The 115,343-nt window shown below is 63.3% G+C and carries 101 protein-coding genes and 2 pseudogenes (2 of these 103 cut by a window edge); 48 read left to right on the forward strand and 55 right to left on the reverse strand.

The annotated features are described in order from the left end of the window. The 4 genes in view from LJD17_RS02475 to LJD17_RS02490 are tightly spaced (each overlapping or abutting the next) and all read left to right on the forward strand, a layout consistent with a single transcriptional unit that may run on beyond the window. Positions 1-815: the final stretch of a hydantoinase B/oxoprolinase family protein gene (locus tag LJD17_RS02475; protein ID WP_227382441.1), read on the forward strand. 919 nt of this gene lie to the left of the window's left edge; only the last 815 of its 1,734 coding nucleotides appear in the window; its start codon lies off the left edge, out of view; the stop codon is at positions 813-815. Next, positions 812-2,875, forward strand: a complete 2,064-nt coding sequence (locus tag LJD17_RS02480; protein WP_227382442.1) for a hydantoinase/oxoprolinase family protein — start codon at positions 812-814, stop codon at positions 2,873-2,875. The genes LJD17_RS02475 and LJD17_RS02480 overlap by 4 nt, the downstream gene beginning before the upstream one ends. Beyond that, positions 2,872-3,486 (forward strand): cysteine hydrolase family protein, encoded by a 615-nt coding sequence (locus LJD17_RS02485; RefSeq protein ID WP_227382443.1) that lies wholly within the window; start codon positions 2,872-2,874, stop codon positions 3,484-3,486. Before LJD17_RS02480 ends, LJD17_RS02485 begins: the two co-directional genes overlap by 4 nt. After that, positions 3,483-4,880, forward strand: a complete 1,398-nt coding sequence (locus LJD17_RS02490) for an FAD-dependent oxidoreductase (protein ID WP_227382444.1) — start codon at positions 3,483-3,485, stop codon at positions 4,878-4,880. Before LJD17_RS02485 ends, LJD17_RS02490 begins: the two co-directional genes overlap by 4 nt. Positions 4,881-5,063: 183 nt before the next feature. Here the strand turns inward: LJD17_RS02490 and LJD17_RS02495 are convergent, their stop codons facing one another. The 5 genes from LJD17_RS02495 to LJD17_RS02515 all read right to left on the reverse strand — a co-directional run bounded on the left by LJD17_RS02495 (position 5,064) and on the right by LJD17_RS02515 (position 11,131). Next, the gene (locus LJD17_RS02495) at positions 5,064-5,801 is read right to left on the reverse strand and encodes an SDR family oxidoreductase (RefSeq protein WP_227382445.1); all 738 of its coding nucleotides are present in this window, start codon (positions 5,799-5,801) and stop codon (positions 5,064-5,066) included. A 50-nt stretch (positions 5,802-5,851) separates the two neighbouring features. Beyond that, positions 5,852-6,250 carry a (R)-mandelonitrile lyase gene (locus LJD17_RS02500; RefSeq protein WP_227382446.1) on the reverse strand — a complete coding sequence of 133 codons (399 nt, stop codon included), beginning with the start codon at positions 6,248-6,250 and terminating at the stop codon, positions 5,852-5,854. A 218-nt stretch (positions 6,251-6,468) separates the two neighbouring features. Beyond that, complete coding sequence (locus LJD17_RS02505) at positions 6,469-7,185, reverse strand: MOSC domain-containing protein (RefSeq protein ID WP_227382447.1); 717 nt, start codon at positions 7,183-7,185, stop codon at positions 6,469-6,471. Between the two features lie 616 nt (positions 7,186-7,801). Further along, entirely contained in the window at positions 7,802-9,145 is a 1,344-nt protein-coding gene (locus tag LJD17_RS02510; RefSeq protein WP_406600748.1) for a porin, read from the reverse strand. A 990-nt stretch (positions 9,146-10,135) separates the two neighbouring features. Further along, entirely contained in the window at positions 10,136-11,131 is a 996-nt protein-coding gene (locus LJD17_RS02515; RefSeq protein ID WP_227382450.1) for a phasin family protein, read from the reverse strand. Positions 11,132-11,703: 572 nt separating this feature from the next. On the opposite strand from LJD17_RS02515, the gene LJD17_RS02520 reads away from it, so the two are divergent. The 6 genes from LJD17_RS02520 (at position 11,704) to LJD17_RS02545 (ending at position 20,129) form a co-directional block, all read left to right on the forward strand. After that, on the forward strand, positions 11,704-12,408 hold the full coding sequence (locus LJD17_RS02520; RefSeq protein WP_227382452.1) for a hypothetical protein: 705 nt from the start codon (positions 11,704-11,706) through the stop codon (positions 12,406-12,408). Positions 12,409-12,528: 120 nt separating this feature from the next. After that, on the forward strand, positions 12,529-15,351 hold the full coding sequence (locus tag LJD17_RS02525) for an SH3 domain-containing protein (protein ID WP_227382454.1): 2,823 nt from the start codon (positions 12,529-12,531) through the stop codon (positions 15,349-15,351). Between the two features lie 453 nt (positions 15,352-15,804). Next, a complete protein-coding gene (locus LJD17_RS02530; protein WP_227382456.1) occupies positions 15,805-16,236 on the forward strand; it encodes a hypothetical protein in 432 nt (143 codons plus the stop codon). Positions 16,237-16,265: 29 nt separating this feature from the next. Further along, complete coding sequence (locus LJD17_RS02535) at positions 16,266-18,683, forward strand: DUF3141 domain-containing protein (protein WP_227382459.1); 2,418 nt, start codon at positions 16,266-16,268, stop codon at positions 18,681-18,683. After that, complete coding sequence (gene fabI / locus LJD17_RS02540) at positions 18,680-19,486, forward strand: enoyl-ACP reductase FabI (protein ID WP_227382461.1); 807 nt, start codon at positions 18,680-18,682, stop codon at positions 19,484-19,486. Before LJD17_RS02535 ends, fabI begins: the two co-directional genes overlap by 4 nt. 301 nt (positions 19,487-19,787) lie before the next feature. Next, the gene (locus LJD17_RS02545) at positions 19,788-20,129 is read left to right on the forward strand and encodes a phasin family protein (protein ID WP_227382462.1); all 342 of its coding nucleotides are present in this window, start codon (positions 19,788-19,790) and stop codon (positions 20,127-20,129) included. Between the two features lie 341 nt (positions 20,130-20,470). On the opposite strand, the gene LJD17_RS02550 is transcribed toward LJD17_RS02545, so the two are convergent. The 5 genes from LJD17_RS02550 to LJD17_RS02570 form a co-directional block, all read right to left on the reverse strand. Further along, entirely contained in the window at positions 20,471-20,728 is a 258-nt protein-coding gene (locus LJD17_RS02550; RefSeq protein ID WP_227382463.1) for a hypothetical protein, read from the reverse strand. Between the two features lie 164 nt (positions 20,729-20,892). Continuing rightward, complete coding sequence (locus LJD17_RS02555; protein WP_227382465.1) at positions 20,893-21,438, reverse strand: GNAT family N-acetyltransferase; 546 nt, start codon at positions 21,436-21,438, stop codon at positions 20,893-20,895. A 92-nt stretch (positions 21,439-21,530) separates the two neighbouring features. Beyond that, positions 21,531-21,974, reverse strand: a complete 444-nt coding sequence (locus LJD17_RS02560; RefSeq protein WP_227382467.1) for a hypothetical protein — start codon at positions 21,972-21,974, stop codon at positions 21,531-21,533. A gap of 150 nt (positions 21,975-22,124) precedes the next feature. After that, positions 22,125-22,406: a hypothetical protein gene (locus LJD17_RS02565; RefSeq protein WP_227382469.1), complete on the reverse strand. Its 282-nt coding sequence runs from the start codon at positions 22,404-22,406 to the stop codon at positions 22,125-22,127. Positions 22,407-22,820: 414 nt separating this feature from the next. After that, complete coding sequence (locus tag LJD17_RS02570) at positions 22,821-23,342, reverse strand: hypothetical protein (RefSeq protein WP_227382471.1); 522 nt, start codon at positions 23,340-23,342, stop codon at positions 22,821-22,823. A 240-nt stretch (positions 23,343-23,582) separates the two neighbouring features. On the opposite strand from LJD17_RS02570, the gene LJD17_RS02575 reads away from it, so the two are divergent. Beyond that, positions 23,583-24,266 carry a hypothetical protein gene (locus LJD17_RS02575; protein ID WP_227382472.1) on the forward strand — a complete coding sequence of 228 codons (684 nt, stop codon included), beginning with the start codon at positions 23,583-23,585 and terminating at the stop codon, positions 24,264-24,266. A 154-nt stretch (positions 24,267-24,420) separates the two neighbouring features. Here LJD17_RS02575 and LJD17_RS02580 read toward each other — a convergent pair whose 3' ends face one another. From LJD17_RS02580 to LJD17_RS02590, 3 genes are all read right to left on the reverse strand, one after another. Next, entirely contained in the window at positions 24,421-24,825 is a 405-nt protein-coding gene (locus LJD17_RS02580; RefSeq protein WP_227382474.1) for a nuclear transport factor 2 family protein, read from the reverse strand. Further along, positions 24,822-25,919, reverse strand: coding sequence for an SDR family oxidoreductase (locus LJD17_RS02585; protein ID WP_227382476.1), 1,098 nt, complete (start codon positions 25,917-25,919; stop codon positions 24,822-24,824). Before LJD17_RS02585 ends, LJD17_RS02580 begins: the two co-directional genes overlap by 4 nt. A gap of 218 nt (positions 25,920-26,137) precedes the next feature. Continuing rightward, positions 26,138-26,584: a hypothetical protein gene (locus LJD17_RS02590; RefSeq protein WP_227382478.1), complete on the reverse strand. Its 447-nt coding sequence runs from the start codon at positions 26,582-26,584 to the stop codon at positions 26,138-26,140. A gap of 98 nt (positions 26,585-26,682) precedes the next feature. Between LJD17_RS02590 and LJD17_RS02595 the strand changes: the two genes are divergently transcribed. Further along, entirely contained in the window at positions 26,683-27,363 is a 681-nt protein-coding gene (locus tag LJD17_RS02595; protein ID WP_227382479.1) for a TetR/AcrR family transcriptional regulator, read from the forward strand. A 171-nt stretch (positions 27,364-27,534) separates the two neighbouring features. Here LJD17_RS02595 and LJD17_RS02600 read toward each other — a convergent pair whose 3' ends face one another. Continuing rightward, positions 27,535-28,428 carry a LysR family transcriptional regulator gene (locus tag LJD17_RS02600; RefSeq protein WP_227382481.1) on the reverse strand — a complete coding sequence of 298 codons (894 nt, stop codon included), beginning with the start codon at positions 28,426-28,428 and terminating at the stop codon, positions 27,535-27,537. Positions 28,429-28,566: 138 nt separating this feature from the next. Between LJD17_RS02600 and LJD17_RS02605 the strand changes: the two genes are divergently transcribed. Both LJD17_RS02605 and LJD17_RS02610 read left to right on the forward strand, forming a co-directional pair. Next, entirely contained in the window at positions 28,567-29,295 is a 729-nt protein-coding gene (locus LJD17_RS02605) for an SDR family oxidoreductase (protein WP_227382483.1), read from the forward strand. Positions 29,296-29,424: 129 nt separating this feature from the next. Further along, positions 29,425-29,676: pseudogene (locus LJD17_RS02610) on the forward strand (Atu4866 domain-containing protein); the annotation flags it as partial. Positions 29,677-29,765: 89 nt separating this feature from the next. Here the strand turns inward: LJD17_RS02610 and LJD17_RS24320 are convergent. From LJD17_RS24320 to LJD17_RS02620, 3 genes and pseudogenes are all read right to left on the reverse strand, one after another. Continuing rightward, a pseudogene (locus LJD17_RS24320) lies at positions 29,766-29,880 on the reverse strand (tyrosine-type recombinase/integrase); the annotation flags it as partial. 145 nt (positions 29,881-30,025) lie between these two features. Then, positions 30,026-30,664, reverse strand: coding sequence for a hypothetical protein (locus LJD17_RS02615; RefSeq protein ID WP_227382486.1), 639 nt, complete (start codon positions 30,662-30,664; stop codon positions 30,026-30,028). 31 nt (positions 30,665-30,695) lie between these two features. Continuing rightward, positions 30,696-32,090, reverse strand: coding sequence for a selenium-binding family protein (locus tag LJD17_RS02620; RefSeq protein ID WP_227382488.1), 1,395 nt, complete (start codon positions 32,088-32,090; stop codon positions 30,696-30,698). 379 nt (positions 32,091-32,469) lie between these two features. On the opposite strand from LJD17_RS02620, the gene LJD17_RS02625 reads away from it, so the two are divergent. Further along, a complete protein-coding gene (locus tag LJD17_RS02625) occupies positions 32,470-33,006 on the forward strand; it encodes a GNAT family N-acetyltransferase (protein WP_227382490.1) in 537 nt (178 codons plus the stop codon). A gap of 104 nt (positions 33,007-33,110) precedes the next feature. On the opposite strand, the gene LJD17_RS02630 is transcribed toward LJD17_RS02625, so the two are convergent. The 4 genes from LJD17_RS02630 to argH are packed head-to-tail and all read right to left on the reverse strand — an operon-like array spanning position 33,111 to position 37,103. Continuing rightward, on the reverse strand, positions 33,111-33,944 hold the full coding sequence (locus LJD17_RS02630; RefSeq protein ID WP_227382492.1) for an ABC transporter substrate-binding protein: 834 nt from the start codon (positions 33,942-33,944) through the stop codon (positions 33,111-33,113). A 30-nt stretch (positions 33,945-33,974) separates the two neighbouring features. Beyond that, positions 33,975-34,739 carry an amino acid ABC transporter ATP-binding protein gene (locus tag LJD17_RS02635; protein ID WP_227382495.1) on the reverse strand — a complete coding sequence of 255 codons (765 nt, stop codon included), beginning with the start codon at positions 34,737-34,739 and terminating at the stop codon, positions 33,975-33,977. 3 nt (positions 34,740-34,742) lie between these two features. Continuing rightward, the gene (locus tag LJD17_RS02640; RefSeq protein WP_227382905.1) at positions 34,743-35,624 is read right to left on the reverse strand and encodes an amino acid ABC transporter permease; all 882 of its coding nucleotides are present in this window, start codon (positions 35,622-35,624) and stop codon (positions 34,743-34,745) included. A 54-nt stretch (positions 35,625-35,678) separates the two neighbouring features. Continuing rightward, positions 35,679-37,103 carry an argininosuccinate lyase gene (gene argH / locus LJD17_RS02645; protein ID WP_227382497.1) on the reverse strand — a complete coding sequence of 475 codons (1,425 nt, stop codon included), beginning with the start codon at positions 37,101-37,103 and terminating at the stop codon, positions 35,679-35,681. A 124-nt stretch (positions 37,104-37,227) separates the two neighbouring features. On the opposite strand from argH, the gene LJD17_RS02650 reads away from it, so the two are divergent. After that, complete coding sequence (locus tag LJD17_RS02650) at positions 37,228-38,121, forward strand: LysR substrate-binding domain-containing protein (RefSeq protein ID WP_227382499.1); 894 nt, start codon at positions 37,228-37,230, stop codon at positions 38,119-38,121. 377 nt (positions 38,122-38,498) lie between these two features. Here LJD17_RS02650 and LJD17_RS02655 read toward each other — a convergent pair whose 3' ends face one another. The 4 genes from LJD17_RS02655 to recF form a co-directional block, all read right to left on the reverse strand. Continuing rightward, positions 38,499-39,488, reverse strand: coding sequence for an MBL fold metallo-hydrolase (locus tag LJD17_RS02655; RefSeq protein WP_227382501.1), 990 nt, complete (start codon positions 39,486-39,488; stop codon positions 38,499-38,501). Positions 39,489-39,990: 502 nt separating this feature from the next. Beyond that, positions 39,991-42,417: a DNA topoisomerase (ATP-hydrolyzing) subunit B gene (gene gyrB, locus LJD17_RS02660; RefSeq protein WP_227382504.1), complete on the reverse strand. Its 2,427-nt coding sequence runs from the start codon at positions 42,415-42,417 to the stop codon at positions 39,991-39,993. Between the two features lie 244 nt (positions 42,418-42,661). Next, the gene (locus LJD17_RS02665) at positions 42,662-43,324 is read right to left on the reverse strand and encodes a LysE family translocator (protein ID WP_319799665.1); all 663 of its coding nucleotides are present in this window, start codon (positions 43,322-43,324) and stop codon (positions 42,662-42,664) included. A 17-nt stretch (positions 43,325-43,341) separates the two neighbouring features. Next, on the reverse strand, positions 43,342-44,502 hold the full coding sequence (gene recF / locus LJD17_RS02670) for a DNA replication/repair protein RecF (protein WP_227382505.1): 1,161 nt from the start codon (positions 44,500-44,502) through the stop codon (positions 43,342-43,344). A 151-nt stretch (positions 44,503-44,653) separates the two neighbouring features. On the opposite strand from recF, the gene LJD17_RS02675 reads away from it, so the two are divergent. Further along, the gene (locus tag LJD17_RS02675; protein ID WP_227382507.1) at positions 44,654-45,034 is read left to right on the forward strand and encodes an antibiotic biosynthesis monooxygenase family protein; all 381 of its coding nucleotides are present in this window, start codon (positions 44,654-44,656) and stop codon (positions 45,032-45,034) included. Here the strand turns inward: LJD17_RS02675 and dnaN are convergent. The 6 genes from dnaN to mutM all read right to left on the reverse strand — a co-directional run bounded on the left by dnaN (position 45,031) and on the right by mutM (position 51,634). Then, on the reverse strand, positions 45,031-46,149 hold the full coding sequence (gene dnaN / locus LJD17_RS02680) for a DNA polymerase III subunit beta (RefSeq protein ID WP_227382509.1): 1,119 nt from the start codon (positions 46,147-46,149) through the stop codon (positions 45,031-45,033). The two genes, LJD17_RS02675 and dnaN, sit on opposite strands and share 4 nt — an antisense overlap. A 164-nt stretch (positions 46,150-46,313) precedes the next feature. Further along, positions 46,314-47,825 (reverse strand): chromosomal replication initiator protein DnaA, encoded by a 1,512-nt coding sequence (gene dnaA / locus LJD17_RS02685; RefSeq protein WP_227382511.1) that lies wholly within the window; start codon positions 47,823-47,825, stop codon positions 46,314-46,316. A 780-nt stretch (positions 47,826-48,605) separates the two neighbouring features. Beyond that, on the reverse strand, positions 48,606-48,872 hold the full coding sequence (gene rpsT / locus LJD17_RS02690; RefSeq protein ID WP_227382513.1) for a 30S ribosomal protein S20: 267 nt from the start codon (positions 48,870-48,872) through the stop codon (positions 48,606-48,608). Between the two features lie 169 nt (positions 48,873-49,041). Beyond that, on the reverse strand, positions 49,042-49,833 hold the full coding sequence (locus LJD17_RS02695; RefSeq protein ID WP_406600749.1) for a TSUP family transporter: 792 nt from the start codon (positions 49,831-49,833) through the stop codon (positions 49,042-49,044). A gap of 3 nt (positions 49,834-49,836) precedes the next feature. Beyond that, positions 49,837-50,610 carry an enoyl-CoA hydratase gene (locus LJD17_RS02700; protein WP_227382515.1) on the reverse strand — a complete coding sequence of 258 codons (774 nt, stop codon included), beginning with the start codon at positions 50,608-50,610 and terminating at the stop codon, positions 49,837-49,839. Positions 50,611-50,749: 139 nt separating this feature from the next. Continuing rightward, entirely contained in the window at positions 50,750-51,634 is an 885-nt protein-coding gene (gene mutM / locus LJD17_RS02705; RefSeq protein WP_227382517.1) for a bifunctional DNA-formamidopyrimidine glycosylase/DNA-(apurinic or apyrimidinic site) lyase, read from the reverse strand. A 93-nt stretch (positions 51,635-51,727) separates the two neighbouring features. Here mutM and ubiE point away from each other — a divergent pair, with 93 nt between their 5' ends. From ubiE to LJD17_RS02755, 10 genes are all read left to right on the forward strand, one after another. Then, a complete protein-coding gene (ubiE, locus tag LJD17_RS02710; protein WP_227382519.1) occupies positions 51,728-52,477 on the forward strand; it encodes a bifunctional demethylmenaquinone methyltransferase/2-methoxy-6-polyprenyl-1,4-benzoquinol methylase UbiE in 750 nt (249 codons plus the stop codon). Position 52,478: 1 nt separating this feature from the next. After that, a complete protein-coding gene (gene ubiB, locus LJD17_RS02715; protein WP_227382520.1) occupies positions 52,479-54,050 on the forward strand; it encodes a 2-polyprenylphenol 6-hydroxylase in 1,572 nt (523 codons plus the stop codon). A 4-nt stretch (positions 54,051-54,054) separates the two neighbouring features. Beyond that, positions 54,055-55,266 (forward strand): bifunctional phosphopantothenoylcysteine decarboxylase/phosphopantothenate--cysteine ligase CoaBC, encoded by a 1,212-nt coding sequence (coaBC, locus tag LJD17_RS02720; protein ID WP_227382521.1) that lies wholly within the window; start codon positions 54,055-54,057, stop codon positions 55,264-55,266. Next, on the forward strand, positions 55,263-55,730 hold the full coding sequence (gene dut, locus LJD17_RS02725; RefSeq protein ID WP_227382522.1) for a dUTP diphosphatase: 468 nt from the start codon (positions 55,263-55,265) through the stop codon (positions 55,728-55,730). The genes coaBC and dut overlap by 4 nt, the downstream gene beginning before the upstream one ends. Then, positions 55,727-56,176 carry an RrF2 family transcriptional regulator gene (locus LJD17_RS02730; protein ID WP_227382523.1) on the forward strand — a complete coding sequence of 150 codons (450 nt, stop codon included), beginning with the start codon at positions 55,727-55,729 and terminating at the stop codon, positions 56,174-56,176. The genes dut and LJD17_RS02730 overlap by 4 nt, the downstream gene beginning before the upstream one ends. A gap of 73 nt (positions 56,177-56,249) precedes the next feature. After that, the gene (gene cysK / locus LJD17_RS02735) at positions 56,250-57,212 is read left to right on the forward strand and encodes a cysteine synthase A (protein ID WP_227382524.1); all 963 of its coding nucleotides are present in this window, start codon (positions 56,250-56,252) and stop codon (positions 57,210-57,212) included. A 127-nt stretch (positions 57,213-57,339) separates the two neighbouring features. Next, the gene (locus LJD17_RS02740; RefSeq protein ID WP_227382525.1) at positions 57,340-57,735 is read left to right on the forward strand and encodes a hypothetical protein; all 396 of its coding nucleotides are present in this window, start codon (positions 57,340-57,342) and stop codon (positions 57,733-57,735) included. Between the two features lie 18 nt (positions 57,736-57,753). Next, positions 57,754-57,993 (forward strand): hypothetical protein, encoded by a 240-nt coding sequence (locus LJD17_RS02745; RefSeq protein WP_227382526.1) that lies wholly within the window; start codon positions 57,754-57,756, stop codon positions 57,991-57,993. A gap of 36 nt (positions 57,994-58,029) precedes the next feature. Beyond that, positions 58,030-58,191: a hypothetical protein gene (locus LJD17_RS02750; protein WP_227382527.1), complete on the forward strand. Its 162-nt coding sequence runs from the start codon at positions 58,030-58,032 to the stop codon at positions 58,189-58,191. A gap of 100 nt (positions 58,192-58,291) precedes the next feature. After that, positions 58,292-59,524: an MFS transporter gene (locus tag LJD17_RS02755; protein WP_227382529.1), complete on the forward strand. Its 1,233-nt coding sequence runs from the start codon at positions 58,292-58,294 to the stop codon at positions 59,522-59,524. Here LJD17_RS02755 and LJD17_RS02760 read toward each other — a convergent pair whose 3' ends face one another. The 3 genes from LJD17_RS02760 to arr form a co-directional block, all read right to left on the reverse strand. Beyond that, entirely contained in the window at positions 59,525-60,148 is a 624-nt protein-coding gene (locus LJD17_RS02760) for a glutathione S-transferase family protein (RefSeq protein ID WP_227382531.1), read from the reverse strand. Positions 60,149-60,242: 94 nt separating this feature from the next. After that, positions 60,243-62,069, reverse strand: a complete 1,827-nt coding sequence (typA, locus tag LJD17_RS02765; RefSeq protein ID WP_227382533.1) for a translational GTPase TypA — start codon at positions 62,067-62,069, stop codon at positions 60,243-60,245. 619 nt (positions 62,070-62,688) lie between these two features. Then, positions 62,689-63,102, reverse strand: coding sequence for an NAD(+)--rifampin ADP-ribosyltransferase (gene arr / locus LJD17_RS02770; protein ID WP_227382535.1), 414 nt, complete (start codon positions 63,100-63,102; stop codon positions 62,689-62,691). Positions 63,103-63,588: 486 nt separating this feature from the next. On the opposite strand from arr, the gene LJD17_RS02775 reads away from it, so the two are divergent. Beyond that, on the forward strand, positions 63,589-63,930 hold the full coding sequence (locus LJD17_RS02775; protein WP_227382537.1) for a hypothetical protein: 342 nt from the start codon (positions 63,589-63,591) through the stop codon (positions 63,928-63,930). Positions 63,931-63,966: 36 nt separating this feature from the next. Here the strand turns inward: LJD17_RS02775 and LJD17_RS24205 are convergent, their stop codons facing one another. Together LJD17_RS24205 and LJD17_RS02785 are read right to left on the reverse strand one after the other, a co-directional pair. Then, a complete protein-coding gene (locus LJD17_RS24205) occupies positions 63,967-66,036 on the reverse strand; it encodes a sensor histidine kinase (protein ID WP_227382538.1) in 2,070 nt (689 codons plus the stop codon). Between the two features lie 145 nt (positions 66,037-66,181). Further along, positions 66,182-69,784: a PAS domain S-box protein gene (locus tag LJD17_RS02785; RefSeq protein ID WP_227382540.1), complete on the reverse strand. Its 3,603-nt coding sequence runs from the start codon at positions 69,782-69,784 to the stop codon at positions 66,182-66,184. A gap of 352 nt (positions 69,785-70,136) precedes the next feature. Here LJD17_RS02785 and LJD17_RS02790 point away from each other — a divergent pair, with 352 nt between their 5' ends. Continuing rightward, positions 70,137-71,264 carry a CAP domain-containing protein gene (locus LJD17_RS02790; RefSeq protein WP_227382542.1) on the forward strand — a complete coding sequence of 376 codons (1,128 nt, stop codon included), beginning with the start codon at positions 70,137-70,139 and terminating at the stop codon, positions 71,262-71,264. A 76-nt stretch (positions 71,265-71,340) separates the two neighbouring features. On the opposite strand, the gene LJD17_RS02795 is transcribed toward LJD17_RS02790, so the two are convergent. Both LJD17_RS02795 and LJD17_RS02800 read right to left on the reverse strand, forming a co-directional pair. Next, positions 71,341-72,612, reverse strand: coding sequence for a sensor histidine kinase (locus tag LJD17_RS02795; protein ID WP_227382544.1), 1,272 nt, complete (start codon positions 72,610-72,612; stop codon positions 71,341-71,343). Positions 72,613-72,831: 219 nt separating this feature from the next. Next, on the reverse strand, positions 72,832-74,064 hold the full coding sequence (locus LJD17_RS02800; protein ID WP_227382546.1) for an argininosuccinate synthase: 1,233 nt from the start codon (positions 74,062-74,064) through the stop codon (positions 72,832-72,834). Positions 74,065-74,285: 221 nt separating this feature from the next. On the opposite strand from LJD17_RS02800, the gene LJD17_RS02805 reads away from it, so the two are divergent. Further along, positions 74,286-74,912, forward strand: a complete 627-nt coding sequence (locus LJD17_RS02805; protein WP_227382548.1) for a 2-hydroxychromene-2-carboxylate isomerase — start codon at positions 74,286-74,288, stop codon at positions 74,910-74,912. Positions 74,913-75,043: 131 nt separating this feature from the next. Then, positions 75,044-76,339, forward strand: a complete 1,296-nt coding sequence (locus LJD17_RS02810) for an MFS transporter (protein ID WP_406600750.1) — start codon at positions 75,044-75,046, stop codon at positions 76,337-76,339. Here LJD17_RS02810 and LJD17_RS02815 read toward each other — a convergent pair. Further along, positions 76,327-77,238: a LysR family transcriptional regulator gene (locus tag LJD17_RS02815; protein WP_227382550.1), complete on the reverse strand. Its 912-nt coding sequence runs from the start codon at positions 77,236-77,238 to the stop codon at positions 76,327-76,329. The genes LJD17_RS02810 and LJD17_RS02815 overlap by 13 nt on opposite strands. Before the next feature lie 116 nt (positions 77,239-77,354). Here LJD17_RS02815 and LJD17_RS02820 point away from each other — a divergent pair, with 116 nt between their 5' ends. The 12 genes from LJD17_RS02820 (at position 77,355) to LJD17_RS02875 (ending at position 89,037) form a co-directional block, all read left to right on the forward strand. Next, entirely contained in the window at positions 77,355-78,350 is a 996-nt protein-coding gene (locus tag LJD17_RS02820) for an aldo/keto reductase (RefSeq protein ID WP_227382551.1), read from the forward strand. A gap of 301 nt (positions 78,351-78,651) precedes the next feature. After that, positions 78,652-80,352 carry a 30S ribosomal protein S1 gene (gene rpsA, locus LJD17_RS02825; protein WP_227382552.1) on the forward strand — a complete coding sequence of 567 codons (1,701 nt, stop codon included), beginning with the start codon at positions 78,652-78,654 and terminating at the stop codon, positions 80,350-80,352. 128 nt (positions 80,353-80,480) lie between these two features. Then, a complete protein-coding gene (locus LJD17_RS02830) occupies positions 80,481-80,885 on the forward strand; it encodes a YkvA family protein (RefSeq protein WP_227382553.1) in 405 nt (134 codons plus the stop codon). 196 nt (positions 80,886-81,081) lie between these two features. Continuing rightward, entirely contained in the window at positions 81,082-82,044 is a 963-nt protein-coding gene (gene sppA / locus LJD17_RS02835) for a signal peptide peptidase SppA (protein WP_227382556.1), read from the forward strand. 25 nt (positions 82,045-82,069) lie between these two features. Then, positions 82,070-82,381, forward strand: a complete 312-nt coding sequence (gene ihfB, locus LJD17_RS02840) for an integration host factor subunit beta (RefSeq protein ID WP_227382558.1) — start codon at positions 82,070-82,072, stop codon at positions 82,379-82,381. Between the two features lie 37 nt (positions 82,382-82,418). Further along, on the forward strand, positions 82,419-82,769 hold the full coding sequence (locus tag LJD17_RS02845) for a lipopolysaccharide assembly protein LapA domain-containing protein (RefSeq protein WP_227382560.1): 351 nt from the start codon (positions 82,419-82,421) through the stop codon (positions 82,767-82,769). A 6-nt stretch (positions 82,770-82,775) separates the two neighbouring features. Next, a complete protein-coding gene (locus LJD17_RS02850) occupies positions 82,776-83,723 on the forward strand; it encodes an ornithine cyclodeaminase family protein (RefSeq protein ID WP_227382562.1) in 948 nt (315 codons plus the stop codon). A gap of 9 nt (positions 83,724-83,732) precedes the next feature. Then, positions 83,733-84,395: a phosphoribosylanthranilate isomerase gene (locus tag LJD17_RS02855; protein ID WP_227382564.1), complete on the forward strand. Its 663-nt coding sequence runs from the start codon at positions 83,733-83,735 to the stop codon at positions 84,393-84,395. A gap of 136 nt (positions 84,396-84,531) precedes the next feature. Next, positions 84,532-85,719 carry a tryptophan synthase subunit beta gene (trpB, locus tag LJD17_RS02860; protein WP_227382909.1) on the forward strand — a complete coding sequence of 396 codons (1,188 nt, stop codon included), beginning with the start codon at positions 84,532-84,534 and terminating at the stop codon, positions 85,717-85,719. A 169-nt stretch (positions 85,720-85,888) separates the two neighbouring features. Then, positions 85,889-86,728 (forward strand): tryptophan synthase subunit alpha, encoded by an 840-nt coding sequence (gene trpA / locus LJD17_RS02865; protein WP_227382566.1) that lies wholly within the window; start codon positions 85,889-85,891, stop codon positions 86,726-86,728. 106 nt (positions 86,729-86,834) lie between these two features. Beyond that, entirely contained in the window at positions 86,835-87,695 is an 861-nt protein-coding gene (gene accD, locus LJD17_RS02870; protein ID WP_227382568.1) for an acetyl-CoA carboxylase, carboxyltransferase subunit beta, read from the forward strand. Positions 87,696-87,711: 16 nt separating this feature from the next. Further along, the gene (locus tag LJD17_RS02875; RefSeq protein WP_227382570.1) at positions 87,712-89,037 is read left to right on the forward strand and encodes a bifunctional folylpolyglutamate synthase/dihydrofolate synthase; all 1,326 of its coding nucleotides are present in this window, start codon (positions 87,712-87,714) and stop codon (positions 89,035-89,037) included. A gap of 216 nt (positions 89,038-89,253) precedes the next feature. Here LJD17_RS02875 and trxA read toward each other — a convergent pair whose 3' ends face one another. The 12 genes from trxA to LJD17_RS02935 all read right to left on the reverse strand — a co-directional run bounded on the left by trxA (position 89,254) and on the right by LJD17_RS02935 (position 106,984). After that, a complete protein-coding gene (gene trxA, locus LJD17_RS02880; protein ID WP_224313971.1) occupies positions 89,254-89,574 on the reverse strand; it encodes a thioredoxin in 321 nt (106 codons plus the stop codon). A 111-nt stretch (positions 89,575-89,685) separates the two neighbouring features. Further along, entirely contained in the window at positions 89,686-93,123 is a 3,438-nt protein-coding gene (gene addA, locus LJD17_RS02885; RefSeq protein WP_227382572.1) for a double-strand break repair helicase AddA, read from the reverse strand. After that, on the reverse strand, positions 93,120-96,365 hold the full coding sequence (addB, locus tag LJD17_RS02890) for a double-strand break repair protein AddB (protein WP_227382574.1): 3,246 nt from the start codon (positions 96,363-96,365) through the stop codon (positions 93,120-93,122). Before addB ends, addA begins: the two co-directional genes overlap by 4 nt. 9 nt (positions 96,366-96,374) lie before the next feature. After that, positions 96,375-97,109, reverse strand: a complete 735-nt coding sequence (locus LJD17_RS02895) for a nucleotidyltransferase family protein (protein ID WP_227382576.1) — start codon at positions 97,107-97,109, stop codon at positions 96,375-96,377. An 8-nt stretch (positions 97,110-97,117) separates the two neighbouring features. After that, complete coding sequence (tsaE, locus tag LJD17_RS02900; protein WP_227382578.1) at positions 97,118-98,713, reverse strand: tRNA (adenosine(37)-N6)-threonylcarbamoyltransferase complex ATPase subunit type 1 TsaE; 1,596 nt, start codon at positions 98,711-98,713, stop codon at positions 97,118-97,120. Between the two features lie 9 nt (positions 98,714-98,722). Continuing rightward, the gene (locus LJD17_RS02905; protein WP_227382580.1) at positions 98,723-101,296 is read right to left on the reverse strand and encodes a sensor histidine kinase; all 2,574 of its coding nucleotides are present in this window, start codon (positions 101,294-101,296) and stop codon (positions 98,723-98,725) included. 361 nt (positions 101,297-101,657) lie between these two features. After that, positions 101,658-103,088, reverse strand: a complete 1,431-nt coding sequence (gene ahcY / locus LJD17_RS02910) for an adenosylhomocysteinase (protein WP_227382582.1) — start codon at positions 103,086-103,088, stop codon at positions 101,658-101,660. A gap of 105 nt (positions 103,089-103,193) precedes the next feature. Continuing rightward, on the reverse strand, positions 103,194-103,520 hold the full coding sequence (locus tag LJD17_RS02915; RefSeq protein WP_227382910.1) for an HPr family phosphocarrier protein: 327 nt from the start codon (positions 103,518-103,520) through the stop codon (positions 103,194-103,196). A gap of 4 nt (positions 103,521-103,524) precedes the next feature. Further along, positions 103,525-103,926: a PTS sugar transporter subunit IIA gene (locus LJD17_RS02920; protein WP_227382584.1), complete on the reverse strand. Its 402-nt coding sequence runs from the start codon at positions 103,924-103,926 to the stop codon at positions 103,525-103,527. A gap of 90 nt (positions 103,927-104,016) precedes the next feature. Then, positions 104,017-104,487, reverse strand: coding sequence for an HPr kinase/phosphorylase (locus LJD17_RS02925; RefSeq protein ID WP_227382586.1), 471 nt, complete (start codon positions 104,485-104,487; stop codon positions 104,017-104,019). Continuing rightward, on the reverse strand, positions 104,484-106,262 hold the full coding sequence (locus LJD17_RS02930; protein ID WP_227382588.1) for a sensor histidine kinase: 1,779 nt from the start codon (positions 106,260-106,262) through the stop codon (positions 104,484-104,486). The genes LJD17_RS02925 and LJD17_RS02930 overlap by 4 nt, the downstream gene beginning before the upstream one ends. A 23-nt stretch (positions 106,263-106,285) precedes the next feature. Then, complete coding sequence (locus tag LJD17_RS02935) at positions 106,286-106,984, reverse strand: response regulator transcription factor (protein WP_224313989.1); 699 nt, start codon at positions 106,982-106,984, stop codon at positions 106,286-106,288. A 367-nt stretch (positions 106,985-107,351) separates the two neighbouring features. Between LJD17_RS02935 and LJD17_RS02940 the strand changes: the two genes are divergently transcribed. Together LJD17_RS02940 and LJD17_RS02945 are read left to right on the forward strand one after the other, a co-directional pair. Next, positions 107,352-108,962, forward strand: coding sequence for a phosphoenolpyruvate carboxykinase (locus LJD17_RS02940; RefSeq protein ID WP_227382591.1), 1,611 nt, complete (start codon positions 107,352-107,354; stop codon positions 108,960-108,962). A gap of 69 nt (positions 108,963-109,031) precedes the next feature. Next, entirely contained in the window at positions 109,032-110,126 is a 1,095-nt protein-coding gene (locus LJD17_RS02945; RefSeq protein ID WP_227382592.1) for an NAD(P)/FAD-dependent oxidoreductase, read from the forward strand. Between the two features lie 169 nt (positions 110,127-110,295). Here the strand turns inward: LJD17_RS02945 and LJD17_RS02950 are convergent, their stop codons facing one another. After that, positions 110,296-111,702 (reverse strand): sodium:proton antiporter, encoded by a 1,407-nt coding sequence (locus tag LJD17_RS02950; protein WP_227382594.1) that lies wholly within the window; start codon positions 111,700-111,702, stop codon positions 110,296-110,298. Positions 111,703-111,874: 172 nt separating this feature from the next. Here LJD17_RS02950 and LJD17_RS02955 point away from each other — a divergent pair, with 172 nt between their 5' ends. Further along, positions 111,875-112,666, forward strand: a complete 792-nt coding sequence (locus tag LJD17_RS02955; protein ID WP_227382596.1) for a class II glutamine amidotransferase — start codon at positions 111,875-111,877, stop codon at positions 112,664-112,666. A 19-nt stretch (positions 112,667-112,685) separates the two neighbouring features. On the opposite strand, the gene LJD17_RS02960 is transcribed toward LJD17_RS02955, so the two are convergent. The 3 genes from LJD17_RS02960 to LJD17_RS02970 form a co-directional block, all read right to left on the reverse strand. Next, positions 112,686-112,970: a hypothetical protein gene (locus LJD17_RS02960; protein WP_227382599.1), complete on the reverse strand. Its 285-nt coding sequence runs from the start codon at positions 112,968-112,970 to the stop codon at positions 112,686-112,688. Positions 112,971-113,090: 120 nt separating this feature from the next. Beyond that, complete coding sequence (locus LJD17_RS02965; protein WP_227382601.1) at positions 113,091-113,801, reverse strand: glutathione S-transferase; 711 nt, start codon at positions 113,799-113,801, stop codon at positions 113,091-113,093. A gap of 70 nt (positions 113,802-113,871) precedes the next feature. Continuing rightward, complete coding sequence (locus tag LJD17_RS02970; RefSeq protein WP_227382603.1) at positions 113,872-114,324, reverse strand: MarR family winged helix-turn-helix transcriptional regulator; 453 nt, start codon at positions 114,322-114,324, stop codon at positions 113,872-113,874. A gap of 88 nt (positions 114,325-114,412) precedes the next feature. Between LJD17_RS02970 and LJD17_RS02975 the strand changes: the two genes are divergently transcribed. Together LJD17_RS02975 and LJD17_RS02980 are read left to right on the forward strand one after the other, a co-directional pair. Further along, positions 114,413-114,841, forward strand: a complete 429-nt coding sequence (locus LJD17_RS02975) for an antibiotic biosynthesis monooxygenase family protein (RefSeq protein WP_227382605.1) — start codon at positions 114,413-114,415, stop codon at positions 114,839-114,841. 14 nt (positions 114,842-114,855) lie between these two features. Further along, positions 114,856-115,343 carry the 5' portion of a cytochrome b gene (locus tag LJD17_RS02980; RefSeq protein ID WP_227382607.1) on the forward strand. It continues 52 nt past the right edge of the window, so the window shows 488 of its 540 coding nt (coding positions 1-488); the start codon lies at positions 114,856-114,858; the stop codon falls past the right edge of the window.

Raw genomic sequence — 115,343 nt, forward strand, 5'->3', positions numbered from 1 at the left:
CGGCCAATGCCGGCTGTCTTCGACCGATCACCTTCATCATCCCGAACACGACGCTGCTCGGCGTCAAACCGCCAAAGCCGGTCGGGGGTTATACGGAAACGATCCTGCGTGTCATCGGCGTCGTTTTCGGCGCATTGGCAAAAGCCGATCCGAGCCGTGCGACCGCCGGCCCCTTCGGCACAATCAATGCCCTGTCTCTGGCGGGGCATCGTCAGGACGGCTCGCGCTGGGTGATGTTCTCCTTCTTCGGCGGCGGCCTTGGCGGCAATCCGGAGAGCGACGGGCTGAACCATGCGAATAATCCGATCTCGACTGCTACGATCCCACCGGCAGAGATCCTCGAGGCTGCCTATCCGGTTATGTTCACCCAATGGGCGCTGCGGCCAGATTCGGCTGGACCAGGAACCCATCGCGGCGGCGTCGGCGCGATCTATGAGATCGAGGCGCTGACGGATGCGGACGTGTTTCTCCTCGGGGAGCGTGGCAGGTTCGCGCCGTTTGGTGTGACCGGCGGTCTGCCGGCTTCCCTGAACCGGTTCTTTTGGCAGACGGATGGCGGCGAACGCTCTCCCCCGATGGCGTCCAAGGTCGCTAACGTGAAGGTCCGCTCCGGTCAGCGCGTGCGTCTGGAATCGCCAGGCGGCGGCGGCTGGGGGGATCCGAGGCAGCGCGATCCGCAGCGCGTCGCCCGTGATGTGCGGCTCGGTTATGTCAGCCGTGAGACGGCAGCCCGTGACTACGGCGTTGTCGTCAACGAATTCGGTGATGTGGATGAGAGCGCGACGGTCGCTTTGAGGAAAGGAGCGGCCGCATGAATGCCGTCGTAGGAAAGATCGTCGGAGTGGATGTAGGCGGGACTTTCACGGACCTGTTCTATTACGACGAGGACGCAGGCCGATTCCAAACCGCGAAAGTGCCATCGAATCGTGGCGACGAAGCGATCGGATTCCTCGAAGGCCTGAAGACCTTTGGGGCGCTGGAGAAGCTCGGCTCGATCGTGCATGGCACAACGGTGGGCACCAATGCGCTGCTCGAACGCAAAGGCGCGCGCATCGGCCTCATCACGACGCGTGGATTTCGCGACGTGCTCGAAATGCGCCGCCGCGACCGGCGTCATACCTGGGGGCTTTGGGGCGACTTCGTACCCGTCGTTGACCGAGACCTGCGTCTCGAAGTCGGCGAGCGCACCATGGCCGATGGCACGATCCGGGAAGACGTCGATCCTGCGGAGGTGAGAGAGGTCGCAAGGCTGCTGCTGGGGCGGGGTGCCGAGGCGCTCGCCATCGTGTTTATCAATTCCTATGCCAATCCGGCGAATGAAGTGAAGGCACTTGCGGCGGCACGGGAGGTCTGGCCGAACGAGAACATCGAGTGCTCCGCCCAGATCCTGCCGGAGATCCGTGAGTTCGAGCGCACCTCGACGACGGCGCTCAACGCCTATCTCCAACCTGTCGTCGGCAGCTATCTCGGAAAGCTCGACCAAGCGCTTGCCCAGGAACACTTTGCGGGTCGGTTCCACATCGTTCAGTCGAACGGCGGCGTCATGTCCACCGCCACAGCGCGGCGTCTGCCGGTTCGTACGGCGCTCTCCGGCCCGGCTGCCGGTGTGATTGCCGCAGCGGCTATTGCGAAGGCAGCAGGCTTTCCGGATGTGATCACGGGTGATCTTGGCGGAACCTCCTTCGACGTGTCTACCGTGGTTGATGGCGAGACGGCGCTCGCGGCTCAGACGACGATCGATTTCGGCCTCGTTATCCGTACGCCGATGATCGAGATCACCACCATCGGCGCCGGCGGCGGTTCCATTGCCCACGTGGACGCGGGCGGCTTGCTTCAAGTCGGTCCCGAGAGTGCAGGCTCACGCCCGGGTCCGGTTGCCTATGCGCAGGGCAACACTCGCCCAACGCTGACCGATGCCAACGTTGTGCTGGGCCGCATCAATGCAGACCGTCCCATCGGCGGGAAGCTTGCACGCCTCGACGTGGAGGCGGCCAAGGCTGCCATCTCCCGCCACATCGCGGAGCCGTTGGGGCTTGATCCCATGCAGGCCGCGGAAGCGATCGTTCGAGTCGCCAACGGCAAGATGGCGGGCGCCATTCGACTCGTCTCCATCGAGCGTGGACATGACCCGAGCCGCTTCGCCGCCGTGCCCTTCGGCGGCGGCGGGGCGCTCCATGTGGGCGCGCTGATCAAGGACGTCGGTCTGAAAGCTGCCCTCGTGCCGAGATATCCCGGCGTAACGTCCGCGCTCGGCTGCGTCATCGCCGACATCCGCCACGACCAAGTGCAGACCGTCAACCTGCTCCTCGACAATCTCGACGCTGCAGCCCTCGATCATCGTATGGTCGAGGAGGCCAAGGCGTCTCGCGCCGTCGTGGAGGAGGCTGGCCTCTCCGTCAGCCGGATTGATATCCTGTTCGAGCTTGACATGCATTATGTGGGCCAGACCCACACAGTCAGCGTCCCGCTTCCTGTCTCCGTGCAGAACGGGACGACCGGCATCAACGCAGCGACCGTCAGGGAGGCCTTCGAGCGGGCTTATCAAGCCTCGTTCAGCCGACTACTGCCGGGTGTTCCGGCCAAAATCGTCAATCTGCGCACCGCAGCCGTAGGGCGCAGGCCGCATTTCGATCTTGCCGCGCTCGCGCCGGACGAGTCCGCGAGCACCGAGAAGGCACGGCTCGGCAGTCGTCCAGTCTGGTTCGAGGGTGGCTGGCATGACACCGCGATCTATGCCCGGCTCGACCTGCCGGTCGGGGCGATCGTGCACGGACCCGCGATCCTGGAGCAACCGGACGCAACGACCGTCATCGATCCGGATCTGACAGCGCGGGTCGACAATTTCGGCAATGTCATCGTGGAGCGTGCCGCATGAGCGAGGCTGCCATCCCGATGGGCCGGACGGCCCTGCTCATTGTGGATCTTCAGAACGACTTCCTCCACCCGAAGGGCGCCTATGGCCGGGCAGGGCAGGGTGCGGCTGAAATCGCAGCCCTGCCAGAACGGTTGAAACCACTCGCGGATCTTCTGCGCGCCAAGGGCGGATATGTCGTCTCGACCCAATTTACATTGGTACCCGGAAGGGGCGGCGAGCCGCTGATCTCTCCTCATCTCAAGGAGCTCCGACCCTTTCTTGAGAAAGGCGATTTCCAGCCTGGCGCATGGGGGCATCAACTCGTAGACACCTTGCAACCGGCAGATCTGAGCGTCGAGAAGATTGCCTATTCGGCTTTCTATATGACCCGACTTGAATGGGTGCTGCGCAAATGCGGCATTCAGCGCCTCCTGGTCTGCGGGATCGTCACCAATGGTGGCGTCGCGTCGACTGTGCGTGATGCGCATGTGCGCGATTTCGACACCACCGTTCTGGAAGACGGTTGTGCGGCTTTCTCGCCAACCGTGCATGCCACGGCCATCGACGCGTTGCGACCGGTCTGTCGTGTGGCTTCCATATCCGAGATCATGAAAGAGATCGAAGACGTATGAGCATTCTTCCCGCGGATGACGTCAGCTTCGACGTGGAGGTTCCGGTCGTTATCGTCGGTGCAGGGGCGGCGGGCCTCATCGCAGCCTTGTCGGCACGGGAGAACGGGCAGGAGGTCCTGGTACTTGAGCGTGACGCCGCGCCCCGGGGCTCGACGGCCCTCTCAGCGGGGCTGATTCCGGCCCCTGGTACCCGGTGGCAGGAGGCTGCCGGTATCGTCGACAGCCCTGATTTGTTCGGCTGGGATATCGTCGCCAAGGCAAAGGGCGAGCCGGAACCGGCGCTCGTGAAGATGGTCACGGAGACTGTTGGTCCAACGATCGAATGGCTTGCGGATCGTCATGGGCTGCCATTCTCGCTCATCGAGGATTTTCGCTATCCCGGACATTCGGTCTGCCGCATGCACGGACTGCCGAGCCGCTCCGGCGAAGAGCTGATCGACCGTCTGCGCGAGGCGGCGGCCCATGCGGGTGTCGATATTCTTTGCGATGCTCGCGTCACGGCCTTGTACGCCGAACCGGGCGGGAGGGTTGCCGGTGTTGCGGTCGAGCGTCCCGATGGCTCGAGAGAGATGATTGGATGCGACGCTCTGATCCTTGCCTGTAACGGCTACGGCGGCAACAAGGACCTCGTGCGGCGCTACATTCCTGAGCTGGGAGCTGCGCTCTATTTTGGCCATGAAGGCAATCAGGGCGATGCGCTGTTGTGGGGACAGGCTTTGTCAGCCGCAACCCGGCACCTCTCGGGCCATCAGGGGCATGGCTCGGTTGCGCATCCTCACGGAATTCTCATTACCTGGGCGACGATCACCGAAGGTGGCTTTCAGGTAAACTTGAGGGGTGAGCGTTTCTCCGACGAGAGCCACGGCTATTCCGAGCAGGCCGCAGTCGTGCTGCGACAGCCCGAGGGGCTTGCCTGGACGATCTTTGATGCACGCATTGCCGGTATCGCTCGCCAGTTCGAGGATTTTCGTCAGGCCGAGTCTCTCGGAGCCATCATTGCAGCAGAATCCGTGGAAGATCTCGCAGGGGCGATGGACGTCTCTGTGGAAGTCCTAGAGACAGCGATGCGGGAGGTCGACATGCTGAAGGATGCCGGCGCAACCGACCGCTTCGGCCGCAACTTCGCCGGGGCGCCGCCTTTGCAGCCCCCTTATTGCGCCGTCAAGGTCACCGGAGCGCTGTTCCATACCCAAGGAGGCCTCGTCGTTGACGGCGATGCTCGGGTGATGCGGGAGAACGGAACGGCGCTGCCGAACCTTTTCGCCGTTGGAGGGGCAGCCTGCGGAGTTTCAGGCTCCAAAGCGGAAGGGTATTTGTCCGGCAACGGGCTCCTTTCGGCAGTCGCCCTGGGCCGGATTGCGGGTTTGGCAAGCACGCGGCCGGAAGCGGAGTGATAGGGACACGGCCAGGACACCGCAGGCGGGCTATGTTGCGGAGCTTCACTCGCGCATTGCGTCAGCCCCACGAATAATGCGACGCTCAGCACAAAGAACGCGATCGCGGGTTCTTTGTCCTCGTTCGATGCCGGTACTCATGAATATCGGCATGCCCTGCTGTCCGATCTCGTCGCAACCGGCTCAGTATTCCTGGCCAGTGGGCCTGAACAGGATTTCGTTCACGTCCACATCCTCCGGCTGGCTCATGGCGAACGCCACCATGTTGGCGAAGGATTCAGCCGGAATTGCGCCCTCGTAGGCTTTGCGCATGACATCCGCAATGTCGGGCTCGGTAATGCTGTCGGGAAGCTCGGTGGCCACCATGCCAGGTGAGATGATGGTGGTGCGGATGTTGTAGGGTTTGACCTCCTGTCGCAAACCCTCCGAAATGATGCGGACCGCGTGTTTGGTGGCGGAATACACGGCGCCGCCCGCGCGCACTTTGTGGCCTGCCACTGACGACACGTTGATGATGTGTCCGCTCTTCTGCTCCTTCATGTAAGGCAGCACCGCGCCGATTCCGTAGAGCACGCCTTTGATGTTTACGTCGATCATGCGGTCCCAATCCTCGACCTTGCCGCGCTCCAGAGGGGAGTGAGGCATCAGTCCGGCATTGTTGATGATCACGTCGATGCGGCCATGCATTTGCGCAGCGTGGTCCACCAAGCTCTTGACCTGTTCGTATCGAGCGACGTCCGTCTGCATGGCGGCGTCCCGACCCAGCGACAGCTCGTCGGCGAGGGCCTGGAGCCTGTCGAGGCGCCGCGCACCCAAGACGAGCTTGGCTCCGTCCTGTGCAAGGCGGCGCGCGGTAGCCTCCCCCAGGCCGCTGCTGGCGCCGGTGATGATGACGACCTTGTTTTCGATGCCGTGTGTCATGAGCTTTTCCTCAAGCCGAACTCGTTTGCCTTTGCAGGATGTCGAGACTGTCAGCGGTCCTGATATTGCGCGTCGGTAACATGCTCCATCCAGTCGACGGGCGATCCATTGAGCTTCTCCTGGATGGCGATATGGCTCATCGCGGTGGTCGCTGTGGCGCCGTGCCAGTGCTTCTCGCCAGGCTCGAACCAGACCACATCCCCCGGCCGAATTTCTTCAATCGGTCCACCCTCGCGCTGTACCCAGCCGCAGCCGGATGTCACGATCAGAGTCTGGCCGAGCGGGTGCGTGTGCCAAGCGGTGCGGGCGCCAGGCTCGAAAGTGACATGGGCGCCGGCAACCCGCGCCGGATCCGGCGGGCTGAACAGCGGGTCGATGCGCACGGTACCGGTAAACCAATCGGCCGGCCCCTTGCCGGATGGCTGTGAACCGCTTCGCTTAATTTCCATTCGTCTTTTCCTTCGGTAATAACCACCAAGCCGCCTTGCGACGACTAGAAAGGCATTATAGGGCCCGCAGGCTCCGCTTATTAGGTGGCCCTGTTCGCATGAGCCTATCTCTGGGAGTCATGAATTAGGGCACGACGAGCTTGGCGATCCGACGGCCGTCCTTGCAGCGGAAAAGCCTAATAGCGCCGGGACAGCTCACAGCTGCCATTTGTCCATCGTTACGGGATTTCATTCATCGAGGACGGGCTGTCCAATCGACTGCTCCAGTCCTCCACCGCCTTGGCGGCCAGCCGTTTCGCTGCATGGTTTCGCCAACCCTGAGCAAGGGCAGGCAACTCTGCGATCTGGCGAAGGGCGTCCGCGTTCATGGTGTCCACGTAGAAATGGTGCCAAACACGACGGATCGTCCAATCCTCGTGTCCACGTTCCACCAAGGTTAGGAGATCGTCAGGAGCGACAAGACCGTCCTCCAGCACACGGTAGTACCATCCGGTTCTGCCCGATTCCTGCACGCGTCTTGCCATGCGGATATCAGCAAAGCGCTCGTTCAGCTTCCAGCACGGCTGGCGACCCTGGCTGACCTGGATCAGGGCACGACCTAAGCGGAAGATATCGCCGATGGCGACATCGGCCTCGGTCAAGCCCGATGTCGAAAGGTTTTCTCCGAACGCCCCCGGTTGACCGAGCAGAACGTCTGGTCCGATCTCTGATGTCCACTTCACATAATGATCAAAAGGATAATGGTGGACGGCCTTCTCCGGTCCACCATGACGTAGGGTGTCTCCTTGGGCGTCGCCCGCAAGGCCATTGCACCGCAACAGCACCGGAAACCCAACGGGAGACTTCGCAATCCCACTTGGCGGTGCCTTTTTCCCAAGCGGCCTGACACTTCCAACCAATAAGCCCAGGAGAGGAATCGATTGATTCTGCGGCATCATTCGCCTCCGATGAGAACAAGACAGCGAGGGACGGATCTTCCTCGGGAAAACTGAAGCGTCGCGGCTTGCCGACGTCGTGGCCGAGTCAAATATCTCGTTTGGTATGGTGTATGCAAATGACGTCCACGGATCTATTCTCTACGAGGAAGCGGATCTGTTCGTAAGAGAGCCCGATAACTCGCTCGACCTGTTCTGCGCGGGACGTAAGCCTGGCATCCGGAGGAGCTATGCAGCGTGTTCTTACTGGATTCTTCCTCGCTGTCACTTGGGTGAGCCTCCCCAACGGGGTTCACGCGCAGCATGCTTTCGATGGGAATTGGGCTGTTGAGGCTATTCCGGAAAAGGGTTCTTGCAGCCGATCGTACCGCTATTCGGTCGTGATCGAGAATGGAGCTCTCCGAGAGCGCGGTCAAAGGCGTGTTCAGATCACCGGTGGGTTGGAACCGGGTGGCCGAATACGAGGTAGCATTCAGCGTAACCGAACGCGGATTCACGTTACAGGAAGCCTTGTAGGCCCCAGTGGCACCGGCGCCTGGGCCGTTGAAGGAAGAGCTACTTGCTCAGGGCGATGGCGCGCTGAAAAGCGCCCCTAGCATCAGGATGGCCAGATTCGTCAGAAGTCGCGCTGGACGCGCAGACGGCTTTCCCAGAAGTCCTCGGAGCCTGTGGGCTTGAAAAACCCGGTCGCGGTGCCGGCCGTTGTGGTCAGTGGCACCGCCACACGGCCGCGTGGATCGACCCGGGTATAAAGAACCTCAAGGCCAATCTGTAGACCGCTTACCGGCTGCCAGATCGTGTTCGTGCCGATACGGTACTCGTTGAAGTCGACGATTCCTGTCACCGTTCCTGCCGTGCCGGACGTGATCGTCGCTACCGTGGTCGGAACCACAAACTGGGCACCACCCGGTGCGTCGAACCGCATCCACGAGCCAAACACATTGGTTTGCCATGTTGAGGTCCAATTGTGGCTGATGCCGCCAGCCACTGAGTAGGCTCGGTTCGTCTTGAACTCGCCTGTCAGCGGATCGACGAAGGCGTCTGCGAAGGGCATGCCGAGCGGGCCGGCACTGATGGAGGCGTTGTAATTGGGATCGGTCTGGCCGGCATTCAGGTAGCCGACCGCACCATCCGTGTAGGTTGCCGACACCCAGACATTGTCGCCCACACCGAGAAACGGAAGATTGGCATAGGCGTTCAGGGCCAGCGCAAAGCCGTAATCGGTGTCGGCATGCGTTGGGTTCGGCAGCCCGGTGATCGGGTTGATGACCGGCACAGTTACGCCGCCGACGGTCGTGAGCCCGGCAGCCACATCGCGGATCTGGTGCAGCGCACCGGAGAGCTGAGCACCGCCCCAAGCCCCCGTGTAGCGCAGGTTCGCCACGACATCGGGCATCCGCTCACCGCCATACGTGAAGGGGATCGGTGCATAGGCCGGGCCCGCGGCGGCGACCCCGAACAGCGGGAAGGACAATGCGTTGTTGACGCGCCGTCCAATCCCATCCTCCAAAGACAAGGTCGCCGAGAGACCGTTGCCGAATGAATAGGTATACGCCAGGAGGTCGACGTCTGCATTGGATGGGTCATCAAAGCGCAAGTCGCCGAAGTTCGGCACCGGCAGATCCGGGTCGGTGAAGAACGATACGGCGCGACCGGCCGTCAGTCCGCCAAACTGCACGAAGGCCTGTCTGATCTTCGGGTTGGTCGTGACTTGTCCGGTGCCAGTGAACACGCCGGTATTGCGGTCGATCTCGTAGCGGATGTAGGAGCGCAGCAGTCCGTAGGCAGTCATGGTCCGGGCGTCGAGCTGCATGCGGCCTCGGGCCCGGAAGCCAGTGGCGTCCTGGGCGCGCGAGAACGGTTCGACATAGAGATAGTCGGCTCGGACCCGGCCCGAGATGCGCAGACAGGTGTCGGTGCCTGGAATATAAAAATAGCCCGTACCGTAGGTAGAGCACACCCGAACATACTCAATCGGCGCTGCCTTGGCGACCGGGAGATCGGCGGCCTGTGAGCTCCCCACAGCAGCCAGTAACGCAGCAGAACCGAGTAACAGGCTTCGGAGTAGCACCATCTTATTCGCCTCCCGTAAACCGCGTCTTGCGCTGTCCATGAGGGGAGCAAATGGGCGGGAATTGGTCAAGCTGGTCTCGAACCACGGTCTCGCTCGTCGCTCGAATCCTATTTGATGTGGCCCGGCTGCATCACTGCGATGAAACGCAGCATGCCGCTCGGCGTCAGTTCAGAACGAGCTGGGCAGCGATGATTTTTGCGATGGTCATGGCGAGGAGAACAGCTCACACCGCCGAGCTTCGTTCTCACCCCAAAACGGCATTGAAGCCGAAGGCGCATGAAGCCGATCGGACCTGTCCGAAGCTATTGCTTGATAGTGATCGGGATCACCGGTGCGGAGCAGTCAGAGGATGTCAGCGAGGCAGGCCTCGCATCGGCATCGCAGCTCCGCCAAACCCATCGTTGCGGATCCCCGGTGACTGGGTTGCTTGCGACGAGACATAGTTCGGCGCTTGAGAGACAGTCGGGGAGCTTGAGACGCAACCTGTCAGCACAAGACTTGCAACAAGCGTGGTGATGATCGTCCGCATGGTATCTCCTTGATCTGCGGCTGGATAAGCGAGCGCTTCACGACGTCGGAGCGACGCCGATACGCCTCACGAGCGGAAGCCCAAGGATTGCTAGCTTCCTCGGCATCGGGCTGAATTGTGGGGCTGATCACCCCCTTCTACATCTCAGTCTCCCGACCATTCCAACGACTGCCAGCTTAGCCACAGAATCGCGTCCTGCTTGATGGCTTAAGACTCTTACTTGCCAGTTTGGGACAGTGGGAGCTGCTATCAGACCCCGATCCGATCCATGCGAGGGTGCCCTCGGCCTCGAAGCCAAGGGCCCGTTGATGTGGAAGCAACAGGATATGATTCAGGATCTGGAGCCGTTATGCCACGCGGCTAACCCCCTGAACCGTTTTATCCGGCTGAACGGTCATGGTTCTCGTGGCCTCGTCCGCCATCTGAATCGTGAGTTCGGCCATGCGCCGGCTGTTCTCTACCGTCTGCTCCAGGTTGTCGCGGACCAGGCCGCTTTGGACCGCAACCAAGTCCTGCAGCGATCGGCAGCGAGCGAGGGCGTCCAGCCCATCGAGGTTCCGTTGCAAGCGCCTTTGGCTCAGCTCGAACGCTTCGCGCGAAATATCCTGAAACCTGTGTGCCAGGGTCGTGCCAGCTTGAGCTGCGGCCCGAAGGTTCTGCGACGCCTCCTCAGTTAATCCCAAAGCGTCTCCATCGATGAGGCTGAGCCCCGGTGTTGCTTGGCCGGCGGAGCGCCGGGTCAACTCCGAGAATACGTTGAAGCTGCGCTCCAGTGCTTCCTGCATGGTGCGGGCCGTGGTTTGGAACCCTTCCATGCCGGCCCACAGAGTGACGGCTGTGTCTTCTGTGACCCGCTGAGCGGCTTCGACCCGCTCGCGGGTGCGTTGGGCCTCGGCCCTCTTGGTCTGTTCCATTGCTGCCATTTTATCCTCGACTTTCTCGGCGACGGCCTCAGCTTCCTCTTCGCTCAAGACCTTGAGCACAGCGGGAAGCAGTTCCTTCCGGTCGTCCCGGATGTGCTGCTGGAATATGCGCCTGAGCTCGCTCACCCGACCGAGAAATTCGCTGCTGTCCTTGGGCATGCGCTCAAGCTCCGCCATGAGCGCACCTGTGGCCTCGTTGTCGTTGGTGGCCTCTTGTACAAGGTCCTGCATCCCATGCCGGCGCAGCACTGGGAAGAGATGCTCCTCCTGGAGGGCTGCCAGCAGCGTGAGCTCGTCTTTCAGGTTGGCGAGGAGGCGCTCACGGGTTCTGACCGCATTGTCGGATGTGGCGGACAGTTTGTCGAAGAGTTCGTTCGCCTTGTCCGGTGGCGTCATGCTGAATCGTCTGGTGGCTGACATCGTCCCTCCTGAGCCGTGACAATTGGGTTTGAGGTGTTTGGAACGCGATCACGCGGCATCAACATTCGGATAGTTTGGCTAAGGTTGTCCCGCCCTCCTGGCCTGTGGGAACGCCGTTACGTTGTGCTGCTCCCAAGCGGCGAGCTCCCGTGACGTCCGGTGCTGCCGCTCCGTTGATGCCCATAATCCATGTTAATTCTTGATTTGTGTTCATTGTTCGTCAAACGGCGGAGGCCCTGCTTCCATGCGGTGTTCCTGTCGGCCGGAGGCTTGATCGCAGCGAGAGTTGCAGCCGCCCCTCATCCACGGAGCGGCTGGCACGATGTCCAAATCGCCCTGACCCAGCGCCGATAAGACACGAACCGCATCAAGGGCAGCAGGAATCAGTCCGCCTACAATCGGCTTTTCCGGCCACGGACAAAGCAGGCATTGAGATGGCGATGGTCCTTCGTCTCAAAATGCCAAGTGCTTGTCCCAGTCGATCAAGCACGTTCTCCTAACAGGATCACGATGGTCTGCCGATGACTGTCTGTCTCGTGCTGTGCACTTGGCAGAAAAAGAGGAGGAAGGCGATGAACAAGCTTCTCCTGGCTCTGGGCGTTGTTGCGGCGAGCACTCTCCTTATTCCGGATGTTGCCGAGGCCCAGCGCGGCGGCCGCGGTGGAGGTGGGTTCGGCGGAGGTGGGGGCTTCCGCGGTGGAGGCGGCTTCGGCGGAGGCGGGGGCTTCCGCGGTGGAGGTGGCTTTGGCGGCGGCTCAAGGATGTACATTCAGCGGGGCGGTATGGGCGGCTCCCGAGTTGGGATGGGGGCGGGAGGCTTCCGGGGCGGCGCAATTGCCGCGTGGCCCGGCGCACCGGGCCGTGTGGCCGGCATCGGTCCCGGAACAGGAGGCTTTCGCCAAGCTGCAATCAACAACCCTGGCCGCTTCGGCAATAGTGGTGACTGGCGCGGTCGGTATCCGTACTACGGCGGACGCTACGGGTACTATGGTGGGCGGTACCCCTATTATGGCCGCTATTACGGGCGCTACCCGTATTACGGGAATTACTATGGTGGCTGGGGATTGGGTCTGGCCACGGGCGCGCTGGTCGGAGCGGCAGCCACGTACCCGTACTACAACTATCCGTACTCCACGTACCAGACGCCGGTGGCATCGGCCGACGGTGGATATTGCGTGACCCCAGTCCGAACCTGCGGCTTGACCAATTCGGCCCCACTTGGGACTGGATGTTCCTGCCGGGTCTCAGGCGGCCGCGCCCGCGGCACCGTACAGTGAGCCCTGATGAAAGAGGTGTCGGGGCAGATCTTCGACGCGGCCGGTCCGGAGGGTTTGAACCGTAGAGACTTCCCGGCACCGGGACTGTCCCGATGTCGGGCGTTGCAGGAGACACCTCCGATGCGCCAGGCCATTGCGGTCGCACTTGTTTCGATCATCGCTACAACGTCGGCACTCGCCGCATCAGGCGTGACCACCTCCAGCGTCAACTTCCGCTCGGGGCCAGGCACGAACTTCGCATCCATCCGGACACTTCCGGAAGGCACCGTTGTCGACATGGGCGAGTGCGAGGGCTCGGGCAGCTGGTGCGCCGTGACCGTCGAGGGGCGGCGCGGCTTCGTGAGCGGACGCTATCTGAAGGAAAGCCAGGATCCGGAGGGCTGGCCGCGTGCCTACGAGGTCGGCGAAGGCCGGATGGTGCTGTTCCAGCCGCAATTCACCGAATGGAGCAACTTCAAGACCATCGAGGCCTTGGTGGCAGCCCAATACCTGAGAAAGCCCGATGCCAATCCAGTCTTCGGTGTGATCGGGCTCAAGGGCACGACGTCCTATGACGAGGATGCCGGCGAGGTCGTCATCACTGACATCACGGTCACCGAGTTGAACTTCTCCGGCCTCGACCGCGACGACTTGAAGGCGCTCGCGATGGAAACCGGCAAGATTCTGCCGACCGGCCCGATCACCGTGGCCGAAGCACGCGTGACTGCAAGCCTCGCCGCGCAGAAGCGCATGACCGACGTGAATGGACTCAAGGCGGATCCGCCGCGGATCCTTGTCTCGACGGTGCCGGCGATCCTGCTCCAGACCGATGGCGAGGCTGCCGTTGCGCCCGTCAAGGGCAAGGCAGGCCTTTTCTTCGTGGTCAATACGAACTGGGATCTCTTCCGGGTCGACGAGGGGGGCGCCCTTTACCTGCGCGACGACACGCACTGGCTCACGGCACCAGCCATCACGGGTACATGGACGGCTGTCACCGAGTTGCCGACTCTGCTGCGCGACTTACCGGACGACAGCAACTGGGCCGATGCCCGTGGCGCCGTACCGCCGGAACCGTACCCAGAGGGTAAGGCACCTAAGGTCATCGCCACCGATGTCCCCACCGAGATGCTCCTGTTCACCGGGCAGCCCGCGCTCCAGGACGTGCCCAGGACTTCGCTCCAGTGGGCCACGAACACCGAGTTGGATGTTTTCTTCCACAAGGCTGAGAAGCAATGGTACGTGCTCCTGTCGGGCCGCTGGTTCCGTGCAACCTCACTGGAGGGACCGTGGACATTTGCCACGCCTGATCTGCCCACAGATTTCCAGAACCTTCCCGAGGATGCGCCCTATTCCGCGGTGCGTGCATCCGTGCCCGGTACATCGGAGGCCGCGGAGGCGCGGCTGAAGGCCAGCATCCCGACCACGGCCCGGGTTGAGACGGGCTCGATCACGCCGACGGTGGCCTATGCGGGCGAGGCCCAGTTCGCGCCCATCGAGACGACTGATCTCGCCTACGCGACCAATACGACCAACACAGTGATCAAGGTCGGTGAGCAATACTTCCTGCTCCAGGACGGTGTCTGGTTCATGGCTGACGACCCGAACGGCCCGTGGCAGCTCGCGCGCTCGGTGCCGGACGCCATCTACGCCATCCCGCCGTCCTCGCCGGTCTACAACGTCACCTACGTGCACGTGTACGACACCGAGCCTGATGCGGTCTTGTACGGCTACACCATGGGCTACCTGTACGGTTACCCAGCTTGGGGCACCTACGTCTACGGGACCGGCTGGTATTATCCACCCTACTGGTACCGCTGGCCTGGTTATGCCTACCCGATCTACTACCCACGGCCGGTTACCTGGGGCCTTGCCGCCTACTACAATCCGATTCGGGGAACGTTCGGCCGATATGGCTATGGGTATGGCCCGTACAGAGGCGTCGCGGGAGCGCGGACCTGGAATCCCGTCACTGGCACTTATGGCCGTGCCGGCGCGGCTTGGGGGCCGCGCGGTTCGGCCGGCTTCGTCGGAGCCTACAATCCGCGAACGGATGCCGGCGGTTTCGTGGCCGGCGGCCGCAACGTCTATGGCGCGTGGAAGTCGGCTGGGGTCAGGCGCGGATCCGAGTGGGCCCGGGCGACCGCGCGAGACACCGCCACCGGCGGCTCGTCACTGCGCTGGAACACGTCGAACGGGCAGGGCTTCATCCGTGAAGGACGGCGTGGCGACATCTACGCGGGCCGGGACGGCAACGTCTATCGGAACACCGGTGACAGTTGGCAGCGCTGGGACGGCGGCTGGCAGGATATGCAGCGGCCGGAACGCGAAAACCTGCTCCAACGAGGCGAGGGACGGGAAGGCCTCTCGCCAGAAGGGCGGGAGCGGCTGCAAGAGCGTGGTGTTGGGGAGCGCCTAGGGCAACTCACGGGAGCGGGCGCGGCCGGTGCCGCGGGCCCCGCGCTCGGCCAGCGGTTGGCCACTGATGGTGAGCAGACTCGCCGCGATCACACCGAAAGGGGTACGGGCCGGACGCAGGAGCGGGCGGCACAACGTCCAGCCGGTGAGCGTCAGGCGCAGCAACGTCCCCAAGCCCAGCAGCGTCCGACGACAGGATCCCGCTCACCGGGGCGGGAGCGGACGGCGGCCCAAGGACGGCCAGCATCTCAGCAACGTCCCGCCTCACAGCAGCGCCCGGCGGCCAAACCTCGTCCCGCGGCACAGAGACCTGCGCCGCGTCCGGTAGTCAACCAACAACTACCCTCGAATCTGATGCGGGACGCCCAAGCCCGAAGCCTTGGAAACCAGCGTCAGCTCGCCAGCCGGCAGGCCTTTCGGCCACCGTCAGCACAGTTCTCCCGGTCGCCAGCGTCCTTTGCCCCTCAGCGCAGCTTCGGAGGAGGCCGCAGCTTTGGAGGCGGAGGAGGACGGGGAGGCTTTGGAGGTCGTGGAGGCGGTCGCCGCTGAGCGATCAGAAGCAGAACAGGCAAGCAACCCTTCATGGCATGATCGGGCTCCCGTCAGGTTCAGCCAAGGAAGCGCCACGATTGCCCTTCCGGCCGGTAAACCGGATCTCAGGGGCATCGGTGCCGATCCTATGCTGCGCTCAATATTAGAGGAGTGGATCAGGTAACTCAAAGGTGGGGCCGGCTCCGAGTTCAGGGACGATACTCGGTGGCAGGAAGCGGAGCATAATGTTCCTCCGGACTGCCAGGACGGGCTCGTTAGGCGCACGGCAGTCCAAAACTGTCAATACAATGGCCCAAGGGGTCAAGCAGCAAGGTTCGAGGAGATCATACTAGCTCCGGCAAACAGGCCGAGCGGCTGCGGACCCGAGCGTATGTCCCGCTTCCTCCGCCCCCTTCTGTCACCCGGCGGCCAATGGCGCCAATCCATCGCTTGCACAACAGAGAGGCCATCATGACGGCTGCGGTTCCTGTCCATGACATGTCTCAGCAGACCCTGCGACGGCATGACAAGTACGACCGGCTGATCGCGGCGGCCCAGTCCCTTCCAAAGCTGAAGGTGGCCGTGGCGCACCCGTGCGATTCAGCCTCGCTGGCCGCGGTGTTCGAGGCGATCGGACTGGGCCTGATCGAGCCGATTCTCGTGGGGCCTGAGAGCAAGATAGAGGCCGCCGCAGAGGCGCTCGGTCAGGATGTTGCTCAGGTCCGGATCGTCGACGCGCCGCACAGCCACGCTGCGGTCGATGAAGCCGTCAATCTTGTGCGAGCGGGTCAAGCCGAGGCGCTGATGAAGGGCAGCCTGCACACGGACGAACTCATGGGCGCCATTGTTCGTCGTGAGGGGACTGCGCACTGCGTGCCGAAGTGGAGTGAAACCAAGCACTAGATCCAACCATGCAGGCGAGGATGGCTCCGATGCCGCGAAACGACCAGACGACTAAAGCCGACCAGCGTGGCCTGGAGGAGAGACTGACCGAACTCGGCCGCGTCCAGACGAAGGTCACGGAGGTATACCAGGAGCGCTACGCCAAGGCCGTGCAGCGCTACCTTGATGCGGTGAAGGCCGCGAGCGAGCCCCTGCGGGACGGTTCGGTTCGCTCTGCATCACCGTTGGATCTTTGGCGCGATGCGAGCACCTATTGGCTCGACTTCACGCAACGCTCGATTTTGTTCTGGGACACCCTGCGCCAGCGCGGCAACAACTGGCTGGAGCATGAGAAGGCTGGCAAACCTCCGCTGCTGGACTTCGAGTGGGAGATGGTGGCGGACGCCCGCACCTTCGAGCGGCCCGTCAACTACGCCCTCGTGCGCATCATCCCGCCTGACGGCATCGAGACCGACCCGGAACGGCGTCCCTTCGTGATCATCGATCCGCGGGCCGGCCACGGTCCCGGCATCGGTGGGTTCAAGCAGGATTCGCAGGTCGGGGTGGCGCTCAAGGTAGGGCATCCGGTCTACTTCGTGATCTTCTTCCCCGAACCGCTGCCCGGACAGACCCTGGCGGACGTCTCTCATGCCGAGGCCAAGTTCCTTCGCATTGTCGGTGAGCGCCATCCAAAGACCCGCAAGCCGGTGGTGATCGGCAATTGCCAGGGCGGCTGGGCCTCTATGCTCGTCGGCGCTCTTGAGCCGGACCTCGTCGGGCCCATCGTCATCAATGGAGCGCCGATGTCGTACTGGGCCGGCAACGACGGCGAGAACCCGATGCGCTATGCCGGCGGCATGCTCGGCGGCGCCTGGCCTGCGCTCCTGGCGAGCGATCTCGGCGCCGGCAAGTTCGATGGGGCCTATCTCGTAGAGAACTTCGAGTATCTCAATCCGGCCAATACCTACTTCGACAAGTATTACACGCTCTTCTCGAAGATCGACACCGAGCCGGAGCGCTTCCTGGAATTCGAGCGCTGGTGGGGCGGCTTCTTCCTGATGGACCGGCAGGAGATCCGGTGGATCGTCGAGAACCTTTTCGTCGGCAACAACCTCGCGGACGGCGACGCCGAGTGGTCCGAGGGGCGCGCCTTCGACCTGCGGGCGATCCAATCACCGATCATCATATTCGCATCACTCGGCGACAACATCACGCCTCCGCAGCAGGCCTTCAACTGGGTCGCCGATCTCTATCCAACCACGGAAGCCCTGAAGGCGAACGGTCAGGTCATTGTCGGCCTGATGCACAAGAGCGTCGGCCACCTCGGCATCTTCGTTTCTGGCGCAGTCGCCAAGCGCGAGCACAGCCAGATAGTAGATCTGATCGAGTACATCGAGCACCTGCCGCCGGGCCTCTACGGCATGCAAGTCGAGGAGCAGAAGACAAACGGAAGCGTGCGCTATGACGTGATGCTATCCGAGCGGCGGATCGAGGATCTTCACACCCTGCAGAAGTATGCTCGAAAGGACGAGGCACCGTTCAAGGCGGTCGAGACCGCCTCCGAGGCGCTTGCATCCGCCTATGATACATTCGTCCATCCGTTCGTCGCAGCAACGGTGACGCCCACCGGCGCGGCCGTGCGACGGGCCATGCATCCCCAGAGGGCGCAGCGCTGGGCGGTGTCCGACCTCAATCCCTTCCTATGGCCGCTCAAGGGTATGGCCGACCTGGCGAGGGCAAACCGAGCGTCGCGCGACGATGATGGCCCGACGGCTATGATCGAGCGTTGGACAGCCGCCATGACCTCCGCCTCGCTGGACCTTTATCGCGATCTGCGCGATGCGGCGGTAGAGAACACCTTCTTCCGCACTTACGGTCCGGCCGGCATTGGCATGGCTGCGAGGGAGAGGGAGGCTGTTGCGGATGAGCCCATCGACGCGCGGAACACTCCCCTGGTGAAGGAGGCACTGTCACGCATCGACGAGGGCGACGGGACGAAAGCCATGGTCCGGACGGCGCTCTTGTTGATGAAGGCCGGTACCGGCCGGCGCAGGCTCTCGACCATGAAACGGGCGCGCGAGCTCGTCGGACAGGAGATTGGCCTCCTGGATATGTCGGTGGAGGACGCGCGCGGGATCATCCGCGAGCAGTCCTATATCGTCGACTTCGAGCCGGTGAAGGCGCTCACGGCACTTCCAAAGCTCCTGCGGACCCCCGCGGACCGGCGCAAGCTTCTCGATCTGCTCGACCGTGTCGAGGGTCGGATCGAAGCCAACGACAAGCAGATCACCTTGCTCGGCGAGATCCGGCGCCTCCTTGCCGAGCAGGACGCAGGCGGCAAGGCAAAAGCCGAGCACATCACGGTGACACGGGCGGACAACGTGACGGAAGTCCATCCTGAGGCGGCGAACAAGCCGGGATCCGCCCGTCCCGCCCGCGACACGCGACGCACGAGGCCAAACTCATGAATGACCGACCGACCGACCGGACCCAAACCGCCATCCAATCGAAAATTCTGCACGGCAAGCGGGCTCTCGTCATTGGCATCGCCAACGAGCATTCGATAGCCTATGGCTGCGCCCGAGTCTTCCGCCAGCTCGGGGCTGATCTCGCTGTCACCTATCTCAATGAGAAAGCTCGGTCCTATGTCGAGCCCCTCGCCAAGGAGCTTGGGGCCTCGATCTTTGCACCTTGCGACGTGGCTCAGAACGGTCAGCTCGAGGCTGTTTTCCAACAGATCCGCGAGACCTGGGGCAGCCTCGACATCGCGCTGCATTCCATCGCCTTCGCTCCGAAGGAGGACCTGCAGGGACGACTTGTCGATAGCACGGACGAAGGTTTCAAGGTGGCGATGGATATCTCCTGTCATTCCTTCATCCGCATGGCGCGGCTCGCCGAGCCCCTGATGCCCGAGGGTGGGACGCTCCTGGCAATGAGTTATCACGGCGCCACCAAGGTGGTGCCGAACTACAACCTGATGGGCCCGGTGAAGGCGGCGCTGGAGAGTGCCGTGCGCTATCTCGCTTATGAGCTTGGCGACAAGCACATCCGAGTCCATGCCGTGTCGCCCGGACCGCTGAAGACGCGGGCGGCTTCTGGCCTGAAGGATTTCGATGTCCTTCTCACCGAGGCCATTGAGCGGGCCCCCATCGGCGAACTCGTCGACATCGACGATGTCGGCCTCACGGCCGCGTACCTGACGACGCCGTTCGCCCGGCGGCTGACCGGCACGACGACCTATGTCGACGGCGGGCTCAGCATCATGGCATGAGGTCGGCCTCGTGTGAGCGCACCAGGGAGGTCCAGATGGCTTCCAGTCCCCTGTCGCTGCCCGAGCGCACTGGCGTTGCGGCGTTTTCTCTTCCTCGGCAAGCGCCGATTGGGCACAGGCGCCCGATCAGCCATCATCGGCGCCTGCTCGGCCTGCGCATCCGGGCGCTGCTATACCCCATCCAAGACTCTCGTGCTCGGCGGGCACTGAGATCGATCGGGGCTGTCTTTGCCCTTCTCCACCCGGAGCAGGCAAGGGGGCGTTCAGGCTGAAGAAGGATTTTGTTCAAGGAGGATGATCCATGACCACCACACCGAAGAGTTCAGGAACATCGGACATGCTGCGCAGCGGTGCCGTGTTTGCAATGTCAGGTGACAGCAACCGCATCTTGGCGAACGCCACGGAAACGTGGTTCGCTGCAGCCACCGAATGCCAGCGCGAGATGATGAACTTCGTGTCCATGCGCCTTGGGAAGGACGCTGAGACCACCCGCAAGATGATGGGCTGCAGGAATCTCGGGGACGCGACGGCCATCCAATCCCGCTGGATCGAGGAAGCCCTGCGCGACTACAATTCCGAGATCACCAAGCTGATGAGTATCAGCACCAAATCCATCAAGGATGGAAGTGGTAGCGGGCGCTGACAGCCTTCGCAAGGCGGCGGGCCGGGAGGCGTTGGCTGAGTGCGACCAAACGGTTTCGGCCATGGCAGCTAGCATCAGGCGGACCGGACTGAGAACCATACTCGGCGCTTGAACTCGAGCAGGACCACGTGGACCTGCACAATAGTCAGAACATCCATTGGTGCTCTCGTCGGCGGGAGAGGAGACCGCCTTTTGGGTCTCCTCCCATGGCTCGCGGTTCGATCTCGCTGCCGCACGTGATGGCCGCCTGTGACGGAACGTTGCAGGTCCTCATGGTGCTTGGGATCGGGTGCCTGTCCCGGACGAGTGCTGCCGAATGAGAAGGCAAACCGCTGACCAAGTCAGCGTCGGCCAACGCGGTTGACCGGGCCGCCACGGTTCATCGGGGTGCCGGGGCGGATCCCAACGCCTGCGGCACCGACACCAGGGGTCACTACAGCCCGACGGGCCACGGGGGCCACCGGGCGCGCGACGCAGCCCTTCGGTACGCCCACCGTCTTGCAGTAGACGACCGCATCGGCAGGACCTGAGCCCGTGAGAAGAGCAGCGAATGCGGCCAGCGCCAGACCGGCGCAGGACAACGATCCAATGTTGGCCATGGTGATCCTCCATGCAAAGGTTACGTCGGCACCGGCCAACCGGCACGGATCCATCGTGCCACCTGCATCGGTGGTTTGCTTGATGGCTTAGGACAGTCGCTTGTCAGTTTGGGACGAACATCACCAGGCCAAGAGTGATAGGTGCCGCAACGGACAGGTCTGGATCACGCCAGTTGCAATACGACATGGATGGCGTCGGGCCCCTGCCGCGTTGTGGTCACGAGCCCGCTCGTGCCGAAGACCTTCATCATGGCGGTGTTCCCTGGCAGGACGTCGGCGACCAGTTCCCTGAGGCCACTGTGGTGGGCGAGGGCCACGAGGTGGCGCATCAGGGCCGTCCCGATTCCTTGTCCTTGGTGGGCGTCGTCCACGGCGAAAGCCACTTCGGCCTGGCCCGGCTGCCCGATGATATAGCGGCTCCCGCCGACAATCACCGACTGGCCGTCCTCGTTCAGCTGCGCGACCAGCGCGACGTGGTTCACGAAATCGACGTTGACGTAAAAATTGATCTCCTGATCGGTGAAGCCGCGCTTGAAGCCAAAGAAGCGGCGGTAGAGGGATTTGTCGCTGGTCCGGCCGACGGCGGCGAGCAGACCAGCCCGGTCCTCCGGCCGGAGAGCGCGGATCTCGACCGTGCGCCCATCACGCAAGGTCTCGGTGGCTGAGTAGTCCCTCGCCCGCAATGCCGTCTCCCTGTCTCCTGGCGTCAATCACGAGGTGGCTGTCCACCACCTCCTACAGAACCTGCGGGAAGTGATGTCACGGCTCATGCGGCAGAGACGCGGCACGTCCTCACATGTCCTCACCAGTACCGGCGGTACCCCACGCGTGGCCCAAGGTACCGTGCGCCGTAGTAGCCCCGGTATCCACCATAATAGCGCGGCCCATAGTAACGAGGACCGTAGTAGACGCGCCGCGGATAGATGCGTGGGCCGTAATAGACCGGGCGCGGATAGTAGTAGGCGGGGCGAGGGTAATAATAGCTCGGCCATGGGCCGTAACCGTAGGCGGGATAGCCGTACCCATACCCATACCCATAGGCGGGGGCCGTGGCGGCCGCAGTGATCAGGCCCCCGAGGATCGCCCCGCCGATCAGCCCAGCCGCGACGGCGCCACCGCCGCCCCAGCCGCCATGGCGGTAGTACCCGCCATAGCCCCAGCCACCACGCCAATACTGTGCGTTTGCTGTTCCGACGCTGCCGGTCAGGATCAACGCGGCCGCGGCGAGTGTTGCGAGTCTTTTCATGTCAGCCTCCAAAAAGGCCTGGGTCACCCCCTGTTGTCTTCGACGCGCCTCCAAACCTGTGCCGCTTCGGTTAGCGGTCGTGCATGGCGACAAGTTCGGCCACGCAGGCGGGACGCTCCCTGTTCTCGGTTTCGATAGGCCCTCCGTGGGCTACCCGCCTGCGCAGCCGCGAGCCGTCCGGCGATAGGTACCGGATGCGGCTCGCTCCGCTTCTGGGTGACGTCGATCCCGTCGTTCACTCCAACCTCCGTTCGAACTGCCGCTGTGATCTGGCCGATTTGATACGGTACCGGCCGAGCTCAAACCGATTTCCTGAGCCTCCCCGGCGGCGGAATCGTCCGCCAACGTCGCATTGACCGGCAAGGTCAGATCCAGCAAAGCCGCCGCGAAGAGAGTCTGCCGGCTTTCGAGCGGATTCAAGGATGCCACCATCGTTTTCCCCTTGCGGCTCTTCGGGGATCGCCTGTGGAAGGGCCTCTCCTGGCCGAGACCCAGATGGGCCCGCGACCGGGGTGGCGATGATCTCCCACTGCACGGCAGGACCAAAGTAACTTCAGCTGGGTAGCCATGCTTGATCGCTTGGGACAATGCTTTGACAGTTTTGGCCATGGCTTTGCCCATGCTGGGCGCCCAAGTCCCCGATGGGGAAGCCCTGAGCGAGGTGCCTGTTGCACGGCGAAAGTGGGACGGCATCCCGCTCCGGTCACGTTCCGCCTTACCCTCAAGGCGGAATGCTGCGTTGAAGTAGACCGCCGTGGAGCTGGGCGTGGTGATCCGTTAGGGCGGTCGGTTCCACCGCTTCAACGACATGTTGCCGAAGCCAGATGTCGCTCCTTCGCCGTCCATTCAACGCCGAAGCAGGGTGAGATCCGTTGTGGCTCGGACAGGACCGTTCACCCCGATGCGATCCGTGACAACAATGCGAAAGCTGTCCGGGCCGAGGCTTGCGACTTTCATCTGGGCTGTCGTGTCTCCATAGAGAGGCTTTGGCCACTCAATCGTCAGGTCGAAGTCCGCCGCAGCCTGCTGGCCCGTGAGATGGGCGGTTCCGACCCGCGAGCCTGTATAGGTGCCATTGACCCGGCCGGACCGGGGATCCCACGCGAGATAGGCGCTGATGGATCGTGAGACGATCAGATAGGCCTCGCACATGCCCTGAAGAGACAGACCTGTCGCTCCCTGTTGCAGGATGGTGAAGCGGCAGCGGACTGGGTGAGAGTCGGCATTCGGTCCCTCTACGATGGTGCCAGCCCCCAAGAAGGTACCGGCGTAGCGCTCAAGGAGGGTGGGGTCTGCATCCGCATTCCCAGCCAGAAGGCTGAGCAGTGGGATGACGCTCCAAGGCAACCGGCGGGAATGGCACTCCATTGGTCCACCCCTTTGCTCATGGGCCGGATGACCCGACCGGCCTGACCGCGATTATGCCCTATGGCGGCCGATGTGAGAATGCCCTCTGAGCCCGTCTAGCCACAGGAGACGGGGCACCGGTCCGGGCAAGCGTATTGCCGACGCGGCGAGTGCACCAAACGCGATGCTGCCTCTTCACTGACCGCTTACGCTGACGATACCATCGAGCGCATGGGCGAGCTCAAGGCCAGGAGGTCGGCGATGCCACAGGACGAGACCCTCATGTACTCGCATCTGAGGACGCCACGGGCGGCCGCAGTGGCCGGCATCGTGTTTTCCATCCTTCTGTCCGCCATCTTCTGGGTCTTCCGGAGCGCAGTTCCGGCCGATCCGCTGGACCCCGGAACCTGGCTGGCTGACGACTCCCGGTCCGTAGCGCTCGCGCTGAACCTCATTCCCTTCGCGGGCATCGCTTTCCTGTGGTTCATTGGCGTGCTGCGCGACCGTGTCGGGCAGAGTGAGGATCGTTTCTTCGCGACAGTGTTTCTGGGCAGCGGCCTGTTGTTCTTGGCCGTCCTGTTCGTCGCTGCGACCATCGTTGGCGCCCTGCTGCTCATCGCACCTTCCGTCGAGATGACCGGGACGGGTCCCGCGCCGACGTTCCGCTTCGGGCGCGCGGTCGCCTACATCCTGTTTAACGTCTATGCGATCAAGATGGCCGGCGTGTTCATGATCTCGACATCCACGGTTGTGATCTATACCGGGATCGCTCCCCGGTGGATGGCTGCGATCGGCTATGTGTTGGCGGCGCTTGTGCTTCTCGGCAGCTTTTATCTCAACTGGAGCATCATGGTCCTGCCGGCCTGGGTGTTGCTGATTAGCGTGCATATCCTGATCGACAACATGCGCAGGAGACAGAGCTGCCCCGGCGACGATAGAGACTAATCTCGGAACACCATTGGGATGCGGAAGGCCAGAGCCCGTTCGTCGTTCGATGCGCCGGGACCGACCCCAAACACCCGGTCCTCAAAAGATGACGCTCCGGGTTTCCGCCATCGCGACCCAGCACCCGAGGCATGGCACGGTCCCGGGGCTTCGACTAACGGATGGCAGTGGCGTGCGACCAGACGACCATCCACTGTCCATCACGGTCCTCATAGGTGTCGGTGTGCCAGTAGTCACTGAGGGGGATCTTGTGCCCGCCGAAGACAACTTCGAGCTGAGCACGATACCGGAGAACTGCAGCCCCGTCGTAGAGGCGCACGGCAATGTCGGCTGGCTGCCATGTCAGGTACTTGAGATGCCCGGAGGCGATGGCGCCCATATAGTCTTCCTTTGAAAGAGCCGCCCCGATCGGCGTTATCGATTGGAAGTCTGGGGCGTGGAACTGTCGTGCCTGATCAAGATCAGCGCTGACCAGGGCGCGAAGCCTGGCCCTTTCCGTGTTTCGGAGAAGGTCAGCTTCACTGGTTGGTGAGGCTCTGCCCATGGTTGGGATTGTCATGTGGGTTCTCCATTGGAGTAGGTGAGCCAAGTGTACTGGTCGGTCCTCTCGACAGGAATCAATCCCAGGTCGATGAGGCTTTGTGCGCTGGCCCGTATACACTCGTCGTCCGGGCGTGAGCTCCAGTTCAGAATACGCCTTGCTTTCGCTGCGCTGACGCTCAGATCGCGGTTGAGTTCGTGAACGATCGACCGTGCATGGGGATCGGACGCCGCCATGGCCCTTACGGTCTCGTCGGAGATTTCACAGGTCGGCAGTCGGGAGGCATGCGCGGGAAAGGAGCGCCGAAGAACGGCCACCAACTCCTTGAGCCAGAAAAATCGGCCGCCGATGATGAAACGTTGGCCGCGAGCCGCTGGATGCGTCATCGCTCGAATGTGGGCGTCCGCGGTGTCGCGGACATCCACAACCGAAAAACCGAAGCGCGGGATGCCCTCGAAGCGCCCTGTCATCAGGTGGTGGATCAAACCAACGGACGTCCCAAAGCTCGTGCCCAGCAACGGGCCCAGAATCACGCTCGGATTGATGACGGCGAGGTCGAGCCCGACTTCCCGCGCAAAGGCCCATGCAGCCCGCTCGGTCACCGTCTTCGACTTGTAATAAGGCGTCGCACGTGGGCTCGACGGGTCGGTCCAATTCTCTTCCGTGAAAGGCGCCTGGCCGTCGCCGTGGTTTGTGGCCGCCACCGAAGACGTCATGACCACCCGCTTGACCTGCCCTTCATGGGCCGCGTGGAGCACCCTCAATGCACCATCATGGGCTGTTCGGATCAGCTCATGCTCATTCTCCGGAAATCCTGGAGGGAAGGGGGACGCCGTGTGAATGACGTATCGGCAATCTTTCACAGCAGCAGCCCAGCCGTCATCACAGTCGAGATCGGCCTGCACGAAGCTGAGGTTCTTCGCAGCGTCGCTACGAGCATAGGACCCAAGTTCGTCACGCACTGCGTCGCTTTTGCTGATGTGCCGCAAGCTTCCTCGTACCCGATACCCTCGTTCAAGCAATTGCAGAGCAATATGGCCAGCGAGAAATCCGCTGATGCCTGTCACCAGGACTGTTAAGTCCCTGGGATCGTCATCCAGTGCAACGGTCATCAGCGCTCCTTTCGGCCGCGCGTCCAGCGGCTTCGAAACTTAGACATGTAGATTAAAGGCTTGGCGCAAAGCGGACGGAAACCGAGATACCAGATCGTGGCGTGAGCTGATCTTTCTCCGCGAAACGCGAGCGTCTCGAAGTGATTGGACTCAAATCGAGACTGCCATCCATGCAGGTCCGGACCGTCCGCGTGACCGTGTCGCCCCGTCGGACTGGCCTACTGCGTCGTGACGGTCACCAAGGCGGTCACCGGTTCGCCGTTCACAAGAACGGGCTTGTGATGATCATCGGCAAGGAGAACACCGATTACGTGCTGGCCAGCAGCTTTCAGGCAATGGCCAAAGCGGGCCTTGATGAGGTCGCCCCCGAAGTCGCTGTTCATGCTGTTGTATGGTCTGCCTGGGATGTTGCACGTGTCGCCGTCCGGATCAATCTTCATATGCACATGGCCGCATTGGCGGTTCGTGCCGCACTGACCTGCGGGGAGCAGTGTGAAGTTGCTCTTCACCACGACGCCTATCGCTTTTTCAGGATCCTTCCCAAGGTCAACAACCGAATGGGGTTGTGGCCAGACGATTTCCAAGGTGGGCCGGTCTTCGGCGTAAGCCGACACTGTCGACGATGCCAGGAAGGCGAGACTGATCATCAAGGCAGAACGAAACATGCGGACCTCCATCTACGATGTAATCAGTGATTACATGCACGGGAGGCTGGGTCAACAAAATAATCGCTGATTACATTGATCCGTGCTAGCGATCAGGAATGGCCAAGAAATCCATCTCGAAGGCAGGCGACCAGCCTAAGCCCTATCACCATGGCAACCTGGTCGAGGCGCTCATTGCGGCAACTGTCGAACTCATTGAGGAACGCGGGGTCGAGCAAGTCTCCGTACGCGAGGTGGCAAAGCGTGCAGGCGTTTCGCCCGGAGCACCCTTCCGGCACTTTCGATCGAAGACCGCGCTCCTGACAGCCGTCGCCGAACAGGCGATGGACCGGCTGACGGAGTCAGTCGCCAAGGCCGTCTCGGAAGCCAGCAGCGATGATCCCGCCGCTGCTTTTGAAGCCATCGGGCATGGCTATCTCGAATGGGCTCTGGCCAATCCCACTCATTTCCAGATCATCAGCTCCCGCACCTTGATCGACTTCGAAGCGTCCGCCAGCCTGCGCGACAAGAATGCAGCCATTCGTGAGACGATGGTCGAGTTGTTGACCCAAGCCCAACACCAGGGCCGGCTCGCCCCGGATGTTGATCTGAATCATCTCGTTCTCGCCGCCCGCGCCTATGTCTATGGCTTGGCACGCATGGCCATCGATGGTCATTTCCCGGAGTGGCATCCGTCCGAACCGCCTGCCATCGCGGTGCGCAGGGCGCTCCGCATCTTTATGGGCCAAATGATCGTTTCAACGAAAAGTGACCTTAGAAAACCGAAGAAGCCTTCCTAGGAGAGCCTCTGCACTGGCGAGAACCCATCGAAAGGTCCACCGACGCATTCACGGTCCATTCGGCCCGCACGGGCGGAGGTCTGCAAATGGCACAATGCCGAAATGAAGCTCTTTGCTTGCATAGAGCGACCGGAGTGGCCTTACGGCTGCGACACGAGCTGAAACAAGAGGTTAACGTCGCCTCTTGCGCAGGTAATCTACGAGAACCCGCAACTTGAGCGGTAAGTTGCGACGACTTGGATAGTAGAGGAAAAAACCAGGAAAAGGCGGGCAGAACTCTTCGAGGAGCGGCACAAGTTCGGCCCGAGCAATATAAGGACGGAAGGTTTCCTCCATCCCAAAAGTCAGACCTGCTCCCGCGCAGGCCAATTGTATCATCACCCGCATGTCGTTGGTGGTCACGCGCGGGTTCACATCGACAGCGAAGTCGCGCCCGCTTTCCGTGAATTCCCATCGATAGGGCTGGACCCGGGGGTTGGGCCGCCAGCCGATGCATAAATGCTTCGGCAGATCCCGGGGATGGGCAGGGGGCTCATGCTTTGCCAGATAATCAGAGGATGCGATCACCACTTGGCGCTGCTCGTCCGAAACGGGAATGGCGATCATGTCCCGCTCGATCACCTCACCGAGCCGGACGCCGGCATCGAAGCCTTCAGCCACGATGTCGAACACCTCATCGGTTACAGTGATGTCGAGGCTGATATTGGGATAGGTAGCGAGGAACCCGGCCAAGAGTGAGCCGCTCAGGAACCTCTCGGCAATCGAGGATACTGTCAGGCGCACAAGGCCACTGGGCTGCTCGCGCATCTCGCCCAGGGCTTCCATTGCGGTGCCAAGGTCGTTGAGGGCAGGGCGCACTGATTGGTAAAGCCGCTCTCCCGCTTCCGTCAGACGGACGCTTCTGGTCGTACGCTGAACAAGCGCCACACCCATCCGCTCCTCAAGCCGCCTTATGGCTTGGCTGACGGCCGAGCGTGTCACGCCCAAGCGTTCACTCGCGACCCGGAAGCTGTGTGCTTCTGCGACTGTGACGAAAACAGTGATGCCGGCTAGGTCAGGGGTCATTGGTGACAATAACTTACCATCTCATGCACGATTAGCAAGTCGATCGCTCCAATGGATCACATTACCTTAGGGCCATCAGCTCGAGTTCAACTGCAACACCAATGGCTCGGGCGCGGACCAAGATGAAGGAAACAATCCATGCCTGAGACAAAGATCGTTCTTGTAACCGGCGCCTCCAGCGGGATCGGCGAAGCCGTTGCTCAGGAACTTTCCAGAGCCGGCCATGTGGTCGTTGTGGGTGCGCGCCGAACGGACCGCCTGCATGATCTGGTAAGCCGCATCAAGGCATTCGGCGGCGTTGCACGGACCCATCGGCTTGATGTCACCTCCCGGGATGACTTTGCGAGGGTCGTGTCCGCAACACTTGAGGAGTTTGGCCGCGTCGATGTGATCGTCAACAACGCAGGCGTTATGCCCTTGTCGCCTCTGAGGGCCCTCAAAGTGAGCGAGTGGGATCAGATGGTGGATGTCAACATCAAAGGGGTTCTGAATGGCATCGCGGCTGTGCTGCCTCACATGGAAGCCAGAGGCACAGGCCACGTGATCAATGTTGCGTCGATCGGAGCGCACCGGGTCTCGCCCACCGCCGCGGTCTACTGCGCCACCAAGTATGCCGTCTGGGCGATCTCCGATGGTCTCCGCCAAGAGACAGACCGACTGCGGGTGACAGTGATCTCGCCGGGCGTCGTCACGAGCGAATTGGCCGATACGATCTCGGATGACACAGCACGCGATGCCATGAAGGACTTTCGCAGGATTGCCATAGGCCCCGATGCGATTGGCCGAGCGGTCCTCTATGCCATCGAGCAGCCCTCCGACGTGGACGTGAGCGAGATCATCGTTCGTCCAACTGCAAGCCCGCACTGAAAAAGAGCGTTGGATGCCGCGTAGCTCCGTCCTTCTCATCTTGGTTGCCGCAACCACTGCTGCACCAGGGGCGCAAGGGCAGACCGCGATTATTTATCAACCCGATCCCAAGAGACGACCAACATGACAACTCACCCTTATCTCGGAATGTGGGTCACCAAGGACGGCCATATTCGTCAGGAGCTTCTCCCGAACGGCCGTTATGACGAGGCGCGTGGTACCCGCAAAAGCGCCTACCAGGGGCGCTACGAAGTCCGCGGCAACAATATCGGCTATTGGGACGATGCCGGATTTACGGCCAGCGGCGAGTTCATCGACGATGTCCTTCACCACGGTGGAATGCTGTTCTATCGAGAACGACAGGTGAAGCCGCGTCCCTGACATCCGCTGTGATCCCTGCCATGGCAAAATATGTGGCAGGGATGTCCAATTCTGGCGCGCCTGAGACCTCAGCTCGAAGGCAGCAATTCTCATTGAACCACACTCTTAATCTTGCTGTGCTCCCAGCAGGAGCTGGGTGGCCCGCAGATCGCCGGTTCTCCGATAGATCGTTGAGGTTGGGGTCCGCCACAGTGCGTGCATGCCGACAAAGCCCACACTGAGTGTTCTTCGTAAAATCCTCGTCAGCTTACTAGACTAAGCCCGATGCCCTGCCCGTGACCGCAAAGAAGACTGCGAGCGTCTGCACAAGCGTTGTGTTTTGCCGATGAGACATGCCGCGGTATTGACGTCACGTTGCCAGGAGAAGGATGCCGCCTCCCGCCAAGACAACCCTCCAGAGGACATCCAGATTGATCCAACCCCGTCTAAGGAATCCGAGCCCTTTGTCATAGACGATTAGACTCATCGCTCCGATCACAGTCAGCATGGCCCCAGTGTGGACACCAAGCGCCACAAATGAAATCGGAACTGAGGACGAAGCGGTGAGCTCGCCTCCCATACCCGGCGAGACGCACAGCGATAGGAGCGCGGGGACCAGCATGAAGCCAGCTCCGTGAGCGCTGGCCATCATGAAGGACCACAAGGCCAGTCCGGACAAGCCGGTTTGCATTCCGATACGGATAGGAGTGCGATGGCCGGCGAGAGTGTGTGTGGCCGCCCAGACCAGCAGGAGGATTCCGGCGCTGCGTCTGAGGAGCCCCGCATCCATGACTGTTCCGAATACGATCACAGCCAGCAGGACGGCACCCACCGCTGCAACATGGCCGAGGGCAATGGGCACGAGGGACAGAACCACTAGGCTCCGGCTCTGACGGTGCAGGCCGAGGGCGACGGCGAACAGCCAGCCCATAGCAGGGTTCAGCCCGTGAAAGGCGCCGAGCCCGACAAGCGCCATCCAAGGCCAGAGGGTGGATGAGAGCGTGTTCATTCCAGGTCAGTTGCTAGCAGCATAGCGCGACTTACGGATAGCAATAAGAGTCCGAGGAGCAATCGCCGCCTTCGAGCCGGACCTGATGCGGTCGATGCCCTCGAGGCCACTCGATGAAGAAGTTCTCGTCGAACGAGATGCCGCCCTCCGGCTCCACGTTCAACTTCACCATCCAGCCCTCAAAGCCGCGGTGGTAGAACTGCTGGTCGATGGGGCCGTAGAGCGAGTTGGTGAAGTACACTCGCCGCCCGTCCCGGCTGATCTCAACCATCTGTGGACCACCCGTCAGATGTCCGTTCCGGGCCTTGGGATGAGAGGCGCGGGACACGATCCCTCCGATCCGCACCTTGCCGGTCAGCTTGGGGTTCAGCGGGTCGGAGACTTCATATTGCTGGAGATCGCCCGTGCCCCAGCAGGACACATAGAGAAACCGGTCATCCATGGACAGGTCGATATCGGTCACCAGCGGCGGTACTGCCCCAAAACCTTTAAGCAAATCCGGCAGGTCTTCTGGATCGGCGGGCTCGGCCGGGATGGTGATGACCTTTTTGGCCGCCCACCGGTCTCCCTCGCGATACCAAGTCCAGATCGACGAGGAGAGATCCTTCAGGCTGATCACGCAGTTGACGAATCCGTAGGCCTTCGTCGGATTGTGCGCCGGGCGCAGCTCGAACACGAGCTGATGCTCCTCCCCGAAGTCGATTTCCTGAAGGTGCTTGCGCTTTAGCAGGTCCCAAAAGTGGAGGCGCCGTCCATAGCGTGAGCCGAGCAGGATCTCGGGAATAAGACCGTTCTCGAACGTATCAGGCGTGCCCCATTCACTGGTCACCAGCGTGTCGTATCCTAGATGCCACCAGCCGTCATAGGCGAGCTGTTGTGGTCCCCGTTCGACTTCCCAGCGTCCAAGTGGCTCGAAGCTCTCGTGGTCCATGATGAAGACGCCGCCGGGCGCCTTGCCCTCCGCATTGCCAAGGGCTGTGACGTAAATGCCGTCCGGCCCGCAATGGACCGTATGCGGCCGGGTGTAGCCGGTCCGTTCGGCGATCACCTCAGGCTCGATCACCTTCACAATGGTGGGCGCGCGAGGGTCGGGCTTGGTGTCGATAATGTGGATGCGCGACGAGCGCAGCCCCGGCACGATAAGGAACCGCCGTTCCACGTGCGGGTGAGGCATGTTGGGACAAAGACAGGACGAACAGGCATTCCAGCCGAAATGGTGCAATTCGTCGCCCGTGTTGGGCATATCCACGGACCCGACGATCTGGGCATAGGATGGCGAGGCCGGGTCGAGATCGACCACCGCGATGCCATCGGGTCGTTGTCGGTCCGGATCGAACATGGCCACATAGGCCAGCGTCTCGGGCGGAGCCTTCTCGGCCAGGCGCGGCGATGGATAGAAACTCGGATCTGGCTGCCAACGCGTCACGACACCCTCCCTGATCGCCCCCTGGGCCGATGGTAAGTGTCCTTATCCTTGTGCTGACTCCGGCATCATATCCCATCCTCCAACGTGTGTCGCCCCAAACATCGACAAAAGAGCCGATAGCGGACGCCGCCTGATGGCACTGAGCTGAAGCAAGAAAAGATGAGGTCCGCACAACGAAGAAAACCGGACATTCCTGACAGGTTGGAGAGTTCACGGGCTCTCCAACGCCTCAGAGCCCTTTGCCTTCGCGTTCGGCAGTGCAGCAATGATCGGAAGGGGGCTTGAAGGGCAGTCTCAGGGCCTACGCGTACTTGGCTCAGCTGCCTGGATGTGAGAGGTGGCCTAAGTCAACGATTGTCGTCAAGCAATGAGAAACAAAATGACTATCTCGATCCGTTCAGCACAGGAGATCGATGCACCGCTAATTGCACGATTGCATTTTCATACCTGGCGGGAGACCTATCGAGACCTTGCTCCCCAAGCTGCATTTGACGGCGTGACAGAGGAGGTCAGGCTCGCCCGATGGCAAAACCTGCTGGCGAGCGAAGGGAGCAAGCGGGTAATTCTACTTGCAGAGATCGACGAGCAATTGGCAGGCTTTGGTATGGCAGGACCAGCCTCGCACGAGATCTTTCAGAGCAGAGCTGAGATCAAGTTTCTCTATGTGGGGGCAGCATTCAAGCGCAGAGGCGTCGGCCGCAAGCTTCTGCTCCACCTCGCGCGCCACATGATGAAAGCCGGATACAACGGGGTAGGACTTGGTGTCGTTGTCGGGAACGATCCGGCTATTGCGTTCTATGAAGGGATGAAAGGGACAAGGGCAGGAATCTACGCCGATCCTGGTCCCGTCTGGCGCTCCGATAATTACCTATATGTATGGGATAATCTTCCGGATCTCATTGGACAGGAGCTGTAGGGCGGTTCTTGAGCGCCAAACAGCGTGCCGCGCCATGCTCTCTCGATTCCGTCGAATAGGACAGTGATGGGCTCAGGCGTTATCGCCTGAGCCCATTTTCATGTTTAGTCTTTACCCTGATTGATGGCGATGGGCGTAAGCTTGTTCGCCTGGAGACCGTATTTCTTCAGAATCTCGTCATAGACGCCTTTTTGCTGAAGGCGCTCAAGCCCTTCCTTGACGGCATCGCGCAGCTGAGTTTCGGTCTTGAGCACCGGAATGCCGGAGAGGGAAACCGTGAAGGCCTCACCGATGAGCACGTAACTGTTGGGCTCCTGCGACTGGAAGTACGGCAGCGTCTCATTGCCCTGAACAGCTGCATCAAGGCGTTGAGTCTTCAGCTGTGTCCGGGCGTCTGCGGACCCTTCGGTGCCGATTGCCTCAATGGCAGGCTTTCCCTTGGCCACACAGTTAGCTTGGCTCCACTCGCTGATCTGTCGCGGCCAATTGGTAGAGCGGCTCGCACCGACCTTCTTGCCGCACAGATCCTCGGGTGTTTTGAGAGACGCCGCCATGGCGGGCGAGGTGTAGAATTGCGCGCCGGATTTCATGTAGTCGACGAAGTCCACAATTTCACGACGGGCCGGAAGGTCGCTCATTCCGGCGAGTGCGATGTCGACCCGCGCCGTCTGAAGGGACGGTATCATCTGGGCGAAGGCGATTTCCTGCCATTCGATGCCAACACCGAGTTCCTTTGCGAGGGCCTCGCCAAGATCGATATCAAAGCCCGAGAGCTTGTTGGTGGCTGGATCCTTAAAGGTGATCGGCGCGTAATTCGGCATGGTCGCGACGACGATCTTTCCGGCTTTCTTGATCCGATCCGGAAGTTCCGCCGCGTGGGAGGAAGCCGCAAAGCCTAAAGCGAGCACGCTCGCGAGCAAACCTACTTTCAGTCTCATTGTCGTCGGTCCTTTCCTGAGGAACATTTATTAAGCGAGTACGGCCGCGATGAAGTCGCGCGTTCTCTGTTGTTTGGGGTGCACCAGCACCTCCTGCGGCGAGCCCCGTTCCACAATGGCTCCCCGATCCATGAAGGCGACTTCGTTCGCAACCTCGCGCGCAAATCCAAGCTCATGGGTCACGACAATCATCGTCATTCCCGAGTGGGCCAGATCTCTCATGACGGCAAGAACCTCGCCAACCAGCTCCGGATCGAGCGCCGAGGTCGGCTCGTCGAACAACATCAGCTTGGGCTTCATGGCGAGCGCACGAGCAATTGCCACGCGCTGCTGTTGGCCGCCAGAAAGTTCCGAGGGATAGGCATCACGCTTTGCGGAAAGCCCTACACGTTCCAGCAGCGCCATGGCTTCGCCGACGACTTCGTTGCGGCGACGCTTCTGCACGATCAATGGCCCTTCGATGATGTTCTCGAGTGCCGTCAAGTGTTGGAACAGATTGAAACGCTGGAACACCATGCCGCTCGTCAGCCGCTGACGGGCTATCTCCGCATCGGTCAGTTCATAAAGCTTGTCGCCGACGCGGCGGTAGCCGATGAGCTCGCCGTCGACCCAAATGGCTCCGGAATCGATCCGTTCCAGCTGGTTGATGCAGCGAAGAAGCGTGCTCTTACCGGATCCTGAAGGTCCTACTATGCAAAGTACCTGGCCGGCCGGAATTTCGATCGACACACCGTCAAGGGCCTGAACGGTGCCGAATGCTTTGCGCACATCGGCCGCAACGACGATAGGCATCATGGATCAACCCTCCAAGGCCGGTCGGGCAACCCGTCGAGACCGGCGGCTCGAGCCCTTGGCGAAGTGGCGCTCCAGGAAATGCTGAGCGATACTCAGGATCGTCACGATCATCAGATACCAGCCGGCAGACACGATCAGGAGCTCAATGACCCGCGCATTGGCAAAGTAAATCGTCTGTGCGTTGCGCAGCACCTCTGCAAAGCCGATCACGCTTGCGATGGAGGTGAGCTTCACCATGCTGATCACCTCATTGCCAACCGGTGGTATGATGACCCGCATGGCCTGCGGAAGAATGATGCGGCGCAGGGTTGTCAGACGCGTCATGCCGATAGCCTTGGCGGCTTCAGTCTGGCCCGCGTCGACGGACAGGATTCCTGAACGCACGACCTCTGCCGTGTAGGCGCCCTGATTGATACCGAGGCCGAGCAGCGTTGCCACGAACGGAGTCATCACATCTACCATGCGGGCTTCAAACAGACCTGGGATCCCGATGCGAGGGAACACAAGAGCGAGATTAAACCAGATCAAAAGCTGAAGAAGAAGTGGAGTGCCGCGAAAGAACCAGATGTAGAAGATGGCGACGCCCTTTAGCACCGGATTGGGGGACATCACCATGATGGCGAACAGGACGCCGAGCGCGATGCCCAGAGCCATGGCGCAGACCGTCATGATGATTGTGTTGCCCAGACCGCTGATGATGGATTGCGCGGTGAAGAACTGCCCAACCACTGTCCAGTCGATCTGCCCTTCCGCGAAGGCCTTTATCACGTAGGCAAGCGCTGCGAGGAGCAGTGCGCTTGCAACCCAACGTCCATAATGACGGCGGGGTACATGAGTAAGATGAGCGATGGAAGGATCGAATCCTCCGGTCTTCCCCCCGCCCATTGAGGAGAATGCGCTGGTACTATTCATTCCGGTTATCTCCTTTCATCTCTCTGTTCAGATCCGCGGGCCGTCATAGCGCATTGCCCAGTTGCGCTGGGTGCCGAAATCCGAACGCAGCCGAGCAAGCTGTTCAGCCACCCGGTGCGGAGCCGTTCCGCCATAGCCGTCGCGGGCCGAGATGGCCGCATCCGGCGTAAGGTGTGTCATGAGAGCCGGGTTCAGGCGCGGGTCCACAAGGGTCAGATCGCCTGCGCTCAGGTCCTCAAGGCCGATATTGTGCTCTTCGCAATATCGGACCAGGCGGCCGGTGATCTCATGTGCCTCCGAGAATGGAACGCCTTGGCGAGCAAGCCAGTCAGCGACTTCGGTTGCAAGCGTGAAGCCATCCGTTGCCTGACGGCGCATTTCGTCGGCATTGACCCGCATCGTCCGGATCATTCCGGCCATGGCCGGGAGCACAAGCAGCAACGTGTCGACTGCCTCGAATGCGGCACGCTTGTCTTCTACGAGGTCGCGATTGTAGGCGAAGGGTAGTCCCTTCAGTGCTGTCAGCATCGTGCCGACCCCGCCGATGAGGCGTGCGGCACGACCGCGGGTCAATTCCGCGATGTCGGCGTTTTTTTTCTGCGGCATGATCGATGAGCCGGTCGCATACGCATCGTCGAGCGCGATCCACCGGAATTGGCGCGAGGACCAGAGAAAGATCTCCTCGGCTAGGCGGGACAGGTTTACGCCGATCATTGCAGCGACAAACAGAAATTCCGTTACATGATCGCGGCTTCCAACCGCATCGATCGAGTTTTCACAAGGAGCATCGTAACCGAGTTCCCGGGCGGAGAATTCGGGCGACTTGGCAATGGCTGACCCAGCAAGTGCCGCGGCCCCGAGTGGGGAGCGCGCCGCGCGACGGTCCCAATCCTGCATACGGCCGATGTCACGAGTAAAGCCTTGGGCATGCGCAAGAAGCTGGTGCGCAAAGCTCACGGGCTGCGCAGGCTGAAGATGGGTAAAGCCTGGTGCTATGGTTCCGAGGTGCTGTTCGGCCTGAAGGGACAGAGCTTCTTGCAAGCTCAACAGATCGATGACGATCCGCCTGGCCTGCTCCCTGAGATAGAGTTTGAGGTCGTTGGCTGCCTGATCGTTGCGCGAGCGGCCGGCTCGGAGCTTGCCGCCAAGCGGCCCGAGCCGTTCAATGAGTTCGCGCTCCAGAAAGGTGTGCACATCCTCATCCTCTTGAGAGGGAACAAGGGTTCCGGCGGCGATCTCAGTCTGTAGAGCCGCAAGGGCCGCGGCGATTGTCTCACTTTCGTCTTGGGTGAGCAGCCCGGCTCTTACGAGCTCCCGCGCATGAGAGAATGAGGCCGCCAGATCATAAGCAGCCAATCGGAAATGGCTGGCATCCGAGCGAGAGAGGGCCATGAGCTCCGGGGCAGGACCTGAGCGGAAGCGTGAAGCCCACAGAACGTTGGTCGATGTCATGCCAATCTCCCTTTTCCTTGGTGTCCCAAGGGAGCCTGCGGCTGGCAAATGAAAATTCGTCGCTTCGGTATTCTATTTTGGAATAGAAAGATTGTTGTCCCTTTTCATCTCTGTACCGAGGCCTATGACGATCCAGCACCTCCCCGGCTCTATGACCGCCCTTCGCGTCCTCCTCGCCGTGGCCGAACACGGTACGGCCTCTGCCGCTGCCGCGGCAGTCAACCTGACCCAGAGCGCCGTGAGCAAGCATCTGCGTGGCCTGGAGGAGACATTAGGGATTTCTCTGTTCGCCCGCAGCAGCCGCGGCCTCATACCGACGGAAGCCGGGCAGATCTATGTGAAACATGTCCGCCGTGCTCTCGCAGAGCTTGAGGCGGGCAGCGCCCAGATCTCCGCCCTAAAGGCATCGCCCTGGTCCGTGAGGCTCCACGTCCTGCCGATCATCGGCGATCGCTGGCTTGTGCCGCGCTTCTCGCGGTTCGCAGAGCTCCATCCCGAGATCGACGTGCAATTCACGACTTTTGTAACAGCCGACACGGCTGAAGCGGCCGATGGGGTGTTCCGGTTCGGAGAGGGCCAATGGCCGGGGCATCGAGGCTACTACTTGTTCGGCCGTGATGTGGCTTTGGTCGGCGCTCCATCCTTTGTTGCGCGCCTGGGCGGGATTGAGACAGCGGACGACGTGCGCCGCTATACCGTACTCGATCATTTCCAGACGCCTCTTCGCTGGAGCGAGTTTGCTGAGGCGCATGGGCTTGATGACTTCATGCCCGTCCATACAACTCGGTTCGGCTTCTATTCGCTGGTCATCCGAGCGGCAATCTCAGGCCAAGGCCTCGCGCTGGTTCCGCGCCGGCTCGTGCAGGAGGAACTTGAGACCGGGCGCTTGGTAAACCCGGCCGGGCTCGGCTTCAAAAGCCGTAACGCCTATTGGTTCACGACGCCTGAGGATCGCGCCCCTCGCCCCGGTCTGGAAGCATTTCGGAAATGGCTGTTGGAAGAAGTGCAGGCGTCCTGACGGCATTGCAAGTCCAACGGCTTGGTCCAGAGAGCGCTGGAGGTTCGGGACGTTTTGTCCTTAAGCCGCTGACGACACGGGGCCCATCGTCGCCGAGTATCCGGACCGGCGGGGTGAGCGGACCGTTACACGGCCACGCTTACGAGCCGTGTTTGACCCGGAGAATAAACCTCGCTCACAGGATCGAGCATCCTCGGGCGGCCCCGAGATTCGTGTGATGGCCGCCTTCATCGTACAAGTCGCCCACCACGAACAGCCGAGCAGCTACCCCGGTCATGAGACGGTTCTGCCTGAGAAGAGGGGAGAACCTTCCTCGACTGCTTCCAGGCTTTAATCAGGTGCCCTGCGAAATGGTGGGACGACGCATGTTGGCCACATCAACGGAAATGGTAAAGCGCGCCCTGTTCCGGGATCACGAACTGGACGCCGAGATCGTTGCCCGACTCCAGCTCCTTGCGAATAGCCTCCTGGGGCTGCTCATTGGTCAATGAGTACTTGATATGGCTCACGACAACCGGCAGCCCTTTCAGGGCATTCCCACCGGCTTCCTGATCCAGAACATGCAGCGTTTTGTGAACCCATTTCGGCGTCAGGTGCCCAAACAGGAGATTGTCCGGTCGGTCGTTGGTGTAGGACACTTCCAGAATGATCGCCTTCAGCTTCTGCTGCCTCACCTTGTCGGCAACGGCCTTCCAGATGTCCTGCATGTTGGAAGCTTTTTGGACTTCATCGGGGCCTGTATCGCCAAAACACAGGATGGCTTCGCCCTCGCTCTCGATCAGGAAGGCGGTGGAATCTGCTCCTCCATGGTTGAGCGGAAAGGGCGTGACGGTCATCCTGGTCCCGGTGAGGTCCTTGGCTTCTCCGAGCTTCAGGTCCTCCAGGTGATACTTTTTCAGCTGCGGCTGCTGGCCACGATCCAGCATGTTCGGCCAAGCTTTCCAGTTGAAGTAGTTCTGCTCGATCTCCGCACTCACCGACGGTAGGCTGTAGATGGTCTTGTTGCTGTCGTCCGGCGAAGCGATCACCAGACCCGCCAGATGGTCGAGATGAGCGTGGCTGATCAAGTAGCCTTTGATGTGGGTTTTCAGCACATGGCCGACGACGCTGTCGGGGGAGCCTTCCGGTAGCTTGATATCCCCGAAGACGCCCTTGTCCTGAGCGATTTTCAAGCCATTGACAAGACTACCGGCATCACACGCGATAGCGTTGCGGTCCCCATGCGGCTGGATCAGAAAGGAACTGAGGTTGCCGTCTTGAATGCCGCCCAAAGCGCCGAGAACAACCACATCAAAGCCCTGCCCGGACAAAGCAACGTTTGGCGCCAGAAGCATTGACAATGAAACAAGCGATGCAGTCAGTCTCATGAGAATTCCAGTAGCCACAGGATAGAGCCCGAGGCAGCGACACTGGCATAGGGGAGGGATCAAAGCCAAGTCTCATCCTGGCGGGACCGCCACGCGTCAGACTGCGACCCTCAAGAGTATGGACGGCAAGATCAGGCTCAAGTTGAGGATCGTGAGCACACTTTCCAGAATAGTCGGACTGTGCCCCGGCGCGGACTTGCGACGGGTCCCTGGCAAGAGTGGAGGTGTCTCATGAACCGGACAGATCCTGCCCTAGGCAGAACGATCCCAGCCATCTTGTGTGGTAGGGGCCACCGCCGCGGCGGTGGCCCGAGATCCTAAACTTGTTCATCACATCTGTGCAGATGGCACAAAGCTTGAAGCTATGACCCCACCCCCTGGCGCCTCAATGGGATCTGCGAGGCTGGCTTCTCTTTGATCCCGATCATCTGAAGGACAGCCAAACGGCATGAGCGAGGATCCCAGACGGGCCTCCATGTTCGACCATCTGCACATTGGCTCATCAGACGTCGAGGTTGGCGACCGAGAGTGCGTTTTCCTGGATGAATTCCCGGCGGGGCTCCACCACGTCGCCCATCAGTTTCACGAACAAATCGTCCGCGTCGGTGACATCCTTCACCTTGACCTGCAAAAGCGAGCGCACATCGCGGTCGAGGGTCGTCTCCCAAAGCTGCTGCGCCGTCATCTCGCCGAGACCTTTGTAGCGCTGCAGCTGCAGACCCTTTCGGCCGGTCGCCAGCACCGACGTAAACAGCGTCAAAGGCCCGTCGATCTGCATCGCATCGCCTTTGCGCACGAGGGTTGCCGGACGCGCGTAGACATCCTGGAGGGAGGCTGCCCGTTCATCGAGCTTCTTGGCTTCCTGTGAGGCGATCAGAGCCTGGTCAAGAACGGCGACTTGCGTCACACCGCGCAAAGTCCGGGAGAACACATAGCCGCCTTCGCGGACTTCGCCGCTCCATCCGCGCTCGATCTCTTCCGAAATCGCGTCGAGACGTTGGGCGATATAAGTGGCCGCAGCCGGACCACGTTCCGGATCCTCGACAACGTCGGGGCGCAAAGCTCCTGCGATCGCGGCTTGCTCGACGACCTTGCGGTCGTAGCGGGAATGCAGGTTCGAGAGAACCTGACGCACCAAGCGTGCCTCGTCGATCAACCCTTTGAGCTGGTCGCTCTGAAACTCCAGGCCCGATTCGAGGCGCAATATCGCGCCTTCCGTGCCGGCGTCGATCAGGAAGTCTTCAAGCGCACGCTCATCCTTCAGATAGATCGCCTGCTTGCCGCGGCTCGCCTTATAGAGAGGGGGCTGCGCAATATAGAGATGCCCGCGTTCGATCAGCTCCGGCATCTGACGGAAGAAGAATGTCAGCAGCAGCGTCCGAATATGCGAACCGTCCACGTCCGCGTCGGTCATGATGATGATGCGGTGATAGCGCAGCTTGTCCGGATTGAACTCCTCACGACCGATGCCAGTACCCAGCGCCGTGATCAGCGTCCCGATCTCCTGGCTGGAGAGCATCTTGTCGAACCGTGCGCGTTCCACGTTCAGGATCTTGCCGCGCAGGGGCAGAACCGCCTGGAAGGCACGATCCCGCCCTTGCTTGGCGGAGCCGCCGGCCGAGTCGCCCTCGACGAGCAGCAATTCGCATTTGGACGGATCGCGCTCCTGGCAATCAGCAAGCTTGCCCGGGAGCGAGGCGATGTCGAGAGCGCCTTTCCGGCGGGTGAGTTCGCGAGCCTTACGGGCCGCTTCGCGGGCGGCGGCGGCTTCCACCACTTTTCCGACCAGCGTCTTGGCTTCGGCCGGGTGTTCTTCGAGCCAGTTGTTGAGGGCCTCGTTGAGCACGTTCTCGACCGCAGGACGCACTTCCGACGAAACGAGCTTGTCCTTGGTCTGAGACGAGAACTTCGGATCGGGGACTTTGACGGAAACGATCGCCGTCAAGCCTTCGCGACAATCGTCGCCGGTCAGCGAGACCTTTTCCTTCTTCGTCAGACCGGAGGATTCCGCATAGCCGTTGATCTGCCGCGTCAGCGCGGCACGGAAGCCGGCCAAGTGCGTACCTCCATCCCGTTGCGGAATGTTATTGGTGAAGCAAAGCACGCTCTCATGGTAGGAGTCGTTCCACCAGAGAGCGACCTCGACCCCAATTCCATCCTTTTCCGAGCGGATCACGATCGGCTGCTGGATGAGAGGGGTTTTGGCCCGGTCGAGATAGCGCACGAAGGCTTCGACGCCGCCCTCATACATGAGCTCTTCGCGCTTGCGCTCGGCATGACGGTTATCCGTGAGGATGATGCGCACGCCGGAATTGAGGAAGGCGAGCTCGCGGAGGCGATGCTCCAGGGTGGAATAGTCGAATTCCACCATGGTGAAGGTCTCGGTACTCGGCAGGAAGGTCACTTCGGTGCCGCGTTTGCCTTCCGCATCGCCGACGACGGCCAAAGGAGCCACCGCGTCACCGTTGCGGAACTCCATGGCGTGTTCCTTGCCGTTGCGATAGATGCGCAGGCGCAGCCACGTCGACAGGGCGTTCACCACGGAGACGCCGACGCCGTGCAAGCCGCCCGAGACCTTATAGGAATTCTGGTCGAACTTACCGCCAGCATGGAGCTGGGTCATGATGACTTCGGCAGCCGAAACGCCCTCGCCCTGGTGAATGTCGGTCGGAATGCCGCGGCCGTTATCCGTCACCGTGACGGAGCCATCCGCGTTGAGCGTGACCGTGACTTCGGTGGCATGGCCTGCCAGGGCTTCGTCGATAGCGTTATCCACGACCTCGTAGACCATGTGGTGGAGGCCCGAGCCATCGTCGGTATCGCCGATATACATGCCGGGGCGTTTGCGGACGGCGTCAAGGCCCTTGAGCACCTTGATCGATTCCGCGCCATAGGCATCGGCATTTACGTTGATTGCGGGTTCGGCCATCGAGGATCCTTCAGTGCGCGGTGAAAGGGGAGACGCGCACGCTGTTTGATTCGTCAGATCAGATATTTAGTGACGATTGGTTGAAATTTCACCCCCGCGCGCATATGCGCGCGCGGAAAAGGTGGCTGAGATCCACGAAAAAGTGCCGATTCGAGGGATTGGAGGAGGGGGCTCTGCTTCGAGAGGCGGCCAGAGGCCTCTATCGAAGGTCAGGCCGGATCCGGCGACGTCTCGGATCGGCCCCTTACCGCGCCGCCACGGCAGCGGCTGCGCCGGCCATCACCGCTCCCGTGAAGCGATTGAGGATCCGGACCGCTCCGGGAGTGGTGAAGAGCCGCCGGGCTCGGGCGGCGAGCACGATATAGCCTCCGAACACCACCGCCAGGACGGTCAAGGTCGCGAGAGCCAGCTCCGCATAGCCCAAAACCGTGATTTTGGTGAGGTCGAGGAAGGTGGGCAGCAGCGCCAAGTAGAACACGATTGTCTTGGGATTGCCGAGGGTCAGCATCAGCCCTCCCAGGAGGAGCTTCGCCGGATGCTCGGCCTTCCGATCAGCGGTGACCTCCCGCGCCGTTGCGGGGGCCGTCCACAGCTTGTAGGCGAGATAGAGCAGATAGGCCGCGCCTGCGTATTTCACTACCAGAAAGACCTCATGGAAGGTCTGCGCCAGAGCCGCCAGGCCCAGCACGGCGAACGTGAGCCAGACCACATCGCCCAAAGCGATGCCGATGCTGAATGGAATGGCGCCTTTCGGCCCCCGCCCCAGCACCCGCGCCACGATCGCGGCGATCCCTGGCCCAGGAGAGGCCGCGGCGATGAAAAGGGCGGATGAGAACAGGATGAGACCTGCAGGTTCCATGGCGATCACCGGCCAGAGGATTTCTGTTGCAAGCTCTTCATAGGCCATTCCGGCCTCCCGCACCATCAAGGAGTTTTGATGGGTTCGATCACGCCCGGCTGGACCTGCAGCACATCCGCCCGGCCTTCGAGCTCGGCGAAAAGGGTCGGGTCGGCGCCGGTCATCCAGACCTGCCCACCCAGGGATTCCAAAACCGCGAAAAGGCCGGCGCGCCGGCGCGGATCGAGATGGGCGGCTACCTCGTCGAGGAGGATGAAAGGCGCGATCCCGCTCATGCTGCCCACAAGCCGGGCATGGGCCAGCACCAGGCCGATCAGGAGCGCCTTCTGCTCCCCGGTGGAGGCCATGGCGGCCGGAATGTCCTTCGGGCCGTGACGGACCAGGAGATCCGTGGCTTGCGGCCCGACCAAGGTGCGTCCGGCCGCCCGGTCCCGGGGGCGTCCCTCGCGCAGCATCGCACGATAGCGATCTTCCGCATCGACGGCCGGCAGGGTCGCGACAAGCGCGTCGATTTCCCCCTCGAGGGTCAGGGTCGCGAAGGGAAAAGGAGATGTGTCGTCCCGTGTTGCAAGGATGAGGGCCGCGAGCCGTTCCGCCGTCTCGCGGCGGGCGGCCGCCACGGCGATGGCGAGTTCCGCGACCTCCCGTTCCAGCGCATCGAGCCACAGGCGGTCGTCCGGGGCTTCCTCGAGGACCCGGTTGCGGGAGCGGAGGGCGCGTTCCAGCGCATTGACACGGGCCCCGTGCTCCGCGTCGACGGCAAGCACCAAGCGGTCGAGGAAGCGGCGCCGATCACCGGCCGGACCGCGGAACAGAGCGTCTAGATCCGGGGTCAGCCAGACGATCCGCAGATGTTCGGCGAAGGCGGCTGGCGATGACGCGGGCAGAGCATCGATGCGGCAGATCCGGGACGGACGTCCTTCCTCGGTAGCCCGCTCCAGGCCGGTCCCGAGCCGGTGCTCGCCATAGGGCGTTTCCAGCGCGACCGAAATCGCGAAAGATCCGGGACCATTCTGCCGGGCCATCTCGGTGAGTTCCGCCCGTCTCAGGCCCCGCCCCGGCATGAAGAGCGAAATCGCCTCAAGAATGTTGGTCTTGCCGGCGCCGTTCTCGCCCACGAGCGCCACCAGAGGGCGTGACACCGCAAGATCCAGGCTCGCATAAGTGCGAAAATCCTGAAGCATGAGATGACGGATCAGAGAGACGGCGGAGGGCGTTGAGGACATGGTCGAACCGGGATCCTTTTCAGGGAGTCTCCCCGAAAGATCAAGCGTTCCCGGAGAACAGCGACATTTCGGCGTGGGCCGAACGGTTTTGGCGCGACAGCGCGGCAGCGTCGTGAAAGGTTCAGAAAAACAACCTTTTCGGAACTGGACGATGATTGCTGTAATCTTTGAGGTCGAACCGCGCGAAGGGCGCCGGGACGAGTATCTGTCGATCGCGGCTTCGCTGCGCTCTCTTCTCGAGGACATCGACGGCTTCATCTCGATCGAGAGGTTCGCCAGTCTGACCCAGCCGGGAAAAATTCTCTCGCTGTCGTTTTGGCGAGACGAGGCGGCCGTGCGTGCGTGGCGGACGCAGGCGGAGCACCGCCTGGCGCAGGCGCGCGGGCGCGGAGAAGTCTTCGAACACTATCGCCTGCGCGTCGCCGAGGTTTTGCGCGACTACGGCATGAGCGACCGGGCGCAGGTCCCGTCCGATTTTCGGGAGCCGCTCAGCCGCGGCTCCGCCGACGAGGTTCAGGGGCGGACGGCCTAGACGCGCATCGGCATCAGAACGTAGAGGGCCGAGGCTCCCTCACGGTCCTGTACCACGGTCGGCGATCCCGGGTCCGCGAGCTTGAACAGGGCCGTGTCCCCATCGAGCTGGGCTGTGATGTCCAGGAGATAGCGGGCGTTGAAGCCGATATCGATCGGAGCGGAATCGTAATCCACTTCGATTTCTTCCGTCGCGCTGCCCGAGTCCGGATTGTTGACCGACAGCGTCAGACGGCCATCATTCAGAGCGAGCTTCACGGCCCGGCCGCGTTCCGACGAAATGGTCGAGACCCGGTCGACGGCTTTGGCGAAGTCCGCCCGCTCCACAGTGAGGAGCTTGTCATTGCCGGCCGGGATGACCCGCTGATAATCCGGAAAGGTGCCGTCGATCAGTTTGGACGTGAGCACCACACCGTCAAAGGTGAGGCGAACCTTGGCCGAGGAGAGTTCGACGGTGACCGACTCGCTGCCGTCTTCCACCAGCTTGACGATTTCCGCGACGGCCTTTCGGGGCACGATCACGCCGGGCATCCCTTCCGACCCTTGCGGGGCCGGCAGCTCGACCCGGGCGAGGCGATGGCCGTCGGTGGCGACGGCGCGCAGCATCGGCGTGCCTGCCACATCGATGGTGTGAAGGAAGATGCCGTTGAGATAGTAGCGTGTTTCTTCCGTGGAGATGGCGAACTGGGTTTTCTCGATCAGGCGCTTGAGATCGGTGGCCGCAAGGGCAAAGCGATGCGGCAGATCACCGGCGGCGAGGTCGGGAAAGTCGCTTTCCGGAAGGGCCTGCAGCATGAAACGGGAACGGCCGGAACGGATCTGCATCTGCCCCGTGTCGCCGGGGGTTTCCAGAGAGACCTGGGCACCGTCCGGGAGTTTCCGGACGATGTCGTAGATCATGTAGGCGGGGACCGTCGTCGAACCTGCATCCGTGATGTCGGCCGGAATGGTCTCGGTGACCTCAATATCAAGATCCGTCGCCTTGAGGCGCAGGGTACCTTCCTCTCCGCGCAGAAGAACATTGGAGAGGATCGGGATGGTGTTGCGGCGCTCGACAACCCGGTGAACATGCCCGAGCGCCTTCAGAAGAGCGGCTCGCTCAACAGTAACTCTCATAGTCCAACACCCATTCTCGTTGGCATTATTGGCCGGTGATCCGGCAGGTGGACGGATCCCAAGGGCCGGCAAGATTGGCGAAGGTCGAAGCCAAAAGCAAGCACCGGCCCAGCTTTCCCCAGCAGCCGGCCGGCTGCTGGGCTGCAGGTGGCTGACGCCGGGCCTTATTCCTGAAGCATGCGCTTGAGGAGTTCGACCTCGTCGGAGAGGGCATTATCCTCGCCGAGCGCCTTCTCGATCTTGCGCACCGCATGGAGGACGGTGGTGTGATCGCGCCCGCCGAAGCGGCGTCCGATCTCCGGCAGGGATCGCAGGGTCAGGACCTTGGACAGGTACATGGCGATCTGGCGGGGACGAACCACCGCCGCGGTACGGCGCTCCGACAGGATGTCGGACCGGGAAACGTTGTAGCGGGAGGCCACCAGCTTCTGGATGTCCTCGATCTTGACCCGCTTGGGTTCACGGTTGCGCACAAGGTCCCGGATGGCGGCTTCCGCGGTCTCGAGCGTGATGGCGGAGCCGGTCAGGGTCGCATGAGCCAGGAGACGGTTCACGGCTCCTTCAAGATCGCGCCCGTTGGCCGTGATCGCCCGGGCCACGTAGGAGATGACGTTCGGGCTCACCTCGAAGGTCGGATGAATGGCTTTCACGGCTTCGATCCGGGTGGTGAGAATCGAAGCGCGCAAAGCCTCGTCCAGGGCGCCGACCTCGACGACGAGGCCCCCGGCAAGGCGCGAGCGCACGCGCTCGTCCAAGCTTTCAAGGTCCGCCGGAGGACGGTCCGAGGCAACGACGATCTGTCGGCCCGCATCGATCAGCGCGTTCAGCGTGTGGCCGAACTCCTGCTGGATCTGCTTGCCCTGGATGAACTGCACATCGTCCAGGATCAGCAGGTCGATGCCCCTCAGGCGCTCCTTGAAAGCCAGGGAGGTCTGCGCCTTCAAGGAGGCCACGAACCCGTACATGAAGCGGTCGGCCGTGAGATAGATGACCCGACGTCCCTGAGCGCGCACCTCGTGGCCAATGGCGTGGAGGAGGTGCGTTTTGCCGAGGCCGACGCCGGCGTGAAGATAAAGCGGATTATAGATGGCCTGGCCGTTCTGGGCATGAGCCACCCGATCGGCCGCCGCATGGGCAAGGGCGTTGGAACGCCCGACGATGAAGCTCTCGAACGTCAGGCGCGGATCAAGGGGAGCGCCGCCGAGATCTCCCTCGGTCCGCTCTTCCGAATGAGAAGGAGCGGCGGACTTGATCTCCATCACCGCAGGAACGCTCGCCGGAGCCATGGCAACCGTGGAACTCGAATGGTTCGCCCGTGCGGCTTCGGCGAGACGCCTTTGCGCCATTCCGTCCCGGCTCGTGGTGCTGCGCACGCCGATGACGACACGTTCCACCTCGTTGGCCTCGGTCCGGTAAAGGGTCAGCACCCGGTCCGTATAATGCGACTCGATCCAGCTTTTCAGAAAACGGGTGGGAACCGTCAGATAAGCACAACCGTCAACGACCGCATCAAGTTCGAGACGCCCGAACCAGCTGGCGAAGATATCCTCGCCAAGCTCCGCCCGGAGCCGACGCTTGACCCTGGTCCAGGTATCTGCCGCGCTTTGTTCGCCCGATGCCTCAAAACCGCTCTCGCTCGGAGCAGCAAATGTGCGAAGATCCTCGCTGCGATACATCAATATCCCTCCAAGAGACTCCTGCCGTCAAAGGCCAGGAGCCCCTACGCCACCGTCCATCCCCCAACTCCAGGGACAGACTTACGCCAGGTTCTTCTGAAACCCGGCGCCCCCAATACTACTGATGATTATTTTGTTACGCTTAAGTAAAGATGACCAACAACAGTCATCTGCATGCCATCCTCTCAAGTTCTTCCAAGTGAAGTCCCGAAAAGGAGATGAGCTTTCTCTTGCTTCTTAATTGTTGAAACAATGCCCTATCCCCATCGTTGAGCGCTATACCTTGTGACTTGAGTGAACGACTTCGCGGCGAGCCGTCGAAGTAGAATTGACCTTACACAGGGGGTAGGGGTGGGGCAATACGGCCGAGTCGCCTCGAGGGGCTGTCCGGCCCTCCCCAGCCGCCCCCAGCCTCGTCCACAGCTTTTCCGCTGGTACGATAAAGTCCTGACTCTCCAACTGATTCACAGTTCCACTCACGCTTGGGGACGGGCGCGAAAAAGACTTTTCGCGCAACCTTGAATCAGAGGCGATTCGCGGTGTGAGGCGGCGTGATTCTGATGCTTTGCGAAGCTTTGCCTGCTAACCTATTGAATCTGATAATAGTTTCCTGCGCGGTTTAAAGTCGCGCTTGGCGCGATTTCACCCTTGGAAGAACCAGAAGAGTCAAGGGGCAATGTGGATAAAATGCCTCTCCGAAGGTTGCATGCGGGCATGAAAAAACCCGGCACTCGGGCCGGGTTCTAAAACTTCGGAAATAACAGCCGGGAAGGCTGAATTTCAGGCGCTCAGAGACCTGATGCGCGACACCAGACGGGACACCTTCCGGGATGCCGTGTTCTTATGCACGATCCCCTTCTGGGCAGCGCGCATGAGTTCAGGTTCAGCAACCCGGAGCGCGGCAACGGCCTCGGTCTGGTTGCCGGAGGCGATCGCCTCCTCGACCTTACGGATGAAGGTCCGCATACGGCTGCGGCGCGAGCGGTTGACCGCGGTGCGCTTCGCGATCTTGCGGGTCATCTTCTTGGCCGACACGGTGTTGGCCATGGCCAGTCCTCGTTCTCTAAAAATCCGACGCAGCGAGCCGGACTATCCGGCGGGAGACGCGATCGGGTGATTGCATGGAAACCGAAGAGCCCGCGGATCGCGCGGGCTCGTATGAGGCGACTTATAGCGACGGGCGCGGCGAACGTCAACGCTTGTAGCCGTTTACGCGTCAAAAAAGCGCTTCCAGGCCCTGCCGCCACGGATTGCTCGGGTCGAGAAGAAGCTTGAGAGCCATGAGGCTCGAAACCACCACGAGGAGCGGGCGGATGACCTTCGCACCATGCTGCATGGCGAGGCGGGATCCGATTTGAGCGCCGAGAAACGAGGCCAGGGCCATCACGAGGCCCACTGGCCAGACCACGCTGCCCGTTGCCGCATAAAGAAATAGACTGCCGAGATTGCTGCAGAGGTTGAGCAGTTTCGTGTGTGCCGTGGCGCGTATGACCCCGTACCCCAAGAGAGTCACGAAGGCGAGCATGTAGAAGGACCCGGCCCCGGGGCCGAAGATTCCATCGTAGAAGCCGACCGCCACAGGCGCCGTCAGGCCGAAGGTGAACGCCGTCATCCGCGCATGGGCGTCCTCGTTCCGCACCTTGGGCGACAAGGCGAAGAAAAGCGCGATCGCGATCAGGAGCACAGGGATCAGGCCGTCGAGGATCGGCTTGGGGAGGAACCGGACGCAAAGGGCACCCGCGACGCCGCTGAAAAAGGCGACCAGCGCGAAACGCCAGGCCGACGACCAGGCGATGAGACCCTTGCGGCCAAACGTATAGGTCGCCGAAGCCGCCGCAAAGGAGCCCTGCACCTTGTTGGTGGCGATCGCCTGCGCCGGATCGAGCCCGGCGATCAACAGGGCCGGCACCGTGATGAGGCCGCCGCCTCCCGCGATGGAGTCGACGAAACCCGCCAACAGCGAAATGGCGGCAAGAGCCGCCATTCCATCAAGTCCGATCGACGCCACCGATCAGCGATCCGTGAACTGGGGAGGGCGCTTTTCCACGAAAGCGGCCATGCCCTCCTTCTGATCGGCGGTCGCGAACATGGCGTGAAAGACCCGCCGCTCGAAACGAATGCCCTCGGAGAGCGAAATCTCGTCGGCGCGATTGATGCTTTCCTTGGTCATCATGACGATGGGCTGGGACATGGACGCGATGGTCTCGGCGGTCTTGATCGCCTCGCTCAGGAGGTCGGCGGCGGGCACGATGCGCGCCACCAGGCCCGAGCGTTCCGCCTCTTCGGCCCCTATCATGCGGCCGGTGAGGCACATTTCCATGGCCTTGGCCCGGCCGATGAGCCGGGTCAGGCGCTGGGTCCCGCCCATGCCCGGCATGACGCCGAGCTTGATTTCCGGCTGGCCGAACTTGGCATTATCCGCCGCGATGATGAAATCGCACATCATGGCGAATTCGCAGCCCCCTCCAAGGGCGAACCCGGCCACCGCCGCGATCATGGGCTTGCGCCGGTTGGCGACCCGATCCCATCCGCCGAACTGGTTGTCGGAATAGATCTGCGGATAGGACAGGCTGGCCATTTCCTTGATGTCGGCGCCGGCCGCAAAGGCCTTTTCCGACCCGGTCACGACGATGCAGCCGACTCCCGGATCAGCCTCGAAGGCGTCGAGCGCCTGGTTGACCTCGCCGAGCAGGATCGAATTGAGCGCGTTCAGCGCCTGCGGGCGGTTGAGGGTGATGAGCCCCACCTTGCCGCGGGTCTCGACGATGATCGTTTCGTAAGCCATGCCTGCGCCTCCTGGATGGAGGCTCACCGGTAGGCGAGGTGCAGGGGTCAGGCAAGAGAGATTTGGCGGCTCGGGCGACAATCGACAGAGGACTTGAGCGGATGCGGGCGGACTTGCCCGGCCGCCATCGGCTTCGTGGTCATTTCGCCTGGCAGGTGGGGCAATAGAAGGTGGAGCGCCCCCCTTGCACGAGGCGGGAGACCGTCCCTTTGCAGCCCGGCGTCACGCAAGGCTCTCCTTCACGGTCATAGACCCGGAACGCGTGCTGGAAATAGCCCAGAGACCCGTCGACCTGGGCGTGGTCGCGCAACGTGGATCCCCCGGCCTCGACGGCCTCGTTCAGGACATCGCGAATGACCTCGGCCAGCCTGTGAGCCTTCGCGGTCGGCTTTCCCTTGGAGGTCGTCAGGGAGCCTGCGGGCGCCTCGGGATGCAGCCCGGTGCGGAACAGGGCCTCGCAGACATAGATATTCCCCAGTCCGGCAATCAGGCGCTGGTCCAGCAAGGCGGCCTTGAGGGGAGTGCGCTTGCCCCCGAAGAGTTTGGCGATGGTCTCGCCGGAGAGCTCATTGCCGAGGGGCTCGATGCCCATGTCGCGGAAATGACGGCAGCTCTCGATGGTCGACCGGGGAACGAGATCCATGAAGCCGAAGCGGCGGGCGTCATTGTAGGTCACCGTCGCCCCGTTCGAGAGCGAGAATATCACATGGTCGTGGGTGCCGACGGCCCCATGTTCGTGATGGAACTCCCCCGGTCGAACGCTGCGGCCTTCCTGCGTCACGAGAAACCGCCCCGACATCCCCAGGTGCATGACCAGAACTTCGCCCGACGACAGATCGGCCAAAAGGTATTTCGCCCGGCGTCCCAGGGCGGTCACCTCCTGCCCGATGAGCCGCTCGGCGAATTGCTCGGGAAAGGGAAAGCGCAGGTCGGGACGGCGCTGGACGACCTTTGTAAACCGGGCTCCCGTCATGGCGGGCTCCAGGCCCCTGCGGACCGTTTCGACTTCGGGCAGTTCAGGCATCAACCATCTCGCGGGTTCGGACCGCTCCTTACATAGCCATCCGGGCCCGCTTCCGCTATGGATCGCCACAAAAGGCGACGAGAGGTGTGAGAGATGACCGACGACAACACCCATTTCGGGTTCCAGTCCGTGCCCCTCGATGAGAAGCAGGGCCGCGTCAACGAGGTCTTCCATTCGGTCGCGGGCCGCTATGACCTCATGAACGATCTCATGTCCGCGGGCCTCCACCGGCTTTGGAAGAACAATCTCGTGGCCATGCTCCGTCCGCCCCGGAACCGGCCTTTCCGGCACCTGGACGTAGCGGGCGGGACGGGCGATGTGGCCTTCCGCATTCTCGATGCCGGAGGCCCGCAGACCCAGGTGACCGTGCTCGACATCAACGGCGACATGCTGAGGGTCGGCCAGGAGCGGGCCGGGCACCGCTATGACGGGCGGATCGACTTCGTCGAGGCGAACGCCGAAACGCTGCCCCTGGAATCCAACACCTATGACGCCTACACCATCGCATTCGGCATCCGGAACGTGCCCCGCATCGATGCGGCGCTGCGGGAGGCGCATCGGGTGCTCAAGCCCGGCGGACGCTTCCTGTGCCTCGAATTCTCGAAGGTCGATGTGCCGGGCCTCGACCGGATCTACGACGCCTATTCGTTCAACGTGATTCCGCGTCTTGGCCAAATGGTCACCGGCGATTCCGAGTCCTATCAGTATCTCGTCGAATCGATCCGTCGGTTCCCGACCCCGGCAGCCTTCGCCCATATGATCGAGCAGGCGGGCTTCAGGCGCGTGACGCACCGGCCGTTGACGGCCGGGGTCGTGGCCATTCACTCCGGATGGAAGATCTGACGTGATCGGTAGCATCGTCCATCTGTCCCGCAATCTTCGCGCCGGCTTCATTCTGGCGAGGGAAGGGGCGCTGGCGTTGATCGACCCCAACGCTCTGCCGCCGGCGGCCCGAATCGGCTTGCGGTTTGCCCGTCTGATCGAACGGCGTCAGGCGGGGGATGGCGCCGCCCGTCTTTCGGCCGCCCTCACGCGCCTGGGCCCGTCCTATGTGAAGTTCGGCCAGTTTCTGGCGACGCGCCCGGATATCGTCGGCGCTCCGGCGGCCCGCGACCTCGAGCGGCTTCAGGACCGCATGCCGCCCTTTCCCCGCGAGGACGCGGTCCGCATGGTGGAGCTGGCCCTGGGACGTCCGCTTGGCGAATTGTTCATCGAGTTCAGCGAACCCATCGCCGCCGCCTCCATCGCGCAGGTCCATAAGGCGGCGATCAGGACACCCGAAGGGCCGCTGACGGTTGCGGTGAAAGTCGTGCGCCCGGGCGTGCGGGAGGGTTTTGCCCGTGATCTCCAGGCGATGCGCGCGGCAGCGCGGCTCTTCGAGCGCCTGGTGCCGGATGCAAAGCGCCTGAAGCCCGTGGAGGTCGTCGAGGCCCTCGCCCGCTCCGTCGCGGTCGAGATGGATCTGCGCCTTGAAGCCGCCGCCGTGTCGGAGCTCGGAGAAAACACCAAGGACGATCTCGATTTTCGCGTGCCCAAACCGGAATGGGACCTGACCGCCCGGGACGTGCTGACCATCACGTGGATCGACGGGATCCGCCTCAACGATATCGCGCGGATCGAGGCCGCAGGCTTCGACCGGGTGGCGCTGGCGCGAACGGTGATCCAGTCGTTCCTGCGCCATGCCATCCGCGATGGTTTCTTCCACGCGGACATGCATCCGGGCAACCTGTTCGTGGATCCTCAAGGTCGTCTGGTCGCCGTCGATTTCGGCATCATGGGACGCCTCGGCATGAAGGAACGGCGCTTTCTCGCCGAAATCCTCCTCGGCTTCATTCGCCGGGACTACCTGCGGGTCGCGCGGGTGCATTTCGAAGCGGGTTATGTGCCGCCGCACCATTCCGTGGAAGATTTCGCGCAGGCGATCCGGGCCATCGGAGAACCCATCCACGATCGCCGCGCCGACGAAATTTCCATGGCGAAGCTGCTGACGCTGCTCTTCGAGATCACATCCCTTTTTGACATGGCGACCCGGATCGAACTCGTCATGCTGCAAAAGACCATGGTGGTGGTCGAGGGCGTTGCCCGCAATCTCGATCCGCGCCTCGACATGTGGACCACGTCCGAGCCGGTGGTGCGGGAATGGATCGAGCGTCATCTCGGCCCCCTCGGCCGTGTCGAGGAGGCGGGCTCCGGCATTGCAACTCTCGCAGGCCTCGCCGCCGATTTGCCGAACATCGCCCTGCAGGCCAAACGGGTGTTGAATCAGTTGGATGACATGACGGCTCAGGGTGTGGCTGTTCATCATGAGAGCGTGTCGGCCATCGGCCGTGCGGAGGCACGCAGTACCCGGTGGAGCATGGCGGCGTTGTGGATCATCGCGCTGACGCTGATGATCATGCTGATAAAGGACTTCTGAGCCCATGGCACTGTCAGGTAAACGGATTCTTCTCGTCATCGGCGGCGGAATCGCGGCCTACAAATCCCTTGACCTGATCCGTCGCCTGCGCGAGCGCGGAGCGTCCGTGCGCTGCATCCTGACCGCAGGCGCGCAACACTTCATCACGCCGCTCGCCGCTTCCGCCATTTCAGGGCAGCGTACGCACACGGATCTGTTCGACCGGGAGGATGAGGCCGATATCGGCCATATCCGTCTTGCCCGCGATGCCGACCTCGTCGTGGTGGCGCCGGCCACCGCCAACCTCATGGCAAAGATGGCAGGCGGCCATGCGGACGATCTCGCATCGACCGTATTGCTTGCCACCACCCTGCCGATCCTGCTCGCTCCGGCCATGAACGTCCGCATGTGGCTGCACCCGGCGACGCAGCGCAATCTCGCGACGCTGCAGGCGGACGGCATCCGCACCGTCGGTCCCAACGAGGGCGCGATGGCGGAGGCGGAGACCGGGCCCGGCCGCATGGCGGAACCTCTGGAGATCGTCGCCGCGATCGAATCCCGCTTTGCCCCTTCGGGGCCTCTGGTCGGCAAGCACGTGGTGGTAACCTCGGGGCCGACCCATGAACCCATCGATCCGGTGCGCTATATCGCCAACCGCTCCTCCGGCAAGCAGGGTCATGCCATCGCCCGGGCCGCCGCTGCGGCGGGGGCGCGGGTCACGTTGGTGTCCGGACCGGTCGATCTTGCCGATCCTGCCGGGGTCACGACGATCCATGTGGAAAGCGCCCGCGAGATGCTCGATGCGGTCGAGACGGCCCTTCCGGCGGATATCGGTATCTTCGCGGCCGCCGTGGCGGACTGGCGGGTTGCCAATGCCGGGGAGCAGAAGATCAAGAAGAACAACGGCGCGCTGCCGAATCTTGCGCTGACGGAGAACCCGGACATTCTGGCGACGATCGCCCGGCGCAACGAGGGGCGGCCGCAGCTCATGATCGGTTTTGCGGCGGAAACGGAAAATGTCATCGAGCATGCCCGGCAGAAGCTCGCCAAGAAGGGCTGTGATCTGATCGTCGCAAACGATGTGTCCACCGGAACCGGCGTGATGGGCGGCGACAGCAACACGGTTCATCTCGTCAGTCCGGCCGGTGTCGAGACATGGCCCACCTTGTCAAAGACCGACGTCGCCCGCAAACTGATCGAGCGTCTCGGGCAGATGATGAAAGGCGCAGGACAATGACCCGCATCCTGCGCATCCAAAGGCTCGATCATGCGGCCGGTCTGCCGCTCCCGCGCTATGAAACGGAAGGGGCGGCCGGCATGGATCTCATCGCCGCCTGTCCGGACGATGAGCCGATCGTTCTGGCGCCGCTCGCCCGCGCATTGGTGCCGACGGGCCTCGTGATCGCGCTCGAGCCCGGTCACGAGGCGCAGATACGTCCGCGGTCGGGCCTTGCCTTGAAACACGGGGTGACCGTTCTCAATGCACCCGGCACGATCGACGCGGATTATCGCGGCGAGGTGCAGGTGCTTCTCGTCAATTTGGGGCAGGAGCCTTTCGCGATCCCTCGCGGGATGCGGATCGCCCAGATGATCATCGCCCCCGTGATACGGGCCGAGCCGGTTGCGGTGGAGGCGGTGGACGAGACCGCGCGCTCGGCCGGCGGGTTCGGATCGACGGGGTTACAAGGGATGGGACGATGAACTTTCTTTCACGCCGCTCGCTTCTGGCCATTGCCGCCGTGACGGATATCGCCCTCCATGCAAGGCCCCTGCCGGTTTCCGCGAAAGCTCTCGCGGCCCGTCATAATCTGCCGCCACGGCATCTGGAGCCGGTGCTTCAAGCGCTTGTCCGCAACGGAATCCTGAAAGGGGTTCGAGGCCCACGCGGCGGCTATGAGCTTGCCCGGGAACGGCGGCGGATTTCCGCAGGCGATATCGTCCGCATCGCCATGACGGCTCAGGAAGATGAAGGTGCGACGGCCATTCCCGAATCGCGGCTTGCGGAGCTCGTGGTGACGCCCGTGGTGAAGCAGGGCATTCAGGCGTTTCTGTCCGAGCTGGATAAGGTCACCGTCGATGATCTGTGCAAGCAGGCCCAGGCCCAGGAAGCCGTCGAGCAGATACCGGCCGTTGATTTCACGATTTAGTATGTGAATTTAGGAATTTATCGACACACGCCGTCAAAAAAGCTAGACATTCTTCGAAATCAAGGAGAGTTCCATGGCTGACAACGTTCAGAAGCCTGGCCGAGGCCGCATTTACGGCTCCATCACGGAAACGATCGGCAATACCCCTCTCGTGCGCCTGAACCGCCTGCCGAAAGAGCGGGGGATCGATGCGGAGATTCTGGTCAAACTGGAATTCTTCAACCCCATCTCCAGCGTGAAGGACCGTATCGGCGTCAGCATGATCGACGCGATGGAAGCCGCCGGGGCCATCAAGCCCGGTGCAACGCTGGTTGAGCCGACCTCCGGCAACACCGGCATCGCGCTGGCCTTCGTGGCCGCCGCGCGGGGCTACCGGCTGATCCTGGTCATGCCTGAAACCATGTCGATCGAGCGCCGCAAGATGCTGGCCTATCTCGGAGCGGAACTCGCCCTGACGCCCGGCCCACAGGGCATGAAAGGGGCCATCGCCAAGGCGGAGGAACTCCTGCGGGAGATTCCCAACTCGGTCATGCCGCAGCAGTTCAAGAACCCGGCCAATCCCGAGATCCACCGCCGCACTACGGCCGAAGAGATCTGGAACGACACCAACGGCCAGCTCGACGCCTTCGTGGCGGGTGTGGGCACCGGCGGCACCATCACGGGCGTCGGCCAGATCCTGAAGCCCCGCTTGCCCGGCATGAAGGTCATCGCCGTGGAGCCCGAGGATTCCCCGGTTCTGTCCGGCGGCCAGCCCGGTCCCCACAAGATCCAGGGCATCGGCGCGGGTTTTGTCCCGGATGTTCTTGACCGTTCGGTGATCGACGATGTGGTGACGGTCGGCAATCAGACCGCCTTCGACACCGCGCGCCAGCTCTCCAAGCTCGAGGGCATTCCCGGGGGCATCTCCACGGGAGCCAATGTGGCGGCCGCTCTGGAAGTTGCGGCCCGGCCGGAATTCAAAGGCAAACGCATCGTCACGGTCGCGCCTTCCTTCGCCGAACGCTATATTTCGAGTCCGCTGTTCGAAGGACTCTGAGTCAACGCATCGGATCGTCAGTAGGGCGGCTTCGGCCGCCCTTTTCTTTTCAAAAAGCCGCGAAGCGTAGCCAGAACCTAACCTCATCCGCCGGGTTGCCCTTGAAACACGGTTCAAGGAGTTTGCAATGGCGGACAGACATGCACCCCATTCCCTGAAAGATCAGTCGGCGGATCAGATCCGCAACGAGCAACGCGGCGGCACCAACAGCCCCGTCGATCCCAACCGAGACGGCGGCCCGGAAGCCAACGCGACCATGCGGCGTGTCTGGGACGATCCCGGCGGCGAGGCGAACAGCTATCGCAACGCCATGGTGGGCGCGGGCGGCAAGTCGGACGACCACAGCGATCTGACGGCCGCGGAAACGCCGGAGACCACCAAGCATCTGAGCGACGCCACCCTTTCGCCGACCGACAAGGACGCCACCGCCGAAGCGATCGAGCGTGCCACCACCGTGAACGGCGCCGACGAACAGGACGCCGGCAGCGCACCGAGCGGCTCCGTCAAGCGCAGCGGTTCCTGACCGTCGAGGAGAAAACCCATGGGCAACGCAGGTTATGGCAATCATACGCCGGACCCGACGAATCCTGAACGTCCCGATCCGGAGGCCGGACAGCGAACCGCATCGGGCAAGAACCCGCCCGGGAACCCGAGCAAGGCGCAGACCCCGCCTGCTGGGCCTCATGCCGATCCATCCCTGACGAATGAAGACGCAACCCCCGGTGCCGGTACCCTGACCCCGTCCGGCGACCATGACGACACGGATTCCACAAGCTCATGAGGCGATCCGTCGGGATTGCGCCACGAGGAGACGACGATGGACAAGGATCGCAAGAACAACCAGGCCACCGAGGCCGATATCAGCGCTCCCCGGCTGACGCCCCAGGGTCGGGCGGAGCCGGAAGGCAAGGGCGAGGATTCCACCAATCCGATGGGTGAGGGCGCCAAGAAAGGTCAGGGCGACAAGGCGGAAGGCTAGCACGGGCCCGACATCTCCTGCACGGCAGGATTCGGGTGGGCGAGACCGTATGGCGGCGCTAGGCACAGATGGACCTCTGTACCAGCCTTAAGGTTTCCTGATGCCGTCCGCTCTACCCCGTTCCTTTTATGCCCTCGCCTGGTCGAATGTGGCGGCGCAATCCGCCGAGCAGATCGCTCTTGCGGCCGCGCCCCTGATCGCCGTCCTGGCTCTCGGCGCCGGGCCCGGCGAAACAGGGCTTCTGGCGGCCGTGCAGACATTGCCGTTCCTGCTCCTGTCCTTTCCGGCCGGAATCATGGCCGACCGAATGCCGCGGCGGGTCTTGATGATCGCCGCCGAGGCGTTTCGGGCGCTCGCGCTCCTGGCTCTTCCGGTTCTGGCAATGGCGGGACTTTTGACCGTTCCGCTTCTGGCCGCGCTCGGCTTCGCGGCTGCGACCGGAACGGTAGTGTTCAGCGTCGCAGCACCCGCCCTCGTTCCCTCTTTGGTGGGCCGCGACCGGCTCGCGCAGGCCAACGGTCGGCTGGAACTCGCCCGGAGTGTCGCTTATGCGGCCGGACCGGCCCTTGCGGGGAGCCTCGTGGGCTGGTTCGGGGCCTCCCAGACCTTCGGCCTTGCGGCGGCGCTGTCCGTACTGGCGGTTTTGTGCCTTGCCCGGGTTCCCGAGCCGCCCTTGAACCGCCCGACGCAGCCTCACATCTGGCGCGACCTGAAGGAGGGCGCGGCCTTCGCCTGGATGCATCCGCATCTGCGGCCGATCCTGCTCACGGCGGTGGCGTGGAATCTGGCGTGGTTCGTCCTCCAGGCGGCTTATGTGCCTTACGCGGTCCACGTGCTCGGCCTGACGGCCTCCGGCATCGGCACGTCCATGGCGACCTACGGCGCCGGCATGATCGTCGGGGCCGTGCTGGCCCCCCGGTTCGTGAGACGTCTTACCTTCGGGGCCGCCATCGTGGTCGGTCCCGTGGTGTCGGTGGCGGCTGCCTTCACCATGGCGGCGACCTTGTGGGTTCCGTCGGGAATGCTGGCGGCTCTGTCATTCTTTCTGTTCGGGGCAGGGCCAATTCTCTGGACGATCAGCCAGACCACCCTGCGCCAGACGGTGACGCCGGTCGCCATGCTGGGCCGCGTTTCGGCTCTCGTGATAACCGCGACGGCTGGCGCCCGGCCAGTGGGCGCGGCCTTCGGGGCGATGATCGGGGCGGCCTACGGGCCTCGCACCTGCGTCGCGGTGGCAGCGATCGGCTTCGTGGTCCAGCTCCTGGTCATCCTGTCCTCGCCCGTGTCCCGGCTGGCGAGCCTGCCGGAAGCGGTCGCGGAACCGGCGGCCTGATCAGGGACCGCCGTCGCGCCCAAAAAGACGAAAGCCTTCCCGCTCGCACAGAAGGTCGTAATAGCGCTCGACGGACGGAAGGGAGGGGCGGTCCAGCGGAATGCTCTTCCAGCGATGGGCCGACAGGCCGATCACGATGTCGGCACAGGTGAAGTGCGGCCCGGCGATGTACGCTTTCGTTCGGGCGAGTTCCCGGTCGAGAACCTCGACCATGCCGCAGAACTGCTTCCACGACGCGGCGATCTGCGCCTCGTCCTGGAACTGAGGATTCTTGCGAATGGTCGCCTGGAAGACGGTGCGCCAGGAATTGTTGAAGTCCGAGACCTGCCAGTCCATCCATTTCTCGATCTGCGCCCGTTCCGCCGGCCCGGTGGGAAGCAGATCGTCACGGCCCTCGCGGGCCGCCAGATAGCGAACGATGCTGTTCGATTCCCAGAAGGTCTGCCCTCCATCCTCCAGCACCGGGATCATGCCGACGGGGTTGAGCGTCCGGAATTCCGGATCGGTCACGGGGCGCGTGCCGCCGCCCCAATCGATCCGCTCGAACGGGAGACCGAGCTCCGCGCAGGTCCAGAGCACCTTCCGGACATTGATCGAACCCTTGTAGCCATGAATCGTCAGCATCGCGCCCCCGCTTTCCGTTTGGCCTTGTGAGGATGGCCTGTCATGAAAAAGGCCGCTGCGGAGAGCGGCCTTTTTCGTTTCATGCGACTGTCGCTCAGGCGCTCAGCGCTTCCTTCGAGCGCTCGGCCCGCTTGCGGTCGTTCGGATCGAGGATCGCCTTGCGGATGCGAATCGACTTCGGCGTCACTTCCACGAGCTCGTCGTCCTGGATCCAGGCCAGGGACTTTTCGAGGGTCATGCGGATCGGCGGCGTCAGGCGCACCGCCTCGTCCTTGGAGGTGGTGCGGATGTTGGTGAGCTTCTTGCCCTTCAGCACGTTGACCTCGAGGTCGTTCTCGCGGTTGTGCTCGCCCACGATCATGCCCTGATACACCTTCCAACCGGGCTCGATCATCATCGGGCCGCGATCTTCCAGGTTCCACAGGGCGTAGGCCACGGCCTCGCCGGAATCGTTGGAGATCAGCACGCCGTTGCGGCGGCCTGCGATCTCGCCGCGATACGGCTCATAGGCGTGGAACAGGCGGTTCATGATCGCGGTGCCGCGGGTGTCGGTCATCAGCTCGCCCTGGTAGCCGATCAGGCCACGGGTGGGAGCGTAGAACACCAGGCGCTGGCGGTTGCCGCCGGAGGGACGCATCTCGACCATTTCGGCCTTGCGCTCCGACATCTTCTGCACGACGACGCCGGAATGCTCCTCGTCCACGTCGATGACCACTTCCTCGATAGGCTCGAGGAGGTTGCCGGCCTCGTCCTTCTCGAACACCACGCGGGGGCGCGACACGGCGATCTCGAAGCCTTCGCGGCGCATGGTCTCGATCAGGATGGCGAGCTGCAATTCGCCGCGGCCCGACACGTAGAAGGAATCCTTGTCGGCGGCTTCCTCGATCTTCAGCGTCACGTTGCCTTCCGCTTCCTTGAACAGGCGGTCGCGGATCATGCGGCTCGTGACCTTGTCGCCTTCGGTGCCCGCGAGGGGCGAATCGTTGACGATGAACGACATGGTGACGGTCGGCGGATCGATGGGCTGGGCCTGGATCGGAATGTCGTTCTCGGGCGCGCAGAAGGTGTCGGCCACCGAGCCCTTCACGAGACCCGCGATGGACACGATGTCGCCGGCCTCGCCCATCTCGATGGGCTGGCGCTCCAGGCCGCGGAAGGCCAGGATCTTGGAGACGCGTCCGGTCTCGACCACCTTACCTTCGCGGTCCAGCACCTTGATCGACTGGTTCGGCTTCACGGTGCCGGAGCTGATGCGGCCCGTGACGATGCGGCCCAGGAAGGGGTTGGCCTCGAGCAGGGTTCCGAGCATGCGGAACGGACCTTCCTCGGTCTTGGCCGGGGGCACGTGCTCGAGCACGAGGTCGAACAGGGGCGCAAGGCCCTGGTCGCTCGGGCCGTCCGGGGCATTCGCCATCCAGCCGTTGCGGCCCGACCCGTAGAGGATCGGGAAGTCGAGCTGCTCGTCGGTGGCGTCGAGCGCCGCGAAAAGGTCGAACACCTCGTTGACCACTTCGACGTGGCGGGCGTCGGGACGGTCGATCTTGTTGATCGCCACGATGGGCTTGAGGCCGATCTTGAGCGCCTTGGACACCACGAACTTGGTCTGCGGCATCGGGCCTTCGGCTGCGTCGACCAGCACGATCGCGCCATCCACCATGCTCAGGATGCGCTCCACCTCGCCGCCGAAATCGGCGTGGCCAGGGGTGTCGACGATGTTGATCCGGGTATCCTTCCAGACCACCGAGGTAGCCTTGGCCAGAATGGTGATGCCGCGCTCCTTCTCGAGATCGTTCGAATCCATCGCGCGTTCTTCCACACGCTGGTTCTCACGGAAGCTACCCGACTGCTGGAGAAGCTTGTCGACGAGAGTGGTTTTGCCATGGTCGACGTGGGCGATAATGGCGATGTTGCGCAGTTTCATAAGGGTAGTCTTTCAAAGCAAAGCAGCCCGGCTCGCGGCAAACTTGGCCGCGCCCCTGGCTCGAACCGGGCGAAAAGTGATGAGGATGCAATATAGTGATGAGAGAGCGGCCGCAATAGGGCAGACCGGAATATTGGTGGCGTGGCTATGGTTTGCGGGCCGCTCAGGCGTCATTCCGGGGCGCTGGAGGCGAGCCCGGAACCCATAAACGCTGACGTTGGAAGTAAGTACGCGGCTGCCGGTGCGCCTTATCCTGAACGGTCGTGGTTATGGGTTCCGGGCTCCGCTTCGCGGCCCCGGAATGACAAAGCGCCACCCGTCATTCCGGGACGGCCCAGAGGGCCGGGCCCGGAACCCATAACCGCTGAGGTTGACGAAGGGGTGTGCGGCGGCCGTTGTGTCTTTTCCTAAGCGGTTAGCGTGTATGGGTTCCGGGCTCTCGCGATGCTCGCCCCGGAATGACGGAGCGTTACCGTCATTCCGGATTGCCGCCAGGCAGGTCCGGAACCCATAACCGCTGACAATGGCGGACGAACCGCAACGGCCACGATTGCTCGTCCCGAATGGTTGCGGCTATGGGTCCCGGGTCCAAGCTTGGCGGCTCCGTTCCTCACGGCGATCAGTCGATGGCCTCGATGCCTTGTTCCTTCAGGCGTTCGAGATTGTCCTTCATCTGCTTCAGCCGCTCGGGCGAATGGCCTTCCCAGTCCGTGACCTCGCCGATGATCCGGAGCGGCTCGCGGGAGCGGTAGGATTGTGTCGGATTGCCCGGGAATTTCTGGTCGGTCAGATTGGGGTCGTCGACGATCGGCCCGGTCGGCTCGACGATGTAGATCCTCTCCGGCTCGTCCCCGGCCGCCAGTTCGGCGCCCCAGATCGCTGCGTCCAGCGTGCCGGTGAGATAAACCCAGGACGCCTTTTTCCGTGCCCCGTAATTGGACCTGTAGCCTGCCGCGATCAGGTCTCCCGGCTTCAGGTCGGCCCGCGTGCCATGGTAAAACCGCCGCGGGATCGTTCTCTCGTTGGATGGCATGAGTTTGCTGCTCCCTCTCGTGCTGCGAATCGAGGGCAGCGTTCATAGGACAGGACCCCGGGCTTGCCGCAATCCCCGGGATCCGGTAGACAATCATGGTGGCCGACGCTGATGCCCTTCGCGCAACTCTCGAAGCGGACGGAACGGAACACCGGCCTCAGCGACGCATCCAACTCCTGACATATCATTCCTGCGGGCAGGAATCCGCGAAAGTCAGCGGCTGAAAGCCACTGCCCTCTTCCCGAACATCGTTGTGGTGATGGGTCCCGCCTGGGCAGATGACGGTGGGGAGCGGGCGCTCGACCCATTGACCCCAGGCTAGCTTTGCGTGTTACCTCGTCACCGAATCCGGGCGCACCCGGTTTCGGGGTGTGAGAACCTCACCAAGGCGGTCGGCATCGACCGCAACGATGCCTCCCTTGCCTTATGGCCGGGAGGTGTTGGCGCATGTCCAAGGCGCAAGCCTAAAGGCCAGCGCAGCCGTCCTTGGCGGTTTCTCAACTCCCGGCCACCAGCGGCGCTGGTGGTCGCTTCACCTTGGGGGAGTTGCCGATGGAGCCGCCGTACAGCGTCTGGGCCGATCTCTTGAACAAGTTTCACACCGCTCCGACGGCGATCCAGGCGCTCTGGCTTGTGGTCGGGTGGCTCACGGTGCGGCATGTGGCGTCCGTGATCGGCCATGTGCTTCTGGAGGTCGTGCGGGTGATCGATCGGCGCGGCGAACGGCGTCGGGCGATATCGGCGCCCTCAGGACCGGAACAGGCGCTTATAAAGCGCGGCGACGTCCGCGCCCTGGCTCAGGCGGATCCGGCCCGCCTGCCGCCTTGATCGGGGTGGGCATCCGCCGCACACCTCAGGCCGGCCTCAGGCGACCTGCCGCTCGGCCACTCCCAGCGGAATCGTCATCGTGCAGCGCACGCCCTCGCGGGCGAACCGGAGGTCGAGCTGCCCGGCAAGCTCGCCCGTGATGGTCTGGCGCAGGAGCCGTGAGCCGAAGCCCGGGGTCGGCTGCCTTTCGATGGGCGGCCCGCCCACTTCGCTCCAGGCGATGGTGAGAACTCCGCCGTCGTCCGACCAGCGAACCTCCACCTCTCCCGATGCGGTCGAGAGAGCCCCGTATTTGGCGGCATTCGTGGCAAGCTCGTGGAACGCCATGCCCAGGACGACGGCGGTTTTCGAATCGAGCTGGATGTCCGGGCCGCCCATGCGCACCCGCGGCGCGGCCGTCATGTAGGGCGCCAGTTCCGTTCCCAGAATCGTCGCTAGGGAGGCTCCCTCCCAGTGGGTTTCGTTGAGCAGGTTATGGGTGCGCGACAGGGCCAGAAGGCGCTCCTGGAACCGTTCCTGCGCCACTTCCGGCGGCATGCCCGAGCGGCTCGACCGCCAGGCCAGGGACTGCACCGTCGCGAGGGTATTCTTCACCCGGTGGTTCAGCTCGTCGATGAGGAGCCTCTGGCGTCGGTCGGCCTTCCGGCGCTCCGTGATGTCCTCGACCACGCGCACCGCATAAAGGAAGCGTCCCGACGGATCCAGGAGGGCCGTGCTGGTGACGCGGGCCCAGCCGCTGCCGCCGTCCTTGCGCCTGAATTTGCTTTCCGTGGTGTAGGTATCCAGTTCCCCCGCGACCTGCCGGGCGAAGAGGCTGAGATCGTCGTCCCGGCTGGCCGCGTCGGTGACATGGGCGAAATGCCGTCCGATCAGCTCCTCCCGGGAATGGCCGGTGAGCTGGCATCGCGCCCCGTTGACGGAAATGAACCGGCCGTCCCGGTCCACCTCGGCGATGCCCACCGCCGCGTTCTCGTGGGTGGCGCGAAGGCGCGCTTCGCTTGCCCGCAGATCCGCTTCCCGCTCCTGCAGCTCCCTCGACGCCGCCGCGAGCGCCGCGCCGACCCGGTCGACCTCCGCCAATCCGCTCGCCGTCACGGTGAGCGGCTCGCCGCGCCCGAGGTCCTGCGCCAGCGTGACGAGCCTTTCCACCGGCTTGGCGATGCCGCGCCCGACCTGCCACGCCATGGCGGCGCCGCCGGCCAGCAACAAGCCTCCGGCCGCCGCGAGATACAGGGCGGACCGCCATGCGGCTCCGGCGATCTCCGAGCGCGGCACGGCTACGATGGTCGACCACCCGGCGCCCGACGAACGCGACAGGGCGAGCAGGGTTGGAATTCCCTCGAGCGAGATGCTCTCGGCGACCTGCTGTTTGACCTCGGATTTCGCCCGCTGCACGTTTTCCGGGGTCGCGGGTTTGCCGACGAAACGGGCCGCGTCGCGGTTGCGCGCCACCACGGTCCCGTCGCGGTCCATGATCGTTCCGATCCAGGTGGGAGGAAACGCCTGGTCCGCAAGAATGCGGCTCACCGTTTCGGCCAGCATGATGATCGATACGTAAAGGTTCGAGCCGTCGTGGGCCGTGACGATGGTGTCGATGCCGACAGCCGGTTTCTGCGCCGCGACGCCCGTGAACAGGTTGCTGACCCTGATCGCCCCCACGGACAGCCCCTGCCGGTGGGCCTTGTCTTCCACAACCGGCAGAGGGGAGCCGGGCGGGAGCAGGGTGTTGACGACCTGCCTGTCTTCCTCGGCCACGACGATCCAGGTGCCGGGCAGGCGGATGGCGGCCCGCGCCCGGGTGTCGAACGTCGCATAATCCTTGTCGATGAGCTGAGGCGACGTGGACAGGGCCCAGAGCAGCGCCTCGGCCTGTCCGAACTGGCGGTCGACCACGAGGGACAGCGCGCGGGCCGTTTCCTGAAGATGCTTCTCGACTTCCTTTCGGTCGTGACGATAGCCCGCGTAGACGGACAGTCCTGCCGCCGCGAGAGCGGGGATCAGAAGAACGAGGGTGAGAAGCACCAGACGCGAGCGCAGGGAGGGAAGATACCGGCCGACGGCCTTCCATGGTTCGCTCCATCGTGACGCCGATACACTCTCACTCACGGATGATTGCTCCCCTGCCGAACGTCGTCGCCTGACGTAGATGGCGCAGCCGGCCAATCTTCACAACGGTGCACGGCAAGACTTGGGCGAAGGTTGCATTCCGGACGCTCCCCGGGGGCCGGTCGCGGCTCTTTCCGATAAGCCGTCACGTCACATGCCTTCGCATCACCCGGCGCATTACCCGGGAGACTTCGTCGATCGTATAGGGCTTGTGGAGCAGCTCGAAGCCGTGGCGGCCTTCTTCCGCCAGAACATGGCTGTAGCCCGAGGTGAGAATCACCGGGATATGCGGGTAGCGTTGCCGGATCTTCTGGCCGAGCTCGACGCCGCTCGTCCCGGGCATGACCACATCGGAGAACACCACATCGAACCGCCCCGCATCCTCCTCGAGCAGGTTGAGCGCCTCGGCGGCGTTCGTGGCCCACGTGGTGGCATAACCGAGATCCTGCAGCAGCTGGGTGGAAAACCGACCGACGTCGAGATTGTCCTCGACCACCAGGACACGGCATCCGCGCCCTTCCTCGGTCGGTTCCGTGCCGGGCCCATGGGGGCTAATCTCCGGCGCGACGTCGCGCTCCGTCCGCGGCAGGTAAAGGGTGAAGGTCGTGCCAGCCCCGATAACACTCTCGACCGCCACATCACCGCCGGATTGCTTGGCAAAGCCGTAGACCTGGCTTAGCCCTAGACCCGTCCCCTTGCCCACGTCCTTCGTGGTGAAGAAGGGCTCGAAGATCTGGTTGAGCTTCTCCACCGGAATGCCCGATCCCGTGTCGCTGATCGAAATCGCCACGAACTTGCCGGGGCTGCCCGCATGTCCGCGAACCGGCGGCATCCGGGACAAGGCGTCCACATGAATCCGGAGCGTTCCCTCGCCGTTCATGGCGTCGCGGGCATTGACGGCCATGTTCACGAGGGCCGTCTCGAACTGGGTGACGTCGGTCTCCACGAAGCAGCGCTCGCAGGCGATGTCCGCCACAATCCGAATGCGCGAACCCACGATGGTACGCAGCATATCGGTGACGGCCCGGATGCGTTCGGGCACGTCGAACACCACGGGCTTGAGCGCCTGCCGCCTGGCGAAGGCGAGAAGCTGGCCCGTGAGCTTGGAGGCGCGATCGACCGTGTCCGAAATGGCGTCGATATACCGGTTGCGCCGCTCCTCGGGCAGGTTGGGACGGCGCAGGAAATCGATCGATGAACGGATGATGGTCAGCAGGTTGTTGAAGTCGTGCGCCACGCCGCCCGTCAGCTGCCCCACCGCCTCCATCTTCTGCGCTTGGCGCAGGGCTTCCTCCGCGTGGCGATACTCGGTCACGTCGCGGCCAATTCCATAGAATACGCCGTCGCCCGGAACGCCAGTCCAGGAGATGATCCGGTAGCTGCCGTCCGCATGCCGGAGCCGGTCTTCAAAGTCCACGAGACGCTCGCCCTTGGCCAGCTTCTCGATGGCCTGCACCAGCCTCGGCCGATCCGCCGGATGAGTAATGTCCATCATGTGAGCGCTCAGCAGTGCGTCCTCGTCATAGCCGAGCACCCGCGACCATGCCGGGTTCACGGACCGCCGGATTCCGTCAAAACCGAAGACTCCCATGAGTTCGTTCGAGTTCTGCCAGATCCGGTCCCGTTCCTCTGTCCGCTCGGCGATCTCCCGTTCGAGTTCCTCGCGGGAGCGCGCCAGCACCTCTCGGGCTTCGACGATTTCCTGAATGTCCGTGCAGGTGCCGAACCAGCGGGTGATGCGGCCCTGGTCGTCGCGCACCGGCTGAGCCCGGCCCAGAACCCAGCGGTATTGTCCCGACCGGTGCCTCAGCCGATACTCGATCCTGTAGGGCTCTCCCGTCGCGAGGCAGTGCCGCCAGGTGGCCCAGGTGCGCTCCCTGTCATCGGGATGGAACATTTCGGCCCAGGCAGCGCCGTCCGTCGCGCCCTCGGGTACGCCGGTGAAATCATACCAGCGCTGATTATAGAAATCGTGATAGCCGTCCGGCCGCGTCGACCAGACCATCTGATCGATGGAGTTGGCGATTGCCTGAAAGCGCTCTTCGCTCTCCCGCAGTGCCGTTTCCACCTCCCGCCGCGCCGTGAGGTCGATCGTGACCACCAGGAGATTGCTGCTTTGATCCGCAAGGCGGCTGAGGCGGGTCACGCTGCTGTTCGCCCAGACCGCTGTGCCATCGGGCCGCAGGTAGCGCTTGTCGAGCGTGGCGGGCTCTCCGGTTTCCAGGGTTTGCGCCACCGCGCTGAGGCTCGGGATGGCATCGTCCACGTGGGTGACATCGGAAATTCGGCAGCCCAGAAGCTCCTCGCGGGAGCGCCCCAGGATGCGGCAGAGCTCGTCGTTCACTTCCACGAAGCGACCGTTCGAATCCACCTCCGACAGGCCGACGGTGGCCTGAGCGAAAATCGCGCTGAGGCGCGCTTCACTGAGCCGCAATCTTTCCTCGGCTTCCTTGCGGTCCGTGATGTCGAGGACGAATTCGACAGTCTCGCGGCCAATCCTGCGGGCGGCAAACAGCCCCCACCAGCGGGATCCATCCTTGCGGAAATACTGTTTTTCGTAAGGGGTGGATTCGCCGTGGAGGGCCACCTCCTGGAGGGCCTGCAGAGAAGGAGCATAGAATTCTTCGGGCGTGAGCTCGCGCCATGTCTTGCCGAGCGCTTCTTCACGTTTGAATCCGGTCATGCGCAGGAAGGCGTCGTTCGCCTCGGACAGGATGAAATCCTCATCCCTGAACATCACTCCGACGGTCCTGATCGCGAAAGCGCCCTGGAGGCGCTCCTCGCTGCGGCGGAGGGCCTCCTCCGCGCGCTTGCGCTCCGTCAGATCGAGCATGGAGCCGATCATCCGGACGGCCCGTCCCTGTCCGTCGCGGATGACGAATCCCCGGTCATACACAAAGGCTTCCGATCCGTCGGCACGCAGGAAGCGATACTCGGCGCTCCAGTGTTCCCCGTCGGCCGCAACGACCGATTCGAGGGTCGCGGTCACGCGCATCCGGTCGTCGGGATGGATATGCTCCCGCCACCAGGCTCCCTCCGTCTCGGTCTCGGGATAACCGAAGAGAGTCGCAAGGGCCTCGCTCCACCGAATGCGGTCGGTTGCGAGGTCCCAATCCCAGATCGTGTCGTTGGTGGCCCTCGCCGCCAGCCTGTAACGCTCTTCCGTGTCCCGCAGCGCCGTTTCGCCCCGGCTTCTTTCCAAGGCGACGCCCAGGAGGTTCGCAAAGCCCTGCATGAACGCGATATCGGCCTCGCTGAACCGGCTTTCGCCCGGGCTATCCACCTCGATCACACCGAAGCGCCCACCCCTGGAAGCAATCGGAACGTTGATCGAGCGCTTGATGCCGTGTTGAACAAGCGCCTGCGGTGTCCGGAAGTGGTCTTCCTGCGTCAGGTGAGTGGCGATGACCGGCTCATGACGGCGGAATGCATATCCGGCCGGGCTTTCCGGATCGGCTCCAGTTCGGGACCCGATGACGTCGGGCTTCCAGCCGACTCCGGCCCTGATGATGAACCGGTCCTCATCGGGCAAATACTCCATGACCTTGCTGAAGCGGGTCCGCATTCCTTCGGCGCAAAGGCGGGTCGCCTCCTGCAGGAGAATGCCGAAATCCCGCGTCTCAAGCGCGAGGCTCCCGAACCGGGCCAGCACCTCCTGCTGATGGAGGCGATAGGCGAGTTCGTCGGCCGATGCCTGCGCCCGGTTGGCGGCATTCGACGTGGAGGCTCGCGGTTGTTCATACGTCATGCTGATCGCTCGCTTTTCTGCGAGTTCATGTAACGCATGAGACGGCGCTGGGTCCCGGAGACAGGCGCCCGAGGTCAGGAATCTGGTTCCTGCGGGTGGGTGCGGGGGCGAATCCCGCCTCGAAGCCGTGCTCTCCGAAACCGGTACGCGGAAGCATCCGCCAGCGGAGCGGTTCCTCAGGCAGGAGCGGAAGGTTTCGGCGCAAGGGGACAGAGTTGCGCCTTCCGCTCGAGAGCAATCACATTGTCAACACATTGAATGGCCAAGTCCTTGGAGCTTTTGCGCAGTTGAAATCAGTCGATTCGCTTTTGCGGAATGTAGGCCTAAGAAGTTTTTCCAAGGGAATACGATATTGACGACTCCCACTAATCTCGAAACTCTTTTTTTACAGCTGATCAACGTGGCACGTGCCAATACGGGCGCGCGGGCTCTGACGTTTGACGGCGAACTTCTTGATTCGTCCGATGCGCACAGTGCCTGGATGGACGCGACCGACACCTTCTCCCATACGGGCGTGAACGGCTCGAGCCCCGGCGACCGCATGGCGTCCGCGGGCTACGGCGCGCAGGGCTGGGGCGAAAACATCGCCTATGTGAGCGGCGACCTGACCGAGGCCACCGTTCGTCAGCTGCACACCAATCTCATGAACTCGCCGGGCCATTACGCGAACATCGTCAACGGCTCGTTCGAGGAGATCGGCATCGGCCTCAAGGAAGGCACCATCAACGGCTACAAGGTCGTGTTCGTCACGCAGAACTTCGGCACCCCGAACGCCACCGAGCGCGCCGAGCCCGACGATGTCGGCACCGTGACGCCCCCGCCGACGGGTGGGACCATTATGGGCACCAGTGGGAACGACGTGCTCGCCGGGACGTCCGGGAACGATGCCATGTACGGGAGCACGGGCAACGATACGTATTACATCAACCAGACCGGTGACAAAGCCTACGAGCTCGCCGGGCAGGGAACCGATACGGTGATCAGCACCATCAGCTATTCCCTCGCCGGGCAGGTGGTGGAGAACCTGACGCTGACCGGCAGCGTGAACCTGAACGGCACCGGCAACAGCCTGGGCAACACGCTCATCGGCAATGCCGGCGCGAACACCCTGAGCGGCGATGCCGGGCGCGACGTTCTCAACGGCAAGGGCGGGCAGGACATCCTGATCGGCGGCGCCGGCAACGACACCTTCGTGTTCGATACCGCACCGGATGCCAATGGCGATACGATCAACGATTTCGTCCACGGCGCCGACCGGATCAGCCTCAAGGCCATCGATGCGAGTACCCGCGCGGCGGGCGATCAGGCCTTCACGTTCATCGGCGCGCAGGCCTTTCACAAGGTTGCGGGGGAGCTGCAGGCCTATCAGGCGGGCGGTAACACCTATGTGGCCGGCGACGTGAACGGCGACGGCGCGGCCGACTTCGCCATCAAGATCCTCGGCGTTCACAGCTTCGCCAAGGCGGACTTCGTTCTCTGACCACAAAGCCCCCGGCTCAAACCGGGGGCTTCGCATCATCCGCGAGGGCGTGCCGGAGGAGGCCCGGTGACGGGATCTATCGCAGAGGAAACCGTAGGACGAAGCGTGTTCCCTCGGCCGTCTCTTCGGTGATGGTCGCTCCGAGCTGAAGCGCGAGGCTCGACACCAGCCTCAGGCCGGAACGGGAATGCGGATCGGCGTTCGGAGAGGTGATGCCGATGCCGTCATCGGACACGGCGAGCGTGCAATCGCCATCCTGGTTCCCGTACTGCACCGTGATCCGTCCGGTCCGTCCCTGGGGGAACGCATGCTTGAGGGCGTTCGTCACGAGTTCGGTCGTGATCAAGCCCACGGTGACCGCCTGATCGAGGCCGATCTCCCCGTCCTGAGCATCAACCTCGATCGTGACGCGGTTGCGCTCCGGGCGAAGCTGCAGCAGGTTCTCGCACAAGGTTCCGAGATACCGGCGGATCGGCATACGGGACAGCTCATCGGACGCATAAAGGGCATCGTGCACGAGCGCGATCGCATCGATCCGCCCGAGAATGTCCGCATAGGTCTGCCGGATATCCTCGGAGCCGCATTGCCGCAACTTCAACCGGACGAGGCTCGAGATCACCTGGAGATTGTTGCGGACCCGGTGGTGAACCTCCCGGAACAGCTCGTTCTTCTCCTCCAGCGCACGCTCGAGCTCGGCCGTGCGCTCGCGGACGCGCCGCTCCAGCTCGGCATTGAGGTTCTCCAGTTCCGATCGAGCGATCTTCAGGGACGCGTCCTCGATCACCTCCCATGCGCCCTGCCGCCGGGAAATCGCGAATTGGTGGTTCCGGACGACCTCGATCACGTCGCTGGGCCGGCATCGTCCGAGGCAGTAGCTGCACAGGGCCAGGATCGGCTGGGACGAGAAGCGGGTGTTGACCTTGGCCTCATAGTCGGCGAACTCGTCGAAGCCGTCGCATTCGAGCCAGAAGGTGTTTCCGGTCAGCCGCAGGCCCGAATAGCCTTCGCTCACTGCGGTGCGCGCCCGGCCAAGCCATTGCTCCACGGTCTCGTCAGGGTCGAGATTGCCCGCGCGCAGATACCAGTTCCGGTAGTCAATGATCTCGATCTGGCCGCTCTTCTCGCGCCGGTCGAGATCAGGCACGGCCGCCCGCAGGGAATCGCGGGCATCCTCCCGGTTGAACGGTTCGGACGTGACCCATAGGCACTTCTCGGAGTTTTCCAGGCCTGCCTTGAAGAAGGGCACGAGTGCCTCGGCCAGGTCATGGCGATCCTCATAGAACTGGCAGAAGTGAGTTCCCCAGGCCAGATCGCCGACGGCCGCAATGCCGCTCGGAGCGCGCGTCATGGAGATCTCCTTGAATGCTTGTCTTGAAAGGCCTGCACCGAGGGCAATCCTTGCCGTCGGGAGGCGCCGATGATCGACCACAATAGCCCCAAGCTTCCGCTGCGTCACCTGTTCCGGTGTTGCCGGGAGGGTGCCTGGGGAACGAATCTCCCAAAAAAGAAAGGCCCGGGGACGGCCCGGGCCTTTCGATGTCGTGAAACGGGAGGCGCCTGAGGCGTCCTACAGCCCCAGCTTCTTCTTGCGCTGAGCGAGGGTGCGCAGGCGCAGGGCATTGAGCTTGATGAAGCCGGCGGCGTCGCGGTGGTCGTAGGCGACGGCGCCTTCCTCGAAGGTCACCAGCTCCTGGTCATAGAGAGAGTAGGGGCTCTCCCGGCCGATCAGATGCACGCCACCCTTGTAGAGCTTGAGCTTCACTTCGCCGGTGACGAATTCCTGCGACTTGTCGATCATGACTTGCAGCATCTCGCGCTCGGGCGAGAACCAGAAGCCGTTGTAGATCAGCTCGGCGTATTTCGGCATCAGCTCATCCTTCAGGTGAGCCGCGCCGCGATCGAGGGTGATCGATTCGATGCCGCGATGGGCGAGATAGAGAATCGTGCCGCCGGGCGTCTCGTACATGCCGCGGCTCTTCATGCCGACAAACCGGTTCTCCACGAGATCGAGACGGCCGATCCCGTTGATGCGCCCGAGCTCGTTGAGCTTCGCCAGCAGGGCCGCGGGTCCCATCTTCTGCCCGTCGATGGCGACGGGGTCGCCTTTTTCGAACGTGATGGAGATCACGGTCGGCTTGTCGGGAGCCGATTCCGGATCGTTGGTGCGCGAATAAACATAGTCCGGCACTTCCGCCGCCGGGTCCTCCAGCACCTTGCCCTCGGAGGAAGCATGCAGGAGGTTGGCGTCGACCGAGAACGGAGCCTCGCCGCGCTTGTCCTTGGCGATCGGGATCTGGTTCTGCTCGGCGAACGCAATCAGCGCCTCGCGGGAGCGCAGGTCCCATTCGCGCCAGGGGGCGATGACCGTCACGTCGGGCTTGAGGGCATAATAGCCGAGCTCGAACCGCACCTGGTCGTTGCCCTTGCCGGTGGCCCCATGGGCGACGGCGTCCGCGCCGACCTTTTCGGCGATCTCGATCTGCTTCTTGGCGATCAGCGGACGGGCGATGGAGGTGCCGAGGAGGTAGAGCCCTTCGTACTGGGCATTCGCCCGGAACATCGGGAACACGTAATCGCGCACGAATTCATCGCGCAGATCCTCGATGAAGATGTTCTCCGGCTTGATGCCGAGAAGCTCCGCCTTCTTGCGGGCCGGCTCCAGCTCCTCGCCCTGGCCGAGATCGGCAGTGAAGGTCACGACCTCGCAGCCATAGGTGGTCTGCAGCCACTTGAGGATGATGGAGGTGTCGAGGCCGCCGGAATAGGCGAGCACGACCTTGTTCACGCGCTTGTCAGCCATGGGAGAATTCCAAGAAATAAAGGACCCGGGCGACTTAGAACGGAAGCTTGGGCGGCGCAACCGCGCATTTTCCGATATGCGCCCAGAGCATTCCGGGTCGGAGGTGGCGCCGCTGTCCCCGGAAGGCCCGATGGACTAGGGAAAACCGTCATGCGGCGGGATCGGCAAGGGGGAAGCCGATTGCAGCCCCGTCCGGTCCATTGCGAGAGCCCCTGTCAGCCATGCCAAGGCCTAGTGTCGAATTCTGGTACGAGTTTTCCTCCACCTATTCCTACCTGTCCGCCATGCGCATCGAGGAGGCCGCCGAAGCGGCCGGAGTGACGGTGCTCTGGCGTCCGTTCCTCCTCGGGCCGATCTTCGGCGCTCAAGGGTGGAGCACGTCTCCCTTCAATCTCTACCCGCTCAAGGGCCGCTACATGTGGCGCGACATGGAGCGGGAGGCCGCGCGACTGCGCCTTCCCCTCTGCCGCCCCAACCCTTTCCCGCAGAACAGCCTCCTGGCCGCGCGGATCGCCCTTGTGGGCCTCGACAGGGGCTGGACGCCGGACTTCACCCGCGCCGTCTTCACGGCCGAGTTCGGCAAGGGGCGCAATATCAGCGATCCGGTCATCCTGTCGGAGATCCTGACGGCGATCGATGGCGATCCGGAAGCCGTCCTGGCCGCGGCGGAGTCGGAAGCGACGAAGGCGCGCCTGCGCCGGGTGGGGGAAGAGGCCCAATCCCGCGGCATCTTCGGAGCGCCCACCTTCCTGGCGGAGGACGGCGAAATGTTCTGGGGTAACGACCGGCTCGATCAGGCTCTCACCTGGGCCGTCGAGCGCGTGCGGCGCTCCGAGTGGCCCATGTGACGTCGAAAATTCCCTGATTTCCTCTGCCGATGGGACCTCGCCGCGCATGAGGCGTTGACGGTCAGATCCGCCCGAACCGCACCATCGACCGATCTTTTACGCAACCGATCTTTCACGACTGGAATGCCGCCATGCTGATGAAGCACGATCCCGCCGACCGCAAGCATCGCCTGCGCTCCATCCTGGGCGGATCGGCGGGCAACATGGTCGAATGGTACGACTGGTACGTTTATTCGGCCTTCACCCTTTATTTCGCTCCCGTCTTCTTTCCCAAAGGTGACCAGACCGCTCAGCTCCTCGATGCCGCCGCCATCTTCGCGGTCGGGTTCCTGATGCGGCCGATCGGGGCCTGGATCATGGGCATCTACGCGGACCGGAAGGGCCGCAAGGCAGGCCTGACGCTCTCCGTCACCCTCATGTGCCTGGGATCGCTCACCATCGCGGTGACGCCCGGTTACGCCACCATCGGAGCGGCGGCGCCCATCATCCTGGTGCTGGCCCGTCTGGTCCAGGGCATCAGCGTCGGCGGCGAGTATGGGGCAAGCGCCACATACTTGAGCGAAATGGCCGGCAAGGACCGGCGCGGCTTCTACTCGAGCTTCCAATACGTGACGCTGATTTCCGGGCAGCTTCTCGCGCTCGCCGTGCTTCTGGTGCTTCAGGCGACCCTCGCGCCCCATGATCTCGAGACCTGGGGATGGCGCATTCCCTTTGCCATCGGCGGCGTTTTGGCGGTCTTCGTGTTCTACCTGCGGCGGGGACTGGCGGAAACGCAGTCCTACAAGAACGCTCAGGAGACCAAGGAGGGTCGCTCCGGCGGGTTCGAACTCTTCCGGCGCTATCCGCGTGAGGCGTTCACGGTGCTGGCACTGACGGCGGGCGGGACGCTCGCCTTCTACGCCTACACCACCTACCTGCAGAAATTCCTGGTCAATACCTCGGGCTTCAGCCGCGAGACGGCAAGCCAGATCACAGCCGCGGCCCTGTTCGTGTTCATGCTGCTCCAGCCCGCGGCCGGCGCCCTGTCGGACAAGATCGGCCGCAAGCCCCTGATGGTCGGCTTCGGCATCCTGGGCGTGCTGTGCACCTATCCGATCTTCTCGACCTTGAGCCGGACGACGGATCCGTACATGGCCTTCGCCCTCGGACTTGCAGCCCTGGTGATCGTCACCGGCTACACCTCCATCAACGCGGTCGTGAAAGCGGAACTGTTTCCGGCTCATATTCGGGCCCTCGGCGTGGCGCTTCCCTATGCGCTCGCCAACACGATCTTCGGCGGCACCGCCGAATGGGTCGCTCTCAAGTTCAAGGACGTGGGCATGGAGAGCGGCTTCTTCTGGTATGTCACGGTGCTGATCGGGCTCTCGCTCATCGTGTATCTGCGCATGAAGGATACCCGCACGCACAGCCTCATTCACGAGGATTGAGCCGGGCTTTTCGGGCTCTTGATGAAATCGACGAAGGCCCGCAACGGCGCGGGCATGTGTCGGCGGCTCGGATAATAGAGAAAGGGCCCCGAGAACGTCTCGGACCAGTCCTCCAGCACCGGTTCCAGGGCCCCGCTGGCAATGGCCGGCGCCAAAAAGCCGTCGAAACTGTGAATCAGCCCTAGCCCTTGAAGGGCGGCGCTGAGCTCGAGATCGAAGGCCGTGGCGACGAGGGGGCCGGACGGGCTGATGCGAATGGTTTCTCCGTTGCGCTCGTATTCCCAGGGCAGGGTGCGCCCGCTGGCGAAACGGTGGCGGATGCAGCTGTGCCCGAGCAGATCCCTGGGATGTGACGGCCGCCCCCGGGCCGCCAGATAGGCCGGGGAGGCCGCGGTGACGAAGCGCTGAGTGCGGGGGCCGACCGGAATGGCGATCATGTCCTGCTCCAGCCTCTCGTCGTAGCGGATCCCCGCGTCGAAGCCTGCGGCCAGCACGTCGATGAAGCTGTCCTCCGCCGCGACTTCGAGGACGATTCCCGGATGGCTGGCGAGGAAGGGCCCGATGATGGGCGGCAGGATCAGGCGCGCCACCACGGTCGGAACGTTGAGCCGCAGAGTGCCTGTCGGGCTGTCGCGGAAGCTGTTCACCGCATCGAGGGCCGCCGCGACCTCGCCGAGAGCCGGGCTGAGGCGTTCGAGCAGCCGCTCTCCGGCCTCTGTCGGCGTGACGCTGCGGGTCGTGCGGTTCAGGAGCCGCACGCCCAGCCGGGCTTCCAGGCGACGGAGCGCTTCGCTCAAGGTGGACGCCGAAACGCCGCGCAGCCGCGCCGCGTCCCGGAAACTGCGGGCGCGGGCGACCGCTGCGAATGCGTCGAGGTCGGCGAGGGCGATATCTTTCATTGTGCGAATTTCCGTACGGCCTGTACGCATTGTGCCGGATTATCGCACGCTCTGGAAAGGCCCATAATCCATCCGTTCCATTCGGGCGGCATGAGCCGCGATCAGGGAGAATCCAAATGCAATATCGTCAACTGGGCGCGGCCGGCCCGCGCGTTTCGGCCTTCGGGCTCGGGTGCATGGGCATGTCCGGCATGTACGGCCCCGCTGACCGTGCGGAAAGCATCGCGACGATTCACGCGGCGCTCGAGGCGGGCATCACGCTTCTCGACACCGGTGATTTCTACGGCATGGGCCATAACGAGATGCTGATCGGCGAGGCCCTCAAGGGCCGCAACCGGGACCAAGCCCTGATCAGCGTGAAGTTCGGAGCCTTGCGCGATCCGGTGGGTGGCTGGGTCGGCTATGACGCCCGTCCGGAAGCGGTGAAGAACTTCCTGTCGTATTCCCTGCAGCGTCTGGGTGTCGATCACATCGATATCTACCGCCCGGCGCGGCTCGATCCCCGGGTGCCGATCGAAGACACGATCGGGGCCATCGCCGATATGGTGAAGGCGGGCTATGTCCGGTCCATCGGATTGTCCGAAGTCGGCGCCGAGACGATCCGCCGGGCCGCCGCCGTGCATCCGATCTGCGATCTGCAGATCGAATATTCCTTGATCTCCCGTAGCGTGGAAGACGCCATCCTGCCGGTCTGCCGGGAGCTGGGAATCGGCATTACGGCCTATGGGGTTCTGTCCCGCGGGCTGATCAGCGGGCACTGGCAGAAGAGCCAGCTGGCGGCCGGGGACTTCCGAGCCTTCAGCCCCCGTTTCCAGGATGGAAATGTCGACCGGAACCTCGCCCTGGTCGATGCGCTGCGGTCGGTGGCCGAGGCCAAGGGCGTGAGCGTCGCGCAGATCGCCATCGCATGGGTGGCCGCGCGAGGAGACGATATCGTGCCCCTCATCGGCGCCCGCCGCCGCGACCGTTTGGAGGAGGCCCTGGGCGCCCTTCAGGTGCGGCTGACGCCGGAGGACTTGGCCCGCATCGAGCAGGTCGTGCCCAAGGGCGCGGCGGCCGGGGACCGTTATCCGGCACCCCAGATGGCCCACTTGGACAGCGAGCGGACCTGATCCGCCTTAATGGGCCGGAAACTCTTGTGAACAAGCCGGAAAGGCAGTACATAAGGGTTCATCCGACAGGACAGAAGCGGTTGACTGAACGTGAGGGTGCGTGATGCGCGCCCTTGCGGTGTTTCCGTAAAAGCTTGGCGGATTAAGCGTTTCCATCCGTCGAGAATACGCCGGCCCGCTCTTGAAGCGGTATGCCTTGGATTTGGCCCTGAGGGGGCGTCCCTGGCAGCGGCGGCTGGAAGCGGTCCGTAACACGAGCCGCCGGCGTTGCCCCTTAATCGAGGGCCATTCAGGAGAACATATGTCTGCAGCTTTGCAACAGCCGAGCCGTGAAGATTTCGCGGCCCTGCTCGAAGAATCCTTCCGCACGTCCGAGATCAACGAAGGCTCGGTCGTGAAGGGCAAGGTGGTCGCGATCGAAAAGGATGTCGCGGTCATCGATATCGGGGCGAAGACCGAAGGTCGCGTCGCTCTCAAGGAATTCGCCGGCCCGAACCGCGACCAGACCGTTGTCGTCGGTGACGAGGTCGAGGTCTATGTCGAGCGCATCGAGAATGCGCTGGGCGAGGCCGTCATCTCCCGTGACAAGGCCCGCCGCGAAGAGTCGTGGGTGAAGCTCGAGAAGGCCTTCGAGGCCCAGGAGCGCGTCAACGGCGTGATCTTCAACCAAGTGAAGGGCGGCTACACCGTCGATCTCGACGGCGCCGTGGCGTTCCTGCCGCGTAGCCAGGTCGACATCCGTCCGGTCCGCGACGTCACCCCGCTCATGGGCGTGGCCCAGCCGTTCCAGATTCTCAAGATGGACCGCCGCCGCGGCAACATCGTCGTGTCGCGCCGCACGGTCCTCGAGGAAAGCCGCGCCGAGCAGCGTTCCGAGCTCGTGGCGAACCTCGAAGAGGGTCAGGTCATCGACGGCGTGGTCAAGAACATCACCGAGTACGGTGCGTTCGTTGATCTCGGCGGCATCGACGGCCTGCTGCACGTCACCGACATGGCATGGCGCCGCGTCAACCATCCGTCCGAGGTCGTAACCATCGGCCAGACGGTGAAGGTGAAGATCATCAAGATCAACCACGAGACGCACCGCATCTCGCTGGGCATCAAGCAGCTCCTGGCCGATCCGTGGGAGGGCATCGCCGCCCGTTACCCGGTTGGCGCCAAGCTGAAGGGCCGCGTCACGAACATCACCGATTACGGTGCGTTCGTGGAGCTGGAGCCGGGCATCGAAGGCCTGATCCACGTGTCCGAAATGTCCTGGACCAAGAAGAACGTCCACCCCGGCAAGATCATCTCCACCTCGCAAGAGGTTGAGGTCGTGATCCTCGAGGTCGATCAGGTGAAGCGCCGCATCTCGCTGGGCCTGAAGCAGACCCTGCAGAACCCGTGGGAAGCCTTCGCCGAGAAGCACCCTGTCGGCTCCATCGTCGAAGGCGAGGTGAAGAACAAGACCGAGTTCGGTCTCTTCATCGGTCTCGAGAACGACGTCGACGGCATGGTCCACCTCTCGGATCTCGACTGGAACCGTCCGGGCGAGCAGGTCATCGACGAGTTCAAGAAGGGCGACATGGTGCGTGCCCAGGTTCTCGACGTGGACGTCGAGAAGGAGCGCATCTCGCTGGGCATCAAGCAGCTCGGCGGTGACCCCTTCGCGGAAGCCGGCGAGATCAAGAAGGGCCAGGTCGTCACCTGCGAGGTTCTCGAGGTGAAGGACGGCGGCATCGAGGTGAAGATCGTCGATACGGATCTCACCACCTTCATCAAGCGCAACGAGCTTGCACGCGACCGTGGCGATCAGCGCCCCGAGCGCTTCGCAGCCGGCGAGAAGGTCGATGCCCGCGTGACCCAGTTCGACCGCAAGGCCCGCCGCGTCACCCTCTCCATCAAGGCCCTCGAGGTCGCGGAGGAGAAGGAAGCCATGGCCCAGTTCGGTTCGGCCGATTCGGGTGCCTCGCTCGGCGACATCCTCGGCGCGGCCCTCAAGGCCCGCACCGACAAGAAGTGATCGGGCGGCTCGCCGCTTGATCATCCTCGGATCTCCGGGGATTTCCGATCGAAGCCCGCACGATTCGTCGTGCGGGCTTTTTGCTGCCTCGAAATGACTTGCCTGAAACGACTTGCCGGAGCGGCTGCATGACGCCGAAACGCGATGGGGCCGATTGGCTCGCCAGGGCCCGCCGCTGGGCGCGGGCCATCAAGACGGATGTGGTGGCGCTTTATCTTGCGGCGCGGGATCCCCGCGTGCCGCTCGCGGCCAAGCTCGTCGCCGGATTGGTGGCGGCCTACGCGCTGAGCCCCATCGATCTCATTCCCGACATGATCCCCGTCCTCGGATACCTCGACGACCTTCTCATCGTTCCGCTCGGCATCCTGCTCGCCGTCCGGTTGATTCCCTCGGACGTGATGGCGGATCTCCGGGTCAAGGCGCGCGAGCGGGCGGAGCGGCCGGTCAGTCGCCTCGCCGCCGCCGCGATCGTGATCCTCTGGATCCTCGGTTTTGCTCTCGTGGTTCGGATGATGGTGCCGAATGGCACATGATGCAAAAACGCAGGGCTGATTCATTGGCTTGCGCTCTTGCCGCCCTATCTGCTTCACCCTAAAGCATTTTCTCCAGCGGCCCGGCCTCGGGAACCGGTCGGCCTTCATGAAGCTCAAGCTTCTTTTCGGCTCGGTGGATCCGGAAAATGGGCCTAAGGTGCCGCCTGAACCTTTGACGAGTTAAGAGACGAGACCGATGCCGATCGACGCCGAAGCTATCGCCGACCGCCGCCGCTTGCGCCGCAAACTCACCTTCTGGCGCGTCACCGGAGTTCTGGCCCTCATCGCCGCCGTGATCGCCCTTGGTTATTCCGCATCCCGACGCTTCGGCCTGAACGCGACCGATCACGTGGCGCGCATTTCCGTCAACGGCCTGATCACCGGAAATCAGCGCATGGCGGATCTCATGGAGCGCGTCGGAAACGCCAAGTCCGTTTCCGCGGTCGTGATTTCCGTCAACAGCCCCGGCGGCACGACGACCGGTTCGGAAGAGCTTTTCCGCAACATCCGCCGCCTGGCCGAGAAGAAGCCGGTCGTGACCTTCGTGGACGGGACCGCAGCATCCGGCGGTTACATCACCGCCATGGCGACCGACTACATCGTGGCCCGCGAGACCTCCATCGTCGGCTCCATCGGGGTGCTGTTCCAATATCCGGATGTTTCGGGCCTTCTGGGTCAGGTCGGGATCAAGGTCGAGGAAATCAAATCCGCCCCCCTGAAGGCGGAGCCGAGCCCCTTCAAGCCGACCAGTCCCGAGGCCCGCGCCGCTCTCGCCCAAGTGGTGAGCGACACCTATGATTGGTTCAAGCGTCTCGTGCGCGAGCGGCGGCACATGACCGATGCGGAACTTGCCGCCGTGTCCACCGGCCAGGTGTTCAGTGGCCATCAGGGGATCCCCTTGAAGCTGGTGGATGCCGTCGGCAGCGAGCGGGATGCCGTTGCCTGGCTCGAGCGGGAAAAGAAAGTTCGGCCGAATCTTCCGATTCGCGACTGGAAGCCGCGGAGCGACCGGGACCTCTCGTTCTTCGCTTGGGCCGGGGCCAGCGCCGACCTCATGGGCTTCGATGGTCTGGCGGGAGCGCTGCGCCGGACGGCCGCGGGAGTCGAGGCGGCTCAGCTTGACGGTCTTCTGGCCGTCTGGCACCCTTCCGAAAAGTAAAGACGCATCAAAGATATAACGCCCAATGATAAAATCCGAACTCGTGCTCAAGATTGCGGAGCAGAACCCGCATTTGTATCAACGTGACGTCGAGAACATCGTGAATGCGATTTTGGACACGATCGCGGATGCTCTGGCGCGGGGAGATCGGGTGGAGCTGCGCGGCTTCGGAGCCTTCTCCGTGAAGAAGCGGGATGCCCGCACGGGGCGCAACCCGCGCACGGGTGAATCCGTTCAGATTTCGCAAAAGGTCGTGCCGGTGTTCAAGACCGGCAAGGAGATGCGCCAGCGCCTCAACACGGCCCCGAAGCCTCTCAAGGCAGCGGCTGCGCAGTAAGTCTGATCAATAAGTCTGACCAGGAGAGGATAGCTCGGTGATTCGGTTTCTCAAGGCGCTCGTTCTTCTGCCGGTCGCGATCCTGATCGTGCTGCTCGCCGTGGCCAATCGGGAAGCCGTGACCCTGTCGCTCGACCCGTTCTCTCGGGACGTGCCCGAATTCGCCACGCAGCTTCCCCTCTTCGCCATCATCTTCGCGTCCGTCATGGTCGGCGTGGTGATCGGTGGCACGGCGACATGGCTCGCCCAGGGCAAGCACCGGCGGGCGCGCCGTCAGTTCCGACGGGAGGTGACCCACCTGCGCAACGAAACCGACCGCCTGCGCAGCCAAGGCCAAAGCGGCTCGTCCGTACCGGCCCTTCCGACATCCCGGACCCCAACCTTCTAAAAACCCATGCGCGTCGTTTCTTCCGCTGAAATCGATCAGGTTCTCAGCTTCCCGGACCTGATCGAAGCCCTCGCTGATGCCTTCCGGGGCGACATGGTCACGCCGGTCCGCCACCATCACGAGATCGACCGTGCCGGGTTCCCGGGAACGCTCCTTCTCATGCCCGCCTGGACCGGCGCCGCATCCTCCGAGAGCTTCGTCGGCGTCAAGGTCGTCACGGTGTTTCCGGATAACGGCGCCAGGAACCTGCCGAGCGTGCAGGGCACCTATCTGCTGATGGACGGCGTGACGGGCGAGCCGCGCGCGGCCCTCGACGGCACCCGGCTCACCGTGTGGCGCACCGCCGCCGCTTCGGCGCTCGCGGCCCGGTATCTCGCCCGGCCGGACACGGAGCGCATGGTGATGGTCGGCGCAGGCGCGCTGGCCCCGTTCCTGATCCGCGCCCACATGAGCCAACGTCCGATTCGCGAGGTTCTGCTCTGGAATCACCGGCCGGAAAGGGCCGAGAGTCTCGCCGCCGACCTGAGGGCCGAAGGCCTGCCCGTCACGGCGACGGCCGATCTCGAACAGGCCGTGCGCGGGGCGGATCTCGTGTCCTGCGCAACCCTGTCCTCCGCGCCGATCGTGAAGGGTTCCTGGCTGAAAGAAGGGACCCATCTCGACCTTGTCGGGGCGTTCAATCTCGCCATGCGGGAAGCCGATGACGAGGCCTTGCTGCGGGGGCAGGTCTATGTGGACACGCCGGCCGCCCGGCACGAGGGCGGCGATGTCGCGGTGGCTCTCAAGAGCGGCGCGATCGCCGAGGCGCATGTGCAGGGGGATCTGGCGGGTCTCTCCCGCAATCCGCTGCAGCGGGCGAGCGTGGCGATTACCGTCTTCAAGTCGGTCGGCGCGGCCCTGGAAGATCTGGCTGCGGCGATGCTGGTCTGGCGCAAGATCACCCGACAGGCGTAGGATCGATCCATGAACAGCCTGATCAAGATCTGCGGGATCTCCACGCCCGAAACCCTGGACGCTGCCGTTACGTCCGGCGCGGATTTCGTGGGCTTCGTGCGTTTTCCCAAAAGTCCCCGCTATGTGAGCCTGGACCAGGCCCGTAACCTGTCCCGGCAGGCTGCGGGCCGGACCCAACGGGTCGTGCTCCTGGTCGATGCGGACGATGCCGCCATCGCGGAAGCGATCGCGGCGATCGATCCCGAATTTCTCCAGCTGCACGGGCATGAAACGGAAGATCGCGTGCGGGAGATCCGCAGCCGGTTCGGCCGGCCGGTCATCAAGGTTCTGGGCATTGCCGAGGAAGCGGATCTTGCGGGCCTTATGGCCTATGCGCCCCTGTCCGACCGCCTGCTTCTGGACGCCAAGCCGCCCCGCGCGCCCGGGGCTTTGCCCGGCGGCAACGGTCTTCCGTTCGACTGGCGGCTGCTGACCAAGCTTGACCCCGGCGTCGCGTTCATGCTGTCAGGGGGGCTCACTTCCGATAACGTGGCCGAGGCCATTCGCCTGACGGGCGCGAGGGCGGTCGACGTCTCGTCGGGGGTGGAAAGCGCTCCCGGGATCAAGGATCCGTCCCGAATCGAGGCTTTCATCAAGGCGGCCCGTGCGGCATATGCCGCGAAGGACCAATAAAAACGCGCATTCCCGTCGGAAATCCGCTATCCCGCGTTTCGATGAATGCTCAACAGTGCAAGGCAGGACAGGCGTGACAGCTCAAGCGCAACCCAATTCCTTCCGCACCGGCCCGGACGAGGGCGGCCATTTCGGTATGTTCGGCGGCCGCTTCGTGGCCGAAACCCTGATGCCGCTCATCCTCGATCTGGAAAAGGCCTATAACGAGGCCAAGGCCGATCCGGCCTTCCACGCCGAGATGGCGTCGATGATGACCCATTACATCGGCCGTCCGAGCCCGCTTTATTTCGCCGAGCGCATGACCGAGCATCTTCGCGAGGTTTCGACGGCCTCCGGCCTATCGGGCGGCGCGAAGGTCTACTTCAAGCGCGAAGAGCTGAATCATACCGGCGCCCACAAGGTGAACAACGTCCTGGGCCAGATCCTTCTGGCCCGGCGCATGGGCAAGAAGCGCATCATCGCCGAAACCGGCGCCGGCCAGCACGGGGTCGCGACCGCGACCCTCTGCGCCCGCTACGGGCTCGAATGCATCGTCTACATGGGCGCGGTCGACGTGGAGCGGCAAAAGCCCAACGTGTTCCGCATGAACATGCTGGGCGCCAAGGTCGTGCCCGTGCAGTCCGGCACCAGGACCCTCAAGGATGCCATGAACGAGGCCCTGCGCGACTGGGTCACCAACGTGGCCGACACCTTCTATTGCATCGGCACGGTGGCGGGCCCGCATCCCTATCCGGCCATGGTGCGCGATTTCCAGTGCGTGATCGGCAATGAAACCCGCGAGCAGATGATGCAGGCGGAGGGCCGTCTGCCGGATTCGCTGGTCGCCTGCGTTGGCGGCGGCTCGAATGCCATCGGCCTGTTTCATCCGTTCCTCGACGATCGGGGCGTGGAAATCTACGGGGTCGAGGCGGCGGGCCATGGGCTCGACAAGCTGCATGCGGCCTCTCTCACCGGGGGGCGCCCGGGCGTCCTTCATGGCAACCGCACCTATCTGCTGGTGAACGAGGACGGGCAGATCCAGGACGCCCACTCGATCTCGGCCGGTCTCGACTATCCCGGCATCGGGCCGGAGCACGCCTGGCTGCACGATGTGGGCCGGGTCAACTACATCTCCGCCACCGATCAGGAAGCCCTCGACGCCTTCCAGCTCTGCTCGCGGCTCGAAGGCATCCTGCCGGCCCTGGAATCCAGCCACGCCATCGCCAAGGTGATCGAACTCGCGCCGAAGAAGCCGAAGGACCACCTGATGGTGGTCAACATCAGCGGCCGCGGCGACAAGGACGTTCCGCAGATCGCGGAGATTCTGGGGACGGATATCCGTTAAGGAAGCCGAGCCCGCCGTAATGAGCGCCCGCATCCTTGTCCGGACGTGATCCGGCCGAGATGATCCGGAACGCGAAGAGGTCGATCAAAGGCCGAAGCATCAGGACCCCGAAATGACTGTCGGCGCGGCCGGGAATTGGCCCGTCCAAAGAATGTGATAAGACACGCCCATGACCAAACGCATCGAAGCCCGTTTCGAGAAGTGCCGCAGCGAGGGCCGCGCCGCCCTCGTCACCTACGTCATGGCGGGTGATCCGGATCCCGAGACCTCGCTCCAGATCCTCAAGAGCCTGCCGAAAGCCGGCGCCGATATCGTCGAGTTCGGCCTTCCCTTCACCGATCCCATGGCCGACGGCCCGGCGATCCAGGCGGCGGGCCTGCGCGCCCTGAAGGTCGGCCAGAACACCGTGAAGACCCTGGAGCTGATCCGCCGTTTTCGCGCTGACGATGCGGAAACGCCCGTGATCCTCATGGGCTACTTCAACCCGATCTACACCTATGGGGTCGACCGGTTCCTGGCGGATGCCAAGGACGCGGGCATCGACGGGCTGATCGTGGTCGATCTGCCTCCCGAGGAGGACGACGAGCTTTGCCTCCCGGCTCTCAAGGCCGGACTGGCCTTCATCCGCCTCGCAACCCCCACGACCGATGACCGCCGCTTGCCGGCGGTGCTCGCCAACACGGCGGGGTTCGTTTATTACGTATCGATCACCGGCATCACCGGCGCGGCGACCCCCGATTTCGGCAAGGTCGCCACGGCGGTGGAGCGCATCAAGCGCCACACGCCCCTGCCCGTGGTCGTCGGGTTCGGGGTGAAGAGCGGCGCCCACGCGGCGGCGGTCGCGCAGGGAGCTGACGGGGTGGTCGTCGGCTCGGCGCTGATCGACGCCCTGAAGGGCACCCTCGATGCGGAAGAACGCGCCACCTCGCGTACGGTCGAGGCCGTCACCACATTGGTGAAGGAATTGAGCGAGGGCGTGCGTTCGGTGGCAAAGCGCGCGGCGGCATAACATTCGGACGTCGGGTCGGGCTTAACGCGCGGCCATTCACGTCCTGCCACGCCGGAAGGCGTGGACGCCCGGAGCTGATCCGGGCACGGCGAAAGGGTTTGAAGTCATGAACTGGATTTCCGAAGTCGTCCGTCCGAAGATCAAGACGCTCTTCAAGCGCGAGACGCCGGACAACCTCTGGATCAAGTGCCCGGATACGGGGCAGGTGGTGTTCCACAAGGACGTGGAGGCGAACCAGTGGGTCATCCCCGGCTCCAACCACCACATGCGGATTTCCGCCACCCAGCGCCTGGGCCTCATGTTCGACGGTGGAACCTGGCTCGATGTGGCGCTGCCCGAAGTGGCCGTCGATCCGCTGAAATTCCGCGACGAGAAGCGCTATGTGGACCGCCTGAAGGACGCCCGGGCCAAGACCGGGCAGCAGGATGCGTTCAAGGTGGGCTTCGGCCGGGTCGAGGATGTGCCGATGACCATCGCGGTGCAGGATTTCGGCTTCATGGGCGGCTCCCTCGGCATGGCGGCCGGCGAGGCCTTCGTGAAGGGTGCCGAGACGGCACTTGAAAAGAAGACGCCTTACGTTCTTTTCGCGGGTTCGGGCGGGGCCCGTATGCAGGAGGGTATCCTGTCCCTCATGCAGATGCCCCGCACCACCGTGGCGGTCCGGCGTCTGCGCGATGCGCGGCTGCCCTATGTGGTCGTGCTCACGAACCCGACCACGGGCGGCGTGACGGCGTCTTATGCGATGCTCGGCGACGTCCATCTGGCGGAGCCTGGCGCGCTCATTGGCTTTGCCGGCCCCCGGGTCATCGAGCAGACCATTCGCGAAAAGCTTCCCGACGGCTTCCAGCGCGCGGAATATCTCAAGGACCACGGCATGGTGGACATGGTCGTGCACCGGCATGAGCTGAAGCCCACCATTGCGCGGCTGTCACGCATTCTGACCAAGACGCCGGCCCAGGCGGCCTGATCGGGAAAACGCAGGGATGGATTCCTCCGATGCGCTGATCGCGCGCTTTCTCGCCCTGCACCCGAAGACCATCGATTTGTCGCTCGGGCGCATCCAGAAGCTGCTGGCCCAGCTCGGCCACCCCGAGCGGCGCCTGCCCCCCGTGATCCACGTGGCAGGCACCAACGGCAAGGGCTCGACCATCGCGTTCATGCGGGCGATCCTGGAAAGCGCCGGGCTCGCGGTTCATGTTTATACCTCGCCTCATCTGGTGCGCTTCCACGAGCGTATCCGCCTCGGCCGGCTCGGTGGCGGGCGCTATGTGGAGGAAGACCGCTTGGTCGAGGCCCTGCGTCGCTGCGAGAAGGTCAACGCGGGTGCGCCGATCACCGTCTTCGAGATCACGACAGCGGCGGCACTTCTGCTGTTTTCCGAAGAGCCGGCGGATGTGCTGCTCCTGGAAGTCGGCCTTGGCGGTCGCTTTGATGCCACCAACGTCATCGACGCGCCTGCGGCCGCCGTGGTCACCTCCATTGGTCATGACCATGCGGAATATCTCGGCACGACCCTCGAAGGCATCGCTCGGGAAAAGGCCGGCATCTTCAAGCGCGGCTGTCCCGCCGTGATCGCCGCGCAGGATTATGTTGCTGCTGACGACACGTTGCGCGACGAGGCCGAGCGGGTCGGCGCTTCACCGGTCCTTGTCGGCTCGCAGGATTTCTCCGTTCATGAGGAGGGAGGGCGGCTCGTCTATCAGGACGAGAAGGGCCTTCTCGATCTGCCGCGTCCCAAACTCGTCGGGCGCCATCAGTACATCAATGCCGGAACGGCCATCGCGGCCCTGCGCGCGGCGGGCTTCGACCGGTTCGAGACCTCGGCTTTCGAGGCCGGGCTCGCCCGGGCGGAATGGCCCGGGCGGCTCCAGCGCCTTTCCAAGGGCCGCCTGCCGGAGATCGCCCCGGAGGGCTGTGAGCTTTGGCTCGATGGAGGCCATAATGCCGACGGTGGCCGGGTCCTCGCCGCCGCCATGGCGGACCGAAGCGAAAGCTCCGATGTGCCGCTGGTCCTCATCACCGGCATGCTCGGAACGAAGGATTCGGGAGCCTTCTTCCGGAATTTCGTGGGCCTTGCCCGTGAGGTAATCGCCGTGCCGATCCCGGGCCAGATCGCCGCCCGCCCGGCGGAAGAAGTCGCAAGCATCGCCGAAAGCGTCGGCCTGACGGTTTCCACGAAAGCCAGCGTCGAGGCGGCCCTGGCCTCCTTGCACGATTATGTCTGGGACCGCCCGCCCCGGATCTTGATCTGCGGCTCGCTCTACCTCGCCGGCGAAGTCCTGGCGGCCAACGGAACACTGCCGGAATAACAGCGCCCCTCTCGTCATTCCGGGGCGAGCAGAGCGAGAGCCCGGAACCCATATCCGCTCACGGTTCGAGATAAGGCACTACGGCAACCGTTGCGTCTTTTCCGGGATCCTCAGCGGCTCTGGGTTCCGGGCGCCGCTGCGCGGCCCTGGAATGACGAGAGCTGCGAAAAAGGGGCCCTTCAAGGCCCCTTTTCACATTCCGGTGAGACGGGATGATCAGGCCGAGGCCTGGATCCACTTGGCGAGGTCGCCCTTCGGGGCGGCGCCGATCTTCTGGGCCACGACCTTGCCGTCCTTGAACATCATCAGGGCCGGGATCGACCGGATGCCGAGCTGAGATGAAATCTGCGGATTCTCGTCGACGTTCAGCTTCGCGATCTTCACCTTGCCGGCCATCTCGTTGGAGATTTCCTCAAGAGCCGGGCCGATCATGCGGCAGGGGCCGCACCATTCCGCCCAGAAGTCGACCACGACGGGCTCGGAGGAATTCAGGACGTCCTGCGAGAAGCTCGCGTCGGTTACCTTCACGGTCGCCATACCATCACCTTTGTCATTTCAGCGCGACTCAGCTGCGAGCCGCTCGACGATTCCATCAAGGTAGGAACGGCCCAGGACGGAATCAAGCAACGGCATCGCGCCGGTCACAGGTCATGCGGCCACTATGGTTAGTACTTGGTTCATGTCGGCCTCCAACATCTCGTGGATGACCGGCCCCGCGGTCCAGACCAGAAAGGCTCGGACGGTCTTGTCGGGATAGATCTCCTGCAGCAGCCGCCGGTAGAGGGCGAGCTGGGCCACATAGGATTGCGGCGGCGCCTGGCCCGGCCGTGGCGGGCGCGCCGTGGTTTTGAAATCGGCCACCAGGACCTGTGTGTCGAGCACGGCCAGGCGGTCGATCTGGCCCGACACCATCACGGGCCCGTCCGGCCCCTCGATCCGCCCCGCGATCGGCGCCTCCGCCCGGGAGCCGGGGCCGAACAGGGGGCTGATCGCCTCGTGGTCCAGCACGCCCAGGGCATGGGCAACGATGGCCTCGCGCAGCTCTTCCGGAAGGCGCGGCGCACGCGCCTTCACATAGGCGCGGGCCATCGCCTCCCTGTGGTCTCGCGGCAGGGCCGGAAGGCGCTCCAGAAGCGTATGGATCAGAGTGCCGCGCAGCCGCGCGTCCGGCGCATAGGGACCATCCCCGGGCCGGGTCATCCGATCCGCCGCCCCAAGGGCGCTGGACGGCCTGATCGGCGGCAGGGGCTCGGGCTCCGGGGGCGCTTCCTGGCCCAGCCATGGGGGAACGTCTTCGGGAGCAAGCCGGTCAGCATCGTCGAGATCGGCCGCCAAGCCCGCCGCGCTGTCCTGCCAGAGAACCAGGGGCTCGAATGGGGAGGCGGGGAGTTCCTTGCCGTGATTGGCCGCAAGCCATCCCCGGCGCACCATCTCGCACCAGGCTTCCTGCGGCGAGTTCTTATGGCCGGTCAGGAAGGGAGCGATCACCAGGCGGTCCTTGGCCCGGGTCATGGCCACGTAGAGAAGACGATTGTGCTCCTCCAGACCCTTGGCATGAAGAGCTTCCCGCGCTGCCTCCGTCGCCGCGCAATCGGAATTTTTCGCAGGCGCCCAGACAGGCACGGACTTGCCGCCTACGGGGAGCTGCAGCAGGGGTGGATCGCGGCCGAGCACGTCGCAGCCGTCGATCAGGATCACCAGCGGCGCTTCCAGGCCCTTGGCGCCGTGCACCGTCATCACCCGCACTTCGTTGTTGGTCGAATCGAGATCGCGCTTGATCGTGTGGGAGGCGGATTCGAACCGGTTCAGGAACACGGTGAGGGAAGGGGTCTCGCTCTGTTCCGACTGGTGGGCGAAGCACAGGAAGGCATCGATGGCGTCTCCCGCCTCGCTGCCGAGACGAGAGACCAGCTTGGCGCGCCCCCCCATGGGGCCGAGAAGCGTGGCAAAGAAACCGAACGGCCCATGAACCCGGGCGAGGCCTCGCCATGCCCCGAGCGCATCGAGGCCGCGCAGGGCCGCCTTGTCGCCCTCCTGCGCGTGACGGCCCAGTGCCGTTACGAGAGACTCGTCATCCGCCCGTCTCGCCGCAATGCGGATCAGGTCGTCGTCCGTGAGCCCGACGAGAGGTGACTTGAGGGCCGTCGCCAAGGTCAGATCGTCCTCGGGCAGCAGGGCCGCGCGCCCGGCGGCCACAAGATCGAGGACGGCGATATGCTCACCGATATTGAGCCGGTCGGCGCCCGCAACCGGTACGCCCGCCTCCTTGAGGGCGCGGATCACGGCCTCGAACGCCGCTCCGCGCTTGCGCACGAGCACCAGGATGTCGCCGGCCTTCCAGCGGCGGCCGCGTTCGTCGCCCTTCATGGTCCAGGTCTGCACGGCCTTTGCGATCCGGCGGGCGACCATGACGGGGGGAGCCTGCTGTTCCTGCGCATCGAGCGGCAGGACCCAGGCTTCCGGTTCTTCTTCGTCCGCCGGGGTTTCCGTCGGCCAGAGCTCCACCTGGCCCGGCGCATGGGGACGGGCGGTTTCATGCACGGTGCCGATCGCCTTGTCTTCGAAGGACAACCCCTTGAAGTTTTCCGCGACCGAGAAGGTAGCATCGACCGCCGAGAGGACCGCGCGGGTCGAGCGGAACGAGACGGTGAGGCGGACATCCTCGAACGCCAGTTCGGCGGCCGCGACCTTGCGGGCCCAGGCCTGCCGGCTTTCCTCGAATTCCTGCGGGGCGGCCCCCTGGAAGCCATAAATCGACTGCTTCGGATCGCCGACCGCAAAGAGGGTGCGAATGTGCTTCCCGCGCGCGCCTTGGCCCGCCGTGAAATCCTCGGTGATCTTGCGCAGAATCTCCCACTGCTCCGGGTTGGTGTCCTGCGCCTCGTCGACCAGCACGTGGTCGATGCCGCGATCGAGCTTGTAGAGGATCCAGCCGGCGTCGTGACGGGACAAGAGCGTCAGGGTCTTGTCGATCAGATCCTGGAAATCGAGAGCGCCATAGCGGGCTTTCGCCCGCTCCACGCGCGCACCGATTTCAGCCGCGAGGGTAAAGAGCGCCGTCGTGCGCTCCAGGGCGCGGGCCGCCTTGCGCTTGTCCATGAGACGCCAGATCCGCGCCTGCTCGTCAAGCAGCCGCTCCTTCAGGGCGGGGTCGACGGATTTCGTGACGAGACGCGATTCCGCGCGCGGGGTGTTGTCGGATTCCTTGAGGAAAACCGCCAGATAATGACGGAGACGATCTGCGGAATCCTGCGCTTCCGATGCGGCGATGAAGGAGGCGGCGCGCTCCTGATCGGTCGCCTTTCCGCGCAGAAGCTCTTGAATGATGCCAGGCCATCCCGCCGGCGACAGCCCATCCTCCAGCATGTGATGCTCGATGACGGCAGCGGTTTCATCGGGCTTGAGACCAAGCGCCGTGCGAACCCGGGCAAGGCCTCCCGCGAGGCCGCCGGGATCCTGCCAGAAGGCCTTGCAGCGCAGGGCTGAATTGAGCGCATCCGACAACGCTTCGCCCGCCGCTTCCGTGCTGATGACCGCAAGGGCTTCGTTCAATTCCGGATAATCACCGCTCGCAGCATCGGCCAGCACATTGGCGGTTTCCTGCGCCAGCATCTCATCCGTCTGGCTTTCGTCGAGCACCGCAAAGCGCGCCGGCACGTTGGCCTCGAAGGGCGCGAGATGAAGAATCCGTTCGCAGAAGGCGTGGATGGTGTCGATCTTGAGGCCGCCCGGCGTTTCGACGGCGCGTGCGAACAGGGTGCGGGCGAGGCGCAACTGCTCCCGGTTCGGGCGATGTCCTTCGAGCTCCGTCAGCTCCGCGATCAAACTCTCGTCATCAAGCGTCACCCACTTGCCGAGGCGCTCGAACACCCGGATCGCCATGTTGGCGGCGGCGGCTTTCGTGAAGGTCAGGCAGAGGATCCGTCCCGGCGGCGAGCCCGCGAGCAGAAGGCGCACGACACGATCGGTCAGAACCTTCGTCTTTCCCGCGCCGGCATTGGCCGACACCCAGGCAGAGGCGCGCGGATCGGCGGCGCGGCGTTGTGCGTCCTTCGTGTATTCGGGAATGACGAGGTCGAGGCTCATTCGAAGCCCTCCCCGCCGCCATTGCTGGCAAGGGACCATTCCTTCACACGGGCGAGATGATCGTATTCCGAAAACCGCCGCGCATATTTCGGGAACGGGCGCGAAACGTAAGGCGTCTCGCCTTTGGCATAGCGGGCAATCATGCCTTCGAAGCGACGGCGGTGTTCCTCGACGATCTCGGCATTGGTGCGCGTTTCATCCCGTCCCGGCTTGATCTCCCGCTCCTTGAGCGGCTCCCGCCCACCCGTGGTGTGGATGTAAACGAGATCGGGCGTGTCTTTCGCGATCGGCAGGCCCTTGAAGGCACCGCGCATCAGCATCATCGCCTCGAGAGTCAGCTGAGGCGAGAAGCCCGCATAAACCTCGCGCACGCCCGGCGGCTGGCCGGTTTTGAAATCGATGATGGTGAACCCGCCGTCGCGGCGGTGCTCGATCCGGTCGGCGCGGGCGCGCAGGGTGAAGATTGCCCCGTCGGGAAGCGGTATCGCCAGCGCACCCGAGCGTTCGGGATAGATTTCCATAAGGCCCGGGCGCCGGGTTCTTTCCCAATCCACGAACGCGGTGGCGAGCCGCGTGAAGCGCGGCCACCATTCGGCATAGAGTTCCGGAAACGCCTCTTCGATGCCCGCGAAGGCATCCGCGCCCCGGCCGAGCAGATCCTCCAAGGCCAGTTCAGGAAGCGCGCGCGGATAATCCTTGGCGAATGTGCCGAGAACCTCGTGGATGATCGTTCCCCGATCGGCCGCGGTGGGCGCCACGGCAACGGCGTCGAGAGCATCCAGCTTGAGGATGTGGCGGGCGAAGATCGAATAAGGATCGCGCAGGAGGATCTCGACCTCCGTAACGCTCAATGTACGCGGGAAAAGAGCCGGATCCGGCATCGGGCGCGGACGCGCGAGAGGCACTGCGGGTGCGGGCGTATCGAGGCTGTGAGCGAGACGCCGGTAGCGCTCGCCGGTCCGCACCATCCGCTCCCAGGCTTCCCTCCCGGTGAATGCCTTCAGCCGCTGCAGAAACCGGGAGGGCACCATGGGAGAGCCGTCGCGCTTTTGCGCACGGGTGATGATGGCGTCGCGCGTTCCGAGCGCCTGCACGAAGTCATGGGCCGTCTGACCGATGCGCCGCTCAGGCGGCGCAAGACCGATCCGGGCGCGCATCGGTCGGTTGAGAAACGAGTCGGTGACCGTGCGGGGCGGCCACGTGCCTTCGTCGAGACCGCCGAGAACCACACGGTCGACCGACAGAAGCCGTGCCTCGAGAAGACCGAAGATCTTGAGGCGCCGATGGGTGGCCCGGGGCGACGGACTGAGGGTCTGCTGTTTGGCGAGAGCCGTGAAGAAGGCCGGATAATCGGCGAAGCGCCCTTGCAGGGGCTGATCCTCTTCCTTGCGGATCTCGGAATATTGCAGATCGTCGAAAAGCGCCTCCAGGGCCTCCATGGATGGCTCGCGGTCGTCCCGCTCCGCTTCTTCCGGCGGGCGGTCCGCCAGCGCCGCGATAGTCCGGCGATGGTCCTCCGTCAGGCCGATCAGGTCGAGGATATCCTCACCGCGCCGGGCCGGTATGAAATCTCCGAAGGCGATCTCCAGGCGCTGGAGAAGTTCGTCCGCCAGATCCCATTCTTCCGCCGTCAGCCGCTTGCGCGGTCTTGGCGTGCGGTGGCCTGCATCCGCCCGGTTCTGCGCCAGAGCCGCGCGCATTCCCTGGAATCCTGGTGCCGGGGCGGGGCCGCGCAGCACGCCGATTTCAAGAACGCTCGCAGCACGATCGACGGTGTCACGGGTCCATCCGAGGCGCACCAGCGGATGCGCAAGCAGTGCCAGAAGGGGCAGCGGCTTGACGTCGTCCGCCGCAGCATCCGCCGCGAGGCGGGCCAAGCGGCCTGCCGGTGTATCGGAAAGTGCAAGTCCCGCCGAATCTTCAATGGCGATCCCCCATCGCGCCAGTTCCGCCGCAACGCGGGTTGCGAGCGCGCGGTCCGGTGTCACGAGGGCGGCCGTGCGTCCGGGCTCGACCAGCGTTTCGCGTAGGGCGACAGCGATGGCGAAGGCTTCTTCCCGCTCGTCTGCGGCCTCGATCACCGTGAGATCCGCGCATCCTGCCTCCGCAAGCGCAAGTCGCTCGCCTGTCGGAATGTGCGACCATCGATCCGTGGTGGCGGCGGGCCGCAGTGCTTCGGACAGAAGACGGTTGCGCGCCTGTGCGGGCTCGGGAGCGCGTCCGAGAATGGTGATATGCGAGCGCGGCGTGCGCAGGTACGTATCGACCAGGCGGCGCAGGGCCGCCTGCGGATGGCTGTGAACCGGATCCGTCTCGCTGTCGGCAATGTCTCCGATGGATGCCCAGCTCTCCTCGTCGAGGTCCGTATCCAGCCCCGGCAGAACGACGGCGCCCCTCGGCAGACTTGCAATGGCGGCGATCAAGGTGGCGGTCGCGGGAATCGATCCCGTGGAACCGGCAACGATCATGGGAACGTTGGGGCGATCCCGCAGGAGGCGTCTGGCTTCTGCTGCGATCAGGGCGCCGCGCCGCGCCGCCGGATCGCTGGCCTGACGCTCGCCCAGGATGCGCGGCCAGTTCTCGCTGACGATCTGGACGAAGTTGCGCGTGATCCGGAAATACTCGGAATAATCCGCATCGACCGCGCCTTCGAGAGCGTGCCAATCGATGCTTTCGGTCGTGAAGGCGTCCATCAGGCTCTCAAGATCGCCCGCGAGACTGATTGCATCGGCCGGAGAGCCCGGAACGAGGAAGGGCACGTCGGGCCCGAGCTGCAGAAGGGTGCGATCCACCTGCGCCGACCAGCGCTGGATCAGGCGGGTCAGAATGAGGCGTCGCTCCAGCGGAGGAATGGGCGGCTTTAAGGATGCGACTTCCGCAAGCGGTGTGCCCTCGAGGCCGGTCATCTCGAATTCCGCTTCGTCCGCCTCGCCGAGGGGCACGATGCGCGGCAGCAGCTGCGCGCGTCCGCCACCACGTTCGGCGAGAAGAGCGACGAGAGCCCGGGTGGCACGTCGTGTCGGGACATAGATCGTGACATCCGAAAGGGCCGAAGGGTCGTCGGAAAGCGGCCCCACGAGCCGGCCGTCGATCAGCGCGTCGACCAGGGTCGGAAGAAACGGGCACCCGGTCGGGATCGAGAAAACGTGTCGGGATGGATCGGGCGCTCGGGCGCTTTGGTCCGAAAAAAGATCATCGCCCTGTGGTGGTGCGGATCCTCGGTTTCGGATCGTACGCGACATGATGAGACCTCACCGCTTGCTGGCGGCAAGGCACTCTTCCGCCTCAGCAATGGCCTGAGGCTCACCAACATGCAGCCATTGCCCATCGAGGCGCAAGCCGTAGAGACGGTCCCGCGCAATGGCGCGGTCATAGAAAAAGTTCGCCGAAAAGGGCCCATCCGGTGTGTCGACGACGAGCTCCGGCCTCATGATCGCAACGCCCGCGTAGACGAAAGGCACGGTTTCGCTGCCTTTGCGCCGCTCCAGCCGACCCGCGGAATCCATGCTGAAATCGCCAAGACCCTCATACCCAATGCTTGTGGATAACGGCGCGACGAGCATCAGCACGTCCATCTTTTCCGGGTTCCAGGCCTCCATGAGGCGCAACAGATTCGGCCGTGATCCTTCGATCCAGATGGAATCGGAGTTGAATGTGATGAAAGGCCCGGAGCCGAGAAGCGGGAGCGCCTTCCTCACGCCACCGCCGGTTTCCAGCACCGCGTCCCGTTCGTCTGAAATGACGATGTGCGGCACTTTGCGTGTGCGTAAGTGCGCTTCGAGCATGTCGGCGAAGTGATGAACATTCACCACGACGGTGGCGATTCCCGCTTCGTGCAGCCGGTCGAGGGCAAAATCGATCAACGTCCGTCCACCGACTTTGACGAGGGGCTTGGGCATCGTCGCCGTGATCGGGAGCATGCGCTTTCCCAGTCCGGCGGCGAGAACGATGGCGGTGGTGGGAGCGGTGCGGGAAGCGTCGGACAAGGAGGGACTCAGGAACCGGAGGAAATGTCGTCCGCGGGAGGATGCGGAATGAGACGGGGCAGGTATGCCTCGTACCAGGCACGCAGCCGCGTCAGGGCGGGATGGGCAAGATTGCGGGCGAGATAGGTCTCGATCCGTGGCAAGTGCCTGAGGTAATGGGGTTTGCCGTCGCGCCGGTCGAGACGGGCGAAGATCCCGAGGATTTTCGTGGCCCGCTGCGCGCCCATGATCGCATAGGCGCGGGCGAAGGCCGCCACGTCGAAGTGCGGATCGCTGGCCTTGCGTTCACGGGCGTAAAGCCCGATCAGCTTCAGTTCGAGATCCGGCGTCACCGTGGTCCGCGCATCCTGAAGAAGAGACGCGACGTCATAGGCGGGCGAGCCCAAGACCGCGTCCTGGAAATCGATGATGCCGACCCGTTGCAGACCTTCGCGCTCCGGCATCCAGATCAGGTTGGGCGAATGATAGTCGCGAAGCGTCCAGGTCGTCGGACCCGACAGAATTTCCGCCAGGGTGTCGGTCCACAGATTCACGAACTCGGCACGGGCGGAACCGGACAACAGGCTGCCGATGATGTGCGGCACATACCAGTCGGGCAGAAGTTCCACCTCGATGAGCATGGCTTCGAGATCATAGGATGGAAGAGCATATTCCTGCTCCCCCGCCACCGGCAGGACTTCTGGAAGGGCGAGGCTGTGCAGGCGGGCCAGCACGCGCACGGCTTCCGCATAGCGTTCCGGAATGGGGCCGTCGGCGGTGACGACGGGTTCGCTGCCGAGATCCTCGAGAATCAGAAGACCGGTATCCAGATCCTCCCCGTAGATTTCGGGCGCACTCAGTCCGAGATTGCGCAAGCCCTTGTCCATCGCCACGAAGGCATGAACGGTTTCCGCCAGTTTCGCGATGGTCGTATAGGGTTTGCCGCGCCGAACCGGAGGGCCCACCGGCCGGGGCGGTGAGATCATCAGAAGGGCGGTTTCGCCGTTGGGCCTGACCAGCCGCTCATAGGAGCGGATGACGGACGCGTCGCCGGGCATCGGAACCCGGATCGCATCGGTCCAGCCACTTCGCTCCACAAGGGCATAGAACGCCCTCAACCGCCGGAGGCGGGCACTGAAGCCGCCCGTTCCGGTGATGATGGCGATCCGGCCCGCGCCCGCGCCGCCCGGTGCGAAATCAAGGTGAAGATCGAGGCGCTCCGCCTTGAGCGCGTCATCGGCGCGCTCCGGCCATTCCACGAGGGAAATGGCATTCTCCGTCAGCTCGCCCCACCCGAGCTCATCGAGTTCGTGACCTCCCGACAGACGGTAGAAGTCCGCGTGAACGACCGGATGGTGCGCTCCCTCGTAGGATTGAACGAGGGTGAAGGTGGGGCTTGGAACCTCGAGCTCCGGATCCCCAGCCAGCCCACGCACCAGCGCGCGCGCAAGGGTGGTCTTGCCGGCGCCGAGGCCGCCCGAAAGCGTGACGAGGTCGCCAGGGCGCAATTCATCGATCAGCACACGGGCGAGGCGCTCCGTCGCTTCCTGGTCGGGCAGGGCCAGGATCCAGGATGGATCGTGCCATTCGTCTTGCGCGGTCATGAAAGCCAATCCCTTCGCCATCGCCGCTCCTTATTCTGCCGCCAATGGCGGAACCGCGTGGGACGCGGAGCGACCGTCGGAGGGGGATTCGTATCGTCCGTTGGGGAAGATGCAAGTCACGATGGTGCCCACGCCGGGGGTGGAGGCCAGCTCGATGCGTCCGCCGTGGAGCTCCACGAAGGAGCGGACGATCGACAATCCCAGTCCCACCCCCCGGTGGCGCGTTCCAAGCGTATGGCTTTCGAAACGGTCGAAGATTCGCGCCTTGATCTCGGGCGGAATGCCGCGACCCTCGTCCCTGACCTCGAAAATCACCTCGCTGCCGCTCTTGCGCGCCGAGACCGTGATGCTCTGGCCGGGCGACGAGAAGCCGACCGCGTTGGACAGGAGATTGAACAGAATCTGCCTGACGCGTTTCCCATCGGCCACGAAGGAGCCGATATCGCTCGGCGCATTGATGATGACCTGAAGCGAGGATTCCGCCAGCCGGTCCTCAAGGCCTCGCATGGCCGCCTCGATGGTCGAGCGGATATCGACGACTTCCGGCGTCAGCTCGAGAGAGCCCGTGTCGATGGACGCAAGATCGAGAATATCGTTGAGAATTGCCAGCAAGGAGGCCGACGAGCGCATGATGTGATCGGTGTAATCGCGCTGGCGCGGATTGAGCGGGCCGATCGTCTCCTCGCCCAGAAGCTGTGCAAAGCCGATGACGTTCGTGAGCGGCGAGCGGAGCTCGTAAGACACGTGGTGCACGAACTCGTCGCGCAGGCGCGAGGCTTTCTCCAGCGCCTCGTTGCGCTCCGTCAGCGCCCGTTCCACGTTCACGCTTGCCGTAACGTCAATGAAGGTGAGGAGCGTCGCGCCGTCGGGCAGCGGTTGCGCGGCGCAATCGAGGGCGGTGCCGTCCCGCCGCTCCATCCGGCAGCCGAAACCCATGCGCATGTCGGGCAGGCCTGCAACCGCGCCGCGAATGTCGATCCACGGTTCGTCCTGAGGGGCCAGCACACGGCATGTCTTGATGACGGCATCGATATGTGGATGATCCGCGATCAGCTCCGCAGGCAGGTTCCACAGGTCCATGAAGGCCCGGTTGGACAGTTTGAGGCGCCCGTCCGAACCGAACACCGCAACACCTTCCTTCAACGTGTCGAGGGTTTCGCTTTGGACGCGCGTCAGCGCCGTGACCTGCGATTCCAGCTGAATATGCTCGCTGACGTCGTCGAACAGATAGGTCACGCCGCCTTGGGGGTTGGGGTTCATCACGACGCGCAAGGTCCGGCGGTCAGGCAGATGCCACCAGGTTTCCTGGGAATCAACGGCGCGGTAACTGGCAAGGATTTCGGTCTTCCAGGCGCGGAAGTCGGCCTGCTCCGGCAATTTGCGGGCCGCATAGAGACGGTCGAGCACTTCGCTGTCGGTCGGGCGCGAGCTGAGAAACGCGGCGTCGAGACCCCAGAGCTGCTGATAGGCCGCATTGCTGAAGATCAGCTGTTGCGACCCGTCAAAGATCGCGACTGCCGTCGGAAGCTGATCGAGGGTCCGAACATGCGCATCCATCTGCCGCTGCAGATCCGTGCGTACCGCTTCAAGTTCCGAGACGTCGATGGCGATGCCGGCGCTCCCGCCGGGAGTCGGATGTTCCACGACGTCGAGGATCGAGCGTTGCCCCGCCATCACGGCCGTGACCCGCGCCGTGAAGGTCGCTCCCGTCCTGCGCTGTCGCCGGGAATCCTCCCGGGTCCGCTCGCCGAGAAGGTCGAGGGAGCGGGCCGCCGCATCACCGACATCGAAGGCCTCGATGGAGCGCAGATAGGCTTGGTTCGCCCAGATGAGTTTGTCGTCCTCGTCCCGGATCCAGAGGGGATAGGTGATCGCGTCGAGCAGAGTCGTCATGGCGCGCAGATCATCCTGCGCCACCGCCAGATCGGACCGCACCGTCAGGAGCTCGGCCCGGTCGATCGTCACATCGCGCAGGCGCAGGATCGCCCGCCCGCCTACCGTGCGCCCTTCCACATCGAGGAACCGATTGGCCAGGGTCCTGGCCGTCAGGCGGAAGGACTCGCCCCGCTGCCGCAATTGCTCGAGCGCGCCGTCGATGGTGGCGGCGTCGGTCGGGGCCAGCCAGGCCCCGAAAGCCAGGGCGCGCTTGGCGGGCGCTCCGTTTCCGATAATGGACGGATCGCCCTCGAAACGCGGCTCCGCATCGCGGCCGTACCAGCTCACCAGAAGCTGGCGCTCGGAACCCATCAGAAGGCTTGCGAGATCGTCCGCTCCGCGAAGGGACATCACTTCGGCCCGAAGGGCCCGCTCGACCCGCGCATGACGGCGCTGTTCGCGCAGGAGCATCAGAGCCGTCGTGGTCGAGAAGGCCACAAGGCCGAAGAACAGCCCGAAATAGGCTGCGTTCTCGAGCTTCCAGCCGCGAAGAAAGCCGATGAGGCCGGCCGTCCGCTCGGCCAGGGCATAGGGCAGCTCCGCGGCGAGCGCGGGCCAGGAAATTCCGGACAGAAGGGTTGCGACCAGGGGAGCCCGTAGGGACGTGGAGGCAGCCAGGCGCGATTCGCCTGATCCTTCACCGTCGCGTTGCTCCCTGTCGCGGGCCATCCCCTGCTGTCCTTTCTCAAGTGGCGCCTTGCGCCAAGCCAAAGCAATCCTGATTCCGGTGCGTCGTTCGACGCCGCCGAAACGGGTCCTGTGTTGCCATGAACGGAACTGCGTCCCGGTTTCGTCAAACCTGACACCACCGGACGAATCGCGTTCACTCTAGACCACCCCTGACTCCGCCAGGAAGGGGGTTAAGGTCGCCTTAAGGTTCCTTTGGAAAACCTGTGCACAAGCCGCCGATGCGCATTGCAGCGGAGGCGGGTCTCAGGGTCAAGCCTGTCGAATCGGAGGGGCCAAGTCCGAGAAAGGCATGAAAAAACCCGGCCGAGCCGGGTTTTTCCGAGGCGATCAGACAGGTTGCTCAGTAGCGGTAGTGATCCGGCTTGAACGGCCCGCTTTCGGAAACGCCGATGTAAGAAGCCTGATCCGGACGCAGCTTGGTGAGCTTCACGCCGATCTTTTCGAGGTGCAGGGAGGCGACCTTCTCGTCCAGGTGCTTGGGCAAGGTGTAGACCTTGCGCTCGTACTTGCCCTGGTTGGTGAAGAGCTCGATCTGGGCCAGGGTCTGGTTCGTGAACGAAGCCGACATCACGAAGGACGGATGACCCATGGCGTTGCCGAGGTTCACGAGGCGGCCCTCGGAGAGCAGGATGATGCGGTGACCGTCCGGGAACGCGATCTCGTCGACCTGCGGCTTGATGTTGTTCCACTTGAGGTTCTTGAGGCCTGCAACCTGGATCTCGTTATCGAAATGGCCGATGTTGCAGACGATGGCACGGTCCTTCATCGCCCGCATATGGTCGATGGTGATCACGTCCTTGTTGCCCGTCGCCGTCACGAAAATATCGGCGCGGGGAGCCGCGTCCTCCATGGTCGTGACCTCGTAGCCTTCCATGGCGGCCTGAAGGGCGCAGATCGGATCGACCTCCGACACCAGCACCCGGCAGCCCGCCTGGCGCAGGGAAGCGGCCGAGCCCTTGCCCACATCGCCGAAGCCGGCCACCATGGCGACCTTGCCGGCCATCATCACGTCCGTGCCGCGGCGGATGCCGTCGACCAGGGATTCGCGGCAGCCGTAGAGGTTGTCGAACTTCGACTTGGTGACCGAGTCGTTGACGTTGATCGCCGGGAAAAGGAGCTTGCCTTCCTTCTCCATGATGTAGAGACGGTGGACGCCCGTGGTGGTCTCTTCCGACACACCCTTGATGGACTTCGCGAGCTCGGCGAACCAGCCCTTGGGCTTCTCGTTGAGCAGGCGCTTGATGAGAGCGAAGAAGACTTCTTCCTCTTCGGAGCCGGGCTTGTCGAGGAACGCTACGTCGCCCTGCTCGGCGCGCAGGCCCAGATGCACGAGCATCGTGGCGTCGCCGCCGTCGTCGAGGATCATGTTCGGCATGCCGCCGCCGTGCCAGTCGAACAGCTTGGCGGTATAGTCCCAGTATTCCTTCAGGCTCTCGCCCTTATAGGCGAAAACCGGAATGCCGGCGGCCGCGATGGCGGCGGCGGCGTGGTCCTGGGTGGAATAGATGTTGCAGGAAACCCAGCGGATATCGGCGCCGAGAGCCTTCAAGGTCTCGATCAGCACCGCGGTCTGGATGGTCATGTGCAGCGAGCCGGCGATGCGGGCTCCTTTCAGGGGCTGCTTCAGGCCGTATTCCTCGCGGACGGCCATGAGGCCCGGCATCTCGGTCTCGGCGATCGAGATCTCCTTGCGGCCGAAATCGGCGAGGCTGATGTCTTTGACGATGTAGTCGCGCGCATCGTTCGCGCTTTTCGCGGCAGCTTGGCTCATGGGGCTCTCTTAGGCTCGGTTGGACCGGTAGGTTCGGCGCCGTCTTACCAGAGAGCCGGAAGGGAAGCAATCAACATATAAAGATGTCTTTATATGTTTTGCCGATCACTCGTCCTCGCCGAACTTGTTCGAGACGAGGTCGTCGATGGCCTGGAGGCAGAAGGTGGCATCCTGGCCTTTTGCGGTGACGGTGATGGTTGTGCCTTGGGCAGCCGCCAGGGTCAGGAGCCCCATGATCGAGCGTCCGCCCACGGTTTCTCCGCAACGGGTGACGGTCACGTCGGAATCGAAGCGTTCGACCGTCTGCACGAACTTGGCCGAGGCCCGGGCATGGAGGCCCCGGCGATTGGTGATCCGCAGCTCCCGGACCTGGGCGCCGTCAGGAACAGGAGCAGGCGGGCAATCGCAATCCTCGTCCGCAGAGCGGTCCATCATTCTATTTCCCGGTCAGAACGCGTGAGGCAATGTTGATATACTTGCGTCCCGCTTCCTGAGCGTGCGAGACGGCATCCGTCAGCGTTTCCTCATCGCGGACGCTGGCCAGCTTGATGAGCATGGGCAGATTGATCCCAGCGACCACCTCGACGGAATTTCCGTTCATGCACGACAAGGCCAGGTTCGAGGGGGTACCTCCGAACATGTCGGTCAGAACCACGACCCCCTGACCCGAGTTGACCCGGCAGACGGCGGCCATGATGTCCTTGCGCCGCGTCTCCATATCGTCGTCAGGTCCGATCGTTATCGTTTCGAGTTGCTCTTGGGGCCCCACTACGTGCTCGAGCGCGGCCTTGAACTCCGTCGCGAGTTGCCCGTGGGTGACGAGCACCATGCCAATCATAATGTTACTGGTCCGATCGCTCCGTTGAGCGGAGCCGCTATTTTGTGCACCGCGAAGCTAAGCGCAAGAGCATCGAAGATAAAAACTTCATCACAGTGTCACGACCGCATCGTAGACACCGCTCAGACTGCCTAGAGCGATATCAAGCAAGGGTGCCCTAGTTCGGGCCCGAATGCGACGGAGCAAGACGCCGCAGAGACGGACCCCCGAATCCGTGGCCTCGGGATGGCGCTCCGGCTCCTCCTCGGACAGGTCGATGATCAGCCGAACCACCGCCGCCGCCTCGAACGGTGCCTGGACGATGCCGATCCCGCGGATTTCCCTGTACCCCGCAATAGACGTGACCGGTCTCGCGATCAGGCGGCCATGGAGAGCCTCAAGGCGGGTGCGGTCATCGCTGACGACCCCGGCGAAAAGCCTCTCGGCCCGGGCCTGGCGCACCAGTTCCCGGGCGAGGGTCGACTTTCCCGACCCGGAGGGCCCCCGGATCAGAATACCGGCCTCGCCGATCATGACGCAGCCGGCATGAACGGTTTCCCGAGCCTCCGGCGATCCCGTCATCCCTGGGGGCCCGCCGCCGGAAGACGGATGACGAAGCGGGCGCCGAGCCTTCGGGGTTCGCCCGTCTCATCGGGCGGGCCGAGCCGGTTCTCGGCCCGAATAATCCCCCGATGGGCTTCGATGATCTGCCGTGAGATGGAAAGGCCAAGCCCGGAATTCTGACCGAAACCCTGCTCCGGCCGGTCCGTGTAGAAGCGCTCGAAGATCCGGTCGAAGGCATGAGGCTCGATTCCCGGACCGTCGTCCTCCACGACGATCTCGACATCGGTTTTCCGCCGCCGCAGGAAGATCCGCACCGTGCCGTCCGGCGGGGAAAACGACCGGGCATTGTCGATGAGATTGTTGAAGACCTGCCCGAGCCGGTTGTCGTGTCCCAGAATTAGGAAAGGATGCCGCCCCTGCGCCTCGGCCTTGAGGAGAACGAGCGGATCGCCTTCGCGACGGCGCTCGTTCGCCACCGAGACGACCGCGTTGAGGAGTTTGCCCATGTCGATGGGTTCGGCATCGGCGCGGGCGAGCTCGGCATCGAGCCGGGATGCATCCGAGATGTCGCTGATCAGCCGGTCGAGGCGCTTCACGTCATGCTGGATGATCGACAGGAGCCGCTTCTGCGAATCCTCGCTTCGGGCCAAGGGAAGGGTTTCCACGGCGCTGCGCAGGGATGTGAGCGGATTTTTCAGCTCATGGGCGACATCCGCCGCGAAACTCTCAATGGCGTCGATGCGGTTGTAAAGGGCCCGCGTCATGTCGCGCAGGGCACCGGAGAGGTGCCCGATCTCGTCGGAGCGCTTCGTGAAATCGGGGATTTCCTGCCGGGATTTCGTTCCCCAGCGCACCCTTTCGGCCGCCTCCGCGAGCCGTCGCACGGGACCCGCGATGGCATTGGCCAGGAGCAGGGACAGGACGATCATCACGAGGACCGCCACCAGGAAGACCTGGAGGAGGGCGAAGCGCTCGGAGGCGATGATCCCGTCGATGTCCCCTCCTTGCGTCGACAGGAGCAGGACCCCCTGGACGGCGCGGAAGCGCTGAATCGGAACCGCAACCGACACGATGGTGTCGCCGCGGGCGTTGATGCGCACCTCGGAGGATCTCTGGCCGCCGAAGGCCTGCTGCACCTCCGGAAGGGACTTGCCGTTGCTGGGACCGGGTTCTTCGAACGGGATGCGCTTTTTGCGGACAAAAAGGCCGCGAACCATGTTCCAGCTGCGCTCGATGAAGCTGGTGTCCTCTTCCGCGACCGGCGGCAATTCCTGCCGGAGAATGTCGCCACGGGAATAGAAATTGCGCGAATCGAGCAGGAGCGCGCCTTCGCGATCGAAAATCCGGGCGCGGGTCCGGGTCGGCGTCACCAGGCGGCGCAGGAGAGGCGCCACCCGTTCCGGGTTGATCGAGAATTCGAGGGGAGAATAGCTTTCCTCATTGAAGCGTTCGGTCTGGCCCGCCTGCATTTGCAACAGCTTGTCCGGATCGATGGTGATCGTGTCCGTTTCCACGGTTGCCGAACTGGCGATGGCGCCGGCGATGATCTCCCCTTGCGTCAGCAGGCTGAGAACCCGCGCCTCGATCAGCCCCTGCCGAAACTGATTGAGATACAGGAAGCCGATCAGAAGGGCGAAGAGCCCGCCGAGGTTGAGAACGACGATCCGCCGGGTCAGGCTCGAGGAGGTGCGCTGCCGCAGCCTGTGGGCGACGCCGCGCAGCCGCGCGAGAACGCCGCGCGGAGCGGGGGGATCGTCTGTCATGGCTTCGGCGTCGGTCGGGTCAGCCTTCATGCCTCTCTCAGGGCTATCGGGCGTCAGCCTTCCTTGAAGCGATAGCCGACGCCGTAGAGGGTCTCGATCATTTCGAAGTTGGGGTCAACCGACTTGAACTTCTTGCGCAGCCGCTTGATGTGGCTGTCGATCGTGCGGTCGTCCACATAGACCTGATCGTCGTAGGCCGCATCCATCAGGGCGTTGCGGCTTTTCACCACGCCGGGACGGGTGGCGAGCGCCTGGAGGATGAGGAATTCCGTCACCGTGAGGGTCACCGGCTCACCCTTCCAGGTGCAGGCGTGGCGCTCAGGATCCATCTTGAGCTGGCCACGCTCCAGCGCCTTGGCGTCCGCCTCGCGCGGAGCCGACTGGTCCCGGGGCGCGAAGCGGCGCAGGACCGCCTTCACGCGCTCGACCAGGAGCCTTTGCGAAAAGGGCTTCCGGATAAAGTCGTCGGCGCCCATCTTGAGGCCGAACAGCTCGTCGATCTCCTCGTCCTTCGAGGTCAGGAAGATCACGGGCAGGTCGGACTTCTGACGCAGGCGGCGCAGGAGTTCCATGCCGTCCATGCGCGGCATCTTGATATCGAAGATCGCCAGGTCCGGCGGGGCATGCTTCAGGCCATCCAGGGCGGAAGCGCCGTCGGTATAGGTCTGGATCCGGTACCCCTCCGCCTCCAGGGCGATGGAAACCGAGGTGAGGATGTTGCGATCGTCGTCAACAAGAGCGATCGTTGGCATGAACTCTTCCTTGCTAGAATCGACCGGCGTCAGTGCGTTGCGGGACAACGCCTGAGGCGACGAAACGTGCCGAACTGCGCCTTTCTGATGGCATAAGTAAGGTTTCCCCGGCAAAGTGCCAGTGGTCGGGCGCGGAATGAGGACTTTAAGCACCTCAGCTCAACCGGAGATGAACGGTCATAAGGAGAGCCGGGCGGCAAAAATGGAATGAAATGGAACGCCTCGGTTGACGAGGACGACGCATGGCCTAAACAATTCTCTCTGCCCAGGTTGGAGGAAACTTTATACCGCCTGGGATCTTTAAGAGCCGCCATCAGTAATGGCATCCAGGCCGCATCAGGCGGCTGGCGATCAGGAGAAGTCTTTCGTGGACACTATCGGCGTCTTCAACAGCGCACATGGCACGGAAGCCATCGGCTTCCGCAATCTGAAGCGGGTTTACTGGAATCTCGAGGCCCCAGCCCTCTACGAACAATCCTTGACCCGCGGCGAGACGAAGCTCGTCCAGGGTGGAGCGCTTCTGGCTGAAACCGGCGTCCATACGGGCCGCTCCCCGAAGGACAAGTTCGTGGTGCGCGATGCCGCCACCGAGGACAGCGTGTGGTGGGACAACAACGGCGCCATCACGCCCGAGCAGTTCGATACGCTCCTCAAGGATTTTCTGGCCCATGCGGAAGGCAAGGAGCTGTTCGCGCAGGACCTCTATGGCGGCGCCGATCCGAACTACCGGGTCCGGGCGCGGGTTTTCACGGAATTCGCCTGGCACTCCCTGTTCATCCGCAATCTCCTGATCCGTCCGGAGCGGGGCGAGCTCAAGAGCTACGCGCCGGATCTCACGATCATCGACTTGCCCTCCTTCAAGGCCGATCCCGCCCGCCACGGCTGCCGGACGGAAACGGTGATCGCCTGCGACTTCACCCGTAAGATCGTCCTGATCGGCGGCACGTCGTATGCGGGCGAGATGAAGAAGTCCGTGTTCACCTATCTCAACTACGCGCTGCCCGCTGAGAACGTGATGCCGATGCATTGCTCGGCGAATGTGGGGCATTCCAGCGATGTGGCCGTCTTCTTCGGGCTGTCCGGCACCGGCAAGACGACCCTGTCCGCCGATCCCAACCGCATCCTGCTCGGCGATGACGAGCATGGGTGGGGGCCGAACGGCGTGTTCAACTTCGAGGGCGGCTGCTACGCCAAGACCATCCGCCTGTCCCGTGAGGCGGAGCCGGAGATCTTCGCCACCACCGAGCGCTTCGGCACGGTGCTGGAAAACGTCATCATCGACCCGATCAGCCGTATTCCGGATTTCGACGACGCGTCGAAGACGGAGAACACCCGCTGCGCCTATCCGCTCGACTTCATTCCCAATGCGAGCGCGACGGGCCGGGCCGGGATCCCGAAGAACATCGTCATGCTCACCTGCGATGCCTTCGGTGTGCTGCCGCCCATCGCGAAGCTGACGCCGGCCGAGGCCATGTATCACTTCCTTTCCGGCTATACGGCGAAGGTGGCCGGCACCGAGAAAGGTGTGAAGGATCCGGAGGCCACCTTCTCCACGTGCTTTGGTGCGCCCTTCATGCCGCGCCATCCGTCGGTCTATGGCAACCTGCTGCGTGACCTCATCGCCAAGCACCATGTGGATTGCTGGCTCGTGAACACGGGCTGGACCGGCGGCAAGTACGGCACCGGTCGGCGCATGCCGATCCGGGTCACGCGCCGCCTGCTGACGGCGGCGCTCGACGGTTCCCTGTCCCGCGCCGATTTCCGCCGCGATCCGTATTTCGGCTTTGCGGTGCCGACCTCGGTGCCGGGCGTCGAGCCTCATATCCTTTATCCGGTCAAGACCTGGGCCGACAAAGCGGCCTTCGCCCAGACCGCCAAGCGCCTCGTCGACATGTTCAACGAGAACTTCAAGCGCTTCGAGGACCATGTGGATGCCGATGTAAGGGCAGCGGCGCCGCAGATGTCGATCGCCGCTTAAGTCATGAGGCGGATCATTCTATAAACGGACGGCGGCTTCCAAGCCGCCGTTTTTTGTTGAGATGCACGGATGGATGTTCTGGTTATCGGGGCTGGTGTCGTCGGTCTCGCGATTGCTCGCGCGCTTGCCCTGCGAGGTCACGGCGTGATCGTCGCCGAGGCGACGGGCGGGATCGGGAACGGCGTTTCCTCCCGGAACAGCGAAGTGATCCATGGCGGCATGTATTATCCGGCGGGCTCCCTGCGCGCCCGCCACTGCGTCGCCGGACGCCGGATGCTCTATGCATTCTGCGAGAGCCATGGGGTTCCGTATGCGAAATGCGGCAAGCTCATCGTGGCGACGAACGATCTCGAGCAGGCGAAGATCGAGGGCATCTACGAGCAGGGCATCGCCAATGGGGTCGACGGTCTATCATTCCTGACCGGAGCCGACGCGATGGCTCTCGAACCCAATTTATCCTGCACCGGCGCGGTGCTGTCCCGCGAGACCGGGATCATCGACAGCCATGCCTTCATGCTCGCGCTTCAGGGCGATCTGGAGGATGCCGGCGGCATGGTTGCCTTCCATGCGCCCGTGAAGCGCATCGCGCGGGCCTCCGGCGGATGGTCGGTGCAGACGGGCGGCGACGAGCCCGCCCTTCTTCCGGTCGATGCGGTGATCAATGCGGCCTCCCTTCACGCTCAGGCCATCGCCTACGCGACCGAGGGCTATTCGGAGAGCCGGGTGCCGCCGCTCGTTCTTGCGAAAGGCAATTACTTCGGCTGCCTCGGCAAGCCGGCTTTCCGGCATCTCATCTATCCCGCTCCGGTCGATGGGGGGCTCGGCACCCATGTGACGCTCGATCTTGCCGGACGCATGCGGTTCGGCCCCGATGTGGAGTGGATCGAGCGGGAGGATTATGAGGTCGATCCGCGCCGGGCCGAGAGCTTTTATGCCTCCATCCGTCGCTACTGGCCCGGCCTTGCCGATGGAGCGCTGGTGCCGGACTATGCGGGCGTGCGTCCCAAGCTGACCGGTCCGGGCCAAAAGCCGGCTGATTTCATCATCGATGGGCCGCAGGAGCACGGTCTGCCGGGTCTCGTGCATCTTTTCGGTATCGAAAGCCCCGGTCTGACATCGAGCCTGTCGATCGCCGACGACGTGGCGGCGCGGTTGAGCAATTGACCTCCTCCGTCATTCCGGGGCGCCGCAGGCGAGCCCGGAACCCATACACGCTGAGGGTGACGAAAGAGAACGCGACGGATGCCATGGCTCCTGATCCGGGAGCGTGAGCGGCTCTGGGTTCCGGGCTCTCGCGTTCGCTCGCCCCGGAATGACGGTGGCGCGGCTCTCCCTAATGCCGGAAGAACAGCAGCGTCACGATGATGAATGTCGGGATGAGGATCAGTCCCGACCAGACCAGATAACCGAAGAAGCTCGGCATCCCGACGCCCTTGTCGCGGGCAATGGCATAGACCATGAAGTTCGGCGCATTGCCGATATAGGAGTTGGCGCCCATGAACACGGCGCCTGCCGAAACGGCAGCGAGGGTCTGCGCGCCCGCGGTCATGAGATGCTGCGGGTCGCCTCCCGCGAGCTCGAAGAAGACCAGGTAGGTCGGAGCGTTGTCGAGGAAGGACGAGAGGCCCCCGGTCAGCCAGAAATACGCGGCATTGTTGGGACTCCCGTCCGGGTTCGACACCAGCGCCACCAGCGGTGCGAAGGGGCCGTCCGAGCCTGCCTTGAGCATGGCGAGCACGGGGATGATCGCCACGAAGATTCCGGCAAAGAGCTTGGCGACTTCCTTGATCGGGCCCCAAGAGAAACCGTTCTCCTCCCGGTTAGCCTTTGGCGTGAGGGCAAGAGAGACGAACGTGACCGCGATCATCACGAGGTCCCGCGCCGCATTGGCGGTTTCGATCTCCGTCCCCAGAATGCTGAAGCGACCGAGGTCGAAGGTGGCACTGAACAGAATGGCCGCGATGATCACGAGGATCAGGACGAAGTTGATTCCGCCCGTCACGCGAACGGGTTGATCCGGCGTGGGATCAGGGCGAATGCGGCCTTCCTTTCGGTAGAGATACGCGTCGAAGATAAAGAAGACGACGAGCAGCAGCAGGCTGGCGAACAGGGTCTCCGGAAAGAGATGGGTCGTCGTCCAGAAGAAATCGACGCCACGAAGGAAGCCGAGGAAGAGCGGCGGATCGCCGAGCGGCGTCAGGGAGCCGCCGATATTCGACACGAGAAAGATGAAGAACACCACCACGTGGGCGTTGTGGACCCGGTCGTCGTTCGCTCGGAGAACCGGGCGGATCATCACCATGGAAGCGCCTGTCGTACCGATGAAGCTCGCCAGCACGGTTCCAATGGCGAGGAGCGCCGTGTTCGTCACCGGGGCCCCATGGATGTTGCCCCGGATGAGAATGCCGCCCGCCACGGTGAAAAGGGCGAGCAGGAGAAGGATGAAGGGGATGTATTCGAGAAGCGCCGTATGGGCCAGGGCCTGGAGCGCTGTGCCGGGACCGATCAGGAGCGCCATCGGCCCGAGCACGAGCAGGCTCCACAGAGCGGCGATCTTGCCCTGGTGGTGTTCCCAGGTGTGCGCAGCCAGCAAGGGAAACAGGGCGATCGATAAAAGAATGCCCCCGAAGGGAAGCGCCCAGAGAAGGCTTAAGCTTCGTCCGTCGAGTTCCGCCGCGAAGGCGGCGTTCGGCGAAAGGATCAATCCGGTCAAGAGCGCCGGGCCCAAGGCACGAAGCATGCAAATCCCCCTTGTCGCCAGTTTGGCTGGCGTTTTCATGATGGCGCAAGATTTAGGGGATTGCGGGTGACCGGGCAACGCCTCAGTGTTAACCGGCTATTCACCTTAAGTGAGAGACCATACAACAAGGTTTCACGAAGAGTGCCGCAGCACCTGGGGACTTGAGACGCTTATGTGCCGCTTCCTTGCCTATCGGGGAGAGCCGATCTTCCTGACCGATCTCGTCTGCGCGCCGGCGCATTCCCTGGTTCATCAGTCGCTTCATGCGGTTGAAGCCAAGACCGAGACCAATGGCGACGGGTTCGGGATCGGCTGGTATGGCGAGCGCCCCGAGCCTGGATTGTACCGGGAAGTCAGGCCTGCTTGGTCCGACGAGAATCTGAGAAGCCTTTGCGATCAGGTGCGTTCTGGATTGTTCTTCGCCCATGTGCGGGCCTCCACCGGAACTTCCACCACCCGCGCCAATTGCCATCCCTTCGCTCACGGGCGCTATCTCTTCATGCACAATGGTCAGATCGGCGGTTATGGGCGGATCAAGCGTCGCCTCGAGGCGCTGATCCCCGACGAGTTGTACGACAAGCGGCTCGGCACCACGGATTCGGAGGCCATCTTTTTGCTTGCCCTGGCCCATGGATTGACCGACGAGCCGGTCTCGGCCATGGCGCGAACCTTGAAGCGGGTGCGGGGCCTGATGGAGGAGGCGGGGATCACGGAGCCGTTGAAATTCACCGCGGCCGTGACCGACGGCGAAAGCCTCTGGGCCTATCGCTGGTCGTGCGACGGCCAGCCGCCCACGCTCTATTTCCGCGAAAGCGCCGGCAATCTGCTGGTGGTGTCGGAACCCATCGACGACAAGGCCATGGGGTGGCGCGAAGTGCCCAAGGGCTGCAGCCTCGTGGCCCGGAGCGGCCGCGAGGTCGCAGTCCAATGTCTCAACGAGGCGATGGGCCGCCTGGCGGCCTGATCTCTTCGCGTGGCATTCCTCACGCGGCGTCGCGGGTCAGATCCGATGCGATGAGGGGCAGAAGAGCGCCGCGAAGGGCCTCCATCTGGAGTTCGGTCTCGGAGTGAGAGCTGATGGCTTCCGATCCGGCCGACATTTTCAGGCGCGCGATCTCGGCGGTCAGGCGGGCGTTCTCCGCCATCAGCTCCGCGAGCTTGTCCTCCATCTGGCGGGCCCGGGCCAACGCCGCGTCGCGCTCGGCTTCACGTAGGCTCACACGGTCACGCCAAAGGCGGGTCGCAATAGTCTCGGATTCGTCGCTCATCGGATACTCCACGCACACATTGCAGACGGTCCAGGCCCGAAATCTCGTCCACAAACACGCTGCGGGGCGACATTGCGCATGGGATTCTTAAGGCATCGTTGCCGGCCGGGCCGCCCAGCCCTATCCGTCCAGTTCCGGATAGTGACGGAAGATCCCCTCCTGGTTGAAGGGAATGCGTCGCTCGCTGTTCAGATAGGCGCGAATTCGCGGCCGGACGGCGACGGCCTTATGCAAGGCTGCGACCCGTGGAAACCGACCGAGCGCGCGCTTCATTGCCTGAGGAAAGGCATAGGACAATCCCTCGACGACCTGAAAAAGGGACAGGTCCGCGTAGGTCACAGTCGCGCCCACCAGATGGGCATCGCCGGCCGGATTACGGGCGAGGACCGTCTCGAACCAGCCCAGGAATTTCGGAATCCGCTCCTTGCGAAAGTCCTCGGCACGCCGCAGCGCCTCGTTCTTCTGGTCCTCATAATACAGGCTGACGGCGATGGGATGATGCGTGTCGTGCGCCTCCGCCACGAGATCCGCGATGGTAAGCTGGATCTGCTGCGTCCAGAGGCCTCCTGTGGGATCTTTGGGAGCCAGTCCCAGACGGGCTCCGAGATAAAGCAGGATCGCCGCCGTCTGGCCGATCACGAGGTCTCCATCCTTCAGGAAGGGAGGCGCGAAAGACGGATGCGTCGTGTTTTCCATCATCCGCATCATCGCCGACATGCCACCCTCGTGGCGGGCGACGTCCACGTAATCCGCTCCAGCGTCCTCAAGCGCCAGCCGCACGAACTCGCCGCGCCCCTGAATTCCAGGCCAGTAATAGAGTTCATACGGCATCGGGCATGCTCCTGTCGAAGTCCGCTCGTCCGCATAACCTAGGGAGCCACTCGCCTCTGGCCAGATCCTCCTAGGACCGGTCCAGAGGCTTGAGATCTTCCTGAAGGGATTTGATGACCTCGGTCATTGTCTCGAAGAAGGCCTGACGGTCCGGGACCGAGAGGGACCGGAGCGCGATGTCGTTGACGGACTGAGCCGCTTCTGTTGCCGGGCCCTGAAGAGCCCGGGCTTTCCGCGTGAGGTGAATGCATTGTGAGCGACCGTCGACCGGGTGCGGCTTGCGCAGCACCAGACCATCGCGTTCCATGCGGTTGAGCGTATTGGCGATCGTCGCCTGCTCGACATCGAGGCGCTCGACAAGTTGCTTTTGCGTCAAGCCTTCCTCGGCCCACAGCTGCAGGAGAAGAGGAAACTGACCGGTGGTGAGGCCAAGCGGCTGAATCCGCTGTGTCAGCGCCTCGGCAAACAGGCGCGCCATGTGGTTGACCACGTATCCGGCCGATGTGTCTTTGTCGAAGGTCATCGTGTCTCCTGATCAGGAGGTCGATTGTGGGGTTGCATAGCACGCTATACAAGTATATATAGCATGCTATATGAAAGGAGATGCTCTCATGAGACCCCTCGACGCCATCGTACCGACCCTTCTGCTCGCCACCTCCCTCGCCAACGCCGCTTGGGCGCAGGATTCCATGCCTGAAGACTCCCATATCAGTTTCGCCGAGCAGCTCCGGCTTGCCCCGGAAGGATCGGTCGTTCTTCTCAACACCTTCGCCGTTCCGACCGAACAGGCAGAGGCCTTTCGCCAGGGATGGGCAAAAGTCGCCGAAATTCTCCGTCGCCAGCCGGGATTTGTCTCGACGATGCTGCACAAGCCCATCGGTGGGTCGCGTCTTTGGGTAAATCAGGCTGTCTGGGAAAGCGCGGCCTCGCTCGCCGCCGCCCTTGCGACAGCTGAATTCAAGTCCGTGGCCGCTCAAATGAGTCACGTCGGCTTCCGGCGGATCTATCAGATCGACACGAAACTCGATCCAGTACGGTGACAGGGAGCCGCCTCATGTCCTTGAAAAGCACCAGCGCTCGCTATGGAGCGGTCGCCCTCGGCCTTCATTGGGCTTGCGCAGCCTTGATCCTCACGATGATCCCTCTTGGGTTCATGATGCAGTCCGCGACGGAAGGCCTGCGGGTCGGACTCTATAGGACGCACATCCTTGTCGGAATGCTGATCGGATTGCTGACCATGGCCCGGCTCGTCTGGTGGATCGCGGTCGACAGACAACCGGAACCCATCGGTGTAGCGACGATGCAGCATCGCCTCGCCCAAGGTGTCCACATTGCCTTCTATATCCTGATTGCGCTCCTCACGATCAGCGGAATCCGCATGACGGTCGCCAGCGGCCTTGGGATCATGCTGGTCACGGGCGACACCATGCTGTTTCCGGTGCGTCTCGATATCCTGCCGCCCCGCGTCGCGCACGGCGTGATGGTCCGAATCCTGATCGCTCTCCTTGCGGCTCACATCATGGGGGCTCTTTATCATCACTA

The organism is Microvirga rosea (assembly GCF_020595095.1).
GTDB classification, from domain to species: Bacteria; Pseudomonadota; Alphaproteobacteria; order Rhizobiales; family Beijerinckiaceae; genus Microvirga; species Microvirga rosea.

Coding starts and splice junctions, on each gene's coding strand:
- LJD17_RS02480 (WP_227382442.1), top strand. CDS start 812: ATGAATGCCGTCGTAGGAAAGATCGTCGGAGTGGATGTAGGCGGGACT.
- LJD17_RS02485 (WP_227382443.1), top strand. CDS start 2,872: ATGAGCGAGGCTGCCATCCCGATGGGCCGGACGGCCCTGCTCATTGTG.
- LJD17_RS02490 (WP_227382444.1), top strand. CDS start 3,483: ATGAGCATTCTTCCCGCGGATGACGTCAGCTTCGACGTGGAGGTTCCG.
- LJD17_RS02495 (WP_227382445.1), bottom strand. CDS start 5,801: ATGACACACGGCATCGAAAACAAGGTCGTCATCATCACCGGCGCCAGC.
- LJD17_RS02500 (WP_227382446.1), bottom strand. CDS start 6,250: ATGGAAATTAAGCGAAGCGGTTCACAGCCATCCGGCAAGGGGCCGGCC.
- LJD17_RS02505 (WP_227382447.1), bottom strand. CDS start 7,185: ATGCCGCAGAATCAATCGATTCCTCTCCTGGGCTTATTGGTTGGAAGT.
- LJD17_RS02515 (WP_227382450.1), bottom strand. CDS start 11,131: ATGTCAGCCACCAGACGATTCAGCATGACGCCACCGGACAAGGCGAAC.
- LJD17_RS02520 (WP_227382452.1), top strand. CDS start 11,704: ATGAACAAGCTTCTCCTGGCTCTGGGCGTTGTTGCGGCGAGCACTCTC.
- LJD17_RS02525 (WP_227382454.1), top strand. CDS start 12,529: ATGCGCCAGGCCATTGCGGTCGCACTTGTTTCGATCATCGCTACAACG.
- LJD17_RS02530 (WP_227382456.1), top strand. CDS start 15,805: ATGACGGCTGCGGTTCCTGTCCATGACATGTCTCAGCAGACCCTGCGA.
- LJD17_RS02535 (WP_227382459.1), top strand. CDS start 16,266: ATGCCGCGAAACGACCAGACGACTAAAGCCGACCAGCGTGGCCTGGAG.
- fabI (WP_227382461.1), top strand. CDS start 18,680: ATGAATGACCGACCGACCGACCGGACCCAAACCGCCATCCAATCGAAA.
- LJD17_RS02545 (WP_227382462.1), top strand. CDS start 19,788: ATGACCACCACACCGAAGAGTTCAGGAACATCGGACATGCTGCGCAGC.
- LJD17_RS02550 (WP_227382463.1), bottom strand. CDS start 20,728: ATGGCCAACATTGGATCGTTGTCCTGCGCCGGTCTGGCGCTGGCCGCA.
- LJD17_RS02560 (WP_227382467.1), bottom strand. CDS start 21,974: ATGAAAAGACTCGCAACACTCGCCGCGGCCGCGTTGATCCTGACCGGC.
- LJD17_RS02565 (WP_227382469.1), bottom strand. CDS start 22,406: ATGGTGGCATCCTTGAATCCGCTCGAAAGCCGGCAGACTCTCTTCGCG.
- LJD17_RS02570 (WP_227382471.1), bottom strand. CDS start 23,342: ATGGAGTGCCATTCCCGCCGGTTGCCTTGGAGCGTCATCCCACTGCTC.
- LJD17_RS02575 (WP_227382472.1), top strand. CDS start 23,583: ATGCCACAGGACGAGACCCTCATGTACTCGCATCTGAGGACGCCACGG.
- LJD17_RS02580 (WP_227382474.1), bottom strand. CDS start 24,825: ATGACAATCCCAACCATGGGCAGAGCCTCACCAACCAGTGAAGCTGAC.
- LJD17_RS02585 (WP_227382476.1), bottom strand. CDS start 25,919: ATGACCGTTGCACTGGATGACGATCCCAGGGACTTAACAGTCCTGGTG.
- LJD17_RS02590 (WP_227382478.1), bottom strand. CDS start 26,584: ATGTTTCGTTCTGCCTTGATGATCAGTCTCGCCTTCCTGGCATCGTCG.
- LJD17_RS02595 (WP_227382479.1), top strand. CDS start 26,683: ATGGCCAAGAAATCCATCTCGAAGGCAGGCGACCAGCCTAAGCCCTAT.
- LJD17_RS02600 (WP_227382481.1), bottom strand. CDS start 28,428: ATGACCCCTGACCTAGCCGGCATCACTGTTTTCGTCACAGTCGCAGAA.
- LJD17_RS02605 (WP_227382483.1), top strand. CDS start 28,567: ATGCCTGAGACAAAGATCGTTCTTGTAACCGGCGCCTCCAGCGGGATC.
- LJD17_RS02615 (WP_227382486.1), bottom strand. CDS start 30,664: ATGAACACGCTCTCATCCACCCTCTGGCCTTGGATGGCGCTTGTCGGG.
- LJD17_RS02625 (WP_227382490.1), top strand. CDS start 32,470: ATGACTATCTCGATCCGTTCAGCACAGGAGATCGATGCACCGCTAATT.
- LJD17_RS02630 (WP_227382492.1), bottom strand. CDS start 33,944: ATGAGACTGAAAGTAGGTTTGCTCGCGAGCGTGCTCGCTTTAGGCTTT.
- LJD17_RS02635 (WP_227382495.1), bottom strand. CDS start 34,739: ATGATGCCTATCGTCGTTGCGGCCGATGTGCGCAAAGCATTCGGCACC.
- LJD17_RS02640 (WP_227382905.1), bottom strand. CDS start 35,624: ATGGGCGGGGGGAAGACCGGAGGATTCGATCCTTCCATCGCTCATCTT.
- argH (WP_227382497.1), bottom strand. CDS start 37,103: ATGACATCGACCAACGTTCTGTGGGCTTCACGCTTCCGCTCAGGTCCT.
- LJD17_RS02650 (WP_227382499.1), top strand. CDS start 37,228: ATGACGATCCAGCACCTCCCCGGCTCTATGACCGCCCTTCGCGTCCTC.
- LJD17_RS02655 (WP_227382501.1), bottom strand. CDS start 39,488: ATGAGACTGACTGCATCGCTTGTTTCATTGTCAATGCTTCTGGCGCCA.
- gyrB (WP_227382504.1), bottom strand. CDS start 42,417: ATGGCCGAACCCGCAATCAACGTAAATGCCGATGCCTATGGCGCGGAA.
- LJD17_RS02665 (WP_319799665.1), bottom strand. CDS start 43,324: ATGGCCTATGAAGAGCTTGCAACAGAAATCCTCTGGCCGGTGATCGCC.
- recF (WP_227382505.1), bottom strand. CDS start 44,502: ATGTCCTCAACGCCCTCCGCCGTCTCTCTGATCCGTCATCTCATGCTT.
- LJD17_RS02675 (WP_227382507.1), top strand. CDS start 44,654: ATGATTGCTGTAATCTTTGAGGTCGAACCGCGCGAAGGGCGCCGGGAC.
- dnaN (WP_227382509.1), bottom strand. CDS start 46,149: ATGAGAGTTACTGTTGAGCGAGCCGCTCTTCTGAAGGCGCTCGGGCAT.
- dnaA (WP_227382511.1), bottom strand. CDS start 47,825: ATGTATCGCAGCGAGGATCTTCGCACATTTGCTGCTCCGAGCGAGAGC.
- rpsT (WP_227382513.1), bottom strand. CDS start 48,872: ATGGCCAACACCGTGTCGGCCAAGAAGATGACCCGCAAGATCGCGAAG.
- LJD17_RS02700 (WP_227382515.1), bottom strand. CDS start 50,610: ATGGCTTACGAAACGATCATCGTCGAGACCCGCGGCAAGGTGGGGCTC.
- mutM (WP_227382517.1), bottom strand. CDS start 51,634: ATGCCTGAACTGCCCGAAGTCGAAACGGTCCGCAGGGGCCTGGAGCCC.
- ubiE (WP_227382519.1), top strand. CDS start 51,728: ATGACCGACGACAACACCCATTTCGGGTTCCAGTCCGTGCCCCTCGAT.
- coaBC (WP_227382521.1), top strand. CDS start 54,055: ATGGCACTGTCAGGTAAACGGATTCTTCTCGTCATCGGCGGCGGAATC.
- dut (WP_227382522.1), top strand. CDS start 55,263: ATGACCCGCATCCTGCGCATCCAAAGGCTCGATCATGCGGCCGGTCTG.
- LJD17_RS02730 (WP_227382523.1), top strand. CDS start 55,727: ATGAACTTTCTTTCACGCCGCTCGCTTCTGGCCATTGCCGCCGTGACG.
- cysK (WP_227382524.1), top strand. CDS start 56,250: ATGGCTGACAACGTTCAGAAGCCTGGCCGAGGCCGCATTTACGGCTCC.
- LJD17_RS02740 (WP_227382525.1), top strand. CDS start 57,340: ATGGCGGACAGACATGCACCCCATTCCCTGAAAGATCAGTCGGCGGAT.
- LJD17_RS02745 (WP_227382526.1), top strand. CDS start 57,754: ATGGGCAACGCAGGTTATGGCAATCATACGCCGGACCCGACGAATCCT.
- LJD17_RS02750 (WP_227382527.1), top strand. CDS start 58,030: ATGGACAAGGATCGCAAGAACAACCAGGCCACCGAGGCCGATATCAGC.
- LJD17_RS02755 (WP_227382529.1), top strand. CDS start 58,292: ATGCCGTCCGCTCTACCCCGTTCCTTTTATGCCCTCGCCTGGTCGAAT.
- LJD17_RS02760 (WP_227382531.1), bottom strand. CDS start 60,148: ATGCTGACGATTCATGGCTACAAGGGTTCGATCAATGTCCGGAAGGTG.
- typA (WP_227382533.1), bottom strand. CDS start 62,069: ATGAAACTGCGCAACATCGCCATTATCGCCCACGTCGACCATGGCAAA.
- arr (WP_227382535.1), bottom strand. CDS start 63,102: ATGCCATCCAACGAGAGAACGATCCCGCGGCGGTTTTACCATGGCACG.
- LJD17_RS02785 (WP_227382540.1), bottom strand. CDS start 69,784: ATGACGTATGAACAACCGCGAGCCTCCACGTCGAATGCCGCCAACCGG.
- LJD17_RS02795 (WP_227382544.1), bottom strand. CDS start 72,612: ATGACGCGCGCTCCGAGCGGCATTGCGGCCGTCGGCGATCTGGCCTGG.
- LJD17_RS02800 (WP_227382546.1), bottom strand. CDS start 74,064: ATGGCTGACAAGCGCGTGAACAAGGTCGTGCTCGCCTATTCCGGCGGC.
- LJD17_RS02805 (WP_227382548.1), top strand. CDS start 74,286: ATGCCAAGGCCTAGTGTCGAATTCTGGTACGAGTTTTCCTCCACCTAT.
- LJD17_RS02810 (WP_406600750.1), top strand. CDS start 75,044: ATGCTGATGAAGCACGATCCCGCCGACCGCAAGCATCGCCTGCGCTCC.
- LJD17_RS02815 (WP_227382550.1), bottom strand. CDS start 77,238: ATGAAAGATATCGCCCTCGCCGACCTCGACGCATTCGCAGCGGTCGCC.
- LJD17_RS02820 (WP_227382551.1), top strand. CDS start 77,355: ATGCAATATCGTCAACTGGGCGCGGCCGGCCCGCGCGTTTCGGCCTTC.
- rpsA (WP_227382552.1), top strand. CDS start 78,652: ATGTCTGCAGCTTTGCAACAGCCGAGCCGTGAAGATTTCGCGGCCCTG.
- LJD17_RS02830 (WP_227382553.1), top strand. CDS start 80,481: ATGACGCCGAAACGCGATGGGGCCGATTGGCTCGCCAGGGCCCGCCGC.
- sppA (WP_227382556.1), top strand. CDS start 81,082: ATGCCGATCGACGCCGAAGCTATCGCCGACCGCCGCCGCTTGCGCCGC.
- ihfB (WP_227382558.1), top strand. CDS start 82,070: ATGATAAAATCCGAACTCGTGCTCAAGATTGCGGAGCAGAACCCGCAT.
- LJD17_RS02850 (WP_227382562.1), top strand. CDS start 82,776: ATGCGCGTCGTTTCTTCCGCTGAAATCGATCAGGTTCTCAGCTTCCCG.
- LJD17_RS02855 (WP_227382564.1), top strand. CDS start 83,733: ATGAACAGCCTGATCAAGATCTGCGGGATCTCCACGCCCGAAACCCTG.
- trpB (WP_227382909.1), top strand. CDS start 84,532: ATGTTCGGCGGCCGCTTCGTGGCCGAAACCCTGATGCCGCTCATCCTC.
- trpA (WP_227382566.1), top strand. CDS start 85,889: ATGACCAAACGCATCGAAGCCCGTTTCGAGAAGTGCCGCAGCGAGGGC.
- accD (WP_227382568.1), top strand. CDS start 86,835: ATGAACTGGATTTCCGAAGTCGTCCGTCCGAAGATCAAGACGCTCTTC.
- LJD17_RS02875 (WP_227382570.1), top strand. CDS start 87,712: ATGGATTCCTCCGATGCGCTGATCGCGCGCTTTCTCGCCCTGCACCCG.
- trxA (WP_224313971.1), bottom strand. CDS start 89,574: ATGGCGACCGTGAAGGTAACCGACGCGAGCTTCTCGCAGGACGTCCTG.
- addA (WP_227382572.1), bottom strand. CDS start 93,123: ATGAGCCTCGACCTCGTCATTCCCGAATACACGAAGGACGCACAACGC.
- addB (WP_227382574.1), bottom strand. CDS start 96,365: ATGTCGCGTACGATCCGAAACCGAGGATCCGCACCACCACAGGGCGAT.
- tsaE (WP_227382578.1), bottom strand. CDS start 98,713: ATGGCGAAGGGATTGGCTTTCATGACCGCGCAAGACGAATGGCACGAT.
- LJD17_RS02905 (WP_227382580.1), bottom strand. CDS start 101,296: ATGGCCCGCGACAGGGAGCAACGCGACGGTGAAGGATCAGGCGAATCG.
- ahcY (WP_227382582.1), bottom strand. CDS start 103,088: ATGAGCCAAGCTGCCGCGAAAAGCGCGAACGATGCGCGCGACTACATC.
- LJD17_RS02915 (WP_227382910.1), bottom strand. CDS start 103,520: ATGGACCGCTCTGCGGACGAGGATTGCGATTGCCCGCCTGCTCCTGTT.
- LJD17_RS02920 (WP_227382584.1), bottom strand. CDS start 103,926: ATGATTGGCATGGTGCTCGTCACCCACGGGCAACTCGCGACGGAGTTC.
- LJD17_RS02925 (WP_227382586.1), bottom strand. CDS start 104,487: ATGACGGGATCGCCGGAGGCTCGGGAAACCGTTCATGCCGGCTGCGTC.
- LJD17_RS02930 (WP_227382588.1), bottom strand. CDS start 106,262: ATGAAGGCTGACCCGACCGACGCCGAAGCCATGACAGACGATCCCCCC.
- LJD17_RS02935 (WP_224313989.1), bottom strand. CDS start 106,984: ATGCCAACGATCGCTCTTGTTGACGACGATCGCAACATCCTCACCTCG.
- LJD17_RS02945 (WP_227382592.1), top strand. CDS start 109,032: ATGGATGTTCTGGTTATCGGGGCTGGTGTCGTCGGTCTCGCGATTGCT.
- LJD17_RS02950 (WP_227382594.1), bottom strand. CDS start 111,702: ATGCTTCGTGCCTTGGGCCCGGCGCTCTTGACCGGATTGATCCTTTCG.
- LJD17_RS02955 (WP_227382596.1), top strand. CDS start 111,875: ATGTGCCGCTTCCTTGCCTATCGGGGAGAGCCGATCTTCCTGACCGAT.
- LJD17_RS02960 (WP_227382599.1), bottom strand. CDS start 112,970: ATGAGCGACGAATCCGAGACTATTGCGACCCGCCTTTGGCGTGACCGT.
- LJD17_RS02965 (WP_227382601.1), bottom strand. CDS start 113,801: ATGCCGTATGAACTCTATTACTGGCCTGGAATTCAGGGGCGCGGCGAG.
- LJD17_RS02970 (WP_227382603.1), bottom strand. CDS start 114,324: ATGACCTTCGACAAAGACACATCGGCCGGATACGTGGTCAACCACATG.
- LJD17_RS02975 (WP_227382605.1), top strand. CDS start 114,413: ATGAGACCCCTCGACGCCATCGTACCGACCCTTCTGCTCGCCACCTCC.